Origin of the sequence: Adlercreutzia sp. ZJ138 (assembly GCF_011038935.1) — a bacterium.
In the GTDB taxonomy this organism is placed as follows: domain Bacteria; phylum Actinomycetota; class Coriobacteriia; order Coriobacteriales; family Eggerthellaceae; genus ZJ141.
This window is the reverse complement of the sequence record NZ_JAAKEA010000004.1, coordinates 1-115343: the sequence shown is the minus strand read 5'-3', so window position 1 is coordinate 115343 and position 115343 is coordinate 1. Positions and strand designations below refer to the sequence as shown.

General features: G+C 55.9%; 100 protein-coding genes and 2 tRNA genes (1 of these 102 running past the window's edge). 87 read left to right on the top strand and 15 right to left on the bottom strand.

What is annotated here, in order from left to right:
* The 6 genes from G7Y43_RS03110 to groL (G7Y43_RS03085) form a co-directional block, all read left to right on the top strand.
* Positions 1 to 672 carry the 3' portion of a Re/Si-specific NAD(P)(+) transhydrogenase subunit alpha gene (locus G7Y43_RS03110; protein WP_165043984.1) on the top strand. Its footprint begins 984 nt before the window's first position, so the window shows 672 of its 1656 coding nt (coding positions 985-1656); its start codon lies off the left edge, out of view; the stop codon is at positions 670 to 672.
* The gene (locus G7Y43_RS03105) at positions 672 to 2156 is read left to right on the top strand and encodes an NAD(P)(+) transhydrogenase (Re/Si-specific) subunit beta (protein ID WP_165043982.1); all 1485 of its coding nucleotides are present in this window, start codon (positions 672 to 674) and stop codon (positions 2154 to 2156) included. The genes G7Y43_RS03110 and G7Y43_RS03105 overlap by 1 nt, the downstream gene beginning before the upstream one ends.
* A 280-nt stretch (positions 2157 to 2436) precedes the next feature.
* On the top strand, positions 2437 to 2688 hold the full coding sequence (locus G7Y43_RS03100; protein WP_165043980.1) for a GlsB/YeaQ/YmgE family stress response membrane protein: 252 nt from the start codon (positions 2437 to 2439) through the stop codon (positions 2686 to 2688).
* A gap of 286 nt (positions 2689 to 2974) precedes the next feature.
* Positions 2975 to 3259, top strand: coding sequence for a co-chaperone GroES (gene groES / locus G7Y43_RS03095; protein ID WP_165043978.1), 285 nt, complete (start codon positions 2975 to 2977; stop codon positions 3257 to 3259).
* Positions 3260 to 3376: 117 nt separating this feature from the next.
* A complete protein-coding gene (gene groL / locus G7Y43_RS03090) occupies positions 3377 to 5023 on the top strand; it encodes a chaperonin GroEL (RefSeq protein ID WP_165043976.1) in 1647 nt (548 codons plus the stop codon).
* A 107-nt stretch (positions 5024 to 5130) separates the two neighbouring features.
* Positions 5131 to 6783, top strand: a complete 1653-nt coding sequence (gene groL, locus G7Y43_RS03085; RefSeq protein WP_165043974.1) for a chaperonin GroEL — start codon at positions 5131 to 5133, stop codon at positions 6781 to 6783.
* A gap of 89 nt (positions 6784 to 6872) precedes the next feature.
* Here the strand turns inward: groL (G7Y43_RS03085) and bfr are convergent, their stop codons facing one another.
* Complete coding sequence (gene bfr / locus G7Y43_RS03080) at positions 6873 to 7337, bottom strand: bacterioferritin (RefSeq protein WP_165043972.1); 465 nt, start codon at positions 7335 to 7337, stop codon at positions 6873 to 6875.
* Between the two features lie 377 nt (positions 7338 to 7714).
* Between bfr and G7Y43_RS03075 the strand changes: the two genes are divergently transcribed.
* The 11 genes from G7Y43_RS03075 to G7Y43_RS03025 all read left to right on the top strand — a co-directional run bounded on the left by G7Y43_RS03075 (position 7715) and on the right by G7Y43_RS03025 (position 17340).
* Entirely contained in the window at positions 7715 to 8707 is a 993-nt protein-coding gene (locus G7Y43_RS03075; RefSeq protein ID WP_165044037.1) for a putative manganese transporter, read from the top strand.
* A gap of 56 nt (positions 8708 to 8763) precedes the next feature.
* Positions 8764 to 8839 (top strand) — tRNA-Lys (locus tag G7Y43_RS03070).
* 69 nt (positions 8840 to 8908) lie between these two features.
* Positions 8909 to 8982 (top strand) — tRNA-Gln (locus G7Y43_RS03065).
* A 25-nt stretch (positions 8983 to 9007) separates the two neighbouring features.
* Positions 9008 to 9757: a helix-turn-helix domain-containing protein gene (locus G7Y43_RS03060; protein WP_165043970.1), complete on the top strand. Its 750-nt coding sequence runs from the start codon at positions 9008 to 9010 to the stop codon at positions 9755 to 9757.
* A 144-nt stretch (positions 9758 to 9901) separates the two neighbouring features.
* Positions 9902 to 12391 carry a molybdopterin-dependent oxidoreductase gene (locus G7Y43_RS03055; protein ID WP_165043968.1) on the top strand — a complete coding sequence of 830 codons (2490 nt, stop codon included), beginning with the start codon at positions 9902 to 9904 and terminating at the stop codon, positions 12389 to 12391.
* 3 nt (positions 12392 to 12394) lie between these two features.
* Positions 12395 to 13018: a 4Fe-4S dicluster domain-containing protein gene (locus tag G7Y43_RS03050; protein WP_165043966.1), complete on the top strand. Its 624-nt coding sequence runs from the start codon at positions 12395 to 12397 to the stop codon at positions 13016 to 13018.
* A gap of 124 nt (positions 13019 to 13142) precedes the next feature.
* Positions 13143 to 13766, top strand: coding sequence for a molecular chaperone (locus tag G7Y43_RS03045; RefSeq protein ID WP_165043964.1), 624 nt, complete (start codon positions 13143 to 13145; stop codon positions 13764 to 13766).
* 122 nt (positions 13767 to 13888) lie between these two features.
* Positions 13889 to 15163: a 4Fe-4S binding protein gene (locus G7Y43_RS03040; protein WP_165043963.1), complete on the top strand. Its 1275-nt coding sequence runs from the start codon at positions 13889 to 13891 to the stop codon at positions 15161 to 15163.
* The gene (locus G7Y43_RS03035; protein ID WP_165043961.1) at positions 15160 to 15996 is read left to right on the top strand and encodes a hypothetical protein; all 837 of its coding nucleotides are present in this window, start codon (positions 15160 to 15162) and stop codon (positions 15994 to 15996) included. Before G7Y43_RS03040 ends, G7Y43_RS03035 begins: the two co-directional genes overlap by 4 nt.
* Positions 15997 to 16006: 10 nt before the next feature.
* Positions 16007 to 16771: a molecular chaperone TorD family protein gene (locus G7Y43_RS03030; protein ID WP_165043959.1), complete on the top strand. Its 765-nt coding sequence runs from the start codon at positions 16007 to 16009 to the stop codon at positions 16769 to 16771.
* 116 nt (positions 16772 to 16887) lie between these two features.
* The gene (locus G7Y43_RS03025; RefSeq protein ID WP_165043957.1) at positions 16888 to 17340 is read left to right on the top strand and encodes a MarR family winged helix-turn-helix transcriptional regulator; all 453 of its coding nucleotides are present in this window, start codon (positions 16888 to 16890) and stop codon (positions 17338 to 17340) included.
* Here G7Y43_RS03025 and G7Y43_RS03020 read toward each other — a convergent pair.
* Positions 17337 to 18563: a glycosyltransferase family 4 protein gene (locus G7Y43_RS03020; protein WP_165043955.1), complete on the bottom strand. Its 1227-nt coding sequence runs from the start codon at positions 18561 to 18563 to the stop codon at positions 17337 to 17339. The genes G7Y43_RS03025 and G7Y43_RS03020 overlap by 4 nt on opposite strands.
* Before the next feature lie 201 nt (positions 18564 to 18764).
* On the opposite strand from G7Y43_RS03020, the gene G7Y43_RS03015 reads away from it, so the two are divergent.
* The 4 genes from G7Y43_RS03015 to G7Y43_RS03000 all read left to right on the top strand — a co-directional run bounded on the left by G7Y43_RS03015 (position 18765) and on the right by G7Y43_RS03000 (position 22386).
* Positions 18765 to 19496: an NAD-dependent protein deacylase gene (locus G7Y43_RS03015; protein ID WP_165043953.1), complete on the top strand. Its 732-nt coding sequence runs from the start codon at positions 18765 to 18767 to the stop codon at positions 19494 to 19496.
* Between the two features lie 59 nt (positions 19497 to 19555).
* A complete protein-coding gene (locus tag G7Y43_RS03010; RefSeq protein ID WP_165043951.1) occupies positions 19556 to 20008 on the top strand; it encodes a universal stress protein in 453 nt (150 codons plus the stop codon).
* A gap of 234 nt (positions 20009 to 20242) precedes the next feature.
* Positions 20243 to 21886, top strand: a complete 1644-nt coding sequence (locus tag G7Y43_RS03005; RefSeq protein WP_165043949.1) for a class I adenylate-forming enzyme family protein — start codon at positions 20243 to 20245, stop codon at positions 21884 to 21886.
* 80 nt (positions 21887 to 21966) lie between these two features.
* Positions 21967 to 22386 (top strand): peptide deformylase, encoded by a 420-nt coding sequence (locus G7Y43_RS03000; RefSeq protein ID WP_165043947.1) that lies wholly within the window; start codon positions 21967 to 21969, stop codon positions 22384 to 22386.
* 105 nt (positions 22387 to 22491) lie between these two features.
* On the opposite strand, the gene G7Y43_RS02995 is transcribed toward G7Y43_RS03000, so the two are convergent.
* Complete coding sequence (locus G7Y43_RS02995) at positions 22492 to 24006, bottom strand: TrkH family potassium uptake protein (protein WP_165043945.1); 1515 nt, start codon at positions 24004 to 24006, stop codon at positions 22492 to 22494.
* A gap of 255 nt (positions 24007 to 24261) precedes the next feature.
* Between G7Y43_RS02995 and G7Y43_RS02990 the strand changes: the two genes are divergently transcribed.
* Both G7Y43_RS02990 and G7Y43_RS02985 read left to right on the top strand, forming a co-directional pair.
* Positions 24262 to 25341 (top strand): YafY family protein, encoded by a 1080-nt coding sequence (locus G7Y43_RS02990; RefSeq protein ID WP_165043943.1) that lies wholly within the window; start codon positions 24262 to 24264, stop codon positions 25339 to 25341.
* Positions 25342 to 25422: 81 nt separating this feature from the next.
* Positions 25423 to 26058 carry a GNAT family N-acetyltransferase gene (locus tag G7Y43_RS02985; RefSeq protein ID WP_165043941.1) on the top strand — a complete coding sequence of 212 codons (636 nt, stop codon included), beginning with the start codon at positions 25423 to 25425 and terminating at the stop codon, positions 26056 to 26058.
* A gap of 41 nt (positions 26059 to 26099) precedes the next feature.
* Here G7Y43_RS02985 and G7Y43_RS02980 read toward each other — a convergent pair whose 3' ends face one another.
* On the bottom strand, positions 26100 to 26918 hold the full coding sequence (locus tag G7Y43_RS02980; RefSeq protein ID WP_165043939.1) for a hypothetical protein: 819 nt from the start codon (positions 26916 to 26918) through the stop codon (positions 26100 to 26102).
* Positions 26919 to 27343: 425 nt separating this feature from the next.
* Here G7Y43_RS02980 and G7Y43_RS02975 point away from each other — a divergent pair, with 425 nt between their 5' ends.
* The 15 genes from G7Y43_RS02975 (at position 27344) to G7Y43_RS02905 (ending at position 46001) form a co-directional block, all read left to right on the top strand.
* Positions 27344 to 28765, top strand: coding sequence for an ATP-binding protein (locus tag G7Y43_RS02975; RefSeq protein WP_165043937.1), 1422 nt, complete (start codon positions 27344 to 27346; stop codon positions 28763 to 28765).
* A 346-nt stretch (positions 28766 to 29111) separates the two neighbouring features.
* Positions 29112 to 33632, top strand: coding sequence for a VWA domain-containing protein (locus G7Y43_RS02970; RefSeq protein ID WP_165043935.1), 4521 nt, complete (start codon positions 29112 to 29114; stop codon positions 33630 to 33632).
* 151 nt (positions 33633 to 33783) lie between these two features.
* The gene (locus G7Y43_RS02965; protein WP_165043933.1) at positions 33784 to 35070 is read left to right on the top strand and encodes a hypothetical protein; all 1287 of its coding nucleotides are present in this window, start codon (positions 33784 to 33786) and stop codon (positions 35068 to 35070) included.
* Positions 35067 to 35687 (top strand): signal peptidase I, encoded by a 621-nt coding sequence (lepB, locus tag G7Y43_RS02960; RefSeq protein ID WP_206215078.1) that lies wholly within the window; start codon positions 35067 to 35069, stop codon positions 35685 to 35687. The genes G7Y43_RS02965 and lepB overlap by 4 nt, the downstream gene beginning before the upstream one ends.
* A gap of 213 nt (positions 35688 to 35900) precedes the next feature.
* Entirely contained in the window at positions 35901 to 37451 is a 1551-nt protein-coding gene (locus G7Y43_RS02955; protein WP_165043931.1) for a SpaH/EbpB family LPXTG-anchored major pilin, read from the top strand.
* A 305-nt stretch (positions 37452 to 37756) separates the two neighbouring features.
* Positions 37757 to 38944 (top strand): class C sortase, encoded by a 1188-nt coding sequence (locus G7Y43_RS02950; RefSeq protein WP_165043929.1) that lies wholly within the window; start codon positions 37757 to 37759, stop codon positions 38942 to 38944.
* Entirely contained in the window at positions 38934 to 40130 is a 1197-nt protein-coding gene (locus tag G7Y43_RS02945) for a DUF5979 domain-containing protein (RefSeq protein ID WP_165043927.1), read from the top strand. Before G7Y43_RS02950 ends, G7Y43_RS02945 begins: the two co-directional genes overlap by 11 nt.
* 18 nt (positions 40131 to 40148) lie before the next feature.
* The gene (locus G7Y43_RS02940) at positions 40149 to 40763 is read left to right on the top strand and encodes a hypothetical protein (protein WP_165043925.1); all 615 of its coding nucleotides are present in this window, start codon (positions 40149 to 40151) and stop codon (positions 40761 to 40763) included.
* Positions 40763 to 41599 carry a hypothetical protein gene (locus G7Y43_RS02935; protein WP_165043923.1) on the top strand — a complete coding sequence of 279 codons (837 nt, stop codon included), beginning with the start codon at positions 40763 to 40765 and terminating at the stop codon, positions 41597 to 41599. The genes G7Y43_RS02940 and G7Y43_RS02935 overlap by 1 nt, the downstream gene beginning before the upstream one ends.
* 13 nt (positions 41600 to 41612) lie before the next feature.
* Positions 41613 to 42512 carry a hypothetical protein gene (locus G7Y43_RS02930; protein WP_165043921.1) on the top strand — a complete coding sequence of 300 codons (900 nt, stop codon included), beginning with the start codon at positions 41613 to 41615 and terminating at the stop codon, positions 42510 to 42512.
* Positions 42499 to 43644, top strand: a complete 1146-nt coding sequence (locus G7Y43_RS02925) for a MucBP domain-containing protein (protein WP_165043919.1) — start codon at positions 42499 to 42501, stop codon at positions 43642 to 43644. Before G7Y43_RS02930 ends, G7Y43_RS02925 begins: the two co-directional genes overlap by 14 nt.
* A 1-nt stretch (position 43645) precedes the next feature.
* On the top strand, positions 43646 to 44314 hold the full coding sequence (locus G7Y43_RS02920; protein WP_165043917.1) for a signal peptidase I: 669 nt from the start codon (positions 43646 to 43648) through the stop codon (positions 44312 to 44314).
* A 118-nt stretch (positions 44315 to 44432) separates the two neighbouring features.
* Positions 44433 to 45002 carry a ribosome hibernation-promoting factor, HPF/YfiA family gene (gene hpf / locus G7Y43_RS02915; protein ID WP_165043915.1) on the top strand — a complete coding sequence of 190 codons (570 nt, stop codon included), beginning with the start codon at positions 44433 to 44435 and terminating at the stop codon, positions 45000 to 45002.
* Between the two features lie 130 nt (positions 45003 to 45132).
* Positions 45133 to 45351 (top strand): acyl carrier protein, encoded by a 219-nt coding sequence (locus G7Y43_RS02910; RefSeq protein WP_165043914.1) that lies wholly within the window; start codon positions 45133 to 45135, stop codon positions 45349 to 45351.
* Positions 45352 to 45416: 65 nt separating this feature from the next.
* Positions 45417 to 46001 (top strand): DUF5662 family protein, encoded by a 585-nt coding sequence (locus G7Y43_RS02905; RefSeq protein WP_165043912.1) that lies wholly within the window; start codon positions 45417 to 45419, stop codon positions 45999 to 46001.
* A 23-nt stretch (positions 46002 to 46024) separates the two neighbouring features.
* Here G7Y43_RS02905 and G7Y43_RS02900 read toward each other — a convergent pair whose 3' ends face one another.
* Complete coding sequence (locus tag G7Y43_RS02900; RefSeq protein ID WP_165043910.1) at positions 46025 to 46300, bottom strand: ribbon-helix-helix protein, CopG family; 276 nt, start codon at positions 46298 to 46300, stop codon at positions 46025 to 46027.
* Between the two features lie 60 nt (positions 46301 to 46360).
* Positions 46361 to 46729: a hypothetical protein gene (locus tag G7Y43_RS02895; protein WP_165043908.1), complete on the bottom strand. Its 369-nt coding sequence runs from the start codon at positions 46727 to 46729 to the stop codon at positions 46361 to 46363.
* 461 nt (positions 46730 to 47190) lie between these two features.
* On the opposite strand from G7Y43_RS02895, the gene glmU reads away from it, so the two are divergent.
* The 11 genes from glmU (at position 47191) to G7Y43_RS02840 (ending at position 62508) form a co-directional block, all read left to right on the top strand.
* Positions 47191 to 48585 (top strand): bifunctional UDP-N-acetylglucosamine diphosphorylase/glucosamine-1-phosphate N-acetyltransferase GlmU, encoded by a 1395-nt coding sequence (glmU, locus tag G7Y43_RS02890; RefSeq protein WP_165043906.1) that lies wholly within the window; start codon positions 47191 to 47193, stop codon positions 48583 to 48585.
* Positions 48586 to 48661: 76 nt separating this feature from the next.
* Positions 48662 to 49627: a ribose-phosphate pyrophosphokinase gene (locus G7Y43_RS02885; protein ID WP_165043904.1), complete on the top strand. Its 966-nt coding sequence runs from the start codon at positions 48662 to 48664 to the stop codon at positions 49625 to 49627.
* A 46-nt stretch (positions 49628 to 49673) separates the two neighbouring features.
* Positions 49674 to 50231, top strand: a complete 558-nt coding sequence (gene pth, locus G7Y43_RS02880; protein ID WP_165043902.1) for an aminoacyl-tRNA hydrolase — start codon at positions 49674 to 49676, stop codon at positions 50229 to 50231.
* 147 nt (positions 50232 to 50378) lie between these two features.
* Complete coding sequence (locus G7Y43_RS02875; protein ID WP_165043900.1) at positions 50379 to 52319, top strand: ABC-F family ATP-binding cassette domain-containing protein; 1941 nt, start codon at positions 50379 to 50381, stop codon at positions 52317 to 52319.
* 293 nt (positions 52320 to 52612) lie between these two features.
* Positions 52613 to 54049, top strand: a complete 1437-nt coding sequence (locus G7Y43_RS02870) for a sodium-dependent transporter (protein WP_241158123.1) — start codon at positions 52613 to 52615, stop codon at positions 54047 to 54049.
* 254 nt (positions 54050 to 54303) lie between these two features.
* Positions 54304 to 55581, top strand: coding sequence for an aspartate kinase (locus tag G7Y43_RS02865; protein ID WP_165043898.1), 1278 nt, complete (start codon positions 54304 to 54306; stop codon positions 55579 to 55581).
* 314 nt (positions 55582 to 55895) lie between these two features.
* Positions 55896 to 56945: an aspartate-semialdehyde dehydrogenase gene (locus G7Y43_RS02860; RefSeq protein WP_165043896.1), complete on the top strand. Its 1050-nt coding sequence runs from the start codon at positions 55896 to 55898 to the stop codon at positions 56943 to 56945.
* A gap of 21 nt (positions 56946 to 56966) precedes the next feature.
* The gene (locus G7Y43_RS02855) at positions 56967 to 57716 is read left to right on the top strand and encodes a TlyA family RNA methyltransferase (protein WP_165043894.1); all 750 of its coding nucleotides are present in this window, start codon (positions 56967 to 56969) and stop codon (positions 57714 to 57716) included.
* Complete coding sequence (locus G7Y43_RS02850; RefSeq protein ID WP_165043892.1) at positions 57706 to 59619, top strand: ABC transporter ATP-binding protein; 1914 nt, start codon at positions 57706 to 57708, stop codon at positions 59617 to 59619. The genes G7Y43_RS02855 and G7Y43_RS02850 overlap by 11 nt, the downstream gene beginning before the upstream one ends.
* 181 nt (positions 59620 to 59800) lie before the next feature.
* The gene (gene ettA, locus G7Y43_RS02845) at positions 59801 to 61480 is read left to right on the top strand and encodes an energy-dependent translational throttle protein EttA (RefSeq protein WP_165043890.1); all 1680 of its coding nucleotides are present in this window, start codon (positions 59801 to 59803) and stop codon (positions 61478 to 61480) included.
* A 104-nt stretch (positions 61481 to 61584) separates the two neighbouring features.
* A complete protein-coding gene (locus G7Y43_RS02840; RefSeq protein WP_165043888.1) occupies positions 61585 to 62508 on the top strand; it encodes a HipA domain-containing protein in 924 nt (307 codons plus the stop codon).
* Positions 62509 to 62559: 51 nt separating this feature from the next.
* Here the strand turns inward: G7Y43_RS02840 and G7Y43_RS02835 are convergent, their stop codons facing one another.
* Entirely contained in the window at positions 62560 to 63345 is a 786-nt protein-coding gene (locus G7Y43_RS02835; RefSeq protein ID WP_165043886.1) for a helix-turn-helix domain-containing protein, read from the bottom strand.
* Positions 63342 to 64196: a HipA domain-containing protein gene (locus G7Y43_RS02830; RefSeq protein WP_165043885.1), complete on the bottom strand. Its 855-nt coding sequence runs from the start codon at positions 64194 to 64196 to the stop codon at positions 63342 to 63344. Before G7Y43_RS02830 ends, G7Y43_RS02835 begins: the two co-directional genes overlap by 4 nt.
* Before the next feature lie 448 nt (positions 64197 to 64644).
* On the opposite strand from G7Y43_RS02830, the gene dmsD reads away from it, so the two are divergent.
* Positions 64645 to 65379, top strand: coding sequence for a Tat proofreading chaperone DmsD (dmsD, locus tag G7Y43_RS02825; protein ID WP_241158122.1), 735 nt, complete (start codon positions 64645 to 64647; stop codon positions 65377 to 65379).
* Between the two features lie 74 nt (positions 65380 to 65453).
* Here the strand turns inward: dmsD and G7Y43_RS02820 are convergent, their stop codons facing one another.
* Positions 65454 to 66818 (bottom strand): PFL family protein, encoded by a 1365-nt coding sequence (locus G7Y43_RS02820; protein WP_165043883.1) that lies wholly within the window; start codon positions 66816 to 66818, stop codon positions 65454 to 65456.
* A gap of 126 nt (positions 66819 to 66944) precedes the next feature.
* Here G7Y43_RS02820 and G7Y43_RS02815 point away from each other — a divergent pair, with 126 nt between their 5' ends.
* The 4 genes from G7Y43_RS02815 to G7Y43_RS02800 all read left to right on the top strand — a co-directional run bounded on the left by G7Y43_RS02815 (position 66945) and on the right by G7Y43_RS02800 (position 74750).
* On the top strand, positions 66945 to 67376 hold the full coding sequence (locus tag G7Y43_RS02815; RefSeq protein ID WP_165043882.1) for a 4Fe-4S binding protein: 432 nt from the start codon (positions 66945 to 66947) through the stop codon (positions 67374 to 67376).
* A gap of 325 nt (positions 67377 to 67701) precedes the next feature.
* Positions 67702 to 72384, top strand: coding sequence for a 2-hydroxyacyl-CoA dehydratase (locus tag G7Y43_RS02810; protein WP_165043880.1), 4683 nt, complete (start codon positions 67702 to 67704; stop codon positions 72382 to 72384).
* A 3-nt stretch (positions 72385 to 72387) separates the two neighbouring features.
* Positions 72388 to 73254 (top strand): 16S rRNA (cytidine(1402)-2'-O)-methyltransferase, encoded by an 867-nt coding sequence (gene rsmI, locus G7Y43_RS02805; RefSeq protein WP_165043878.1) that lies wholly within the window; start codon positions 72388 to 72390, stop codon positions 73252 to 73254.
* A gap of 8 nt (positions 73255 to 73262) precedes the next feature.
* Positions 73263 to 74750 (top strand): MATE family efflux transporter, encoded by a 1488-nt coding sequence (locus G7Y43_RS02800; RefSeq protein ID WP_241158121.1) that lies wholly within the window; start codon positions 73263 to 73265, stop codon positions 74748 to 74750.
* Positions 74751 to 74889: 139 nt separating this feature from the next.
* Here G7Y43_RS02800 and G7Y43_RS02795 read toward each other — a convergent pair whose 3' ends face one another.
* Entirely contained in the window at positions 74890 to 75810 is a 921-nt protein-coding gene (locus tag G7Y43_RS02795) for a PfkB family carbohydrate kinase (RefSeq protein WP_165043876.1), read from the bottom strand.
* A 405-nt stretch (positions 75811 to 76215) separates the two neighbouring features.
* Here G7Y43_RS02795 and G7Y43_RS02790 point away from each other — a divergent pair, with 405 nt between their 5' ends.
* From G7Y43_RS02790 to rsmA, 6 genes are all read left to right on the top strand, one after another.
* Positions 76216 to 77745, top strand: coding sequence for a PLP-dependent aminotransferase family protein (locus G7Y43_RS02790; protein ID WP_165043874.1), 1530 nt, complete (start codon positions 76216 to 76218; stop codon positions 77743 to 77745).
* Positions 77746 to 77788: 43 nt separating this feature from the next.
* Entirely contained in the window at positions 77789 to 79024 is a 1236-nt protein-coding gene (locus G7Y43_RS02785) for an ATP-binding protein (protein ID WP_241158120.1), read from the top strand.
* A gap of 72 nt (positions 79025 to 79096) precedes the next feature.
* Positions 79097 to 80671: a methionine--tRNA ligase gene (gene metG / locus G7Y43_RS02780; protein ID WP_165043870.1), complete on the top strand. Its 1575-nt coding sequence runs from the start codon at positions 79097 to 79099 to the stop codon at positions 80669 to 80671.
* Between the two features lie 23 nt (positions 80672 to 80694).
* The gene (locus G7Y43_RS10655) at positions 80695 to 81840 is read left to right on the top strand and encodes a TatD family hydrolase (protein ID WP_241158119.1); all 1146 of its coding nucleotides are present in this window, start codon (positions 80695 to 80697) and stop codon (positions 81838 to 81840) included.
* A 197-nt stretch (positions 81841 to 82037) separates the two neighbouring features.
* Positions 82038 to 83093, top strand: a complete 1056-nt coding sequence (locus tag G7Y43_RS10650) for a flavodoxin family protein (protein WP_165043868.1) — start codon at positions 82038 to 82040, stop codon at positions 83091 to 83093.
* Between the two features lie 16 nt (positions 83094 to 83109).
* Positions 83110 to 84174, top strand: a complete 1065-nt coding sequence (gene rsmA / locus G7Y43_RS02765) for a 16S rRNA (adenine(1518)-N(6)/adenine(1519)-N(6))-dimethyltransferase RsmA (protein ID WP_241158131.1) — start codon at positions 83110 to 83112, stop codon at positions 84172 to 84174.
* Here rsmA and G7Y43_RS02760 read toward each other — a convergent pair.
* A complete protein-coding gene (locus G7Y43_RS02760) occupies positions 84088 to 84429 on the bottom strand; it encodes a Veg family protein (RefSeq protein WP_165043864.1) in 342 nt (113 codons plus the stop codon). The genes rsmA and G7Y43_RS02760 overlap by 87 nt on opposite strands.
* Positions 84430 to 84889: 460 nt before the next feature.
* Between G7Y43_RS02760 and ychF the strand changes: the two genes are divergently transcribed.
* From ychF to G7Y43_RS02630, 26 genes are all read left to right on the top strand, one after another.
* Complete coding sequence (ychF, locus tag G7Y43_RS02755; protein WP_165043862.1) at positions 84890 to 85963, top strand: redox-regulated ATPase YchF; 1074 nt, start codon at positions 84890 to 84892, stop codon at positions 85961 to 85963.
* Positions 85964 to 86310: 347 nt separating this feature from the next.
* Complete coding sequence (locus tag G7Y43_RS02750; protein WP_165043860.1) at positions 86311 to 87678, top strand: LCP family protein; 1368 nt, start codon at positions 86311 to 86313, stop codon at positions 87676 to 87678.
* Positions 87678 to 88337 carry a YveK family protein gene (locus G7Y43_RS02745; RefSeq protein WP_165043858.1) on the top strand — a complete coding sequence of 220 codons (660 nt, stop codon included), beginning with the start codon at positions 87678 to 87680 and terminating at the stop codon, positions 88335 to 88337. Before G7Y43_RS02750 ends, G7Y43_RS02745 begins: the two co-directional genes overlap by 1 nt.
* 3 nt (positions 88338 to 88340) lie before the next feature.
* Positions 88341 to 89297: a CpsD/CapB family tyrosine-protein kinase gene (locus tag G7Y43_RS02740; RefSeq protein ID WP_165043856.1), complete on the top strand. Its 957-nt coding sequence runs from the start codon at positions 88341 to 88343 to the stop codon at positions 89295 to 89297.
* Between the two features lie 25 nt (positions 89298 to 89322).
* The gene (locus G7Y43_RS02735; protein WP_165043854.1) at positions 89323 to 89976 is read left to right on the top strand and encodes a CpsB/CapC family capsule biosynthesis tyrosine phosphatase; all 654 of its coding nucleotides are present in this window, start codon (positions 89323 to 89325) and stop codon (positions 89974 to 89976) included.
* A 205-nt stretch (positions 89977 to 90181) separates the two neighbouring features.
* On the top strand, positions 90182 to 90346 hold the full coding sequence (locus G7Y43_RS02730; RefSeq protein ID WP_165043852.1) for a hypothetical protein: 165 nt from the start codon (positions 90182 to 90184) through the stop codon (positions 90344 to 90346).
* An 85-nt stretch (positions 90347 to 90431) separates the two neighbouring features.
* Positions 90432 to 90947, top strand: a complete 516-nt coding sequence (loaP, locus tag G7Y43_RS02725; RefSeq protein WP_165043851.1) for an antiterminator LoaP — start codon at positions 90432 to 90434, stop codon at positions 90945 to 90947.
* A 22-nt stretch (positions 90948 to 90969) separates the two neighbouring features.
* Positions 90970 to 92862: a nucleoside-diphosphate sugar epimerase/dehydratase gene (locus tag G7Y43_RS02720; protein WP_165043849.1), complete on the top strand. Its 1893-nt coding sequence runs from the start codon at positions 90970 to 90972 to the stop codon at positions 92860 to 92862.
* On the top strand, positions 92852 to 93595 hold the full coding sequence (locus G7Y43_RS02715) for a sugar transferase (RefSeq protein WP_165043847.1): 744 nt from the start codon (positions 92852 to 92854) through the stop codon (positions 93593 to 93595). Before G7Y43_RS02720 ends, G7Y43_RS02715 begins: the two co-directional genes overlap by 11 nt.
* On the top strand, positions 93592 to 93906 hold the full coding sequence (locus tag G7Y43_RS02710; protein WP_165043845.1) for a sugar transferase: 315 nt from the start codon (positions 93592 to 93594) through the stop codon (positions 93904 to 93906). Before G7Y43_RS02715 ends, G7Y43_RS02710 begins: the two co-directional genes overlap by 4 nt.
* Positions 93903 to 95027, top strand: coding sequence for a glycosyltransferase family 4 protein (locus G7Y43_RS02705; RefSeq protein ID WP_165043843.1), 1125 nt, complete (start codon positions 93903 to 93905; stop codon positions 95025 to 95027). Before G7Y43_RS02710 ends, G7Y43_RS02705 begins: the two co-directional genes overlap by 4 nt.
* Complete coding sequence (locus G7Y43_RS02700; protein WP_165043841.1) at positions 95028 to 95621, top strand: acyltransferase; 594 nt, start codon at positions 95028 to 95030, stop codon at positions 95619 to 95621.
* Positions 95622 to 95657: 36 nt separating this feature from the next.
* Entirely contained in the window at positions 95658 to 96968 is a 1311-nt protein-coding gene (locus G7Y43_RS02695) for a hypothetical protein (protein WP_165043839.1), read from the top strand.
* The gene (locus G7Y43_RS02690; RefSeq protein WP_165043837.1) at positions 96961 to 98328 is read left to right on the top strand and encodes a hypothetical protein; all 1368 of its coding nucleotides are present in this window, start codon (positions 96961 to 96963) and stop codon (positions 98326 to 98328) included. Before G7Y43_RS02695 ends, G7Y43_RS02690 begins: the two co-directional genes overlap by 8 nt.
* A 40-nt stretch (positions 98329 to 98368) precedes the next feature.
* A complete protein-coding gene (locus tag G7Y43_RS02685; protein ID WP_165043835.1) occupies positions 98369 to 99751 on the top strand; it encodes a lipopolysaccharide biosynthesis protein in 1383 nt (460 codons plus the stop codon).
* A gap of 146 nt (positions 99752 to 99897) precedes the next feature.
* Positions 99898 to 100920 (top strand): UDP-N-acetylglucosamine 4,6-dehydratase (inverting), encoded by a 1023-nt coding sequence (gene pseB / locus G7Y43_RS02680; protein ID WP_165043833.1) that lies wholly within the window; start codon positions 99898 to 99900, stop codon positions 100918 to 100920.
* A 9-nt stretch (positions 100921 to 100929) separates the two neighbouring features.
* Positions 100930 to 102147: a UDP-4-amino-4,6-dideoxy-N-acetyl-beta-L-altrosamine transaminase gene (gene pseC / locus G7Y43_RS02675; protein ID WP_165043831.1), complete on the top strand. Its 1218-nt coding sequence runs from the start codon at positions 100930 to 100932 to the stop codon at positions 102145 to 102147.
* A 95-nt stretch (positions 102148 to 102242) separates the two neighbouring features.
* The gene (locus tag G7Y43_RS02670; protein ID WP_165043829.1) at positions 102243 to 102404 is read left to right on the top strand and encodes a hypothetical protein; all 162 of its coding nucleotides are present in this window, start codon (positions 102243 to 102245) and stop codon (positions 102402 to 102404) included.
* A 20-nt stretch (positions 102405 to 102424) separates the two neighbouring features.
* Positions 102425 to 103750: an aminotransferase class III-fold pyridoxal phosphate-dependent enzyme gene (locus tag G7Y43_RS02665; RefSeq protein ID WP_165043827.1), complete on the top strand. Its 1326-nt coding sequence runs from the start codon at positions 102425 to 102427 to the stop codon at positions 103748 to 103750.
* Between the two features lie 11 nt (positions 103751 to 103761).
* Positions 103762 to 104583, top strand: a complete 822-nt coding sequence (locus tag G7Y43_RS02660; RefSeq protein WP_165043825.1) for a cytidylyltransferase domain-containing protein — start codon at positions 103762 to 103764, stop codon at positions 104581 to 104583.
* Position 104584: 1 nt separating this feature from the next.
* The gene (locus G7Y43_RS02655) at positions 104585 to 105478 is read left to right on the top strand and encodes an aldo/keto reductase (RefSeq protein WP_165043823.1); all 894 of its coding nucleotides are present in this window, start codon (positions 104585 to 104587) and stop codon (positions 105476 to 105478) included.
* 5 nt (positions 105479 to 105483) lie between these two features.
* Positions 105484 to 106509 carry a pseudaminic acid synthase gene (gene pseI, locus G7Y43_RS02650; RefSeq protein ID WP_165043821.1) on the top strand — a complete coding sequence of 342 codons (1026 nt, stop codon included), beginning with the start codon at positions 105484 to 105486 and terminating at the stop codon, positions 106507 to 106509.
* A gap of 22 nt (positions 106510 to 106531) precedes the next feature.
* Positions 106532 to 107731 carry an ATP-grasp domain-containing protein gene (locus G7Y43_RS02645; protein ID WP_165043819.1) on the top strand — a complete coding sequence of 400 codons (1200 nt, stop codon included), beginning with the start codon at positions 106532 to 106534 and terminating at the stop codon, positions 107729 to 107731.
* Positions 107716 to 108957, top strand: a complete 1242-nt coding sequence (locus tag G7Y43_RS02640; RefSeq protein WP_165043818.1) for an aspartate aminotransferase family protein — start codon at positions 107716 to 107718, stop codon at positions 108955 to 108957. Before G7Y43_RS02645 ends, G7Y43_RS02640 begins: the two co-directional genes overlap by 16 nt.
* Positions 108947 to 110116, top strand: a complete 1170-nt coding sequence (locus G7Y43_RS02635) for an iron-containing alcohol dehydrogenase (protein ID WP_165043816.1) — start codon at positions 108947 to 108949, stop codon at positions 110114 to 110116. Before G7Y43_RS02640 ends, G7Y43_RS02635 begins: the two co-directional genes overlap by 11 nt.
* Positions 110117 to 110136: 20 nt before the next feature.
* A complete protein-coding gene (locus tag G7Y43_RS02630; RefSeq protein WP_241158130.1) occupies positions 110137 to 111285 on the top strand; it encodes a PseG/SpsG family protein in 1149 nt (382 codons plus the stop codon).
* 284 nt (positions 111286 to 111569) lie between these two features.
* Here the strand turns inward: G7Y43_RS02630 and G7Y43_RS02625 are convergent, their stop codons facing one another.
* The 4 genes from G7Y43_RS02625 to G7Y43_RS02610 form a co-directional block, all read right to left on the bottom strand.
* Positions 111570 to 112880, bottom strand: a complete 1311-nt coding sequence (locus tag G7Y43_RS02625) for an ISL3 family transposase (protein ID WP_255464294.1) — start codon at positions 112878 to 112880, stop codon at positions 111570 to 111572.
* A 26-nt stretch (positions 112881 to 112906) separates the two neighbouring features.
* Positions 112907 to 113212 (bottom strand): hypothetical protein, encoded by a 306-nt coding sequence (locus G7Y43_RS02620; RefSeq protein WP_165043812.1) that lies wholly within the window; start codon positions 113210 to 113212, stop codon positions 112907 to 112909.
* 577 nt (positions 113213 to 113789) lie between these two features.
* Positions 113790 to 114101, bottom strand: coding sequence for a transposase (locus G7Y43_RS02615; RefSeq protein ID WP_255464293.1), 312 nt, complete (start codon positions 114099 to 114101; stop codon positions 113790 to 113792).
* A 390-nt stretch (positions 114102 to 114491) separates the two neighbouring features.
* Positions 114492 to 114881: a hypothetical protein gene (locus tag G7Y43_RS02610; RefSeq protein ID WP_165043810.1), complete on the bottom strand. Its 390-nt coding sequence runs from the start codon at positions 114879 to 114881 to the stop codon at positions 114492 to 114494.
* A gap of 318 nt (positions 114882 to 115199) precedes the next feature.
* Between G7Y43_RS02610 and G7Y43_RS02605 the strand changes: the two genes are divergently transcribed.
* Positions 115200 to 115343 (top strand): NAD-dependent epimerase/dehydratase family protein (locus G7Y43_RS02605; protein WP_165043808.1); only part of this gene is annotated, 144 nt, incomplete at its 3' end.

The following is a 115343-nucleotide window of genomic DNA, read 5'->3' as shown; positions in this document are numbered from 1 at the left end:
AACATTGTGAACTTCTTCAAGCTGGCAACGCCCGAGAAAAATGGACAGTTGACCCTTGACGAGAACGACGATGTCATCCGTGGCGTCACAGTAGCACTCGACGGTGCTGTCATGTGGCCACCACCAGCCGTGAAGGTGTCAGCCGCCCCGTCAAGCACAGCGAGTCCGGCGAGCTCGGCAGAAGTGCGCAAGACAAGCGAAGCGAACGCCGACGCGAAATCTGCCAACGCCGCACACGCCGCACAAGCAGACGCCGCGAGCGAGCGCTCGGAATCTCCCAAGCAAAATGCCGCCGACAGTCATGCAAGCACACCCGCTTTCGCATTCAAGCGCTGGTGGTGGAAGATTGCACTGGGCGTTGCCGGCCTTGCGCTTGTGTTCGCCGCACCTGAAGAGCTGGCAGGGCATTTCTTCGTGTTCGAGCTCGCGTGCGTTGCGGGCTTCTACGTAATCACGAACGTTACGCACGCGCTACATACGCCACTCATGTCGGTAACCAATGCGATTTCCGGCATCATCGTCATTGGCGCGCTTCTGCAAATCGGATCGAGCAACCCTGTTGTGGCGGGCATCGCCTTCGTGGCAGCGCTTTTGGCATCTATCAACATCTTCGGCGGGTTTTTGGTTACCCGACGCATGCTGGGCATGTTTCAAAGGAGTTCTGAGAAATAATGGACACCTCAAGCATCACCTTCGTCACAAACAGTGCAGGTAGCGCGTGCGCCGGCCTTTTTGGTTTCGCAAGCCACGCACAGCAAGTGGCGTATCTGTTGGCCGCCATGCTGTTCATTCTCGCGCTTGCCAACTTGTCGCACCAGAAAACCGCACAGCGAGGCAATACGTTGGGAATCATCGGCATGGCAGCCGCGCTGATCGCCACCATTGCAGCAACTATGCTGGATAGCACGAATGGAGCCATGCCGGCAATTGCACTGATAGCAGCGGCTATGGTCGTTGGTGGGGCGATTGGCGTGTGGAAGGCGCGCAGCGTGCAGATGACCGCTATGCCCGAGCTGGTGGCGCTGCTGCATTCGTTTGTGGGTGCGTCTGCGGTGCTTGTCGGCTACAACTCATTTCTGTCAGCACCGGGTGAAGCGGGTGTAACGAGTGCGTTTCATCTGGGGGAAGTAGGACTGGCGGTGCTCATTGGAGCCGTTACGTTTACCGGGTCTATTGTCGCGTACCTTAAACTGTCGGGGAAGATGGCCGGAAAACCCCTCATGCTGCCCGGCCGCAATGCGCTGAATGCAGCGGCACTCGCGATGTGTGCGGTGCTTATCGCGTGGCTCATTCAAACGCGCGGCATAGATGCGGGGCTGCTGCCACTTGGCATTCTCACCGTCATCGCGCTCGTGCTTGGCGCTCACCTGGTTTTGGCCATTGGCGGCGGCGACATGCCCGTGGTGGTGTCCATGCTGAACTCCTATTCGGGATGGGCGGCCGCCATGGCGGGCTTTACGCTGAACAACGACCTGCTCATTATCACCGGCGCATTGGTGGGGTCCTCTGGCGCGTACTTGTCCTATATCATGTGCCAAGGCATGAACCGATCGTTTGTTTCTGTTATCTTGGGTGGGTTTGGCGAAGGTGCCGAGCCGAAAGACAGTACGATGCCGGCGAAAAACCTGGGGCAGCACCATGAAACGTCGGCTGAGAACGTGGCGAAACTGCTGCGCGAAGCGAAGCGCGTGATGATTGTGCCCGGCTACGGCATGGCGGTTGCGCAGGCGCAATTCCCCGTTGCCGACCTGGCGAAACGGCTCATTGCAAAAGGTGCGATCGTACAATTCGGCATTCATCCCGTTGCGGGTCGCATGCCTGGACACATGAACGTTCTGTTAGCCGAAGCCAAGGTGCCCTACGACATCGTGTTCGAGATGGACGAAGTAAACGATGAGATGAATGACGTCGACGTGGTGCTGATCATCGGAGCCAACGACACCGTGAATCCGTCCGCCATCGATGAACCCGACTCGCCTATCGCTGGCATGCCTGTGCTGCGCGTGTGGGAGGCGCGCCACGTGGTGGTGCTCAAGCGCTCGATGGGCAACGCCGGCTACGCAGGTGTACAGAACCCGCTGTTCTACAACGACAACACGCTCATGCTGCTCGATGACGCAAAGCACTCAGTCGACGCAATCCTCAACGATCTGTAATCGACTGGGTGAGTCCTACGCCAATTCCTGAGCGCTGTTCCGCATAATACTGAGCAGCATGACGCTCATTCTTGAGCACGCGTACGCAAATTGTTGAGAACTCCCATAATCGCCCCTGTGTGTATTATCGAGTGTTTGATTGTTCGCTTGATCGCAGTGCTGTGTGGCGAAGGGGCGATAACGGCTTGCTGACAGCCGGTTCACGCCTGATGTATGCGGAGTTCGGCAATACACTCCGTCCGCTAGGCTGTATTCACAGTCAACGTGGAAAGGAGTTGCTATGAGTATCATCGTTTGGATCATTATCGGCGGCTTGGCCGGCTGGGCGGGTGGCGCAATCATGAAGCAGGAAGGCGGTTTGGTCCGCAACATTGTCGTTGGCATCATCGGCGCACTGGTGGGCGGATTCATCATGAGCCTGTTTGGTGCGCAGGGCTTCACCGGGTTTAACCTGTGGTCGTTCGTGGTGGCGCTGCTGGGATCGATCGTGTTTATCGCCATCGTGAACTTCCTTACTCGCCGCGCCGCATAGGCGGACACCGTAGATGAGCGCTGATCATGGAAGATGCGCTTACGAAACACGCGATCAGGCAAGACGCGCGGTTCGGATCGACTCCGTACCGCGCGTCTTCGCGAATACTTCCTTCCTCTTACTTATCGCGATTTGGTGACGGTGGCAGTCAACTTGCATGTGCCTGTGGTATAGTGGCACCTGCGTTTAGCACTCGAAACTTGAGAGTGCTAGCAATCACGTTAACCGAGTGGTTAAGCACGTGGGCACAAAGCTCGCATGTGAGAATTGAAAGGAAGGCACTGTTATGTTGAAACCCCTGGGCGACCGCGTAATCGTCAAGCAAGACGAGGCCGAAGAGACTACCGCTTCTGGCCTGCTCATCGCTTCTGAGAACAAGGAAAAGCCCTCCAGCGGCATTGTGCTGTCTGTCGGCGAAGGCAAGATGGACAAAAACGGCAACATGGTTCCCGTTCCGGTGAAGGTTGGCGACCACGTGGTGTACGGCAAGTACAACGGCACGGCCATCAAGATGGACGGCGACGAAGTAGTTATCCTTCGTTCTGACGAGCTGCTCGCCGTTTACGAATAAACCGGGTGCTTCAGCGCATTCAAGCGCATTCAAGCGCAATCTAAGGTAACAAGTGGTTCGCCCGCCTTCCCGTGAAGGGGTTTTGGGGCCGGCGAATCGTAAGAAAGGATGTAAGAAATGGCAAAGAACATCAAGTTTGAGGGCGATGCCCGCGCCGCCCTCGCTTCCGGCGTAAGCAAGCTCGCTGCCGCCGTTAGTGTCACGCTTGGCCCCAAGGGCCGCTACGTCGCGCTCGAGAAGCCTTATGGTGCGCCGCTCATCACCAACGACGGCGTTACCGTTGCGCGCGAGGTCGACCTGCCCGATCCGGTTGAGCAGATGGGCGCCATGCTGGTTCGCGAGGCTGCGGTGAAGACCAACGACGTTGCCGGCGACGGCACCACCACCGCCACCCTGCTGGCCGACGTCATCGTTCGCGAGGGTCTGCGCAACATCACCGCTGGTGCCGACGCCCTGGGCATCCGTCGCGGCATTCAGAAGGCCACCGACGCCATCGTTGCGGCCATCAAGGAAGACGCCACCCCGGTTTCCACCAAGGAGCAGATTGCAAACGTTGGTACCATCTCCGCTGGTGACGAGGAAATTGGAAACAAGATCGCCGAGGCTATGGACGCTGTCGGCCGTGACGGTGCCATCTCCGTTGAAGAGAGCCAGACCTTCGGCATGGATGTCGAGATTGTGGAGGGCATGCAGTACGATCGCGGCTACATCAGCCCCTACATGGCTACCGACATGGAGAAGATGGAAGCGGTTCTGGCCGACCCCTTCATCCTGCTCACCGATCAGAAGATTACCAGCATCAACGACATGGTTCCGCTGCTGGAAGAAATCATGAAGTCCGGCCGTCCGCTGCTCATCATGGCTGAAGACGTCGAGGGCGAAGCGCTGGCAACCATCCTGCTGAACAGGCTGCGCGGCACCTTCAACTGCGTCGCTGTGAAGGCTCCCGGCTTTGGCGATCGCCGCAAGCGCATTCTGGAAGACATTGCTGCTGTTACTGGTGCTCAGGTTATCGACAAGGACTTCGGCATGACCTTGGCCGACGCCCGCATCGACATGATGGGCCACTGCCGCACCGTCAAGGTGACGAAGGATCACGTGCTGTTCGTTGACGGTGCCGGCGAGCGTCAGGCAATCGACGACCGCATCAACCGCGTGAAGGGCGAGCTCGAGCGTGCCGAAAGCGACTTCGACCGCGAGAAGCTGCAGGAGCGCCTGGCGAAGCTGTCCGGCGGCGTTGCAGTGCTGAAGGTTGGCGCTGCTACCGAGTCGGAGCTGAAGGAGAAGAAGAGCCGCATCGAGGACGCACTGCAGGCAACCCGCGCTGCTGTCGAAGAGGGCATCATCGCTGGTGGCGGCGTTGCACTCGTAGACGTCATCAGCGTGCTTGACGACCTGAAGGGCGACACCAAGGACGAAGAGGTTGGCATTGCCACCGTTCGTAAGGCTATCGAGGCTCCGCTTCGCGCCATTGCTCAGAATTCCGGTTACGAGGGCAGTGTTGTTATCGAGAAGGTTCGCTCCATGCCGAAGGGCGAGGGCCTAAACTGCGCCAACGGCGAGTACGGCAATATGATCGAGATGGGTGTGAACGACCCGGTGAAGGTTACCCGTACCGCGCTGCAGTCGGCGGTTTCCGTGGCCAGCCTGATTCTTATCACCGAGGCCACCGTCACCGAGATTCCGGAAGATGCCGCCCAGAAGCAGGCTGCCGCTATGGCAGCTGCCACCGCTTCCCAGGGTGGCGGCATGGGCATGATGTAGTCCGTGCAGGTTAGCTGATCTGATTGAGGGGCGGCTGCGCGCCGCCCCCCTTGCCCCACGTCGCATTCGCAAAGGATGCGGAAGGCAAGGGCGAAAGGAATGACAGAATGTCCAAAAATATCGAGTACGCCGGTGAAGCACGCGCCGATCTGGCTGCAGGCGTTAGCAAGCTTGCCGCTGTGGTTCGCCTGACGCTCGGGCCAAAAGGACGCTACGTATGTTTGCAGGGTCAGCGCTTTGGCGAGGGCATGCCCATTATCACCAATGACGGCGTGACCGTTGCCAAAGAAATCGACCTGCCTGATCCCACTCAGCAGATGGGTGCCATGCTGGTGCGCGAAGCCGCCATCAAAACGAACGAGATCGCGGGCGACGGCACCACGACGGCGACTATTTTGGCTGACGTGCTGGTGCGCGAGGGTCTGAAGAACATCGTGGCTGGCTCCGAGCCGCTGGGAATCCGCCGTGGCATGCAGAAGGCGTGCGACGCTGTGGTCGAAGCAGTGCGCAATGCTGCCACTCCGGTTACCGGCAAAGAGCAGATCGCCAACATCGGTACCATTTCTGCTGGGGATGTGGAAATCGGCAACATCATCGCCGAAGCCATGGATGCCGTTGGGCAAGATGGCGCCATTTTGGTTGAAGACGGCAAGACCTTCGAGATGGAAATGGAAATCATCGAAGGCATGCAGTACGAGCGCAGCTACCTGTCGCCCGCCATGGCCAACGATGGCGATGTTTGCCTGCTTGAGGACCCCTACATCCTGCTGACCGACTACACCATTACCAACGTGCAGGATATCCTGCCGTTGCTGGAGGAAGTCGCGAAAACGGGACGACCGCTGTTCATTGTATGCGAGCAGCTCAAAGGCGAAGCGCTGGCGACACTGCTCATGAACAACGAGCGCGGCACGCTGAAAATGGGTGCCATTCGTGCACCAGGCTGGGGCGATCGTCGCGAGAGCATCTTGGAAGACATCGCCGTCGTTACGGGTGCCGACGTTGTGAGTAAGCACAACGGCTTGTTCCTGTCCGACGCGCGCTTGAGCATGCTGGGCAGCGCCCGCACGGTGAAGATCGACCGCAAGTTCACGCTTATTGTGGGCGGACAGGGCGATCCTGCCGCCATCGAGAAGCGCATTGCCGAGGCCCGCGCCGATTTCGGTCGCGCCGAAGACGATTTCGATCGCGAGAAGTATAAAGAGCGTTTGGCCAAGCTGGCCAGCGGTGTTGCGGTGCTGAAGGTGGGTGCTGTTACCGAATCCGAGGCGACCGAGAAGAAGAGCCGCATCGAGGACGCGCTGCAAGCAACTCGTGCTGCCGTGGAAGAAGGCATCGTTTCTGGTGGTGGCGTTGCACTGGCAGAAGCGGCGCTGTGTCTTGATGAGCTGGAAGTCGCTGACGACACCGAGCGCATTGGCGTTGACATCGTTCGTGCGGCGATGGAAGAGCCACTGCGCGCCATTGCCGAGAATTCGGGTTTCAAGCCCGATGTCGTGGTGGATCGCGTGCAGGGCTTGCCTACGGGCGAAGGCTTAAACTGCGCCAACGGCGAGTACGGCAACATGATCGACATGGGCGTCATCGACCCGGTGAAGGTTACCCGCGTGGCGCTGCAATCGGCGCTTTCCGTGGCCAGCCTGATTCTTATTGGTGAGGCCAGCATCAACGAGCTGAAGGAAGACGCCGCGCAGAAGAAGGCCGAGGCGGCAAAAGAGTTCTCGAAGGGCACCGGTATGGGTCTGGAAGGAATGTTCTAAGCGCGCTTTCAGCTTGCAAGGCGAAACGAACAGGAAGGGTGCCGCGGGGGTTTGCGGCACCCTTCTTTGCGCAGTACTGCGAGCATGCCCTACGCCTGCGTTGACAAGAATACCGGCAGGCCCATCTGGTCGATCTGATCCTGAAGCTCTTCCAAGTAGTCGACATGCTTGTCTTCATCGGCCAGGATGCCAATCAGCAGATCGCGTGTTGCATGATCCATAGCCTCGGCGGCAAGCACGATGGCGTCGTTGTATTCTTCAACGGCGTGTATCTCAAGCTCAAGGTCGTTTTCCACTTGTGCCGGCACGTCGGCGCCAATGTGCATGGCGTGCAGCTTAGACACGATGGGTGCTCCTTCAAGGAATAAGATGCGCTCGATCAGGCGCTCGGCATGCTTCATCTCGTCGATAGCATGGCGCTTCACGTTTTCGCTCAGTTTGCCGTAGCCCCAATCCTCACACATTTCGGCATGAACCATGTACTGGTTGATTGACGTCAGCTCGTCGGCCAGAAGCGAATTCAATTTGTCGATGAGTTTTTGGTTGCCTTTCATGGGCAGCTCCTTCCCGGTTGGTTTTCGGCAGGCCAGCGTGCAAGCCGGCAGTTGAAGTGTTGGCAACCCGTGCGGCTAACGCGCCGCAGCCAAAGACGTCGCTTGCAGTGCCGGGGCAGAGGCGCTCATGGCTGCGTGGCGAAACGCGCTCGCCGCACGCGCGTCCGTTGTCACGATTGTTACAAACGTTTCAGCTGCTCATAGGGCACGTGTCCCCTTTGTCAGCGGTGCGTCATGCAGGTGGAACCACCCTGTTGCCCGCTTTGCTTTCTTGTTCGTTCTAAGACAGCTGCTTTCTCGTGATGACACTATGGAGAAGGGGAAACGGAGTGTTGCGTGACGTTTCCCCGTTGCCTGGTTTCGTTACAATCGCTTTCATGGAACATGCGCATACAACATATGGAACGTTTTTCGACGTTGTGGTCGATTCGCTGCTGGATACGGTGTATCTCATACCATTTTTGCTGGTCACTTACCTTGCCATGGAATGGCTCGAGCACAAGGCGGGGGGCAAGGCTCAAGCGGCTATCAAACATGCGGGTGCTGCGGGGCCGGCGGTTGGCGCGTTGGTGGGCGCATTTCCGCAGTGCGGGTTCTCGGCGGCGGCAGCTACGTTGTATGCGGGCCGTGTGGTTACGCTTGGCACGCTGTTTGCGGTTTTTTTGTCCACCTCCGATGAAATGCTGCCGATCTTTTTGGCTGAACAGGTTGATCCGGTGGTCATCGCGAAGGTGCTGGGCACGAAGGTGGTCATCGGCATGCTCATGGGCTTTCTGATTGATGCAGCCTTGCGCTTGGCGCGGCGCGATAACCAGAAGCTTCGCATCCATGAGCTCTGCGAGCACGATCATTGCGGGTGCGCCAGTCAATGCGCTACGTGTGCGGCGAACCCCGAGCTGGCATACGGACATCGCGATGACTGCTCGCATGGGTGTGACCATTCTCATCACGAGCATAACCACGAGCATGATCACGACCATGGGAGTATCGTGCGCAGCGCGCTTGCGCATACGTTGCAGGTGACGTTGTTCGTGTTTGTTGTGTCGCTGGTGTTGAACGCAGTGCTCGCTTTCGTGGGGGAAGAGGCGCTCGCGTCGTTTCTCAGCGCGAACCCAACGTTGGCAGTGTTCGGTGCGGCGCTGGTGGGGCTTATTCCCAATTGTGCAGCGAGTGTAGTGGTGGCTCAGCTGTATATAGAAGGCGTGCTGGGAGCAGGTGCTATGCTCGCAGGATTGCTGGTTGGTGCAGGCGTTGGCTTGCTGGTGCTTGTTCGGGCGAACCGCCGCCCGGCACAAAATGCAGCCATCGTAGCTGGCTTGTATGCAACAGGCGTGTTTTGGGGCCTTGCAGTAAACGTGCTCGGTATCTGACAAACCATTGACCAAACCGTCTGCAACCGCTAGAATACCAGGTTGCGAGTTTTGATGGGCCGTTAGCTCAGTTGGTAGAGCAGGGGACTTTTAATCCCAAGGTCCGGGGTTCGAGTCCCCGACGGCCCACCACCATAAGAGACTCGAATGAACATCCTCCGAACTGCCATGTTTCATTCGTAGGCGGTTCCTCTTGGTTATTGGGCCGTCGTCCAACGGCAGGACTCTGGTTTTTGGTACCAGCTATCAAGGTTCGAATCCTTGCGGCCCAGCCACTTCTTCTCAGATCGGGCAGCAAAAGTGACAGAAACTGACAGTGTGGTTGTCTTCCTACAGGGGATCTCTCGCGTAGAGTGCGCGCTTGCGGGAAGTGGTCTGGCACTCAACCACGTGAGCATCATGCGCGTTCTGCAAGACAACGAGCCGCTCTCGAACAAGGAAATCGCCGATCGTGCTGGCTTGTCTGCACCTACGGTAAGTCGGTGCATGTCGAAGCTTGCGGCGCTTCGTATGGTGCGCGCTTCGCTTGATGATCGTGACTTGCGACGAAACCTATTTCGACTGGAAGCACGTGCCCGGTCGGTGCTGTTCGAACTCAAACGCACAGCAAATGTTGATCTTGACGTTGTGATTGGCGGGTACGCCCGCGTCTGCCGCGTGATACAGCACGAGAAATCGCAGAACAAGGAAACGGCCGCATCTTCGGCATCTTGCAAATCGGCCACATTTTCCCTGTCGGCCGCATCTTCGCCTCTCTCGATGCCTTCGGGTGGTCGGTTGTCGGTAGGCCTGTCGATGGGCGCCTGCCGTGTGCTGCTTGCGCTTGGGTGCACACAAACATGTACGGTAGGTGACGTATGTGCTGTTGCCGGTTTGGGGCAATCGAGTGTGTCGATGGCACTTCGGCAGCTGTGCGCGGCGCGCCTTGCGCGAGCGGTGCCGCTCAGCCGGCAAGCGGGCCAAAAATGTGACGCAAGGCAACGGTTGTATGCGCTCTCATCTGTGGGAAAACAAGCATTTGATGTGGTGAAACGCGCGATCGAACCGTAATTACATCAAAAATGAAAATGAAAATATTATCTCCATCTCGGATAATCTTACTCCGTGTGGAGACTCTATACTTTCCCCATGGTATTCCGGAGCCAGACAATCGAAGGGCCCGCGCATTGCGGGCACAACCATGAAGGGGGAACAATGGGAGAAAGCTTAACCCGTCGCAATTTCCTCAAAGGCGCAGGTGCCGTTACTGCCAGCGTCGCTGCGGCGGCCACTCTGGGATCCTGCTCGCAGGACACCAAGAACTCAAATCTCGTTGAAGACGAGAACGCTGCTGGCGTCGAGCTCGCCGAAGAGCAGGAATTCTTCTGCACCTGCTCGTGGAGCTGCTCGTTCTGCCAGTACAACATCTACACGCGCAACGGCAACGTGAGCCACATGCTGCCCAAGCCCGACTACGCTTACCGTACGTGCTTGAAGGGCCGCTCGCGCATCCTGCGCGCGTATTCGCCTGCTCGCGTGCAGTACCCCATGAAGCGCGTGGGGTATTCGCTCGACAATCCCAACGGCGAGATGCGCGGCAAGGACGAATGGGAGCGTATCACCTGGGAAGAGGCTGGCGAACTGATCGGCGAGCAGTGGAAGCGCACTGAAGAGCAGTTCGGGCCTCTGGCCAACACCTACTATCAGGGCGGCGGCGGCGCGCAAGGGTCGCTCAACGGCAACGCAGGTCTTATCATGCGCCTGTTTAACGCCACTGCCTGCACGAAGTGGGACTACTCGTTTGACAACGCCACCAACACGGGCTTAACCCGTGCGGGCGTCCAGTGGTTCGATCAGAATGAGCCGCAGGACTTCGTGAACTCCGATTACATTCTGATGGCCGGTGCGAATCCGGTTGGCGCTCAGATTCAGATGTGGCAGCACCTGGCCAATGCTCAGGAGGCTGGTGCGAAAATCGTGTGCATCGACCCGCTGTTTAGCCCCACCGTGGCAAAGGCCGACAAATGGATTCCTGTAAAGCCCGGTACCGATCCGGCGCTGTTCTTAGGTCTTATCAAGAAGTTCATGGACGAAGAAACCTACAAGGCCGACTTCGTATTGAACTACACTTGCGCGCCGTTCTTGGTGAACAAAGCTGACGGCATGTACGTAGTGGGTGAGGAAGAAGTCGAAGGTGCGCCGTTCTGGGTAACGGGCGAGCCGCAGATGATCAAGCCGAACATGGTGCAAGACGCCGATTCGGGTGAGATCATGTCGTATCAGGACTGCAAGAACCCCGCATGGAGTTACACCGGCGACGAGAACTACGTTACCGCATGGGATTTGTTCAAAGAGCATGTGCAGTCCTACACGCTGGACTACGTGATGAACGTGACCGGCATCTCAGAGGACGACTTCAACTTCCTCTACGATATGCTGCAGTCTGAAAACAAGATTGCGCACTATATCAACTTCGGTGGTGGTGCCTACGAGAACGGCCTGCATCAGGCCTACGCCATGTCGGCGCTTATCGCTATGACGGGTAACTTTGGTGAGCCCGGTCGTTCCGTCGGTGGCTTTGACGCCATGTATGGCAACTTCTTCGGCCATGCGCTTTGCGCACCTTCCAACGGCAAGATGGTATCCTCGGTGACGTTCCTTGCTGCGTGCGACGTTATGAATTCTGGTCAGCTCATGGGCAAGGATTATCCGGTGAAGGACCTCATCGTGTCCCACGGTGGCATGATCGGTGGCTCGGTGAATTCCAACCGCGTGAAAGACGAGTTCCTGCGCAAGCTGGAGCAGGTAGTGGTTATCGACCCATGGATGACCGACACCGCCAAGATGGCCGACATCGTACTGCCCGCCTGCGATATGTACGAGTTCGAAGACGTGGTGCCGCTGTCTCACGAGCACAACGTGCGTATTTCCGAGAAGTGCATCGATCCTATGTACGAGGCCAAGCCTGACTCTGAAATCGCCCGCTTCTTGGCACCGTATTTGGGTGTGGAAGACGCTGTGTGCGACGTAACCGACGAAGACTGGTGGAAGGGCACCTTCGATGACGTAGCCGCCGCTGTGGAGTGTGGCATCACCCTTGATACTCTGCGAGAGAACAAGGAAATGCGCTACGTGAAGGAACAGCCCTACATTGGTAACAAGGATCTGAAAAACTTCATTACCACGACGGGTCGTCTGTACTTCTACGTTGACACGCCAGTGCCCCGTACGCCTTCAAACTTCGACGTGGAGTCTACGTTTGAGCGCGAGAAGATGCCCACCTACTTCGAGAACAAGATCGCTGGCGAAAATTCCGAGTACGCTGCCGATTATCCGCTGTTGTGCATCTCGTGGCGCAATCCCACTCGCGTGCATATGACGCAGTTCATGGGCACGTGGGCTAGGGAAGTGGCACCCGAGCCGGTACTGTTCGTTAACCCCGACGACGCCAAGAAGTACGGTGTGGAAGACGGAGCCTACATCAAGGTGCACAACTGGTTGGGTCACTGCGTGATGAAGGCCGCGTACCATGTGGGCATGCGTCCTGGCATGACCTGCTACTTCAAGGGCTATGCGGAAAACGAAAGCAAGTCGGGCTCCATGGGCGAGATCACCACTGACTACGTTGATCCCTATGCAGTGAACTGCTCGTTCTTCGACAACCGCGTTGCCATCGAGCCTTGGGACGAGAAGGTGGAGGAGTAAATCATGGCACATTACGCTATCGCTGTTGACACGAAGCGCTGCATCGGCTGCTGGTCGTGCGGCGTGGCTTGCAAGCTTGAGAACAATATCCCCAACGACGTGTTCTGGAACCGTACGCTCACCGTGGGTGGCGATCAGCCGAACACCCCGTCGGGCGAGTACGGCAACTGTCAGATGTCCTTCACGCCGGTGCAGTGCAACCACTGCGACAATCCTGCTTGCGTTGCTGCGTGCCCTACGGGTGCCACGTACAAGGACGAAGAAACCGGCATCGTCATGCAGAACGGCGAAGAGTGCATCGGCTGCAAGACCTGCATCGAGTCGTGCCCGTACGAGGGCGTACGCACGCTGCTCGCTGATGAACCGCAGTGGTTTGTTGACTTCCCGGTTGGCAACCAGTTGGCTCCCGAGCATCCGGGTGGTACGGTGGAGAAGTGCAACTTGTGCTACTTCCGCGTGGCCGACGGTAAGGTGCCGGCGTGTGTGGAGGGCTGCCCTGCCCACGCCCGCTTCTTCGGCGACTTGGACGATCCTGAGTCCGACGTGTCGAAGGTGCTGGCCGAGCGCGAGAACTTCACGCTGCTGCCCGAAGAGGGTACCGGCCCCAACATCTATTACCTGTCGTAAGAGAATGTCGGTTGCCGAGCCGCCTGTCGCCGCGAAGGGTTTCGCGAGCGCTGGCGGCTCGGCCGCTTTTCGGCCGTACGCTTTTCGGCCGTTCTATCCGTTTCACTCGTGAAGGAGACTACTCATGCCGGTGACGAATCTATCAAACATGTTCTCGCTGCTGTCGGTGGCGTTTGCTGCTCCTACGGTGGAGCGGGCACGTTTGGTTGCCGAAGGCACGCTGGCAAGCGACGTGGCACATACATGGCGTGCGCTCGACTTGCCCGAAGAACCGTTGAGCGCTTTTCTCGATGAGCTTGAGGAATACCGCGGGCGTGACGAGCAGGACGTTTTGCACGAGATTCGCCAGGAATACACGCGCCTGTTCCTGATCGATCATTTGGTGGAAAACACCGAAGGTGCGTGGCGCAAGAAGGCGCAAGGGCAAGAAACGGTGTTCTACATGATCAACGACATCTCCACAGGCGTTCAGGACTTCATGCGCTTCTGCGGAGTGGTGCGTCCGAAGGGATACAATGACAGCGTTGATTTGATCGACAACGAATGGCAGTTCTGCAGCATGCTGGCTACCGATCCTGCATACCTTGCCGAGAAAGGCATGAGTGCCGAAGAGAAGTTGGCTCAGTTCATCGATGAGCATGTGAGAGTGTGGGTTCCTGGGTTTAGCGACGATGTTGCGCGCGAGACACGTTGCGCGTACTACCGGGCATTCGCGGCACTGCAAAAAAAGCTCGTCGAAGCGCTGTAAGACGGAGACTCTTTGCCGGTTTTGGTCGAGGGCGAAGGTGCGGGTAAGCTTGCGGTTAGGGGAACGCTGATTAGAGCCGTCTTGCCCTGCGTAAGCGGCGCTTGCGAAAACAAGGAGGGGGAATGGCATCGGGCGATCGCACGAACAAGATTGCCATTGAGCTCCATGCGGAGCGATGTCTTCATGCGCGCAGCGTCTGGGGCGACTGCTCGCTGTGCAGCGACTCATGCCCTGGCGGCGCTATCTCGATCGACCTTAGTCAACGTGCTCCCCAGCTCAATGCTTCGCGATGCATGCAGTGCGGGCAATGCTTAACGGCTTGCCCGCTTGAGGTATTCGAATCATCCAGTTTCACCGAGCGTCAGTTGGTGAACCGCATCGAGCGTCAGGATTATGTGCGTATTCGCTGCTTTCTGCCGTATGGACAGTTGGAATCGCTTTCTCAAGAAGATCGAAGCTATCAGCTGGGCACCTGTTTGGCGGCGCTTAGTCCGGGTGTATTGTTCGAGTTGGCGCTGTCGCGCACGTGTGAACTGTTCACCGACCATTGCGCTACGTGCCGGCTGTTCACGCGGCTTGCTCCAACGTTTGAAAGCAACGTAACCTGCGCTTTCCGCATGCTGCAAGGGGCTCGCAAAGCGTCGAACCTGCACGAAAGCACACCACTCTTTCTGCCGCAGGTATCCTGTAATCAAGCTGATCGGAAGCCGCTGGAAGTACGTGGCGCGCGGCCGAGTATCCGTGCGTTGTTCCATGGCTCGCGTCGTGCGGTGGGGAAGCTGTCGCGCACGTCGGCGCTGGTGCTGCGCCAGAAAGGGAAGCACGTTCCCGCATGGCGAAAGCGCTTGCAAGACGTGTGGGGCCAGCAGGAGCGCGGTGTTTCGAGCACATGCAATTACGCGTGGCCAGAGCTTGTTGTTAACCAGGAGCGGTGCCGTGCTTGTGGCGTATGTATGCAAATGTGCCCAACGGGGACTATTTGCCATTCGCTTGATGAAGGCGAATTCTCCTATTCGTTTGTTCCGGGAACCTGCGTCGATTGCGGACTGTGTATTGCGGTGTGTCCCGAGCATGCGCTTTCGCGCGACTATCGTGCGTTTCCTCATCCGTTTCGACAGATTGATCGCTATCGGCGGGCGGCGGGCACGTGTGAGCGCTGCGGCATGCCGGTGTTACAGGGGCAAGGCGAGACGCTATGCCCCGTCTGTTCTGCGGAGATGAGTCGCGAGAGTCTCACATCGCGTATCCGAGCGCAACTGGGTGTTGTGTCACCGGGCGATGCTGCCAAGCTGGCGGCGGGTGTTGATGCCGGTGCCACAGATGTCGGTGCCAAGCTGGCGGCGGGTGTTGATGCCGGTGCCGCAGATGCCGTTGCCGCAGATGGTGGTGCGCGATGATATCGCGGACGCCGCTTGCCAACAAAGGGCTCGTACTGGTCCTGTGCCGCACGCATGCACAGCTCGATTCTCTGTGTCGCAGCGCATGCGATATCGGATTGGAAAGCTGCGCTGTGCTGGCGGATATTACCGAACACAGCGACGGCCTTGCCGTGAAAAACGCGCAGCGTCGCCATCGAGCAACGGGTGATATTTCGCATTTTGAGCATGTGCTGCGTGAGCGCGAACTCGTGTCACTGGTGCGTTACGCACACGATCGACGGGCGCTTGCGTACGTGGCAACGTCGAAAGGGACGGAACGCCTTGCGTTGGCCGACCATTTGATGGGTCAGCGGTTGGTGTCGGCAAACTCAGGACTCACTGAGGAAAGTGTCGATAAGCTGGTCGATTTGTTCTACGGGTATGCGGAAGCGTGTGGCGACCACCCTGTTGACGGCTGCCTGTTTCCCTCGGCGGTTTTACGGGCATTGGCGGCGTATCGGCAGGCAGTTATGGTTGCCGCTGCCCGTTTCGGCATGACATCCGCGAACGTTTCGTTGCTTGCGATGATGTCCGATTGGCGCTCGGTTGCTTCCGAGCAGTCGTTTGCCTGGCACACAATGCGGGAAAATGGCGTAGAAGTAGCATTTGACGCTCAGGTTGCTTTTCTGCAAGAGCGTGGGCTGGTGGAAGACGATGAGCTTCGGCTGACCGAAGCTGGTAAGCAGCGCATGACTGCGTTCATGCATCGCTTGCTGACGCTTTTAGCGCCGCAGGTTGAAGACGCCTCGCCTCAAGAGTTTGCTGCGTTGATTGAGTTGCTGCAGTATGTTCTCTACCTGTTCGCGTGGTAGGGGATAAAGCATGGACGTGTGGGAAAGTGGGGATGCGACAGACGCGGTGGGTGAGCGCGTAGCGGTTGTGCTCGCATCAACTACTACGGGTGCAAACGGAGTGGATACGCAAGGTGTGTCAGACGTGCTTGCTCCTAAGGGACTCGAAGAGCTTGAAGCGCTTGCTCTGTTGTGTTCCGCATTGGCGCGATTGTTCACGTATCCCACGTATGATCAGGCGGTTATGTTTACCAATGAAGAATCAGCCGACTATCTGGACCGTTTAATGCACGATGCGGGAGCAGATGGTATTGCGGCTGAAAACGCCGTGCGACCCGTTGTCGATCAGGACGAACATTGCCGTGCGCAGCGGCTGCGCATCGACGAAACACAGTTGCTCTTTGTGTCAAACGCTCCTGTTCCGCTCGAAGGAAGCCGCTGGATACGCCGCAATCCAACCGGATCGCAAGCTGTTACAGGGGAAGCGGCCAGCGTGATGCGCTGTTATCGCGAAAGCGGGTTGTCGCTTCGCGAAGGTTGTACCATGCGAGCCGATGCGTTGCCGGTAGAGCTCGATTACGTTGCGTACTTACTGCGTCGGGAAGCGCGTTTCCGCAACGAGGGCAAGGGCGCCCAAGCACTGTTGTGGAAGCGCCGACGCACATCGTTTGTTGCGGCGCATCTCGACCCGCTCGCCAAGGCTGTCGCTTCGGGTGTTTCCCGGCATAATCCGTGCGCCCACCTGGTATGGTGGTCGCAGCTACTGCAACAAGCGGTTATCCGTTGTGCCGTATAATGGCAGGGCTGAGGGAAACGCTGATTAATTCCGCCCGCCCGCGCGGGACAAGACAGCTTTAATCAGTATTTCCCTGACTTCGATGCTCCATTCGCAATTGCAGAGAAGGAAAACCTATGCCAGAACCCACAAAGGAACAACAGCGTGCCGAGCTGAATGACCTGCTCACAGGAACGTTTAACTCCATCTTGCGCATCGAAGAGCGCGTGTTGAATAACCGCATCACGCAGGGCTTATCCATTACCGACGTGCACACTATTGCCGCTGTTGGGCTACATGAGGAAAACCCCATGAGCGTAGTCGCTGCGCGACTGGGCGTGACGTTAGCCACGTTGACCACGGCGGTGAACAGGCTTGAGCGCGAAGGGTTTGTGCATCGTGTGCGCGCCGAAGACGACCGCCGCAAAGTGCTGCTGTCGCTGACTGCGGAAGGCCGCAAGGTGCATCGTGTGCACAGCTTGTTCCATCAGCACATGGTCGATGACGCGCTACTTGGCTTAACTGATCAGGAAGAACGCGTGCTGGCAACTGCCCTTTCCAAGGTGAAGCGCTTTTTCGACGAGAGTTAGCACCCTTCCATCAGGCGCGCGACCAGGGCGTCCCAGGAAAGGTGCGTTACCGTATCGGGTGCGCCGTCGCGTGTGAGCGCCGTGCGGATGGCATCCGCTATGTCGCGCTCGAAACGGGGAAGGTCCTCTTCAAGCGGCTCGTCAACATTGCACATGCGCGGTGGTTGCACGAACAGAATGGGCGCATCGGGGGCGACGCTTGCAAGCCACGGACGCACGCCGGGAAGATCGGTCGCAACGGCTACGCATCCGCAGGCCATCGCTTCGATGAGCACAAGCGGCAGGCCCTCGAAGAACGATGGCAGCACAAACACATGCGATCGTTGATAGGAGTTGATCAGCTCGTCTTGTGGCACTTTGCCGGCAAGTTCGATCGGCACGGTGCTCGAGTGCGCCTGTGCCTCGATGCGCGCGTGCTCTTCCGCATCGCTGAACCCACCGATAAGGCGCACGTGAAGGTCGCACACTCCTTCGGCGGCGAGCAGGTTAGCGGCGCGAATGAGGCTCGGCACGCCCTTCTTTCCGCACACCTTCCCAACGAACAGCACCGAGTTGGCGGTGGGCTTATCTGCTCGTTCGGTGGCGTTGCACTCGAGCGGTCTGAAATCTAAGGAGTTGTAGCCGGTTCCCAGCACCGTTACGCGCTCGGGCGCAATGCCGTAGCATTCGCAAATGAGTTCGGCCTGATCGGCGGTCAGTGCGAAAGCACGATTCAAGTGGCGTATGCCTTCACACACGAAGTCGTTGCATAGGTCGTGCTTACCCATCTGGCGGATGTCGGTGCCATGACAGATGCCCACCACGGGGCAGGTGGGGTCAAGCTGCGTTGTTACCGCTGTGACGATGTAAAGATGGTGGCAGATAATCAAGTCGGGCTTAAATTCGCTCAGAGCACGTTCGATGACATGGGAAAACGCTTGCGTGAACGCCTGCAGCATGTCGGGCGTGAAGTCGCGGTAGCGGGTTGCCTCGTAGGGCATGTCATCGCTCATGCCTGCAACGGCGAAAGGCAATGTTTGCGTTTTGAAGCGCACCGGGTAGGCATGCACGCTGTGGAGCGGTCCATCTGTTGCCAGATCAAATGCCGGCGGGTCATCGGGCATTGAACCGAACACCACTGCTTGTTCGTGTCCGGCGCGGGCGAGCGAAGACACCATTTCGGTGAGGAATACGCCGCTTCCGGTGCTGCTGGGCTTTTGTGCCGTGATGGAAAGGATGCGCATAAGGTGCCTTTCTTCGTTGAATGCGGCTCATGCGGTTAGCTTGACGCGGGCACGTCGCAAACTGCCGTTGCCGTGTGAGCCGAAGGATAACACAGGCCGCGCATGATGGCGTACAAGCGATATAATCGGGGCAGGCAGGCGGCGCATGGCGAATGCTGCACACCGTGTGCCAGGTAATCGCCGTAGGAAGGAGCCTTCGTTATGACCGACATTGAAACGCTGCGAACGTGGATTCGCGAATGCCCGAAAGGCGGCATGGTGTTTTTCGGCGGCGCGGGCGTGTCCACCGAAAGCGGCATTCCCGATTTCCGCAGTACAGGCGGGCTGTACTCGCAAACGTATGCCTATCCCCCTGAAACTATGGTGTCGCGCAGCTTTTTCGAAGCGCATCCGAGCGAGTTCTTCGACTTCTACTTCGACCGCATGATCGCCCTCGATGCGAAGCCGAACCGCGCGCATCGCAAGTTGGCCGAGCTCGAGGCGGCAGGCGTGTGCTCGGCGGTGGTCACGCAAAACATCGATGGGTTGCATCAGATGGCGGGAAGTAAGAGCGTGTTTGAGCTGCATGGCAGCGTGCATCGCAACTTCTGCATGAAGTGCGGGCGCGCCTTTGACGTTCACCAAATGATCGAGCTGCACGAGCGTGCCGACGACGGTGTTCCCCGCTGTTCGTGCGGCGCCACCGTGAAGCCCGACGTGGTGCTCTACGAAGAACCGCTTGATGACCACGTGGTGGAAGGAGCTATCCGCGCCATTGCCAACGCGCGGCTGTTGGTGGTTGCCGGCACGTCGCTGGTGGTGTATCCGGCAGCGGGGTTGCTGCAGTACTTCCAAGGTGATCGCCTTGCTATTGTAAATTTAAGCCCCACCAGCGCCGACAAACATGCCGACCTGTGCATCGCAGCGAAGGTTGGCGAGGTGTTTGACTTCTAAGACCGGCCTCGCATCGCTATAATGGTGACAGAGCAAATTTCGTAAGGGAAGGGATAACCATGGCTTATAAAACTATCCTTGTTGCGTACGACAAATCCGAGCAGGCGAACAGGGCGCTTGTTGCGGCACGCGAGTTTGTTGAAGTAGGACTTGCTGACAAGATTGTTGCGCTGACGGCATTCGATCCACGCGAGATTGGCGAGTCCACGTTTGCGGTTACGGCGCGCATGGCGGGCTTCGAGGTTGAAGACACGCATCCCAGGCCCGATGAAGAATTGTTCGCTGAAGTCAAGGACGCCGTTGATGCCGCTTTGGGTGACTTCGCTTCCGAGGTCGAGATTGTGGTGCAGCACGGGGTTCCGCAGGGTCTTGTGCTGAAGTACGCGCACGACCACGGATGCGACCTCATCGTCATGGGAAGCCGCGGTTTGGGGGCTATCCAGGGTCTGCTGGGTAGCGTGAGCCAAGCCGTTCTTCAGCATGCAGACATTCCGGTGCTCATCATCAAGTAGTTATTGAGTAAGTTATCAAGTAGTGCCATCGGCTCATTTCGATTGGCGTATCGTTCTGCTGTGACGTGATACAAGGGCGGCTGACTTCCCAAAAGTGCGATCAGCCGCCCTCCCCTATTTTTCGGCAGGCGTTGTGTTCTTGTTCGCCCGCTTTCGGCGAAGTGCGCTAGAATCTCATCCGAGCTTTATTGTGTGAGAGAAAGCATGCGCGGTGGGCGCAGGAAGGTCAAGGCAATGCCGATTATCGACTATCTTCGGTACAATGCGGGGAAGTACGGCGACGAAGTCGCGTTGGTTGAGGTCAATCCCGAGATTCAGGAACCGCGGCGCATCACGTGGCGCGACTACGATTTGGTGCAGAATACCGAAACGCAGGCGTATCGCCGCGAAATCACGTGGAAAGTGTTTGATGAAAAGGCGAACCGTTTTGCGAACCTGCTTATCAATCGTGGCGTAAAAGCTGGCGACAAGGTTGCCATCCTTCTCATGAACTGCTTGGAATGGCTACCTATTTACTTTGGCATCCTGAAAACAGGCGCTATTGCTGTGCCGTTGAACTTCCGCTACGCCAGTGACGAAATCGAGTACTGCGTGAACTTGGCCGACGTCGACATTTTGGTGTTTGGCCCGGAATTCATCGGGCGCATCGAGGCCATTGTGCCGTCCATCCAACGCAATCGGTTGCTGTTCTATGTGGGCGGTGACTGTCCGAGCTTTGCCGAGGACTACCATGAGCTTACCGCGAACTGCTCGAGCGCCGACCCGATGATCCCCATTTCAGACGATGACTACGGTGCCATCTACTTCAGCAGCGGCACCACGGGTTTCCCGAAGGCTATCCTGCACAAGCACCGCAGCCTGTCGCATTCCGCGCAGGTTGAGCAGCATCATCACGGGCAAACGCATGACGATGTGTTCCTCTGCATTCCGCCGCTGTACCATACCGGTGCGAAAATGCACTGGTTTGGTAGCCTGATCAGCGGTTCGAAGGCGGTGCTGCTGCGCGGCGTTAGCCCAAAGACCATCTTCGACGCTGTAAGCGAAGAAGGGTGCACCATCGTGTGGCTGCTGGTGCCGTGGGCGCAAGACATCTTGCTAGCCATCGAAGAAGGCCGCATTCATCCTGTCGACTACAAGCTTGACCAGTGGCGTCTCATGCATATTGGCGCTCAGCCAGTGCCAAAGAGCCTTATCAGTAAATGGAAGAGCATTTTCCCCGCGCATCAGTACGACACCAACTACGGCCTGTCCGAATCCATTGGCCCCGGCTGTGTGCATTTGGGTGTGGAAAATATCGAGCATGTGGGTGCTATTGGCGTGGCGGGTTACGGCTGGGAAGTGAAGATTGCCGCTGCTGATGGCAACGACGTTCAGCCAGGGGAAGTGGGCGAGCTGTGCGTGCGCGGACCTGGTGTTATGGACTGCTACTACAACAACCCCGAGGCTACGGCGGAAACCATCACGCCGGATGGGTGGCTGCTCACCGGCGACATGGCCATGCAAGACGAAGAGGGTTTTTACTGGCTGGTCGACCGCAAGAAAGACGTGGTTATTACCGGTGGCGAAAACATCTACCCGGTGCAGATCGAGGATTTCTTGTCGGCGCACCCGGCGGTGAAGGATGTGGCCGTTATCGGACTACCCGACGAGCGATTGGGCGAGATAGCCACAGCTGTCATCGAGCTGAAACCCGAAGCAGCCGAATCCACCACCGAAGCCGACATTAACGAGTTCTGCGAGCAGTTGCCGCGCTACAAGCGTCCGCGCCGCATCATCTTCGCCGATGTGCCGCGCAACGCCACGGGTAAAATCGAGAAGCCAGCGCTGCGCCGTCTATATGGGGCGGAAAAACTTGTCGAGCTTGAGAACAAAGCGTAAAGCGAGCGCGCGCGAAACCTAGCAACCGTGCGTGAAACCTAGTAAAGTCACTAAGAAGAACCTGAAAGCGAGCGTTACCGATGATAAAAGAAATAGTCACCGACATCGAGTTCTTGCAGCAACCCTGCGAGGCTGCCACCGCCGACGACGCGTCGGTGGCGCAAGATTTGTTCGACACCATGCAGTCGATGGATGGGCAGTGCGCCTGTTTGGCAGCCAATCAGATCGGCGAGCGCAAGGCCATTGTGGCCTACGAAGAGAATGGCCAGCTCTACGCCATTTTCAACCCCGCCATTAAGCAGGGGTTTATTCCTTACAAAACGCGCGAAGGCTGCTTCAGCTTGCCGGTCGATTCCGAAGTGCGCCGCTTCAAGCGCGCTATTATCACCTACGAGATCCTGAAAGATGGTCAGCTGGTGCCGCGTCAGCGCAAGTTCGCCGATTGGACAGCCGAAATCATCCAACACGGCATCGACCACTGCAACGGCGTGTTGGTGTAGGGCGTCGGGCTCATACGGCCGCTTTCAGTTTCCGTGGTTCTTTCGTGCGCATGCGCTCTTTCGCGTGCGCACGTTCCTGCATGTATACACGCTTCTTCGTGCGTGTTACTTCGTGCTCGTGCGGCGCGGGATCACCGATGACGCTATCTTCACGATCAGTGCCAGCAGTGTGAGGAATTCCAGACGGCCCGCCCACATTTGCAGAATGTAGAAAAGTTCCAGACCAAGCGGCATTCCTGGCGCGGCGAGTCCGGCGGACAACCCGCCGTTTGATGTCATGGCTATCGACTCGAACATTGCCTGCGTAGCGTCGTATCCGTACGCCACGCCTACCAGCGCGCCTGCTGCATACGTGATCACGTACAGCACAAAGATCGTCATGGCTTCGCTTGCTACGCTTGGCGTGAGCACGCGGCGCCCCATGTGGTTGTACGTAACCACCACGCGCGCGCTGTCAGGCGCAATGGTTTCCTTGATGGATCGCAGCACCGACTTTAAGATAATGCCTAGGCGCAGGAACTTGATGCCGCCCGAGGTGCCGCCGGTCGACCCGCCCACGGCCATGAGAATAGCCAGCACCAGAAACGCGCCCGACGAGAACGCCGTGATCATCTGGTTGCTGGTGATGTTCTGAAAACCCGTGGTGGTGAATGCTGCCACGATCATGAACAGCCCGCGCCGCAGCATGGCAGGCAAGTCGGAAAACGTGACGGTCGTGCTCAGTGTCGCGGCCATAACGCAGGTCATCACGATAAGCCAGAGGAACATGGTGTGCAGCTCGAGGTCTTCAAAGAATGCTCGCAACCTGCCGCGCTGCACCTCGGAGTACACAACGAAGCTGATCGAACCCAGTATCATGGTCAGCATCAGCGTTATTTCGAGCACGGTGGAATGGTAATACTGAATGCTTAACGACGACGGGGTGAATCCGCCTGTTAAAAAGCCCGATATGGCCAGCCACAGCGAATGCAACCCCGCACGCAATGGCGGCATGCCAGCAATAAGGCAGCACACGGTTAGCACCAAGAACACAACCGTGATAACCACCGCCGACAACCGCACGATGAAGCGTGTGGTCTGCACAACGTTGGGAACAATGTGGTCGGTGCGCGCTTCGCTGGTGTACAGGTTCGAGGCGCCCTTACTCAGCAGGCCAAGCGACAGCGCAATCACGATAACGCCCAAGCCGCCCACCATGTGCATCATAAACCGGAACATGTTGTCGGCATGCGACATGTGGTTGAGGTTAGATGCCACGCTTGCGCCGGTGGTGGTGTAGCCCGACACGCATTCAAAGAACGTGTCTGACCAGGTGTCGAAATGCCCCGACATGCTCAGCGGCACGGTTGCCACCAGCGACAACACAATCCACGCCAAGCCGGTAACAATCAGGGCGTTTTGACGGTTCAGCTGCCCCGGCGCTATGCGCATGAGCCGCAGCAGCGCGCCAACGGTCAGTGACACGCCCATTCCCAGCAGGTAACGCGGCGCCACATTCCATTCACCGCAGACAATGGCGGTGGCGAAAGGGATTAACATGAGCACCGACGAGAAGAGAACGAGCACTCCAAGGTAGTGGCAAACGATGCGCACGTCGTTCCATGTCATGCGAATCCACATTAGCACATCACCTCGTTGCGCGAGTGTTCTATCCGTTCGACGCAGCCCTTCTCAAGGCCTGTCTGTGCGGCGTGGTGAATGGCTACAAAAGCGGCATATGTGCTTGTCGGCTTCATCATGCCCGTATTCTATCGCGTCTTTGCACGAACGCGCTATGATTGTGTGATTGTCACGGTTCGTTCGCGAAATGGCATGCGAAGGTTACGCTTTACAGCCGCGCATGGCTTGCGCGTGAAAAGGGAAAGGAAGCGCGCGATGCCGCTCGACAAGGGAAACAATAAGGGAAACAACAAAAGCAACGACAAAGGGAAGAAAAAGCTGAAGCTGCTGCTACTCATGCGGATGCTGTACGAAGAAACCGATGCCGAATGCGGGTTGACCATGGCGCAGATTATCGAGCGGCTTGAAGAACAAGGTGTCTCGGCCGAACGGAAGAGCGTCTATGACGACATCAATGTGCTGCGCCAGTTTGGCATGGACGTGCGCATGGTGGGGCGCACGCCTGCGCGCTACGCCTTGGCGAGCCGCAGCTTACACGTACCCGAGGCGAACCTGATCATCGATGCGATTCAGAGTAGCCGGTTCATATCGGAACAGAAGGCCGACGAGCTGGTTACCGCCGTGAAGCAGTTGGTGGGGAAGCGCCAAAGCGCGCTGCTCGACAAGCGCGTGCACGTGCAGGGGCGCCCGGCAACGCAGGCTCATAGCGACCTTGTCAACGTGGATGTGATTCAGCGAGCCATTGCACAGAAGCGGCAGGTGCGCTTCTGCTACTGCAAGTTGAACGCGGCTGCTCAGCCGGTCGAACAGCGCGAAGGTAGGCCATACGTGGTTACGCCTGTTGACGTGGTGTATTCCGATGGAAACTACTACCTGGTTGCCTACCACGAGTCGCACGACGATTTCGCGAACTATCGCATCGACCGTATGCGCAAGCTGCTCGTGCTCGACTGCGCTGCATGCGCCAACGACACAGTGCGCTCCTACGATCCTGCGAGCATGGGGTGCTGCGCCTTCGGCATGTACGCAGGCCGCATGGCAACTGTGACGCTGTTGGTGGCCGAGCCCGCTATGAGTGCGGTTGCCGATCGTTTCGGCGATGCTATGCAGGTGTTTCCGGCGGCAGGTCGTAGCCTGCCCTCGCAAGAAACCGGTGAACCTGCCGCGATTGTGGTTGCTCCTGTTATGGTGAGTCCGGTGCTGTTCGGATGGCTTGCGCAGTTTGGGTGTCAAATTCGCGTTGAGAAGCCCGCATCGGTGCGGCGCGAATACGCACAATGGCTGCGCGATGCGGCGAGCCTATACGAAGGTTCAGGTACGATATCGGTAAAATAGATCTGGTCAGGCATTGCGCGCGGTATTGTGCCCGTATAATACGAAGAATGTTTTTTCGCACGAATGAGCATGAGGTACCCCATGACTGACATCAAAATTAGGATCGCCACGTTGAAAGATGCCGAAGCTCTACTGGCCATCTATTCTCCGTACGTGTTGAACACTGCGGTTACGTTCGAGGATACGCCACCTACGTTGGAGGAATTCTCCAAACGAATGGGCACGTACTTGGCTCGTTACCCATATTTAGCCGCCATCGATTGCGAGCATGACGACGAAGTGGTTGGCTTCACATATGCAGGACCCTTCAAGCAGCGCTCGGCGTACGACTGGGCGGTAGAAACGTCCATCTATGTGCGGCAAGGTGAGCGCGGCCGAGGCGTTGGCCGTCTGCTATACGAAACGTTAGAGGCGGTGCTGCGTAAGCAGGGGTTCACCAACATGAACGCCGCAGTTGCCTATCCGCTGAAAGAGGACGAATATCTTACCCGCAACAGCTTTAACTTCCACGAGCGAATGGGATTTTCGTACTTGGGCCGGTTTACGAAGTGCGGCCACAAGTTCGGTCGGTGGTACGACATGTGCTGGATGGAAAAGCACATCGCACCCCATTTGGCGCAGCAGCCCCCCATTGTGCCGTTCCCGGCACTGCGTGACCAGCTCGATCTCGAAGAGCTGGTGCGCGAAGCCCGCGCCCGCCGCGCTGGCGAGCACTAAGAGAGGCTACGTCCCTGTTGTCCCTACCGATCTTGTTACGGTTAACAGGCCTGTTGCAGCGCGTGGGAGAACGTGAACAGACAGTCGGCCAGCGCGTGGTTGCGCCGTGCGATGCGCCAGCCGAGCGCCAACCAATCAATCATGGTGGTGCGCTTGCCTACAAGCTGCAGCAGCGGCTGGTAGGCAAGCCAGCAAGCCTGCGCTATGCCAGTGTTGCGGCGACACCGTTCGCGCTGCAGGCGCGCGCGGTCAGCACCGGTGAGATGCGCGCCGTCTGGTAGCCAGTTGGCGCGTAGCATGCAGTCACTTTCGTCGTCGAGCACGCCTTGCCAGATGCGAAGCTCACCATTCTCAGCTGGCTCCAGCACAACGTCTTGTAGCTCGAAGCGCAGTACCAGGGGGCTGTCCTGTAACCATGCGCCGTCTTCTAAGTCCCATCCGCGCATGATATCCATGATCTGCTTGTCGCGCAGACTGTAGGCTAAGTCGGTCATTCGTTGCCACGACGACATCGTTTGCGTGGCCGAGCTGTCATACACGCAGGTCAGATACGTGTCGCCGCTGGCGAGCACCAGCTCGTTGTTATCATCAGCCAGGCCGTTGTTGTTTGCGTCACTGGAAGGCTCGTTGCGTAAGACAGGTGTAGCAAATGGACGTGCGATGCCAGCTGTGCGAGTCGTCCCGACGGGCAACGGGCGTGCAGGGGCGGCCATCCCACCAGCGGCGGGGGCGATTGTTTCACTGACGGTGGGGAAGTCGATGAGATGAGCGGTTGTAGGGAGTGCGGTTATCGGGCGCGTGAGAGCGCTGTTCACGGCGATGGTGGTTATGTTGCGCGTGAGGGCGGCTGTGGTGGTCATGGCAGGGCTCCTTTGCTGCATGTTCGGTCTGTTTTCACGGAGTAACTGCAGCATACGCGCCTAAGGCCACAAACAAGTCCATTTTTACGGACAATAAAAGGTTGAAAAGCTCACGATAGTGCACTCTACGCTCTCGCCCACTCCCGCCTACTGCCTACCAGGCGCAAATAGTCCCGGCACAACATTGACTCAATCGTCGCGCAAAACGCATAAAGACCATCAATACATGCTGCATCAGACGCATGAACCGAACGCATATCACAGTAAATTTAAGGTTGTACTAGAAACATATATAGAACGCATTCTTAGGTATAATACTGGTTGTATTAAACACATGTATTGCACGCATAATATGCTATGATAACAGCCGTATTGGAAACAAACCCCGAACAAAGTGTGCTGTAATCCCAGAACAGAGGGCGGTTATGATCGAGCGAAAAGCATACGCAAAGTTGCTCAAGTGGAAAGAAGAATCGCCATATAAGGCCCTTCTTGTCGACGGCGCTCGTCAGATAGGAAAGACTTATCTTGTTGAAGAATTTGCGCGCCGCGAGTTTTCGAGCTATGTCAAAGTCGACTTTCTTCGAGACGAACGAGCTCCGTATCTTTCACAAGCGACAAGCGCGCGAGATCTCATCGAGCGACTATCCCTTATGGTTGGGCGAGAGGTTATCCCTGGTGAGACACTGGTCTTTTTTGACGAAGTGCAAGAAACACCGAATCTTGTCACCTTGTCGAAATACCTCGTGCAAGATGGCAGGTTTCGGCTTGTGATGTCAGGGTCACTCCTTGGTGTGGCGCTCAAGCACGTGAAGTCGTTTCCGGTGGGGTATCTTCACATCGAGACAATGTTCCCGCTTGACTTCGAAGAGTTCTGTAAATCACAAGGGGTAACCGACTCCCTTTGGCAAACGATGCGCGAGCACTTCGAAACAGAAACACCACTTGAAGCTTCGTTGCACGAGCGACTAACAAAGCTGTTTCGGCTGTACATTGTTGTTGGCGGCATGCCCGAAGCTGTTGATCGCTATTCGTGTACACACGGCGATTTGGGGGCGGTGAGGGATGTTCACACCGAGCTCGTCGGGCTCTACCGTGAAGATATTGCAAAATACGCAAAATCCAGAACGCTTCAGGTCGCTTCGATATACGACGCCATGCCAAGTCAGCTCGACAAGGAAAACAAGCGTTTCGAGCTGCGCTCTTTGAAAGAAAAAGCAACGTTTGAGCGCTATGCAAACGACTTTGCCTGGCTTGTATCTGCGGGCGCAGCGCTAAAAGTACCCAACGTTTCTGAGCCAAAATGCCCCCTGAAGCGAACCGAGGAACAGAATCGTTTCAAGCTCTATGCAGGCGATACTGGTATGCTCGTTTCCCGATATCCAATCTCTGTGGCTATGGCAATCGTGTCGGGGGCTTCCGATGTGAACTTTGGAGGAGTTTACGAGAACGTGATTGCACAAGAGCTGGCGTCAGCTTTTGTTGTCCCTCGGTACTATCGTCATAGCAGGCGAGGTGAGGTTGATTTCATCGGAGAAACGCCATCGCGCCAGGTTGTACCTATTGAAGTGAAGTCGGGGAAGGCGTATAAGCGACATGTGGCGCTTACGAACCTCTTGTCTTCGAGTGAATATGCCATAGAAAACGCCTACGTATTCTCCGAGGCAAATGTTTCGGTCGAGAAGCGTGAAGAAAAAACCGTCCACTATATGCCGCTCTATCTTGCACCGTTTGCTATAGAGAAACTGGCTGCCGAAGGAATCGATGCTCAAGACGAGCTTTCGCGCATGGGTTGCGCCGCCGAAACGCTTCTAGTTCCTCCCCCAAGTTTTGCAGACTTCGCTTAAATGTGCTGAAGGGTTAGGTGTGTTCTCTGCCACACTCCAAGCGCCCCCAAGCGCCCGAAAAAATCTCCACAAATGGGGAGGGGGGACATTAGTACCCCATCTGTGGACGAAAGGTCACTGCGGCGTTACAATCAGGCGTACTGAAAACGCTGGAACATGCTGGAGTAGCAGCGCTTTAAGGCGGAAAACCGCCCCGCGCAACGGCACCCCGAGGCAAATTGCCGCAACGTGCGTAAGCGCAACACGGTGAAGCGGGCCGCAAAGCACGTGCGAAACAGCAGGTTGGCGCACCCAGAACCCCTGGTAGCAGGTGCGCTAGCATGGGATACGAAGGTGGGCGAGTACTATGCGGGCTTATCTGGAGGCTGCTCGCAGGAATAGAAAACTGCAGAGGATCGCGTTTACCGCGGCGGTGTTTGCTGCGGTATTCGTCGTGTTCGGAGTGTTCTGGGCGTTGAAGAACACCGGCATTGCCATGACGGGGGACCCAACATGCGGTCTCGCCGAGCACACGCACTCTGATGCCTGCTATACGCAAACGTTGGCGTGTGGGCAGGAAGAAGCGCAAGCCCACCAGCACTCGGTGGCGAACGGCTGCTATGCGGCAACGCAGCCGCAGCAGCAAGCGGCCGACGGCACAGCAACCGAAACAACTTCCGAAGCAACGCAAGCTGCAAGCTCTCAAACCCTCACCTGCACAACGCCAGAAACCCCAGGTCACACCCACACTGACGCATGCTACCAGAAAACCCTCACCTGCACCACCCCTGAGCACACTCACAGCGAAAGCTGCTATGGCGACGCCAAGGCCGGCACGGAAACCCCGCAGCAGTGGGAGGCAACCCTGCCCACCAACCTCACCGGCACCTGGCCGAGCGACGTGGTGGCCGTCGCGCAGTCGCAGCTGAACTACGCCGAAAGCAAGGAAAACCTAACCACGAACGAAAACGGCGAGCAGAAAGGCTACACCCGCTACGGCGCGTGGGCTAACACCCCCTATGCTAATTGGAGCGTGCCCTTTGCAGCCTTCTGCCTGCATTACGCTGGCGCGAACGAATACCCGGTGGCGCTCACGTGTCCCGAATGGACGCAAGCGCTGCAAAGCCCGGAGTACGGGTTGTATCACCCCGTAGAAAGCGGATATGAGCCCAAGCCGGGCGATGTGGTGTTTTTTGCTAAGGAAGAAGATGCGGAAAAGGTAGCTACCGCACGCACGCAGGCCGCAGAAAAGCTGGCTCAGGCGCAGGTTCAGGCCGCCGCGGTGCAGGGTGCGGAAGCCGGGCAAGGTGAGGAAGCTGCCGCGCAGGACGCACAGAATGCAGAAATTGCCGCGCAAGACCAGGCGGTATCCGCCTATGCGGAAGTTACGGCCTTAGCTGACCACGTAGGCATTGTGGAAGCGCTGCTGCCCGCCGACCAGAACAATCCCGACCGCATCCGTGTCATTCAGGGTGACGCGGAAGATGCGACAAGCCACACCGACAAGGTACAAAGCATCGAGTACGAGCGCAGCGCCGATTACACCGACACGCGAATTCTCGGCTATGCAGAAGTCCCAGAAAATGCAGAAGCCTTGCAAAAGATTGTAGAAACTCGAATTGCCACGAGCGGCTTTGAAGACATGCCGACGGTCTACACCACCGATACCGCGAGCGTTGGCCGGACTATCAGAAGCGCCACTGCAACGATTGCCAACGCCAAGACCATCGATAGGCTCGACAAGGGCAATCAAAACCCCGATACGAGCCTCAATGGCACCGATCTTTACCGTCTCTACCTGGATGCTAAGGTAAAGGTGCAGCAAGATGATACCCCCATCGAAGGAACCGACCTCCTAATCATAGTAGACGAATCTGCCAGTATGTATAACAAGCAGGACATAGAGGTCAAAAACAGTCCAAACCCCATCGCTAGAGATGCGGCAGTCAGGCTGATTCTTAACGGCACAACTTCCAAGGACAGTTTTAACCAAGAGGGTCTCATCTATAAGTTCTTAAACGCAAACCCAACAAAGAATAGGGTTGCCGTCATAGGTTTTCGTGGAAAATCTGATGTTGTTAATGATCCTGATGCAGTAGTACTTAGCGGAGGTTGGACAAGCAACCCTGCCGCTATAAAGGTTGATGGAGAGAATGGAGGAGGAACCAATTACTGCGCTGGTCTGAAAAAGGCAGAAGAATTGCTCAAGAATGCAAATAGCGAGAACCAGAAGACAGTACTTTTTCTTTCCGACGGTGTTCCGACATATTATTTGGCCCAGAATTCAAAAGGAGGAGAGGATCGACTCGGGAACGGAGGAGAAGAGGATAAAGACAACGTCACAAAATGCAACCAACCAACCAAAGACTATTTCAAGGCTTTCTTCGAACGCAACGGAATCCCCGTCTCTACTGTGGGGATTTTTCCCGACAATCAGCCCAATTCCGAGATCGACAGAGAAGACGTGCTGAAATACATGGCAACCACAAGCGGCGGTCAGTATACCAAGGCAACAACTGCGGAAGACATAGAAAAGGCCCTGTGGCAAACGGTAGACAGCTCTCCTGTGACTGAACTGGTGATAGAGGACACCCTCAGTGGCTATGCCGATGTCTATAGTCACCAGCCAGACTTCCTGGTGACTATGACCAAGGACGAGGCCGATGGAACGCCGTCAAAAAAGGTTCTGTGGGACAGTGGCGGGAGAACAGATGAAGGCAACGGCAAACTGAAAAACGTGGGACTCGATCCGAATAACCAAAAGAGAGTAGTGGCTGAGTTCGAGCCTGGATATCATCCCGAGGATGGATGGATATACACACTCTCTTTCAACATAAGACCCAGCGATGCAGCATATGAATACAAAAAAGATCATGTAAACTACCCTGATACGGGCGATGAAGGAACCGACTACGAGTCGAGCGACGTAACCGATACTAATCGGAGGGGCTTCCATTCTAACGCATCGGCTTCCAACACATCGGAGTCGTTAGCTAAGGTTAGCTACAAGATAAACGGGGTACAAGGCTCAAACCCCTATGCCCACCCTATTATTCAAGTCTCTGACACGAAGCCCGGTTTCGATCCCGTTGTCAGTGGAGGCGAACTAGACCTTATGTGCAACAAAACCATTGATGCTTTCAGGGATGGTGTAGATAACCCTGATACCGAAGTGCAAGAAGGTTTGAACCCCGGAGAGGAAACCGACCTTTACCGTCTATACCTGGATGCTGTCTTACCCGAAAGTAAGGATGAACAAGGTGTCGATCTTGTGATTGTGGTAGATGAATCATGGAGCATGCAAGCACAAGATATGAAAGACACGACCAGTACGGACAGTACGAACAATGTCAACCTGAGAAGATATCAGGCAATCAGCCAAGTTTTGAATGGAACAGCTGACTCGACACAGTTTAACGAAGAGAATAGAAAAAAAGGTCTCATCTACGACTTTCTGGATATGAATTCAGCTAACAAAGTCGCCGTCGTAGGTTTCAATGGTTATTACAGTCCAGAAGCTACGAGGGGAGCCGCTGGTGACTATCTCAGCCAACCGTCACCCGAATATTATTATGAACAATACTATAGTGATTACGATGGCTACTGGGGCACACGCAATCGGTACTACGATTGGAAGACAGGGAAGAAAAGTAACGGTTATGATGTAGATCCCGATGCAAGGGCTTATACGTTTAGCGGTAATACCACCAATTGGATGACTGGGGGTACTGCCGCATGCGAGTTTGTAGATGTGCAGGCAGATGGGCATGAGGGGCAAGGTTTAGTTACAGTATCTGGGACCGTTCAGGATGATCATCCGAGTACCAATTACTGTGCAGGTTTATGGAAGGCTGCTCAGCTATTTAAAGGGGTAGAAGATGACAGTAATAAAAAGGTAATGATATTCCTCTCCGATGGTGTACCGACATTCTTTGTGAATGCTTCAAACGGCCAAAGATGGGGTAGTGGATGGGCACGAATAGAGACAGATAAGACTCTACCTGATTATGGTCGCTGCATAACTGGGACAATGGAATATTATAGAGACGTATTCATGAAAGACATCGCGGGTCTTGGTGTTGATATTTATACCGTAGGTATTGAACCCGAGAACAGCAGCAGTGGTGAGTCTGCATTCGATGATACGATCTTGAAACAAATGGTAAATAATGATGCTTCGAGATCTGTCTCAGTTGGAGATACAGAGACGTTAAAGAATGCTATGCGAACATATTCGAAATGTCCCAATGTAAACAACTTTAAGATCGAAGACACCTTGAGTGATTACGTGGACTTATATAGCGAAACTGATCCTGGTTATAAGGTGGTCAAGAAGGACAAAAATGGGGAAACTGTCCTTTGGCCGTTAAAGTGGAATGAAACAACTAAAAATTACGAATCCTATCAATTAATCAATGGTCGGCCTATCGTGCAAAGTGTAAGTCATGAAGGAAAGAAAGTATCCGCGATATTTAATCCCGCTTATGAGCTAGAAGCTGGTTGCACCTACACACTGTCTTTCAATATAGAGGTAAACAATTATGCTTATGGGCAGTATGAGACATTAGGATATAAATATCCAGATGAAGGTGACGAAGGCACGGACTACCTCAACACAACGGATAATCAAAATATCCTGAATAAAACTAGTTCTTATGAGCCAGGATTTGACTCCAATAAAGAAGCTATGGTCAGTTATGTCGTGAACGGAGATGCTACTCCTAAGACTAAGAAATACAAAACCCCCGTTGTGCAAGTATCGTACAAGTTGCCCGAAACCGGTGGTGGGGGTATATGGACCAACTTGGTCGTCGGCGCGGTACTTGTGACGGGCGCAGGTGTTGGCTTGGCAGCGAAGCGACGACGAAAATGCGCATCTAGCGCGTAACGAGGCGATTATTCCATGACATAGCAGGCGAAAATGCGCGCTCGAATCTCGAGCGGCAGCGCTAGCCATGTCAAGGTCGGTAGTAAAGGTGCCAATAAAGACAGAAATGTAGACAGAAGTTAGGACAACAGAGGACGGAGGTGAAATACTCATGGGCTTGTTCGGCAAGAAGAGGAAGGCAGCCGACACGATGTCGGTCGAGTTGCAGGCTGCTCGTACTCATGCAGCCAAATCGCGCGTGGCTGCGTCGCAAGAAGTCAGCGTGCAGGCGGTTCAGCCGAAAATGTTTGAAGCGCGTGCGGCTGAGCAACGGTTAGCCGAGTCAAAAGCAGATGGCTCACAAACGTCCGAAACGGAGGCGGCTAACTCACATACGTCAGAATTGCAGCAAGTCGAGTCACGCCTGTTAGCTACTCTTCCTGTACTGAAGGCAAAGCCCGAGTCCGAGTCGCAAGAGTCCAAGCCTCAAGCAGCTGAACCGCAGCCGTCGGAAGCTGATACTGGGGCTGTGCAGCTAACTGTTGTAAAAACAAGCGAATCGCAAGTTGCTGAGCTGCAATCGGCAGAAACTGATGCTAAAGCTAGTGCAGGCACTTCTCGACCAACCGAATCGCAGTCGGCCAATGCGAAGCCTGCGCCTGAACCGAAACCTGCGGCTGAGTGGTCTGCGCCCGATGAGTCATCATCCTCCGGTCAACTGGCAAAAGAGCAGGCCATGAGCGCACCTTCGCTGGAGAACGTCATCGTCACGAAGTCGCGCGACCTCTCGCGGCTCAGCCGCGAAGACCTGCTGCAGCTGCTACTCACGCAAAGCAAAGACGCCGAGCGCCTGCAAGACTACCTGCGTGACGTCGCGGACGAGTTTGATCGCTGCACCAGACTCAACGAGCGGCTGCGCGAGAAACTAGACGCAAAAGATGAGCAAATCGAGCGCCTGAAAGGGCGGCTTGACGATAAAGACAAACGTATCGCGCGCATGCAAGCGCGACTCGACGAACTGGAGGTGTCACAGGAAGAAGAACGAAAGCACGCGCGAATCATCGTGAACGCCGCCGAAGGCGTGCGTGGCGCGCTGGAAGCATTTAACGTTACAGCGGATTGGTATATCGCCAGCTTGCAAGAGGTATGCAAGGAAGTAGACAGCAAGTTTGCTCACACGGATCCATTCGCTCACGAGACAATACCTGCCCATGCAGCACCGGTCGTCCATGTGGCAACGTCTGATGGCAAACACGCAGTGTCTGTGACGGATCCCACAACGTCTGCTAGCGAAGCGGAAGCGGATACGCTCGACCAAGCAACATCCGCCGCCGAGCAGGACGTAGCAGCTCTTGCTAACGAGTTGGACGTAGCAGCATCTGCTAGCAACCAAGCAAAGCATGCTCCCGCAACTCCGCCCGCACTGAAAGGCAACAACGCGAAGGCGGCCGATGAGTGAGCGCTGGAGAACAGGAACAGGAGGTAACCCCGGCTGCAATCACGTGCCAGGCGGTGTTCGTGAACTCAGAATCGGTGCAAGCCGAGCTCACACGCGAACAAGGCAGGCAATCGAAGCGCCGCATCGTAAGCAGCACGCTTCTGGGTTTGGTAGTAGTGGCGGCGGTGGCCGTGCTTGCAGCAGTGCTGATGCTGCCGACGCTGGTGATCAGCGGGTCGTCCATGACCGACACGCTGGAAGACGGCGACGTGGTGGTGGCCCTCGGCACGAGCGAGCTGGAGCAGGGCGACGTGGTGGCGTTTTACCACAACAACAACGTGCTGGTGAAGCGCGTGATGGCAAAGCCCGGCGATTGGGTGGACATTGACAAAGACGGCAACGTGTCGGTGAACGGGCAAGAGCTCGACGAGCCCTACGTAACCGACAAGGCGCTGGGAACGTGCGACATCAAGTTGCCCTACCAGGTGCCCGACGGCAAGTACTTCGTGCTGGGCGACCATCGCGAAACAAGCGTGGACAGCCGCAGCTCCCAGGTGGGGTGCGTGTCGCCGGATGACATGGTAGGCAAGCTGGCGCTTCGCGTGTGGCCACTAAACCGCTTCGGCCCGGTTAGTTAGTGCCGCTTTCTGCGGATGCAACACGCAGGGGCAAAAGCGAGCACCTCGCACGTCGCGCGCGAGCAGTTGACAATTGACCAGGCAAAAAGCCTTGGTGAGAAATAGATGCAGTATGAGGAATGATCGTGGAAGGAGGAACTATAGAGAGTGAGAGGAAGGGGGCATCTCCCTAAGATGACGCAGGCCGCGCAAGCGGCGAAGGAAAGGGCGCTTATGCGCCGAACTACGATTGAAGGGAAAGAGATGAAATCCGCGTTTAAAAAACTAACGAGCATAGCAGTAGCCGTGCTCATGGCTGCCCTGCTGGTCCCAGCAGCTGCGTTTGCTGAAGGCGAGGGTAGAATTACGATCGATAATCCGGAAACAAATAGGGAATATACCGCATATAAGATTTTTGATGTGGTTTACAATGGGGACAAGGACGCTTATTCCTACACCATCAATAAGACTGCTCCCAATTCGTGGTTCAATGATGTTATTGGCTACATGGGTAATAATGGTTCTGCTGCCACGGCTAATGCAAAGGGCGCGTTCACCGGAAAGGGCATTACTCTGACACCTTCTGCAAATAATAGTGATATCTATGTAGTAACTCTTAGCGAGGAATTCTCCGCTCCTAGTTTCGCTATGGCCATGAAAGAGAAGGTGACTGCTAACAAGCAGGGGGCATCTCTGACCTCTGCTGCGGGTTATGAAGGTGTTACTGTTGGTGATTTGGATTTGGGTTATTATCTTGTTACTACTGATAGCGGTGCACTGTGCAATCTGACCACCACAAATCCCACGGCGAATATCCATGACAAGAACGATGTTCCTTTTAATAAGGTAGCTGACAAGAAGAACGTCGAGATCGGCGAAACCGTTAAGTTTACCATTACTGGCGCGGTGCCTGATACTACTGGCGCTGAGAATATTACTGAGTATACATATAAGATCTCCGACAAAATGACTCGGGGTCTGACTTTCAAGAACGACATCAAAATTATGGTCGGCGATGAAGACATTACGTCGAAAACCGATAAGTGCACGATTATGACTGGTAATGATGCTGGCGAAAAAGACTTTGTCATCAGCATTGATGTTACGAAGTTTAGTTTTGATACTCCGATTGTAGTTACGTACTCCGCAACGGTAAATGAGAATGCTGCCGGTGGGATCAGCAATAACAATGCGACGCTGGAGTACAGCAACAATCCTGATGTCTCGAGTGACACGCAGACTAAGACTGACAATGAGCAGGTTTATAGCGCCAAGATTAATATCGTCAAGTATGCCAAGAAGGCTGGCGAAGCTGCTGATGCCGTAAATCCTGACATGAATACGAAGCTCGAGCATGCCAAGTTTGTTCTGAAGAACGAAGCGGGCAAATACTATAAGTATACAGCCGCTGAAGGTACCAACCCAGCAAAGGTAGAGTGGGTCGACGGGAACGGGACTACAGTAGAGACCGATGCAAATGGTGCTGCTAGCTTCCTTGGATTGAAAGATGGCAAGTACTATTTGGTGGAGACCGAAGCTCCTGCCGGCTACAATCTGTTGACGGAACCCGTTGAGGTAAACATCAAGGGTACGGATACTGACAACACGACTCCTGTTGAGGCGAATTTGACCAAATCCCAGCCTGTTGCCAACAACACCGGTTCCATCCTTCCCAGTACAGGTGGCATCGGTACCACGATCTTCTATGTGGGTGGCGGACTTCTGATTGTGGGCGCTCTGGCGGCTCTCATTATCAAGCGTCGTTCTGCGAAGCATTCGGCATAACTCCCTACTCTTTGCGGTTCTTCCGCAAGCTACGGACGGGGGCGGCATATCCGCTCCCGTCTTGCCGCGCCGGTTGATGCCTTCGCGTTGGCGCGCGGCGAGCAACGGGGGTTGATGCCCCGGCCAAATCAACCAACAAGCCAAACTAATACGAACCATCGTTTCGCAAGGAGCAGCTGTTCTTTACCGTGTTCAAGCAAAAGAACATACCGCATAAAAGAAAAGGCGCATCTGCGCCTGCTTCTGCATCTGGTGCGCAGGGTACACCCACTTCCGTGTGCTCATCTAGTGGTCAGGACGCATCTATGCGTGGCGGTGTCTCTGACGGCACGATTTCTGACGCTGCTAATTCCACTGTCTCAAACAGTAAACCTCCGAAGAAGAAGCGGCGGGTTTCTGTATCGAACATCCTTATTGCACTTGCGTTGATCGCAGGTATTGGCATTTTCTGCTACCCGGCGGTGAGCGACTGGTGGAACTCGATGCATGCTACGCGTGCCATTGAAGGCTACCAGGAAGTTGTAGCCGCCCTCACCGAAGAAGAGAAAGCGGCATTGGTTGCTCAAGCGCGCAATTACAACGCTCACTTGGATACGCTGTCCGACCGCTTCAGTGGTGCCCCCAGCATTCACGAAGAATACGAACAAGCTTTCAACGTAACAGGTAATGGACTTATCGGGTATGTGACTGTCGACAAGATTGACGTGAAGCTGCCCATCTATCACGGTACCAGCGACGGCACGCTGCAAACGTCGGCGGGGCACTTGGAGGGCTCACACCTTCCCACGGGTGATGTTGGCACACACGTGGTGGTGTCTGCACATCGCGGGCTTCCCTCGGCGGTGTTGTTTACCTACTTGGACGAGATGCACGAAGGCGACTACTTCAGCATCACCGTGCTTGATAATGAGATGTTCTACCAAGTTGACCAGGTGCTCATTGTAGAGCCTGCACAAATTGACGCGCTGGCGGCCGAAGACGGCACCGAGTACGCTACCTTACAAACCTGCACGCCCTACGGCGTGAACTCGCACCGGCTGTTGGTGCGCGGGTATCGGGTGGACGGTATTCCCAACGACCTTGCCGACGAATACGATGCGCGGCGTGTTCCTATTCACATTATGGCACCTGCTGTGGCCGTGCCAATTCTGCTGCTTTCTCTGATAGGTCTGCTGATAGCGAACCGGCGCAAGCCTGCGCGCATGACCGAGGCTGACAAGCGTGCCGTATCGCTTACACCCGATGGACTACCAACGTCCGATGTGCATCGCGCACGCGATGTGGCTTCTACTGCGTCCGCAGGGCGTGGGTCTGCCGTGACCGAAGGGTCAAGTACGCCCGTTGCGCCGTTTGAACATGCCGCATCTGGCGAACGTGTCAACAGCTCCAACGACAACAGCCCCAATGTTGACGCTGACAACAATGCTTATGCGCCCGCCAACGATTCCTCTGTTGATAACTCCGACGCAAGGAGGGAACACCATGAACGGTAACGCTTCAGCTGCTACACGAAAAGGCAGGTGGCTTGCGTGCCTAGCGGCTACGTCTTTGTCGGTGCTGTGCTTGCTGGCTGCGGCGGGCTTAGCGTCTGCAGCGCAGCCCAGCTTGGACTTGTCCAAGAACAGCAACCTGACAGTGGAAGCCGCCTTAGAAGATGCTGAATCCTTCGCAAGCAACGATGGCGGCATTCAGGTGGACGCCTATCTGGTGGCGCGTGCGGTACAAACGCCCGGCTATGACACCTACACCTATGAGCCGGTGGAAGAGGGGCCGTTCTCGAAGCTTGACGTTACGAAGCTAAACAACACCATGTCCTCGGGTGACAGCACAGCCGCCACGCAGGCGTCGCAGGACTTCGCGCAAGCGGCCTTGTCTGCGGCGCTTGCCGACCTGGGTTCGACTAACCCCACGCTCGCCGACACGCCCCACGCCACCATGAATGCGACAGGGAGCGAAGATACAACGTGTGAGGCCAGCTTCTCGCAGCTTCCCAGCGGCTTGTACCTGTTGGTGGCGCACGGAGCCAACCTTGTCGCAGCCGACTACACGACAACGCTCGAGGACGGCAGAACGGCCACCGTGGCATATTCGCCGCTGATGGAATGCGCGTTCGAACCCGTGCTTATGTCACTTCCCACGCGCGAGGCGGCCGCAGACCAGCCCTTAACCACTGCCAGCGGAACCGATTGGCTTTATGAAGCCGACACGCTGCTGAAGCCGCAAGTGAAACCGCGCATGGGCTCGCTTGAAATAACAAAGACGCTCGATACCTTCGAAACCGATGGTTCTGCTGTCGACAGCGCGGCAACGTTCGTGTTTAGCGTGCAGGCTACCGATGTAAGTGGCAACAAAGTGTACGACGACGTGGTTTCCGTCGTGTTTAACAAGCCGGACAGCAAAAACGTGCTCATTGAAAACAAGATACCGGTGGGCTCCACCGTAGTGGTGCGCGAGGTATATTCGGGTGCGTCGTACACGGTGGTGGGCGCTTCTGAGGAAACGGCAGTCATTGAGGCCGACGAGGTGGCACGTGTTAGCTTCGAAAACACTGCTGGCAACACCAAGGTGCATGGCGGTTCGGTAACCAACAGCTTTACCTACGACAAAGACGAAAGCGGCAATAACGGTTGGGTACTTGCTCCTACCTACAGTCATGGCGCTGCATCATCTGAGAACTAGCGGGAAGGGGGAGTTGTGATGGCGTTATCGTATGAACAAGCGGGCGAGCAAGTTCGCAGCAAGGCACACAACACCTGGGTTGCGGCGCTGTTCGCGCTGGCCGTGGTATGCATTGCAGTTGCAGGAATTGGTGCGGCAAGTGCGTACTTCACCACGTACTGCCAGGCAAAAGGTGGCTACACGCTGGAACTCGGAGATGAAACTACGGTAAACGAGACCTTCGCAAACTGGACAAAGTCGGTTGCTATAACAAGTGACGCCGCGTCTAGCGAGCCGGTGTATGTGCGCGTGGCGGCCTATGGCCCCAGTGACTACGCAATTGACTATAGCGAGCCTGGCGGCGCTACTAATTGGAGCCAAGCCGCCGATGGGTACTACTACTACAACGGCGTGTTAGACCCCGGCGCAACCACGCCGGTGCTCGACTTGATGATTCGTAACGTGCCTAAGACCGATTCAGCCACGGGAGAAGCCCCGCAGCTGGGCGATGCATTCAGCGTGGTGGTGGTCTACGAGACAACGCCCGTGCAGTACCAGTCCAGCGGCGAGCAAGTTGCGCCCGAGTCTGCCGACTGGTCCGTGAAGCTTGAGACCGGTAACGCGGATGAAGCGTCTGAGGGGGGCGATCGCTAATGGAGCGCGTAAAACTCGTACTCGCCAAGCAGAAGGTTACCTTAGCGCTGTTTGCAACGGCGGTGGTGTTGTTATGCATAGGCGGGGTAGGCTCGGCTCAGGCGGCGCTTACTTATTTCTCTGAGGACTACGTAACCCATGTTGAGATGCAAAACATCGGCGTTACGCTACTTGAAAATGGCACGCGTGTGGCTTGGCGCGACTATATTTCCGAAAACAACTGGGACGAAACGAACACACAGCTGCCCGATGAGGTTCCGTTTGTTCAGCCCGACACGAGTGGCGACTATCTGTATCATGGTGCCCAGGGCCGCTTGCTCGAGCACATGCTTGGTGCTACCGACGGCAGCTTGAAGCCGGGCGTTGCCTACGACGAACGTCTTACAGTGCAAAACACAGGCACTATCAATCAGTTCGTGCGTGTGACAATTAAGAAATACTGGGTTGACGAACAAGGTGCCAAGCGTACCGACGTTTCCCCTAGCCTGATTGACCTGAACCTGACAAACACTGGTAGCGACTGGCTTTTGGATAAGGAAGCTTCCACTCCCGAGCGCACGGTGCTGTACTATTCGCACCTGCTTGAGCCTACGCAAGTAACGTCCGAGTTCGCCGATACGCTAACCATTAACAAAGCGGTGAGTAACCGCGTAACTCAAACCGAAAGCACCACCGGTGAGGGCACTGTTATCACCACCACCTACGATTACGACGGCCTGACCTTCTGCGTGGAAGCCTGCGTAGAAGCGGTGCAAGACCACAACGCCGAAGACGCCGCAAAAAGCGCCTGGGGTGCCAACGTGGTTGTGTCGGGCGATCGCTTAAGCCTGGCGTAAGGAGGCTGTGACTATGGGATACACAGAAGCAATGGGTGCGCGGGGCGTTCGTGGGCGTGAGCGTGCGGTAAGGGGCGTTCTGGCGGCAGTGTTGGCCTTCTGCGCGGTTTGCTTGGTGGTTGTTTTGGTGCCAAGCGCGGCTTTTGCCGACGATTACACGGGTCGAACCGACTGGACGGTAACCTTTACACCCGATAAGCAAATGGTGCACTCGCCCGAAAACCTGAACTTCGCCGATGCGGTGTCTAACATGCAGCCAGGCGATGAGAACACCGTTGCCGTAACCATCAAAAACGAGAATGCTGCCACCACTGATTGGTATATGACCAACGAAGTTATTAGGTCGCTCGAAGAATCGGTAAAGGTGGCGCATGGCTCTGGCTATGGCTACGTGCTCACATACAAAGGGCCGTCTGGTCAAGAGAAAACCCTGTTCAATAGTGATGAAGTTGGCGGCGACGAATACGGTTCGTCGGGCGAGGGCTTAAACGAAGCCACCAGCTCGCTTGAAGACTATTTGTATCTGGACACGCTGAAGTCGGGCGAGCAGGGCCTGGTTACGCTGAAGGTTTCCCTCGATGGCGAAACGAACAACAATGCCTACCAAGACACGCTGGCCGACATAAAGATGAACTTCGCGGTTGAGCTCACGCCCGAGTCGCCGGGATCACCGGCTCCGGGTGGTCCGATTAGCTCGTCGCTTCCGCAAACGGGCGATCAGTTGGGTAGGCTGCTGCTGTTTGCCCTGGTGGGCGCAGGTGGCGCGGTGCTGTTGCTGTTGGCGCTGTTCGGGCGACGTTTGCGGCGCGAGCAAGAAGCTGCGGGGGATGCCACTGGGGTACCTGCGGGTAAGGCAGCGAGGGGAGTTGCCGGACGGGCAGCAGGAAAGGACGGCAAGCATGCAAAGCGTTAGGGTTACAAGCGCAAACACTGTTGGCGTTCAGGTGGCTGCAGGCGCACAAGGTGCCGTCAGTGCGCGTGTCGCTGGCACGCAGGTTGCTGGTGCGTGCGTAGCTGCCGATTCTGGTCGCGTTCGTACAAGCGCCATGGCGTCTGTTTTTATGGCGGCGGTTGCGTCGCTTCTTGCAGCGTTGGCGTTATGCGTGGCACTGTGTCCCAGTACTGCCTACGCTGCCGACACCGATGCCTCCGATAATGCTGCCTCGGGTGGCAAAGAGAACTACACCTATACGGTGCGCCTATTCGCCGGTAATCAGGGTACGGTTAACGGCAAGGAATGCGAGGTGTACCAGGGTATACGCTCGGGGTGGCGTTGGTTTTTCGACCCTAATATCGTGCAGGTTTCTAACGACAGCAAGTACTACGTGAAGGGTATTAAGCTTGCCGGGCGCTACAACGACACAGCGCAGGCCGTGGTGAACACGTCGTCGTTCAAGGTCGACCAAGACATCGACCTGGTGGTTGTTTACGGCATGAAGGGTTCGGTTACACACTACACGGTAAGCTACGTTGATGAAAACGGGCGCGAGTTGGCGCCGTCGCAGCGTTTTGAGGGCAATGTAGATGACCGTCCGGTGGTGGCGTACCGCTACATAGAAGGCTACCGGCCCCAGGCGTATAATCTGACTGGTACTCTAACCGAGGATGAGTCCAGTAACGCGTTCGTGTTCGTGTATACACCCGTGGAATCTGGTGCGGGTGCGGGCGGTGCTGCCGGTGGGGCAGCTGGCGGCGCTGCGGGTGCGGCCGGCGGGGCAGGCCAAGACGCCGCTGCTGACCAGGACACCCAAGATGCACAGGATGCCCAAGGGGATGCCGTCGAGCAGAATCCGGTGCCTACGGCCGACATCGCTTCAGACGGCGTACCACTAGCCGGTGCTCCCCGTGAGATCGACTCCATTGACGACAACGACGTTCCACTTGCTTCCCGAGTCGAAGATCAAGGGAAGTCGCAAGTGTTTCAGGGGCTAACATCGCCGGTTGGTATAATCGCTATCTGTTTAGCGCTTGCGGCTGTGGGTGCTGCCGTGTGGTATTTCATTGTCGTGCGCAGGCGGTCGCAGAGTGCGATCCGAAAGCAATAGCGTGCCACCGTCAGCATCGAAACGACGCCGCAGGCAAGCTGCGGCGTCTGCGGGCCGTAATGGGCGTGCTGTGGCATCTGGCGGCGCGTCGGATAGGCGTGCTGTGGCATCTGAGGGTCGCAGTGACCGTGCTACAGCACCGCAGGGCCGCACTGGGCGATCTGCGGCGTCGAAGAGGCGTCGTAAGCGCATTGCGGCCGCTGTGTGTAACTGCGCGGGCATACTCATTCTCATAAGCGTGATAGCGCTGCTTCTTCCCGCTGTTTTGCCGAATGTGGCTGGCATGCAAGTTCTGCGCATTGAGTCAGGTTCTATGGAGCCGGCCATTCCGGTGGGCAGCGCCGTGTTTGTGGCGCCAGGAGACGCTGCCGATGTGGTTGCCGGCGACATCATTGCGTTTGCGCGCGAGGACACCCAGGTGGTGCATCGCGCAACCGCTAACAACGTGGTGGAAGGCGCAATCACCACCAAAGGCGACGCCAATGCCGACGAAGACCTCGATCGCGTGCCGTACGTCAACTACCACGGAAACGTGGTACTCACCGTTCCCTTCATGGGCGACTTCCTAGCCATACTCACCACAACCGTAGGCAAAGTGTACCTGCTCGCCTTCGCCATATGCGGTGTCCTCTTCAACATCCTAGCCACCCGCCTCCGCGCACAAGCGTAATGCGGAGAACAGCCTACCAATTCTACAAACCTAACACGGTAACAATGTTGCTACCACACAAGCGCGCCTAGATGCGCTATGCTGTATATACTGTCGGATGCAGAGAAAGGGTTGCATCATGAGCATTATTGTTACTGGACGCAAGATGACCATCACCAACGCACTGCGTGCCTACGCCGAAGAGAAGATCGGCAACTCCATGAAGGTCATGGATATCGATCCGCTCGACGCCGAGGTTGTGCTGCTTTCAGAGAAGAACCCCGCCAACCCCCGCCCCGCCGTATGCGAGGTTACCCTGCGCACTAAGGGTCATTTGATTCGCGTGCAGGAAAATGAAGAGGACATGTACGCCGCTATCGACGTTGCCGCCGCAAAAGTGCTCCGTCAACTGCGCAAGTTCAAGACGCGTGTTATCGATCGTCGCACGCGTGCCGCCGCCGATGCGCCCGAAGCGAACACCAACGGCGCCGAGCTCGACTTGGATGCCCTGATGGAAGAGCTTGCGCCTGCCGACGAGGTAGTACGCATAAAGGAAATGGAGTTCGAGCCCCTCACCGAAGATGAGGCCCTGGTGAAGATTGAGCTTCTGGGCCACGATTTCTTCGCGTACACCGATCGCGATACCAACTTGGTAAACGTGTTGTACCGTCGCAACGACGGCGGCTACGGCCTGCTGAAGCAGAAGTAACGCGCTGCTAATATGCAAGGGAGACCAGAAAAGGTCTCCCTTGCTGTCTTTTGCTTTCGTGGCACAATCCGTAAAGTCGCCACGTAAGCTCACCTGAACCTTTCAATCTTCGCGAAAAAGGAGCGACAGCATGACAACCATCGAGCAGATCAAGGAGCTGCTGCAGGAGAACCTGAATATCGACCCCGAGCAAGTGAGCGACGACTCCACGTTCGATTCCCTTGGTATCGACTCGCTTGACATGGTCGAGCTCATCTGCGAGCTGGAAGACCGCCTGGACGTCGACTTCGGCGAGCCCGACGGCCTAGAAACCGTCGCTGACTTGGTTGCTTACGTCGATTCCTTGTAAGAGGAAGCGCCCGGCTCGTGCACGCGCACCGTTTGCCAGCGTGCCCGACTTGTCCTTCACGCCCCATGCATCAGATTCCTGAAATACACGAAACATCAGGCCGCTGGTCGTGGCGCAATGCGTGGCGTCATTTCTCTACCATCACGCGGCATCGGACACTCGTCATGCGGCACTGCTTCAAGGCGGGCCTGTATTGGCAAGGCCTCACGCACGACCTGTCGAAATACAGTCCCACCGAGTTCAAAATAGGCGTGCGGTACTATCAGGGCGACAAGAGTCCAAACGCTGCCGAACGACACGACAAGGGCTACTCCGAAGCGTGGATGCATCACAAAGGGCGAAACAAGCATCATTTCGAGTATTGGATCGATCTGCCCTGTGAACGCGGCGCGGCGCTGGAGGGCAAGCGAATGCCGCCACGCTATCTGGTTGAGATGGTGTGCGATCGCATCGCCGCGAGCAAGGTGTACCAGGGCGACGCCTACACCGATCGCGCGTCGCTTGACTACTTCACCATGGAGAAAACAAGCGCCGCATTCCTTATGCATCCCGAAACCAAGCGCGAGCTGGAGTTTTTGCTAACCATGGTAGCCAACGAAGGAGAAGACGCCGCCTTCCGCTACATGAAACACCACGTACTGGGAAAGTAGTACGTACTCCCAGCTGCTAAGCATTACGCTAAGGCTATCAGTTCGTGATCGATAGCTTGGCGAACAAACTCAGACCTCGACATTCCCGTTTCCTGCTGCATTCGCTTCATTGCCACAGTGCGCGAGCGTGGGACTTTTACCGTTATCGAATCGAGTGGCTCATCTGAAATTTTGGGCCTTCCGTTGATGACCTCACCGAAGCGCATATGTGACCAATCAGCGCTCTCGTACTCATCAGCCCATGTATCCAACTGCTCCGCCGTCACACCGAATCTATCATGTAACTCTTTATTGCTCATCGTTTGCCACCTCTTTCGGTGAATCCAAGTTCTTTCCTCGCGTTTGTAATGTAATGTATGCTACGTAATAAGGACAATGGGGATGTACGAACGATTACTTATCCATGGGTCAGCCAGCGACAAAGAAAACCTCGCCTTCTGCAACTTTTTTCGAGAAATGCGCGATTGAGCAAAGTTAGCCGTGGCTTCGGGAACTTTTTTTACGAAATGTACGATTTGAAGCGGTAAAAATGGGAAGGAAACAGTCACTGCTCTTCTCTTCTTGAGACTGCTCTTACGTTTTCCCTGATCAGAGGCGATCGCTGTTTTTCCTGAGGATTCGACGAGCTTTACCGACTCCACCACATCGTACATTTCGTAAAAAAAGTTACGGAAGACGCGACTAACTTTGAAAAACCTTGCATTTCTCGAATTTTTTGCCAACTTCATCTGTGTGTACCTGCACGCACTGCCTGTCACTGGCTGACCCGTGAGCAACTACGAATGGGGACAGTAGGGCAATGAGGAATAGTATCTTTCGAGGCTAGCACAACGTGGTAGGATGTTCGACGGTCAACGGATGTAAGCCCTGCGCGTCGGGCGGCACCTGCTTCATGGGAAGGAGGTGATTCGCTTGGACGTTATCGTGCTAATTCTGCAGCTCGCGGCTGCGGTCGTGGTGTTACTGCGGGAGGCCGTCGCGTTCGCTAAGACGCTGGGGGAGCCCGAAAAGAAGGACCGCTAGACAGGCATCTAGCGGTCTAACAAACTAACGGTGCTGCCCGCCCACAACCGCAGGCTTTCCGCTGGCCGTTATTTTAGCACAGCTGAATATGCTGCACAACGTAGGCGCGCTTGCGATATACTTCACAAAAGTCGCAAGCCCGCAAGCTCCGAAAGGAAGACCGTTCATGGCAACTGCTGCAGCTGCAATTGTGCTGGCCGCCGGCGCTGGCACGCGTATGAAGTCCGACAAGCCCAAAGTGACGCACGAAATTCTAGGAAAACCCCTGGTTAGATGGGTAGTTGATGCCGCGAAAGAAGCCGGCGCGGCAAGTGTGGTAACAGTTGTCGGGCACGCGCGCGAGCAAGTTGAGCCGCTGGTGTGCGACGACACGCACGTGGTGGTGCAGCAGCAGCGCAACGGCACGGCGGGTGCGGTGCTGGTGTGTAAAGATGCCCTCGCGCACGCCGCCCTTGTTGGCGCGCCCGTGGTGGTGCTTTCAGGCGACAGCCCGCTTATCACGCCGGGCACCATTTCTCGGCTTATGGAAACGTGCGAAGAAAACGACGCTGCTGTGGTGGCACTTACCATGGAACTGGAAAACCCCTTTGGCTACGGCCGCATCATCCGCGATGAGTCGGGCCAGGTGTTGCGCATTGTAGAGCAGAAGGACGCCACACCCGAAGAGGCTGCCGTGCGTGAGTGTAATTCGGGCTTCTACTGCTTCAACGCACACGATTTGTTCGAGGCGCTCGTTCGGGTGGGAAATAACAACGCGCAAGGCGAGCTGTATCTCACTGACGTGCTGGAAATCTGCCGCACTGCGGGGCGTCCCGTAATGGCCCTGCGCACCGAAACCGCCGAGGAATGCCTGGGTGTGAATTCGCGCGCGCAGCTAGCTGAGGCGACCAAGATCATGCAGCGCCGCATTAACGCACGTCACATGGCGGCGGGCGTAACTATGTGGGACCCCGACCAGGTGTGGATTGGCCCCGAGGTAACAATCGGTCAAGATGTCGAGCTGCTGCCGCAAACGTATTTGCTGGGAAGAACCTCTGTTGGTTCCGGTAGCGTGATCGGCCCCAATTCCCGCCTAACCGATACCACTGTCGGCCAGTGCTGCCGAATGGATGAAACGGTTGCCGTACAGGCATGCGTTGATGCCGCCGCAACGTGCGGTCCGCGCGCTTATTTGCGGCCGGGTACGCACCTCTGCGAAGGGGCGAAAGCTGGCACGCACGTAGAAATTAAGAAATCCACGATTGGTAAGGGAAGCAAGGTCCCGCATCTTTCCTACATTGGCGACACCATCATGGGAGAAGGCGTGAACGTAGGCGCGGGCTCTATCACCTGCAACTACGATGGCAAGAACAAGTGGCAAACTACTATTGGCGATGACGCCTTTATTGGCAGCGACACCATGATGGTTGCCCCGGTTGCCATTGGGGCAGGTGCAGTGGTGGGCGCGGGTTCAACCATCACGAAGGACGTTCAGGCGGGTTCGCTTGCTGTGGAGCGCTCCAATCAGCTTGAAGTGCCCGGTTGGGCCGACAAGAAGCGCGCTTCGCAGGCGGGCGAATAGGTTTCCGTAGTAGAATAGGCACCGCTGCGCGATACAGCGCGGCGGCCTTGAATCACAACATGAAGGAGTGCGTGCCATGGCGGATGATCAGAGGAAGATGCTGCTGTTTTCGGGTTCGGTGAATCCCGAGCTTGCCCATCAGGTTGCCAAGGAACTGAACATATCGTTAGGCAACGTGAAGCACGAGAAGTTCGCTAATGGCGAAATCTACGCGCGCTATCAGGAAAGCGTGCGCGGGGCCGATGTGTTCCTCATTCAGTCAGTGTGCGCCGGTTCGGGCTACGATGTAAACGACGCGCTCATGGAGCTGCTCATTATGGTTGATGCCGCCAAGCGCGCTTCCGCCCGTACGGTGTCGGCTGTTATTGCCCACTATGGTTACGCCCGCCAAGACCGCAAGGCCGCTCCACGCGAGCCTATTACAGCCAAGCTCGTAGCCGACCTGCTTACCGCTGCCGGTGTGGACAACATCGTTGCCATCGACCTGCATCAAGACGCCATTCAGGGCTTTTTCAACTCACCGGTGAACCACATGACGGCTATGCCTATTTTTGTTGACTACTTCACCAACAAAGGTCTTGACGCCAGCAAGTTGTGCGTGGTGTCTCCCGACGTGGGTCGAGCAAAGGCTGCGAAGAAGTTCTCCACGCTGCTCGATTGCGACCTTGCTATCATGCACAAGGATCGTCCGAAGCACAATCAAGCCGAAATTACGGCGCTCATCGGCGACGTAGCTGGCAAAATCTGCATCTTAAACGACGACATGATTGACACCGCGGGTTCGTTGGTGGCCGCAGCCAGCACGCTGAAGGCGAAGGGTGCAACGCAAGTGTACGCGTGCGCCACGCATGGCCTGTTCAGTGGCCCGGCATACGAGCGCATCGCGAATTCCTGTATCGAAGAAGTGGTGGTTACAAACGCCGTGCCCGTGCCGCTTGAGCGTCAGACTGGCAAGATCAAGGTGTTGTCGGTGGCACCGCTGTTCGCGAAAACCATCGACACGATCTTCCATTGCGGTTCGATTTCGGTTTTGTTCGACTAGACGATATGGCCCGAACCAAGGAAACACCGATTAAGGGTTTATCTGCATGTTTCTAATCGTTGGCCTGGGAAATCCGGGCGATGAGTACGCACACACCCGGCACAACGCCGGGTTCGACGCGATCGACCGCATTGCCGGCGAGGTGGGCGCGCGCTATTGGAAAACCGAATGCGGCGCGCTTACGGCCGCAGGGTCGCATCGTGGCGTGCCCGTCGTGATCGCGAAGCCCCAAAGCTTCATGAATACGTCGGGTGGACCGGTGAAGCAGCTGTGCGCAACCTACAAAGTTGCTCCCGATCATCTGATTGTCATTCACGACGAGCTCGACATCAATCCGGGTTCGATTCGCTGCAAGTTCGGCGGCGGGCATGCGGGACACAACGGTTTGCGCAGCATCTGCGACAAGCTAGGCACGCGCGACTGGTTCCGCGTGCGGTGCGGCATTGGGCGTCCGCCGGGGCGCATGCCTGTGGTCGACTGGGTGCTGTCGCGTCCGCGCAAGGATGCGGTAGACGAGTTCGAACACACGTGTGACCTGGGGGCGCAGGCGGCGCTTTCCATCGTGTCCGACGGGTTGGAGAAGACCCAGCAGGCGTTTAATTGAAGCGAAGCGTCCGTAGCGTCCGTGCGGACAGGGCGCTCACACAATGAAGCGCGGAAAGCACATAATTGTAGGCTCGCTGCTCGAGTTGGTGGCGGGCCTTCGTTTAGCATGAGGAATGTGGCAGCTCGAAGGGTGGGCAAACAAAATATGGCGTTTTTGCTGGGATGTGAGAAAGTTCGGGTCGACTTCCCGACGAAGCGGGTGTTCGACAACGTTTCGATTGGCGTTGACGAGGGTGCGCGAATCGGCATTGTTGGCCGCAACGGTGATGGCAAGTCGACGCTGCTCAGGTTGCTGGCAGGGCAGATCGAACCCGAAGAGGGCTTCGAGGAAGGGCGCGTCATTCGAACGCGCGGCGTGACGGTGGGTGTGCTGGGGCAAAGCGACTCTCTGCATGCCGATGACACCGTCGAACATGCCATCGTGGGCAACTTGCAGGAATACGAGTGGGCGGGCAGCCCGCGCATTCGCGACATTATCACCGGGTTGGTATCCGACATTCCATGGGACGGACGAGTGGGCGATTTGTCTGGTGGGCAACGCCGTCGGGTCGACCTTGCACGCCTGCTCATTGGCGACTGGGACGTGCTCATGCTTGACGAGCCCACAAATCACTTGGACGTGCGGGCCATCGCGTGGCTTGCGGCGCATCTGAAAGGGCGGTGGCGGCTGGGGTGTGGAGCGCTGCTGGTGGTGACACATGACCGGTGGTTTCTCGATGAAGTGTGCACGAGCATGTGGGAGGTGCACGGCGGTGGCATCGAGCCGTTCGAAGGCGGCTTTTCTGCCTACATCATGCAGCGTGTCGAACGCGATCGCTTAGCCGACCTTGCCGAGCAAAAGCGCCAAAATCAGCTTCGCCGCGAACTTGCGTGGCTGTCGCGCGGGGCACGTGCGCGCGCAACAAAGCCGAAGTTCCACGTGGCCGCTGCCCGTGCCCTCATTGCCGATGTGCCCGAGCTGCGCAATCCTGTTGAACTGAAGAGGATGGCTGTGGCGCGACTGGGCAAGCAGGTGGTCGATCTTGAGAATGTAACGGTTACTTTTAATGACGCGTCGGGCGTGCCGCATACGGTGCTCGACGACGTTAGTTGGGCGCTCGGGCCGGGCGACCGCTACGGTATCGTTGGCGAAAACGGCGCAGGCAAAACCACGCTACTGAACGTCATTCAGGGCGTGCAGCAGCCGACTAAGGGTACGGTGCGCATTGGCCAGACGGTGCGGTTCGCGGTGCTGTCGCAACACCTTCATGAGCTGGCGAAATACGGCGATGATCGCGTTCGTCAGGTGATATCGCGCTATGGCAGACGCACGATGCTCGATGGCAAGGAAATGACTCCCGCGCAGTTACTCGAGCGGCTGGGGTTCACGAAAGGCGATCTGAACGAACCGGTGAGCGACTTGTCGGGTGGCCAGAAACGCCGGCTTGCGCTCATGCTTATTCTGTTGGACGAGCCGAACGTGCTTGTGCTTGACGAGCCGGGAAACGACATGGATGTCGACATGCTGGCCGTTGTGGAAGACATGCTCGACGGCTGGCCAGGAACACTTTTGCTTGTCACGCACGATCGCTACCTGATGGAGCGCGTGACCGACCATCAGTTCGCTTTGCTTCAGGGTAAGATTCGTCATTTGCCGGGTGGTGTGGACGAATACCTCAGCATTGTGGCTGACATGCGGGCTGTAACGAGCGGCGGTACCACGGCGGGTCATGCGGCTGCGGGCGGCGCCGCTGCTACAGGTGGCGCGCTGGCAGGTGGCGCGGGTGCGGGCGTCACGGCTACAGGTGGCGCGCTGGCAGGTGGCGCATCGGCGGGCAACGCATCTCGCGATGCCGGTGGTGTCGCAAGTGCGCCGCGCTTGTCAGGTGGGGAAGTGCGTGCGCTGCGCAAGCTTATGCAGTCAAACGAAGGCAAGGTGGAAACCTTACGCGGTAAAATTGCCGCTGCGCGCGAGGCCATGGCAAGCGTCGATCAATCCGACTACGTGGCGCTCACTGAGAAGCAAGACGAGATAGCCGGTTTCCAAGCACGCATCGGCGAGCTCGAACTCGAGTGGCTGGAAGCGGCGGAGAAACTGGGGGAATAGCGCGAGTGCGCACTCGTCGCGCGGTCTATAACAGAAAACGCAGTGCCCGACTTCTTCTCCAGCGCTCTACTGCGATGAAGTGCCTGATAGCATGCGCCTTTCTACATGTGCCACACCTGTCCGTTCGCCGCGCGATATACGTCGGCTGGCAGGCTGCGGTATTGGACGTATGCTTCCGTTCGTGGTATGTTTCTCGGACATGTTTTGCGTCAGGGCGGCTGTGCGGGCCGCGCATGTGCGTTTCTTTAGTTTCGTGAAGCCGCGCCCGATGCACACACGGCAAAGGAGAAGGAATGGAAGAAATGAAATCGTCCGCGACGGAGGGGCCCAGCCTCGCGGGCAAGCGGGGGACCTTTACCGGATCGTTTGGATTCGTGCTTGCAGCCGCCGGCAGTGCAATCGGCCTAGGAAACCTTTGGCGTTTCCCGTATTTGGCGGCAAAGGATGGCGGCGGCCTGTTCTTGCTGGTGTATTTGGTCTTGGTTTTAACGTTTGGCTTCGCCCTACTTACCACCGAGGTGACGCTTGGGCGTAAGACGCGACAAGGGCCGCTGACTGCTTACGGCAAAATCAACAAGCGCTGGGGTTTCTTAGGTGTGCTTGCCTGTTTGGTGCCGGTTATCATCTTGCCGTACTACTGTGCTATTGGCGGCTGGGTGTTAAAGTACCTGGCCACGTTCCTTACGTTCGGTGGTGCCGATGCTGCGCAGGATGGCTTCTTTACAGGGCACATTACCAGTTTCGCTGAACCGATCGTGTGGATGATCGTGTTTCTGGGCGTGTCGGCTGTTGTGGTGTATCGCGGCGTGAACAAAGGTATCGAAACCACCAGCCGCATCCTCATGCCTATCTTGCTGGTTTTGATCGTGGGCATTTCCATCTTCGCGCTCACGCTGTCCTATACCGACGCGCAAGGCGTTACCCGCACGGGGTTGGAGGGCCTGGCCGTTTATGTGATCCCCGATTTCTCGGGTATCACCTTGCAGCAGTTCCTGGTGGTTCTTACCGATGCCACCGGTCAGCTGTTCTTTAGTATCAGCGTTGCCATGGGCATTATGGTTGCGTACGGCTCGTATGCGCGCAGCGATTCGAACCTCATGCAGTCCATCAATCGCATCGAGTTCTTCGACACGCTGGCCGCCATGCTCGCCGGTCTGATGATCGTGCCCGCCGTGTTCGTGTTCATGGGCGTTGAGGGTATGGGTGCAGGTCCTGGCCTCATGTTCGTCAGCTTGCCGAAGGTGTTCGCTGCCATGGGTGCTGCCGGTCCCATCGTAGGCCTGCTGTTCTTCCTGTTGGTTACGTTCGCTGCTATTACGTCGGCTGTGTCCATCATGGAAGCTATTGTGTCGAGCATCATAGACAAGTTTAAACTGAGCCGCAAAAAGAGCGTGATTATCACGGCCATGTGGGCGCTTATTGCGGGGCTTATCGTGTGCCTAGGTTACAACGTGTTCTACTTTGAACTGACGCTGCCCAACGGCGCGGTTGCCCAGATTCTCGACATTATGGACTACGCGTCGAACAACTTGTTCATGCCGCTGTTGGCGCTGCTCACTTGCATTTTGTTCGGGTGGGTTGTCAAGCCGAAAGTCATCATCGACGAAGTTGAGCAAGGGGGCAAGTTCAAGTTCCAGCGTCGTCATCTGTATATCATCATGATGAAGTTCGTGTGCCCCGTGCTACTGGCCATCTTGCTGTTACAATCGCTTGGCTTATTCACGTTGTAGCGCGCCGATTAAGAACAGCGTTCCCTGAAGAACGACTTCGCATAGTGCGGGCCCGCCAAACGGTGGGCCCGTTTTCGGTGTGCTAAAGGATCGTTTGACATGCACGTTGGCGAAATAGTGCTTGTGCTCAACTTACTGACATCGGCACCGCCTGACGTTAAATACCGGTAAACGCCCCTGCGGGGGCTGTCGGCAACGCTTTGGTTTGCTATAGTGTGGGGCTGTCGATTTAAGCACGTCAAGAACGGAAAACCATGTCAATTATCGTTTGCAAATTCGGTGGCACGTCCGTCGCTTCCGCAGAGCGCATCGGCAACGTTGCCAAGCGGCTCATCGCGAAGCGCCAGGAAGGGCATAAGGTGGTGGCGGTTGTGTCCGCCATGGGTAAGACCACCGACGAACTGGTGGGTCTTGCTAAGGCACTCAATGCCAACCCGCCGGCGCGTGAAATGGACCGGCTGCTGTCCACGGGCGAGCAGGTGTCCATGACACTTCTGGCTATGGCAATTGAGGCGCGCGGCTACAAGTCCATCAGCTTCACTGGTCGCCAGGCAGGAATCAAAACCGACGGCACGCACAACAAAGCGAAGATCACCAGCATCAACAGCAAGCGCATTCTTGCCGCGCTTGATGAGGGCTACATTCCCGTTATTGCTGGCTTTCAGGGTATCGACGCCAACGACGACATGACCACGCTTGGCCGCGGCGGCTCCGACACCACGGCGGTTGCGGTGGCGTGGGGCATTAATGCCGACGTCTGCGAAATCTATTCCGACGTCGACGGCGTGTACACGTCCGACCCGCGCGTGTGCCCGCGCGCCAAGAAGCTCGATCAGATTTCCTACGACGATATGCTCGAGCTTTCCAGTGCCGGTGCAGGCGTGCTGCAGTCGCGCGCGGTTGAGTTTGCGAAGAAATGGAACGTGGTCATTCACTCCCGCTCGGCATTCTCCGATGCGGAAGGCACCTACATCAAGGAGGAACCCGATATGGAGGAAGCCGTCATCACCGGCATTGCGCACGATACGTCGGAAGTGAAGTTCACGCTGCGAGGCATTCCCGACACGTCGGGCGTGGCGGCAAAGGTGTTCTCCGCGCTGGCCGGCAATATGGTGAACGTCGACATGATTATCCAGAACACGTCGTTTGATGGGCTGGCGAACATCAGCTTCACGTGCCCCGTTGCCGACATCGATCGCGCGGAGGAAACGCTCGACCGTCTGGTTCAGGAAATCGGCGCGACCGGATATCTGGTGGACAAAGACATCGCCAAGGTGAGTCTGGTAGGAACGGGCATGAAGTCGCAGCCTGGTGTGGCCGCAAAAGCATTCACCACGCTCGGCGCGAACGACATCAACATCATCTCGGTATCAACGTCGCCCATTCGCCTGTCGGTTATCGTGGCAGCATCGCAAGCAACCGACGCAGTGCGCTGCCTGCATACCGCATTCGATTTGGATTCCGACACCGTGTTCGAGGAAAAAATGCTCTCTGCGGAAGAAATCGCCGCGAAGATGAACAAAGGCCGCTGATGGTTCCGTCGATCTAACGATCGACGGAACGGGCCGACGCTACGAAGCGTTCGGGCACTCCATCTTGCCGCTCCAAGTGCTCGTCGCGTACCAAAGTACGCTTCCTCGCACTTTCGCGTCAATCTGGAGCACCGGAACGCTTCTCGCTGACTCTATGAACGACCAGCGGCGCTTTTATATGGACTGCTAGCGATAATACGAACGACTAGTGATGTTTTATGTTACGAACGACCTGCGACTGTTTTGTTACGAACGACCAGTAGCTTTTACATCAAGTACGAACGATAAGGGTTTTTGCGAACAAGGAGAAGATTATGGCGTGGACGAAGGAAATGCCGGCAAACCCGGTGGTGGCGGTTGCGGGAGCAACGGGTGCAGTGGGGCGCGAGTTTTTGAAGGTGCTGCATGATCTCGATTTTCCGGCGAGTGAAGTGCGCGCGTTGGCGTCGGCTCGCAGTGCCGGTACAACGGTACCTTTTGACGGCTGTGGGCAGGTTGCCGCAGGTGAGTTGACCGTGCAAGAAATGACACCTCAGGCGTTTGAGGGCGTAGATATTGCCCTCTTCAGTGCCGGGTCGGACGTGTCGCGCGCCATGCGCGAGGCCGTGATTGCTGCCGGTGCGGTTATGATCGACAACTCCAGCGCGTTCCGTATGGACGCAGACGTGCCGCTGGTGGTGCCCGAGGTGAACCCGGCCGACGTGAGCTGGCACAATGGTGTTATTGCCAACCCCAACTGCTCCACCATCCAGATGGTGGTGGCCTTAAAGCCGCTCTACGAGCTGTCGCGCATTACGCGCGTGGTGGTGTCTACCTACCAAGCAGCCAGCGGCGCGGGTGCGCCTGCCATGGCCGAGCTGTACGACCAGACGCGCGAGTACCTCAACGGCACGCCCGACGACGAGCTGACGGTAAAGGCGTTCCAGCATCGCATTGCGTTCAATTGCATTCCTCATATCGACAAATTCCTCGACGACGCTTCCACTAAGGAAGAGTGGAAGATGGTTGTGGAAACCAAGAAGATCATGGGCGATGACAACATTCAGGTTGCTGCTACGTGCGTGCGCGTGCCTGTACTTCGCTGCCACGGCGAATCCATCAACGTGGAATTCGAGGGCGAAGTGACGGTGGACGCTGCTCGTGCCGCGCTTGCGGCCGCGCCGGGAATCACCCTCATGGACGATCCGGCGAACAACGTATATCCCATGCCCGGCTTGCTGGCCGGAACCGACGGCTCGTACGTGGGGCGTTTGCGTAAAGACCCCACTGTGGAGCACGGCTTGGCGTTTTGGAATGTCGCCGATCAAATCCGCAAAGGGGCGGCGTTGAACGCAGTACAGATCGCCCAACTGCTGCTGCCCTAGCCTTAAAAGGTTTTAAGCAGCATGCGGAAGGTGCGGCTCGACGATCTGTTGGTTGAGCAGGGATCATTCGAATCTCGCGACGAGGTGTTGCGGGCCGTTATCGCACACGAGGTGCGCGTTGATGACGTGTATGCAACCAGTGCGGCCATGAAGGTTCGCCCCGATGCCAGCATCTTCGTGCGCGGCCGCAAGCGCTTTGTTTCGCGTGGAGGGCACAAGCTGCAAGGCGCACTCGACGCGTTCGGGCAAAGCGTGCGCGGTTTGCGCTGTATCGACATCGGATCATCGACCGGCGGTTTCACCGATTGCCTGCTACAGGCGGGCGCGGTACAGGTTACCTGCGTGGATGTTGGCTACGGGCTGCTCGCGTGGAAGTTGCAGCAAGATGCTCGCGTGCGCATCTTCGAGCGGACAAATATCAAGCTCGCAACGCCTGAGCAGTTGGGGGCGCCTTTTGACGTGCTGGTGGCCGATTTGAGCTTCATTGGGCTCGCCGACTTAGCGCCGGTGTTTGCGGGGTTGTGCAAACGCGGGGCGGCACCCGGGCAGGAAAGCGTGTTCATTGCGCTGGTGAAACCCCAGTTCGAGTCGGCACACAACGAAACCGACCGCGGCATCGTTCGCGACGAGGCAGTTCGCCTGCGCACGGTCGATGAGGTGTGCGCGGCACTTGGCGCGCAAAACTTTCGTGTAACAGGCGTGGTGGAAAGCTCCATTCGAGGGGCGGAAGGCAACGTGGAGTATTTGGTGAGGTCGGTGTATGTCGGATAAGCAGAATGCGAACACGTGCGACGGTCAGCAGCGCGAACAGAGCGGGCAGCACAAGCAGAACCAGCAGGGCGGACAAAGCGGGCAGAGCAGCCACAGCCAGCAGCGCGAGCAGGGCGGCAAGCAAGCGCGCCCTTCCGTTACGCGCCGCACGCTTCACTATTATTGGGTGGCGACAAAGAACCACTTAGGGCTGTTTGTGGCATTGGTGCTGTCGACGCTTGGGTTTGGCGGATTTCAAACGTACGGCAACCCGTTTGTTATGGGCCTTATCGTCGACCGGGTGAGTTCTTCTCCAGTTCCACCCGATCAGGTGTTTCAGGTGTTCGGGCCTTACATTGCTGCGTTGGTGCTTATCAACGTGTGCGGGCAAACGTGCAGTAAGCTGCAAGACTACACGCTGTGGAAGCTCGAAATTGCCGTGAACTACGATCTTGCAACCATGGCATTCGACGCGCTGTCGAACCAATCGATGAGTTTCCACACGAACCGCTTCGGCGGTACGCTGGTGTCGCAAACCTCGAAGTTCATGAGCGCGTACAACCAGCTTGTTGAGGCGATGGTGCATCCGTTTCTGCCGGTCACGGGCTCGATCATCTATGTGTGCGTGCTGTTAGGCCCACGCGTTCCGGTGTATGTGTGCGTGCTGCTCGTGCTGCTAGCGGTGTATGCCAGCGTGTCCTACATCATGTACAAGCGCATCCTGCACTTAAATGAGAAGGCCGCCACGGCGCAGAACAACTTGTCAGGCGAGCTTTCCGATGCCGTTACGAACATTCTGTCGGTGAAAACCTACGGCCGAGAAGACTACGAGCGTGCCTTGTTCGATGCGGCGAATAAGGAAGTAGTTGCGCGTGATTCGAAGCGGATGCGTTCGTCGCTGGCGCGTGGCATTATTACCGCATGTTTGGCGGTTGTCATCATGAGTGTGGTGACGGTGTTCATTTCGGGCGGCAACGCATGGTTCGGTATTACGGCGGGCACGCTGGTGATGATGTTCACCTACACCTACACCATCACTATCCAGTTCAACTTCATCAACTCGGGGCTGCAGCGCTTTAACCGCGCGTTCGGCGATGCGAGTGGCATGACGGTGGTGCTCGATGAACCGCGGCTTGTGGCCGACGTTGACGATGCAACGCCGCTGGTGGTGCGCGAAGGCTCTATCGATTTCGAGCGCATCGGGTTTAGCTACGATGACGGTGGCGTACAAACGAGCGTATTCCACGATTTCGACTTGCATATTCCCGCTGGTCAGCGCGTTGGCTTGGTAGGCATGAGTGGGGCGGGAAAAACTACGCTCACAAAGTTGCTGCTGCGGTTGGTCGACATTCAGGAAGGGCGCATTCTCGTTGACGGGCAAGATGTTGCGCGCGTCACACAGCAAAGCCTGCGTCGCAACATCGCGTATGTGCCGCAGGAATCGCTGCTGTTCCATCGCAGCATCGCCGAGAACATCGCGTACGGAAGACCCGATGCAACCATCGACCAAATTCGCGAGGCGGCGCGGCAGGCGAACGCGCTTGAGTTTATCGAGAAGCTGCCGCAGGGTTTCGACACCATCACCGGCGAGCGCGGCATCAAGCTATCGGGTGGGCAGCGGCAGCGCATTGTTATCGCGCGGGCCATGCTGGCCGACTGTCCTATTCTGGTGCTCGATGAGGCCACCAGCGCCCTCGATTCAGAAAGTGAAGCGCTCGTACAAGATGCGCTCGCGCGCCTGATGAGCGGCCGTACAGCCATTGTGGTGGCGCATCGGTTGAGCACGGTAGCCAACCTCGACCGCATCGTGGTGCTTGGCGATGGCGGTGTGGTGGAAGACGGCACACACGATCAGCTTGTCGAAGCGGGCGGCACCTACGCGCATCTGTGGGGGCGTCAGTCGGGAGCGTTCTTCGGGGAATAGCTCGTCGCGCGCGTTCACGAGCGCGCGTTCTGTTCCCTTGAATTCTTCTCGCCCTCTTCAACATTCCATGCGAAAATAGATGACATTCGGAAAGCCCCTGGGCAGGCGCGCATACGAGCGCGCAACCGCACGTCGCGCCGCAAACGCGGGAGCGGTGCGCCCCACGTGAGCAAGGAGCATCATGGCGGAATTCATCTATCAAATGTATAAGGCCCGCAAGGCCCACGGCGACAAGGTTATCCTCGACGACGTGTCGCTGTCGTTTTATCCGGGCGCGAAGATCGGCGTGGTCGGCCCGAACGGCATGGGGAAGTCGACGCTGCTGAAGCTAATGGCAGGGCTCGAAGACGTGTCGAACGGCGAGGCGCGCTTAACGCCGGGCTATACGGTGGGCATTTTGCAGCAGGAGCCGCCGCTTGACGACGACAAGACCGTTCTCGAAAACGTACAAATGGCATTCGGCGATATTCTGGCAAAAGTCGAGCGCTTCAACGCTATCGGCATGGAAATGGCCGAGCCTGATGCCGACTTCGACGCACTCATGGACGAAATGGGTCGTTTGCAAGACGAAATCGATGCGAAGAGCGGCTGGGATTTGGACAGCCAATTGTCGCAGGCGATGGATGCGCTGCAATGCCCCGATCCCGATATGCCGGTGCGTGTGCTGTCGGGTGGCGAGCGTCGTCGCGTGGCGCTGTGTCGCTTGTTGCTCGAAGCACCCGACCTGCTGCTTCTTGACGAGCCTACGAATCATCTCGATGCGGAGTCGGTGCTGTGGCTCGAGCAGTTCCTGAAGCGCTATCCCGGCGCCGTGCTGGCTGTCACGCACGACCGCTACTTCCTCGACAATGTGGCCGAGTGGATTTGCGAAGTCGATCGCGGGCAGTTGTTCCCGTACAAGGGCAACTACTCCACATATTTGGAAACGAAAGCGGCGCGCATGGAGGCGCAGGGCCAAAAAGACGCGAAGCTGGCCAAGCGCATGCGCCGGGAACTCGAGTGGGTGCGCAGTTCGCCGAAGGCTCGTCAGGCGAAGAGTAAGGCCCGTTTGGAGAACTACGACCGTATGGTTGCCGAAGCAGCTGCTTCGAAGCGCGTTGACTTCACGGAAATCCACATTCCCGTAGGTCCGCGCTTGGGGGCAGAAGTGCTGCGTGCCGAGCATCTGCACAAGGCGTTCGGTGATCGCGTGCTCATCGACGACCTGTCGTTTAACCTGCCGCGCAATGGCATCGTTGGCGTCATCGGCCCGAATGGCGTGGGTAAGTCGACGCTGTTCAAGATGATCGTCGGGCAGGAAGCACCCACGTCAGGTGCGCTTACGTTGGGCGAGACGGCCAAGGTATCCTACGTTGATCAGGGTCGCGAGAACATCGATCCGAACAAGAAACTGTGGGAGGTTGTGTCCGACGGGCTCGACTTCATGCAGGTGGGCGACACCGAAGTTCCCAGTCGTGCGTATGTTGCCGCGTTTGGCTTTAAGGGCTCCGATCAGCAGAAACCGGCAGGCGTGCTGTCGGGTGGCGAGCGCAATCGTCTGAACCTGGCGCTCACGCTTAAAGAAGGCGGTAACCTGCTGCTGCTTGACGAACCCACGAACGACCTTGATGTCGAAACGCTGGAAAGCCTCGAGGAAGCGCTGATGGAGTTTCCCGGTTGCGTTGTGGTGACTAGCCACGACCGCATGTTCCTCGACCGCATTGCCACGCACATTCTGGCATGGGAAGGCACCGACGAGAACCCCGGCACCTGGTTCTGGTTCGAAGGCAACTTCGACAGCTACCAGAAGAACAAGATCGAGCGTTTGGGAGAGGAAGCCGCCAAACCGCATCGCGTCCATCGCAAGCTCACTCGCGACTAGCTCCACCGCCAGCTTCGCCCGCTCTGAATCCACCGAATGGTGCCTTCTCGTAAGGCGAATCGGCTACAATGGTGTCGAGAGAATCGCACAGGGAGGAAAGCTTCGTGGACGTTGTTGATCTGCGTGAATGCAAAATAAGCGGGTTGTTCTATGGCGGGCGCGCCGGCCAGAAAGAAGGCATTGTCTTCAAAGGGGAGCCGTGGATCGCGAAGTACCCGCGCACAACACGTGACTTGCAAGGTCGTCATCTTCCCTCGTACACGTCAAGCCCTGTTTCCGAGCATGTTGGTGCCCTCATTTACAAGTCGTTGGGTATTCCTGCGCACGAAACTTTCCTCGGCTATCGAAATGGCAAGATCGTCTGCGCTTGCAAGGACTTCACGTTTCCCGACTCGCGTCTATTCGAGTTTAAGGACATCAAGAATGCCCTGTCAGACGACGATGCAGGATTCAGTTCTGCTCCGTCGGATGGTGAAAGCGTCTATCTCGGAGATGTTTTGGCTGCGATAGAAACGTCCGACCTGCTCAAGCGAACGCCTGGTGTGCGCGAGCGGTTTTGGGATATGTTCGTGGTGGATGCGTTCATTAAGAATCCCGATCGAAACAACGGCAACTGGGGCCTGCTCATGAGGCAAAACATGACCTATGAGTTGGCTCCTGTGTATGATTTAGGTAGCTCCCTGTTCAGTAAGCGGAGTTCTTCCGTGGCTCAGCGACGTATGGCGAGTGTGGAAGCGCTCGAGCAAGATGCGTTCGGTACCAATGTGTCGTGTTATCGTTTGGTTGACGAGAATGGCGAAAGCCACGCTATTCACCCCTTCGACTACATGAGGAACAGCGCCAATCCCGATTTGAAAGCTGCTATCAGCCGTTTTCTTACGGCGGTTGACATGCGAATCATCAATGACATTATCGACGACGTTCCCACTGAAGCCTACGGCCACATCATCATGTCCGACGCCGTAAGAGAATCTCACAAGGCGCTTTTGCGCAAGCGTTTAGAAGAAGGATTCCTGCCGCTTGCATAAGGCGAAAGCCCGCAAAAGCTGTCTGTTGTTAAGACCATGTCTGCACCTTCCTCACGCTTTGAATTCTTTGATGCGGCGGTAGAACGTTGATCGGCTGATGCCGAGGCGTTGTGCCGCCTCTTCAGCAGTTATGCGTCCTTCGATGTGAGCGTGGCGAACGGCGTCAAAATCAACGAGATTAGTGACTGCCCGTTTGCGTCCGCGGGTTTTGCCGGTTAATGCGGCTTTCGCCCAGCCTTCTTCGCGCCGGTTAGCGAGAAACGACTTCTCCTTGCGAAGGAGCTCAGAAAGCAGGTGGTAGCACGTTGAGCGGTTGCTATCGTCAATGGAGAAAGAGCTGGTAGTAATGTCGTTTCCTTGGCAAATCTCGGTAAGTAGCGCGCTTATCATGTGGGTAGCGCGGGGGTCGAATTGCGAGAGGTCACCCATGCTAACAACGCGCTTTTCATCTGAAGGACTCCACCGTTCGACATAAAGAAGATCTCCGCTGTAACGCAAGTCAGTTCGGATGAGCCACTCGAGTCGGTTCAAGTAGGTCATTCCGTACGATTCGAGCAGGCTTTGTAAATCTTCCCGACGCTCGCTCGGTGTTCGTTCGGCAATGAATGTGGGCACGATGTTGCGCCGTAGGTAGCACTCCTTGCGCATGTCGAGATCAAGCCCAGGAATTCCTTGAAAGATAGTAGTCGGCAGCATGTCAATGACGGGGTAGCGCGGCGTAAACGTGTAGTCAAACGTTTCGTCCTCGTATTCAACGTAGTCAATGCGGGCTATGTGGCAAGGAAATCCCAGTTCATCGTGCACGCGAATAACACCGCTGGTGACAGCCTTCCTCATGAGCGGCCTCCCATCAGTTTCTCATACGAAGATCGAAGGATAAGCTCGTGGCGTGCGTCAAGCATGTGAGTATAGAATGAGCGACGGGTTTCACTGACGCCTGCAAGGTTTTCTATGCATGCATGCACGGCGTTCATATCGAGACGCGCCATCACGTTGGCGAGCGCTTTGTTGCATTCGGGGAACGCCAGGCTATGAATGACCTCGTAATAGGAGCTTTTCTTGCTATTGAGCTTAACTTGCGAAGTGGGGAATTCGAATACGCGTTTAAGCGTTTCTTCATCTGATGAGATGATGCGAGACATCTGGTCGTCAAGTAGATTGGGAAACAAGCAAGACCCGTTGTCGAATACGGGCGCAAGCCGATAACGACCGCTGCGTTTTATGAATCCCCAGTTTCCTCCATGCCGGTCGAAATTGCCGATGAGTGCATCGACGATGAAGATCTTCCAAAACGCCGCAATGGTGCCCTCAACATCGGTGAGCTTCGAATTGTCACGAAGCATGCGCATGATGTCGTCGTATTCGTATTGATAAGACTCTTTATCCTGATCAAGCGTGCTTTCGCCCACGTCGTTGAAAGGAACGAACTGCTCGTTTTCAGTGAGAAAATCGCGGCAAGCTACCACGGGCTCACCTTTGTAGGTGCCCAAAACTGTATCTTGGGAAGAGATGCCGGCGTAAGCGAAAATACGAGACCCCACATGTTCTGACAGATGGTTGAACCGAACTCCAAACGCAGTCCGTTTCTGAAACTTGAGCATATAAGGCTCGTCGTTGACGATGACGCCAATCTTTCGTTCGGTACCGCCGTAGTAGCGGTTGCTCAGTGTGCATGAAGAGAAATCCATGGGCTTCCTAGCGTATCAAAAATACTAAAAATGATTTTTGACATATTATAGGTGTTGTTGATGTTCGAAATGTGTCAAAATTTAAACAGTATATTTATGACACATTAACAGTGATTGTTGAGTTGCAGAATGGGGGATGAACGCAATCTGTTTGCTCGATCCCTGTGATTTCCGGCGAAATGGCATAGAGCTGAGCGATCGTTTCGTGGTGCTTGGATGCGCTTCGCCACATTACTTCTCGCTTCGCTGCGTCTGTGGTTCCGGGTGTTTTCGTGTTTGCGTGCAGTGTGTGCGGTGGTAGCATTGGGAAGCTGGCTGGGCGACATCCATAAGTTGGCTTAGGCGGTGGAGTGCCAATGAGTGAGTGAAGCTTCGCGGTGTTCATGATGGTAGGTTTGGTGCGCTGATTGGTGAAATGCCGGGTGTGTAGAAGGTGCAAGGAGGGACTATGATGGAACGAGACAACGTCCAAGGTGTCGGCCAAGGCAATGACGAGATGATGCGCGATGAAGATCGACGCGAGTTGCGCGACGCCGATCAACTTGAGGCGATCGCGTTTATTGGGGAGGCGCTTTCCCCGTTCTACCTGCAAGACCCGCGTAAGGGCACGGCAGCTGCGTCGTTTCAGGCGATGGTCGATCTCGATGTTGAGGCCGCCGCACCCGCATGGCCGTTTGTTCCGGAGGATCAGGCGGCATCGGCGCTTCGCATGATGGTTGACTCGCTCGTTACCTGCCGCGACGACGAAGGACGTTTCTTGTCAGATGACGATCTGATGTGGGAATATCGCCGTCTGTTCATCGGACCAGGTAAGAAGCCTACACCGCCTTGGGGGTCGGTGTATACCGATCGCGAAATGGTTGTGTTTGGCAAAAGTACGCTCGAGCTCCGTGCATGGATGCGGACACACGGCATTGCCCGCACACAGGATGAGCGCACGCCCGAAGATCATATCGGGCTCATGTTAGCGCTTATGGCAACGCTTGCGCGCGAGCGGCCGACGTGTCTAGACGAGTTTTTGCGCGATCACTTCCTCACGTGGTCGGGGCATTTCCTCGAAGAACTTGCCGAAGCAGCCGAGCATCCCTTTTACGTTGGGCTTGCTCGTCTGACGGCGGCATCGCTTGATGGCATCCGCGAAGCGCGCGGTGTATCGGTGACATATCCGAGGTTCTATCGGTAGAATAGCTGGGGGCTGTTAGGCCCTCCAGGTGCGGCCCTGCAAACGCAGGGCCGACGAACAAGATTAGCGTTTCCCTAATTCTTTAAGCTGTTAATAGGTGCGGGGATGCGGCCGCCGCGGTGGGCGAACACGCTGCCTGCATGTTTGTTCACAGGCATGATGGGCGCGTATCCCAAAAGCCCGCCGAACTCTAGGCGCTCTCCCATACTGCGCCCAATGGCGGGAATGATGCGCACAGCGGTGGTCTTGTTGTTGATCATGCCGATAGCGCATTCATCGGCGATGATGCCCGCTATCGCTTCCACCGTGGTGTCGCCGGGCACGGCAATCATGTCCAGGCCAACCGAGCACACGCAGGTCATGGCTTCGAGTTTCTCCAAGCACAGTGCACCGGATTCCGCAGCGCGAATCATGCCGGCGTCTTCCGATACGGGAATGAACGCGCCGGAAAGCCCCCCGACGGAACTTGACGCCATAACGCCGCCCTTCTTCACGGCGTCGTTGAGCATGGCCAGTGCCGCCGTGGTGCCCGGGCCGCCGCATTGTCCCACGCCAATAGCCTCGAGAATCTCGGCAACAGAGTCGCCTTCGGCTGGGGTGGGGGCAAGCGACAGGTCCAGGATGCCCTTCGCGTAGCCGAGACGTTGCGAAGCCTCGCGTGCCATGAGTTCGCCTGCGCGGGTGATCTTGAACGCGGTGGCCTTGATAGCTTCTGCCACGGTGGTCAGATCGGCGTCTTTCGGCAGGTCAGCTAACACCGATCGCACCACGCCCGGGCCCGACACGCCCACGTTTATTGTCTCGTCGGCCTCGCCGGCACCATGGAAAGCCCCAGCCATGAACGGGTTGTCCTCAACGGCGTTGCAGAACACCACCAACTTGCCTGCGCCCATACATTCGTTGTTGGCGGTGCGCTCGGCGGTTTCGCGGATGATACCGGCCATCTTCAATACGGCGTCCATGTTAATGCCGGCTCGCGTTGATCCCACGTTTACGCTCGAGCATACCCGATCGGTAGTGGCCAGTGCCTCAGGGATCGATTCCATCAGGCAGTTGTCGGCGCGGCTGGCACCTTTGTGTACCAGTGCAGAAAAGCCGCCGACGAAATCGACACCTACCTCTTTGCCGGCGTGATCCATAGCCCGCGCGATGGGTGACAGGTCGGTAGCGTTGGTGGCCGCGCAAATTTCGGCGATGGGCGTGACAGAGATTCGTTTGTTCACGATAGGAATACCGAATTCACGTTCGAGCTGTTCAGCGGTAGGAACTAACCGCTCTGCCGCATGGGTCATGCGGTCGTATACCTTGCGCGCCATGGTATCGACGTCAGAATCGGTGCATGCTCGCAGGTTTAGGCCAAGCGTGATGGTTCGGATGTCGAGGTTCTGCTTGTTCACCATCGCGAGCGTTTCGCGAATTTCCGCGGGGGTTATTTGCATGTCGCTTCCTTTGACGGTTTGATGTGTCTGGCATAGGATAGCAAACCTCGGTGCGCGACGAGTGGCACGCATGGTAAAACCGCGATGGCGGGATAAGGAAGTGTGGGGCGAGAGCGGAGAATGCACATGAAGTGGGAAGATCGCGGATGTGACGGAGAATGCCGCGAGCGTGGTGAAGAAGACCGTGTGACACAGGCCAGTGAGTACGGCGGGGAAGGTCGCGGGCGCGATGAGGAAGGTCACGAGCGAGCTGGAGAAAGTCGCGGGCGCGGTAGGGAACAGCGCGGGCGCGGTGTTGTTTGTGAACGCGACGGCTCGAAATGCTTAAGTGTATGCCCTCACGAATGCGTACAAAGTTGTCCTGTTGGGGCGTTTAGCCTGATCGGTGGCGTTGCTGTTGCGTTTGACCAGCAAGCATGCATTGGGTGTGGAGCGTGTGTTTCCCGATGTCCAGGCAAAGCGCTTTCGCTGCGGACAGGCGCGCAAGGCGTTGCAAGTGGCGCGGCTCCCCGCAAGCGGTTGGGCGACTTCCGTGTGCGTCGCCGCGCGAACCGCTGACGTTTCCCACAGTATTTCCTTAAGTTCGGGCGTAGCTGCTGCGGAGACTTGCCAGGGCCTGCTCGTTGCAGAGGCGCGCCTGCCGTGGAGCTTTGCCGCTGACTTGCAAGCGGGGAATTTGTTCTCTTTCTGTTGATGCAATTTGAGTTTGGGCGCTCGATAATCAAAAAAAGCCGAATGCTAAAATTAGTTCAGTGGGAGAAAACAAGCACTTTGGTCGTGTGGCCTTGGTGCTTTGGCTGTATGGGCCCGTCATACGTCTGGCTGCACAAACAGGCCTGTGACTGGGAGTTAACGAACGCAATCGTAACCGAGGACACTGCATATGGGTTTTGACGAACATCTGCATATCGGCATCGACGTTGGCTCAACTACGGTGAAGCTGGCGATTCTCGATAATAACAACCAGGTGCGTTGGGCGGTGTACCGCCGTCATCATGCCGACGTGCGTGCGACCATCGTCGAAGTGCTCTCCGAAGCGGCGGTCGAGTACGGCGATGAGCCCATGACCATTGCCATCACCGGGTCGGGCGGCTTGCTTTTGGCGCAATGGTTGGGTATCGAGTTTGTGCAGGAGGTTATTGCCTCAAAAACAGCCGTGGAAACGTTCATTCCCAAAACCGATGTGGCCATCGAGCTGGGCGGCGAAGATGCGAAGATTATCTACTTCGATCAGGGTATCGAGCAGCGTATGAACGGCACGTGCGCCGGCGGCACGGGTGCCTTCATCGATCAGATGGCCGCGCTTTTAGACACCGATGCGGGCGGCCTGAACGAGCTTGCGCAAAGCCACACCACCATCTACCCCATTGCCAGCCGCTGCGGCGTGTTCGCGAAAACCGACGTGCAACCTCTGCTCAACGAGGGTGCGCGCAAGGAAGACATCGCTGCATCCATCTTCCAATCGGTCGTCACGCAGACCATCTCGGGCCTGGCGTGTGGACGTCCTATCCGCGGTAATGTGGCGTTTTTGGGTGGCCCGTTACAGTACCTGCCTGAGCTGCGCCGCCGCTTCTACGAAACACTCAACTTGGATGATGACCACATTATTGTGCCCGACAACGCTCACCTGTTCGTGGCAAGCGGTTGTGCCATCGCCGGTGCGGCAAGCGACATGGCGCGCGCCGAGCGTTTAAGCGACGTGCTCGAGCGCCTGAAGAATTTAGGCGACGTTCAAGGTTCTGAGGTCGTGCGCTTAGCCCCGCTGTTCGCCAACGAGGAAGAGCTTGCGGAATTCAACGAACGCCACGCAACCGAGTGCGTGAAGCGCGGCAGCCTGATGGATTACACCGGAATGGCTTACCTGGGTATCGACGCGGGCTCCACCACGTTTAAGGCGGCGCTCATCGGCGAAGAGGGCGAGCTGTTGTGGAGCACGTATGCCAGCAACAAGGGCGACGTGCTTGGCTGCGCGAAGCGTGCCATCGCCGACTTATACAACGAACTGCCGGTCAATGCCGTTACCGGCGAAGCGCTGGTAGAAATCGGACATGCCACGGTCACCGGTTACGGCGAGGGGCTTCTGCTTGAGGCGCTGCGCGTCGACTCCGGTGAAATTGAAACGGTGGCGCACTTGCGCGGCGCGCAGGAGATGCTGCCGGGCGTGGAATTTATCTTAGACATTGGCGGGCAGGACATGAAGTGCCTGCGGGTGAAAGACGGCGTAATCGACCACATCATGCTCAACGAAGCGTGCTCGTCGGGCTGTGGTAGCTTCATCGAAAGCTTCGCGAGTGGCTTAAACCTTGACGTATCTGACTTCGCGAAAACTGCCATTTCTGCTGCTCATCCGGTTGACTTGGGAAGTCGTTGCACGGTGTTTATGAACAGCCGCGTTAAGCAGGCGCAGAAGGAAGGTGCCACGGTGGGCGATATCGCCGCTGGCTTGGCGATATCGGTCATAAAGAATGCGCTGTTCAAGGTCATCAAGATCCGTGACCCGCGCGATGTAGGCACCCGCGTTATCGTGCAGGGCGGCACTTTCTTAAACGATGCCGTACTGCGCGCGTTTGAGCAGCTGTCGGAAGTGAACGCAGTGCGCCCCGACATCGCCGGTAACATGGGTGCGTACGGTGCTGCGCTCCTTGCGCGCGACCGCTTCCGCGATGCGTATGACCGCGCGTGCATGGCTGCCGTGGAGCGTGGGCAGGGCCCAGCTGACGTCGAACCCCCCATCACCTCGATGCTGCCGCTTGCGGAAATCGAGTCGCTTACGCCGTCGCACCGCACGGTGCGCTGCAAGGGTTGCTCAAATTCGTGTTTGCTTACGGTGAATGACTTCGGCCGCGACGAACAAACCGGCAAGCGACGCCGCTTCATTACGGGTAACCGCTGCGAAAAGGGCGCGGGCGTGCAGAACGAGGCGAAAAACGTTCCGAACCTGTACGAGTACAAAAGCAAGCGCCTGTTCGGCTATGAGCCGCTGTCGCCTGAGGAAGCAACGCGCGCTACGGTGGGTATTCCGCGCGCGCTGAGCATGTATGAGAACTTCCCATTCTGGTTTACCTTCTTCACGAAACTGGGTTTCCGCGTGCTTGTCAGTGACCCGTCAACGAAGAAAACCTATGAGGCGGGTATCGAATCGATGCCGTCGGAAAGCGTGTGCTATCCGGCGAAGTTGTCGCACGGACACGTGATGAACCTGCTGGCGAAGCATCCCGACTTTATCTGGTTTCCCTGCAGCAAGTGGGAGCGCCAAGAAGACGGCACCGCGGGCAACCATTTCAACTGCCCTATTGTAGCTAGCTATGCCGAGGCGCTGCGCTTAAACATCGATGAGCTACGCACCGAAAGCGTGCCGTTTTTGAACCCGTGGTTGCCGTACGATCAGAAAGAGCACCTGAAGAAGCGTATCTATGTGGAGCTCATGGAAGCTCACCCTGAGCTGATGGGCGCATCTGGCGTGCCCACGCAAGAGGAAGTGGACGCTGCCGTGGACGCCGCATGGGCCGAAGACGAGGCGTTCAAGGCCGACATGCGCACCAAGGGCGAAGAAACGCTTGCATGGATGGAAGAAACCGGCACGCACGGCATTGTGCTGGCGGGGCGCCCTTACCATAACGATCCCGAGATCAACCACGCCATCCCCGAGCTTTTAACCAGCTTCGGCTTGGCGGTGCTCACCGAAGACTCAATTGCACATCTGGGTACGCTGCAGCGCCCCATTCGCGTGGTCGACCAGTGGATGTACCATACGCGCCTCTATGCTGCTGCTAAGGTGGCAACCGAGCGGCGTGACCTCGATCTCATCCAGCTGAACAGCTTCGGCTGCGGCTTGGACGCGTTGACAACCGACCAGGTGCAGGAGATCTTAGAGGCCGCCGGCAAGGTGTACACCGTGCTGAAAATCGACGAGGTATCGAACCTCGGTGCCGCGCGCATTCGCGTGCGCAGTCTGCTGGCCGCGCTGAAAGACCAGCAAGATGACCTTGCGAGCGCCGCCATGGATGCCGCGCTCACCGACCGTGGCTGTCCGGCGTGCGATTTCGACCTGTCTGAGGCTCAAATCGTCACGGATGAGGATGCCACGAAGCAGGCCGTGCGTGCAGTAAGCGATGCTGAGCTGGGTATTCCCGGTGCGCCCGCTACGTTCACAAAGAAGGCTAACAGCGAGGTGACGCAGCGCTTCAAGCAGCGCGAAGGCGAATCGACGCAGTTCGAGCGCGTGCAGTTCACCAAGGAGATGAAGGAAGCCGGCTATACGATTTTAGCCCCGCAGATGGCACCGTACCATTTCGAGCTGTTGGTACCTATCTTTCATCGCTTCGGCTACAACGCAGTGCTTTTGCCCAGTGTTGATCATGGCGCGGTTGATGCGGGCTTAAAGTACGTGAACAACGACATCTGCTACCCATCGATTTTGGTAACCGGGCAAATCATGGAAGCGGTGATGAGTGGCAAATACGACACCGACAAACTTGCTGTGCTTATTACACAGACCGGCGGTGGCTGTCGTGCCACAAATTACATCGCTCTTATCCGCAAGGCGCTCAAGAGTGTGGGACTGGGGCATATTCCCGTTATCGCGCTGTCGTTTAAAGATCTCGGCGAAGAGAATCCCGGATTCAAAATTACGCCGAAGATGCTGTTGCAAGCTGTGTACGCACTCACGTACGGTGATTTGCTCATGCAGTGTTTGTATCGCACTCGTCCCTACGAAATGGAACCCGGCAGTGTAAACCGGCTGTTCGACACATGGATGGCTGACTGCAAGGCGCAGCTGGCGCGCGGCGTTCGCCGTGGTGAATGGAAGCGCACGGTGCGTCGTATTGTCGAGGATTTCGACACCATTCCGCTTGTGGGCGAGGGGAGCAAGCCGCGCGTGGGTGTGGTCGGCGAGATTCTGGTGAAATTCCATCCTACAGCGAACAATCAGCTGGTCGACGTCATCGAGCGCGAAGGCTGCGAAGCTGTGGTGCCAGGCCTTATCGAGTTCTTCCTGTTTGGCGTGGCGGGGTCGATTTTCCAGAAAGACCCGCTTGGCCGCTCGGCGAAAAGTGCGCTCGGTGGCAGGCTGGCACTGGGGGTCATTGGAAGGTTCCGCAAGCCGGTAAACGACGCGCTGCGTGCATCGAGCCGTTTCGAGCCTCCCGCAAGCATTTATGAGCTGGCTGAATACGCGAGTGAAATCCTGTCGCTGTGCAACTCCATGGGCGAAGGGTGGCTGCTTACCGCCGAGATGTGCGAACTGATTCGCGGCGGTTGTCCGAATGTGGTGTGCGCCCAGCCGTTCGCATGCTTGCCGAACCACGTGGTTGGCAAAGCCGTGATCAAAGAGCTGCGTCGCCGCTATCCACAAAGTAACATTGTGGCGGTCGATTACGACCCCGGTGCATCTGAGGTGAACCAGCTCAACCGCATCAAACTGATGATCGCCGTTGCTAAGGCGAACCTGGCTACCAAGGAAGATGAGGCTCGTTCCACGCGCGATTGGTTTGTGGACGCCGATGGTGCTCGCGGCGAGCAGTCGCATGGCGGTGAGCTCGAGGTGGAAACGAAGCGAGCGTAAGGCGTGACCGGAAAACTTATCATTGTACCCACGCCCATTGGGAACTTGGGCGACATGACGGCCCGCGCACTCGAAGCGCTGCGTACTTCCGATGTGGTGTGTGCGGAAGATACTCGCGTTACGGGCAAGCTGCTGCTCGCGTTAGGTATCAAAAAGCGCGTCGAACGTTTAGACGAGACACTCATGGCTCGTCGCGCTGAAGGCGTGGTGCAGCGTGTGCGTGATGGTGAAGTGATCGCTTATTGCAGCGATGCCGGTATGCCGGGCGTATCTGACCCGGGACTTCGTTTGGTGCGTGCAGCGCGCGAAGCAGGTGTAGCGGTGGAGGTGCTTCCTGGCCCAACCGCTGCGGCAACAGCATACGTGGCCAGCGGCTGCACGAACCCGCGGTTTTTCTTCGGTGGCTTCTTCCCGCGAAAAGATGCCGAGCGCACAGCGGCACTTGAGACTGTGCGTGCGCTCGATGCGGCGCTTATTTTCTACGAAAGCCCGAATAGGCTGGTCGATGCCTTGGATTGCATTGCTGATGTGTTCCCCTTGCGCTGCGTGTCGGTGTGCCGCGAGCTGACGAAGCTGCACGAAGAGGTTGTTTCCGGTGTATCGGGGCAGGTGCGAGACGAGTTTCGCGCACGCGAGACCAGCGCTGCGACAGGGAAGGGTACTGGTATAAAAGGCGAGATCGTTATCGTTATCGACGGACAAAGCGAAGCAGAGCGCGTATCCGATGCGGACGCTGCCACAGAGGCGGCTCGTGTGCGCGCCCACCAGCTTGCGGATGCGGGCATGCGCAAGAAACAGATCGCGCGCGCGTTGGTAGATGAGTTCGGTATCGCGCGCAACGATGCCTATGCTATTGCGTTGGAAGCGTAAGGCCGATCATGGCGCGAGAGGCTGAAATGTCCGCTGATAAGCGGCGCGACGAGGAAAACAGCGAAGGGCTCAGTGGGCGTGACATGAGCAGCGGGCGTGGCTCTGGCGACGAGCGTGGCTCTGGTGGCCGGCGTGACCAGCAAGGCAGATCGGTCAGCATGGGCGGCACGAGCGTGGCGCGTTCGTTTTCCCAGTATGTGTCGCTGAACGTGCTGGGCATGTTGGGTGTGTCGGTGTACATTCTGGCTGACACCTTCTTTATTGCTAACGGAGTTGGCCCCGAAGGGCTGGCCGCGCTCAATTACGCAATCGTGGTGTATACGCTCATGCACGCAACGGGGCTCATGCTCGGCATTGGCGCGGCGACGGAGTTTCAGGTAAGGAAGTCGTGTGGCGATACGCAGGGGGCCAATCGAGCGTTCACTATGGCGGTTGTCGTCGCATTGATAGCATCGGCGCTGTTCTTGGCCACCGTACAGGCACTCGCTCCGCAGCTTGCCATTGCGCTGGGTGCACGTGAAGACACGTTCGATTTAACCGTACAATACCTGCGCGTGCTGTTCGCTTTCGCACCGTTATTCCTGCTCAACGATGTGTTGCTGCCGTTCGTGCGCAACGATGGCGCTCCGCAGTTGACAATGGCAGCCATGGTTATAAGCAGCTTCATGAATATTCTGGGTGACTGGCTGTTCGTGTTTGGCTTTGGGTGGGGCATGTTCGGAGCGGCGCTTGCCACGGGGTTCTCTCCGGCGATAAGTATCGGTATCCTGCTTGCGCACTTTGTGCGCAAGCGAAACACGTTTCGGCCGGTGCGCATGGCGTTTGACGCGCGGCTTGTCGGTCGCGAACTGACACTGGGCTTCTCGTCGTTTGTGGTGGAAGCATCCGGTGGGCTGGTGCTGCTGGTGCTGAACCTCATAATTCTGCATTTCGAGGGAACTATCGGTGTGGCCGCCTATGGCGTGGTGGCAAACTTCTCGTTCGTGGCGACGGCTATGTTCACGGGCATCGCCCAGGGGTTGCAGCCGCTGGCCAGTAATGCCTATGCACGCGGCGATGCGCATGACGTGCGCGCCGTGCTCGGCATGGCACTGGCAACGGCACTGGCTATCGCCGTTGCTGTCTATGCGGCGGTATTCGCGTTTGCCGAGCCGTTGGCGCTGGCTTTCAATCGTGACAACGACCCTACGCTCACGCAGTTGGCAGCGCAAGGCATGCGCATCTACTTCGTGGGGTATTTCTTCGCGGGGGCCAACATTGTTGCGGCGGCGTATTTTAGCGCAGTGGAGCTTCCGAGTCGAGGGCTGACGATCTCTATCATTCGAGGGCTTCCTGCCATGCTCATCTGCGCGTTTGTGTTGGCTCAGGCGTTCGGCATGATAGGCGTGTGGGCAACCTTCCCCGCTGCCGAAGCCATAACGGCGTGTTTCACGGCAACCTTTGCGGTGTTGTTCTTGCTCCGCTTACGCAACGGAACGCAAAAGGTGCGGTTTTAGGTCTGACGAGTGCCGTGCGAAATTACAGCAACATGCCAATCAGTGATTCTTTCAGGGTATTGTGGAAAAGGGCCGGCGCCGCCGATCGGCGTTTGCTTGCAATCGACGGCGCGCCGGTGTGTAGGGGGCGCTTTTGCTGCTACAGCAGTGCGGTCACCTTCCCCAGCAGAGGTTCGAAGCTAACGCCGCGGTTTTTGAAATCGGGCTGCTTGGCGCTGACCAGCATAGAGTCGTGCGTGAAATCACCCGCGAATGCAACAGCTTCCGCTAGTGTTTTGCCAGCCATAATGGCTGCGAGCAAGCACGAGCAGTATACATCGCCCGTTCCGTGGAGCATGTAGGGTACGTACTCGTTGCTTACTTCCTCAATACAGCCGTTTTCCGTGCCCACGAAGTTGCGGATGATGCTTTCTCCGTTGCGCTGAATGCCTTTTAATACCACATTCTTCGCGCCGCGTTCCTGTAGTGCGTGGATCATGCGGGCAGCTTCCTCATCTGAGATGTCTGTACCGCACCAGTTCTCGCCGATGGGCTCGCCCAAGATAATGGCGGCTTCGGTGAGGTTCGGTGTAAGAACGTCGGCGCCATGTGCGAGTTGTGCCATGGCGTCGCATAGCTCGGGGGTATACGTGGGATACACCTTGCCGTGATCGGCCATAACCGGGTCAACCACGCGCAGCGCGTTCGGGAACAGGTCGTATAGGCGGCGGATGAGACTCACTTGCTCAGGCGCGCCCAAAAAACCAGAGTAGATGGCGTCAATGTCAACGCCAATGCCTGTCCAGGCGTTCACGTAGTCATCGAGAATGGCGGTGGTGTCGTGCATGTACCAACCGGGAAAAGCGGTGTGCGACGAGAACAGACCCGTTGGAACAGGGCAAACGTCGCATCCTGCCGCAGACAGCACGGGAATTGCCACGCCGAGCGAGCACTTGCCGTAGCCGCACAGGTCGTGAACGGCGGCGATACGGGGGATATAGGCACCGTCGCGTTCGTACAGACGAGAGGATTCAATAGTTGCGTTAGTTGCCGCAGTGGCGACGGATTGTACTTCGGTCATGATAGCCTCCTTTGGCGTTTCTTTGCGTATTGGGCGTCAGTATAAAATCCATATGGATAGGTTGATATAGTCAGTTACGGTGTTTTCGATAAGACCAGATACGGAAGGTGTTGTGGTCTGTGGTGTGAAGAAGTGGGGAGAAGGGCTCGGAGCGTTACGTGCTCAAGCAAGTGCTCGCTTGGTGAAACGGTCCACTGGACCGTTTCAGTCGCTGCGCAATCTGCGCGCGCAACGCCCCGAGCCCTTCTCCCCACTTCTTCGTTGTGACCGTGCAGAGGGGCAGGAGTGAAGACGGAGGTGCGAAGCATTACGTGCTCAAGCGAGCACCTGCTTGAGCACGTAATGCCTCACCCCTCCATCTTCGTTCCTTCGCTGCGGTTGCTGCTGAAAATAAGGAGACAAACTGTGCTTACGTACAACATGGAGAACCGGGACGAGAAAAGCCTCTATGCGCATTTGTATGCGTGCTTGCGATCTGACATTGAGGGAGGCGTTATCGCACCGAATGAGAAGCTGCCGAGTAAGCGGGCCTTCGCCAAACATTTAGGCGTGAGCGTTGTTACGGTTGAAGGGGCATATGCTCAGCTGATTGCAGAAGGCTACGTTCGTGCGGAAGAACGACGGGGTTATTTCGCGTGCGAGCTTCCGCCTCGTGTGTCGGCGACGTCGGTGACAGCAGGTGCTCAAAGCATGTTGGCACTCGAAGGGCTGCGAACGTCGGCTGGGTGCGGTGCTGTTATCGACCTTACGGGGTCGTCCGTGGGGCGCAGCTGGTTTCCGCTTGCGCAGTGGTCGCGTGAGTTGCGCGCGACGCTTAGCCAGGAATCCGAGAAAACGCTGCTTTTGCAGCCGGGTGTGTTCGGACATCCGCGCTTGCGTGAGGCTATTGCCCATCATGTTCGCAGTGAGCGGGGTATGCATGCATCGCCTGATCAGGTGGTTGTGGGTGCGGGTGCGCAAACACTGTACAGCTTGATCGTGCAACTTATCGGTAGTGGAGGTGCCTATGCGGTCGAAGACCCGGGGTATCCGCGCTTAACGCACGTGTACCGATCGCTTGGGGTTTGTGCGGTGCCGATTCCCCTCAAGCCAGCTGGTGTTTCGATGACTGCGCTCGAGCGAAGTGGGGCGCGCGTTGCGCATCTTATGCCGTCGCATCAATTTCCCACGGGCGGCGTGACGGCGGCCCCCCGTCGCTACGAATTGCTTGCATGGGCGGCGAAGTGTGCTGATCGCTACATCGTGGAAGATGACTACGATTGTCAGTTTCGCTTAGCGGGCCGTCCGCTTCCTACGTTACAGAGTATGGACGCTTGCGGTAAGGTTATCTACGCGAACACGTTCACGAAGAGTATGGGGCCGTCGTTTCGCCTAGCCTACCTGGTGCTTCCCGAGCGGCTGGCAGAACGACTTGCTGGTGAACTGTCGTTTTATTCGAGTACGGTGGGCAGCATCGAGCAGGTTGCCATGGCGCGCTTTTTAGAAAGCGGTGCTTACGAGCGGCACGTGAACCGGTTGCGTACGAGGTGCCGTATGTTGCGTGATGTACTGCTCGCACGGTTGGCAGCAGGGCCACTGGCGGGTCGCGTGCAAGTGCTCAACGAAGATGCAGGGCTGAGCTTTTTGCTGCGCATGTGCGGGGGCGCTGCCGGTGCACAGTCTGCCGATGAAGTGGTGGCGGCGCTGCACGAGCGGGGCGTGCGAGTGCGGTCGCTTGCGAGTTTCTGCCAAGGTGCAGCGTATGCCAAAGTTGCGTGCGCGGCGGAAGGGAAAGTTGTGTATGTGACAGATGACGCCTCGCCTCGCATCGCTGCCGATTCTGCAGATGACCTTGCGTGGCTTTCTGCCGACCAAACGCTCGTCGTAGACTACAGCACCCTTCGCGAATGCGATATCGAAGCGGTGGTAAGCGCGATTGAGGACGTGTGCGTATAAGTCTATCGATTTAATCAGTGTTTCCCTGAGCGATAGAATCCGCTTGGCGCACCCGCTGTTTATTCTGTCTATTTTGTTTATTCTGTCTATTTTGTTTATTCTGTCTATTTTGTTCGGCATAATCAAGACAGTTTTGGTTTCGAAGGAAGGCTATGCGATGCGAGCAAACCCGTTTAAGCCGACGGCGGGCGGCAATCCGCCGAAGATGATCGGTCGAGCCGAAGTGGTTCGGGATTTCGAGAAAGGCCTGGACAACGGCGTCGGTGCGCCGGGGCGCATCATGCTGATAACAGGTGCGCGTGGAACAGGAAAAACGGTTATGCTCGCTAGCTTGGCGAATCGAGCTAAGGAGCGCGGATGGGCGGTGGTGTCTGAAACGGGCTCGGAAGGACTGTCCGAACGGTTAGTTCAGGCGTTGTCGGACAGAGCCGGACTTGTTGATAAGCTTGTCGTGCGCCCAGAAGTAAGTATGTTGGGTATGAGTGGTAGCTTGGGGCAAGTTGAGCTTTCTGGTAAGACCATGCCGCTCACATTGCGTCAGGCGTTTTCCGAACGTTTGAACAAACTCGAGCGGAAGGGCGTGGGGCTTCTTGTTACCATTGATGAAGCGCAGGCGGCGCACCGTGACGACTTGGTTGCTGTGGCAACGGCCATTCAACACCTTGTGAGCGAGAATCGAGAGGTTGCTATTGTGTTCGCAGGGCTACCGAGCCTTGTGTCTGACCTGCTGAATGACGATGTTCTCACGTTCATGCGTCGTGCGAAGCGAGAAGTTCTCTTCGATGTTCCTATTGAGGAAGTAAGCGCATCATATAAAGAAACGTTTGAGTTGCGGGGGATGGCGCTTGATGCTGATCTCGCTTGCCGTGCGGCTGAGGCTACGTATGGGTATCCGTACATGGTGCAACTTGTGGGCTACAACATGTGGGATAGTGTGGTGTCGAAGGATAGAGATGGCGTGCGCGTAACTGCCGCTGATGTAATGGCGGGCATCGCGCAGTCGACCATTGAGCTTGATGCTGCTGTGTGTGAGCCGGAGCTTGCCGGTTTGTCGGCCGGTGGTGTTGAGTATCTAGAAGCGCTTGCTCGATTCGATGGTTCCGCCAACAATGCCGCCATTGCCGAAATCATGGGCAAGACTCCGCAGTATGCGGGTACGTATCGGCGGAGGTTGCTTGATGCGCATATCTTGTTCGAGCCCAAAAGAGGTGAAGTTGATTTCGCGTTGCCGTATCTGCGTGACTATTTACGACGAAATTCACCTTGCTTCGCGTGCTAAAATGCAAAGGTTGTTTTCACGATATCCGCCAAGGGCACCATTCGTTTGCGGCGGGAAGGGAGTTTGCGCGATATGTCCAAGGGAACCTATTCGTTCACCACGCCGATCTACTACGTGAATGCCGCGCCGCATCTGGGTACGGCCTACACTACGGTGGCCGCCGACACGGTGGCTCGCTACCAGCGAATGAACGGCTACGACGTGGCCTTCGTCACCGGCATGGATGAGCATGGCCAGAAGGTGGCCGACACCGCTGCCGCTAAGGGCATGCAGCCTCAGGAATGGTGCGACTCCATGGAACCGGCGTTTCGTGACGCATGGGACTTGTTGAACATCACCTATACCGACTTCGTGCGCACCACCGAGCCGCGTCATGCGCGCAGCGTGCAGAAGTTTTGGTGCGATCTGTACGACAAGGGCTACCTGTACAAGAGCAGTTACGAGGGTTGGTACTGCGTACACGAGGAAACCTATTATGCCGAAAGTGACTTGGAGAAAAACGACGACGGCCAGTTCGTGTGTCCCGACTGCAAGCGCCCAGTGCAGCTGATGGCGTCGGGTGAGGAAAACTGGTTCTTCAAACTGTCGGAATTCCAACAGCCACTGCTTGACTTCTACGAGGCGAACCCCGATTTCATTCGTCCTGAAACCCGCAAGAACGAGATCGTGACGTTTGTGAAAAGCGGCCTGAAGGATCTCTCCATCAGTCGGTCGACGTTTAGCTGGGGCGTGCCGCTGCCGTTTGATCAGGGGCATGTGGCCTACGTGTGGGCCGATGCGCTGATCGCGTATCTGACCGGTATTGGGTACGCCGACGAGGATGAGCGCGCTGGCGAGTTCGAGCGGCGTTGGCCTATGCAATACCATTTCGTGGGGAAGGACATCACGCGTTTTCACTGCGTTATTTGGCCAGCCATGCTGATGGCGGCAGGACTGCCCATTACGCATACGGTGTTTGGCCATGGCTTTTTGCTGACCAAGGGCGAGAAGATGTCGAAGAGCAAGGGCAACGGCCTTATGCCGGCCGACCTGGTGAAGGTGTTCGGCGTGGATGCGTACCGTTACTATTTCATGAGCGACGTGCAGTTCGGCCAAGATGGCAACATCTCTATGGAACGCATGGTGCAGGTGTACAACGCCGATTTGGCCAACACCTGGGGAAACCTGGTGAGCCGCGTGTTCAACATGACGAAGAAGTACTTCGGTGCAAAGGTGCCTGCTGCGCCTGCGTTCGCGGCCGAAAATCCGCTGCGCGAAATCAGCGATGCGTTGTATGCCGAATACGACGCCTGCATGGCACAGGTCGACTTCACTGGGGCTGCCGCAGCTGTGCAGAAGCTAGCGAGCCGCGTGAACCTCTACGTTGAGGAATCGGCACCGTGGAACCTGGCGAAGTCCGAGGAAACCGCAGATCAGTTGGCAGCTGTCATGTATAACTCGCTTGAGTCTATCCGCATTATTGCACTGTACATGGCGCCGTTCATGCCGAATACCTCGGCAGAGGTGTTCCGGCGCTTGAGCTTGGGCGATGTGTCGTCTGTCTGCGACATCGAAGCTGCCACCGCATGGGGTCAGCTGCCCGCCGGTAACGCTGTTGAGGTGGGTGACCCGCTGTTCCCGCGCCTGACCGATATTCCCGAGTTGTAAGGAAACGGAAGGGCACTGAGGGCATGTCCGACGAAAGCTGTGACAATAATCAGGCATTTTGCGATGCGCTCTTCCGCGTTCGGCGGAAGAGCGGCACGTACAAGGTGGTTGCCGCGCCGAAGCTTGAGGTTCCGGTTGTCGACACGCATGCCCACGTTCACTATCTGAAGCATCCGTCGCTGGCGTTTGCGCGCGCGGCAGCGTATGGGATGCCGCTTTTGGGACTTATTATTGACGAAGTGGAAGACGGTAATACGCCGTTTGCTGCACTCGATGGTTGGCTGCGCGAGGCTGAAGAGCTGTTGCCGCAGCTTCTGGCGAACACGGCTGCGGCGACTGATCCGATGGGTACGGCAGCTGCTGCGGCAGCGGCCCCGGTGTCCGCATTGGCGTGCGGTGGGGAAGGGGGCGAAGCTGCAGCGTACGGCGCTGTATCGCCCGTGCCGTCCTTGCCGAACGTGCGGTTGTGCGTAGGAGTGCACCCTCACAATGCGAAGGATTGGACGCCTGATGTGGAACGTGCGTTGCGTCGCCACCTAACTTGCGCACGCGTTGCTGCTATCGGCGAGATCGGGCTCGATTACCATTACGACCTGTCGCCGCGCGCTGCACAGAAAAGCGTGTTTGCGCGCCAAATTCAGCTCGCACACGAAACGGGGCTGCCTGTGGCGCTACATGTGCGGGAGGCTCATGACGACGCGTTCTCCATTTTGGAGGAGCAAGGCTGGCCAAAGGCTGGTGTGCTGTTGCATTGTTTCACGTCCGATTGGGAAACGCTTGCTCCCTGGGTTGATGCGGGGTGCTATGTGGCGTTCGGCGGGGCGCTGACGTTTAACAGTGGTGAGGCCATCCGCGACGCTGCGGCGCGCGTTCCCGCAGACAGGCTGCTCACCGAAACCGATTCTCCGTACATGACCCCCGTTCCATTGCGCGGTGTGGAATGCGAGCCGGCGCATGTTCTGTTTACGGCGGCCCGTCTTGCCGAGGTTCGCGGGTGTGCTCCGGGCACCGAGCGCCAGGCGTTGCTTGAACAACTCGAACTCAATGCGCGTGCGTTTTTGGATCGCCCGCGCACGCCGTGGCAAGAAACGCACGCGCACGATTACGTATGCGCTAGGGAAACACTGATTAAAGCCGTCTTGCCTTGCGCTGGCGAGGCGGATACCTGAGGATTGAAGACCGAATGCGCGCACTGACGTGCGTAAATGAGGTCTGAAATTCTCAGATACCGGTTCGTCAGTGCAAGGCTGGCGGAATTAATCAGTGTTTCCCTAGATAATTTGCGCGCCGTGAGCATTGCGAACAGGGGCGCACAGGACTGAGGCGGAGAAACGACGGGGCCACTGGCTTCAAGTGAGGGGATAAGATGACAAACCGGCTGATAATCGTTGGTTCGCCGCGGGTGAATGGGCGCAGTGCGGCGCTTGCCGACCTGTTGTTCGAGTCGTGTATTGAAGAGCATCCCGATGAAGAGGTGGCGCTCGTTCCGGTGTCGACGCTCGACATTGCGGGTTGCATAGGGTGCGCCTGCTGCATGCCCATGCGGTGCGGCGTGCGCGATGAGAGCTCCGGTGCTGATGGTGATGATGGAAAGAACGGTGGGCACGCGGGTGGCGCCGATGTAGGCGATGTGAACGATGCGGACGAAACCGCCGCGCCGGAAGCTTGTGCGCGCTGCGACGCCGATAGCGTGGCCGACAATGATGCCGACAGCACGCCGGCGTGCGTGATTGGTGACGACATGCAGGAAGTTTATCCGCTCATCGATGCCGCCGACGAGCTGGTGGTGGTGTCTCCGGTGTACTTCGCGGGTGCACCGTCGCAGCTCAAAGCGCTGCTCGATCGCTTGCAACCTTATTTCTGGACTAACGCGCGCAAGGGCGTTAAGCGCCCGGCGACGCTGCACGTGGTAGGTGAAGGTGGCGACCCGCATGGCTTCGATGCGCTCATTACTGTGGTGAAGTCGGCGCTTGCGGTGGCGGGCTTCCGTTTAGATACGGTGCTCGATTGGGTGGGCCGCATTGACGATGCCGGTGAGATCGTCGAAGAGGCTGTTGTGTACGACGTGTCGCCAAGGCGACCGCAAGCACATACGGGTAACATCATCGCCCTCGGCGAATCCAATGCTGGGCAGGCCGATGCGCAGAAGAGCTCCCAAAAGGATGCACAAAAGGGCGCCCAAAAGAGTTCGCAAAAGGACGTGCGGAAAGACGTTCAGAAGGATGCCTCCAAGAAGCGAACGGGCGGAAAACCGCATCTTGATTTGGGGTTAAATGGCGCAAAGCCCGGTGTTGCTGCCGAACACGACAAGCGAAAGAAGCCTGGTCAAGGTCAAGGCGGGCGCACAAACAAGCCGTCTCGTGGCAAGGGTGGCCAAGGGAGTGCTCGGGCTGCTGGACGAAACGGAAAGCGTCGTGGCTAACTTGCGGGAAGCGGGCTTGGATGGTGCTGCGGCCACGCTTTCCCCACTAGCCAACGTGTCGGCAACGCGTGCGGTACTAGACACCCATGGACTCTCGACGAAGTATTCGTTCGGTCAGAACTTCCTTGTAAACGATGCTATTGTACGCAAGATCATCCAGCTTGCTGGTGTGACGCCGCGCGACTCGGTGCTCGAGGTAGGACCCGGCATTGGTACGCTGACCATCGCGTTACTGAAAACTGCTGGCTTTGTGACATCGGTGGAAATCGACGCCGACCTGCCTGCCGTGCTTAACGAAACGTGCGCACCATGGGCCGATCGCTTCCGTCTTATTCAAAAGGATGCGCTTCATCTGCTTCCTTCTGATGTGGAACAGAAACGGTACCCCGCGACGACAACTGATGGGTGTCTTGAGACGCCGACCGATGAGCACTCTGCAATGCCGGTCGATGGGGATGTTGCAGCGTTGCCGAACAAGTTGGTGGCGAACCTACCGTACGCGGTTGCCGCCACAGTGGTGCTGGGCTATTTCCAGCAGCTCTCTAGTTTGGAGAGCGCTACGGTTATGGTGCAGAAAGAAGTAGCCGACCGCATGTGTGCATGTCCCGGCACGAAGAACTACGGTGCCTACACGGTGAAGCTTCGCCTGTTCGCGCGTCCGGCGGGCCGCTTTGCGGTGGGGCCGGGCAACTTTTTTCCGCCGCCGCGTGTGGAGAGTTCAGTGATCAGGCTTGATAGGTATGAATGCGCCGGAATCAACAACAGCCCTGCCTCTCGTGAGCTGGTCGATGCAGCGTGCTTGATGGCCGATGCGGCGTTTGCGAGTCGCCGCAAGACCATCGCGAACTCGTGCAAGACGTTTTTTGCAGGTAGGGGAGAAGCGGGTGCTGCGGTTGTCACTCATATTCCTGAGTTGCTAGCTAGTGCGGGAATCGAAACGACGCGTCGGGGGGAAACGCTCGAGCTCGAAGAATTCATACGCTTAGGTGCCGCGCTACAGCAGCACAGTTTCGCGATGAAAGTCTTTATGCTCGAGCGTGTCCATAGGATCGGGAGCGTCGGGTACAAAGGGCTCGAATAGTGGTTCGCCGTTTTGCGACAGCTCAACCATGCCGGTGAGTACATCGACATACTGATATGATTGACGCGCGGTGCGGCCACGCTTACGATCGACTTCCATGATGAACAGCTGCGGATGCACCTGCATGAGCACGCCTTCGCTCTCAACGATCTTCGAGCGGCCCATGTTCGCGCGCACCTTCAAACGCTGTCCGACAAAGTCGTTCAGCGTGTCATGAATGGAGTCGACGATTTTTGCTTGCTTTGCTAGTTCCATGCTTTCCATCCTCATTGTGCTAGTACAGAGTCATCACGGCACAAATTTTATCACGCGAGTCAAGCATCTATAGAATCTGCATAACGCGCTCATGAAATGGTCAAACGGTTAAATAAGAGGCGAAATGTCGCCAAATTGATTTTTTGAAAAATTGTTCCGAATTGTGTATTACATGCAGTCTCGCTCGTTGTTGTCAAAGCGGCTGTGCTTGTTAAATAGCTTGATTGAAAGCGCGTGAGGGTGCAGCGGTGCTCTGCTCTGCATAGGGTGGTCGCGCCGTTCGGCTGCATTGTTCGACGTGGTGCTTTCGTACGATATGAACGCGCGTACTATGCAAGCGTGCTATCATCATCCGGTTAGGTATTCGCGCGGCGCGCAGAGCGCAAGCGCACGTGCAAAGCTCAAGCAGCGCACGCACGCAAGAGAACGCAAGCATCAAAGCGGAAGAGAAGGAAGCTCCATGGCACTTTCTATTGGTATCGTAGGGTTGCCCAACGTTGGCAAGTCGACGCTATTTACAGCTCTCACCAACAAAGGAGGCTTGGCTGCGAACTATCCCTTTGCCACTATCGAGCCGAATGTCGGCGTGGTACCGGTTCCCGATTCCCGTTTGGACGAGCTGGCTAAAATCGATCATCCGGCGCGCATTGTGCCGGCGACGGTGGAGTTCGTTGACATCGCCGGTCTGGTGGCAGGTGCCAGTCAAGGAGAGGGCCTGGGAAACCAGTTTTTGGCAAACATCCGCGAAACCGATGCTATTGCCGAGGTGGTGCGCTTCTTTGGAGATCCCGACGTTACGCACGTAACAGGCAAGGTTGATCCGCAAAGTGACGTTGAAACCATTAAGACCGAGCTCATTTTGGCCGACATTGCCACGGTGGAGAAGGCCCTGCCGCGTTTGGAAAAGGAAGCGAAGCGCGACAAAGACAATGCTCTCAAGCTAGAAGTTGCCAAGCGTGTGCTCGAAGGTTTAAACGATGGGCACCGCGCCCGCACGCTAGACTTGTCTGACGAAGATGCCGCGGCAATTTACGAACTCCATCTGCTCACTATGAAGCCGATGCTCTACATTGCCAACGTCGACGAGGATAAAGTTGCTTCCGAGCTGCCTGAAATCGACGGCTGCGTGCCGGTGCCTATTTGTGCGAAGGTGGAAGCCGACATCGCCGAACTGGCCGAGATGGACCCCGATGAGGCCGCCGAGTACATGGAAGTGCTGGGGCTATCCGAAAGCGGGTTGGCGCGCCTGATTCGCGGTGCGTATCAGTTGCTGGGGCTGCAAAGCTACTTCACCAGCGGCGAAACGGAATCGCGCGCATGGACTATTCCCGTAGGAGCGAAGGCCCCGCAGGCGGCAGGCGTTATCCATTCCGACTTCGAACGCGGGTTCATTAAGGCAGAAACCGCCAGCTACGAAGACTACGTGGCACTCGGTGGCGAAAAAGGCTGCCGCGATGCAGGCAAACTGCGCCAAGAGGGTAAAGACTACGTAGTCCAAGACGGCGACGTGATGCATTTCAAGTTCAACGTGTAAGCAAGATCAAAGCTTTGCTGAGCGTACGGTTTGTGTGTTCTTCGATCGTTTTGCACCAACTTGCATGAGCTTTTGGGCAGGGCGCTAAACATGGGTTTTCGCCATATTTCGGAAAAAGATTGGCCTTTCCCTTTTGTTTGCGAGGGGGTTGCTTATAATTGCATTTTGGTTTTAAGCGCCCATACGACTCATTGTGGTGCGTCGCTTCGGAAGCGGCGCTGTGTTTCGCAGGGGTAAGAGGCAAAACGAAAGGAAGCGCTCATCGCGCAATCCGAATGGCTGATACAAATGGACATCGATACGAGCCTCGGCCTGGGCAGGTGCATCCTGTCGGAAAAGGTCGGGGCATGAACGTGCCGCGCGGCGGAGGCTCTCCCAAAGGGGTGCCCTCTGCAGGTAGGTCCGCCGCAGGTGCGCATGCCGCGCCTGCGCATACACAAGTGCCCGCCGCATCGACACATACGCGAACGCAAACGCATGCCCCCGCTCCGCAATCCGGTTTTGTTCCTGTCACGCGCGGTGCATCGTATAGTGGTGCGCCTTATGGTGCTGGCTCGGGTGTGCGCGGTATTGGTTCGGGTGCGTACGGTGCAGCTGGTGCGTACGGTGCTGAGACCTTTGGATCTGACGGCTTGATTAAGGTCAAGAAGAAAAAGAACAAAGGCGTAAAAATCGCGCTCATCGTGTTCGCAGTGCTGCTTACGATCATCGTAGGCTTGGGACTTGCGTTCGCCGCATGGGTTGGCTCGCTCGGGAAATCCATGAGTATCGAAGACGAGCAGCAGGCCGCCGACTTGAAAGAGGCGCTGGCACCTGCCGTATCGGTGAAGGAATCTGATGAGCCGTTCTATATGTTGCTTTTGGGCAGCGATGCGCGCGGTGATGAAGCAAGCCGTTCCGATGTAACTATGTTGGCTCGCATCGACTCCGCATCGGCGCAGGTTGATCTCATTTCCATTCCGCGCGACACCATGGTCACCATCGAAGGCCAGGGAACGCAGAAAATCAACGCCGCGTACACGTTTGGTGGGCCGGCGGGTGCAGTAGAGACGGTGTCGGAGTTTGCAGGTGTTCCCATTAGCCACTATGCCGAAATTCATTTCGATGAACTGAAAACTCTGGTTGACATGCTTGGTGGCGTATGGGTGAACGTGCCTGAAGGGTTTAGTTCGGGCAGTGGTGGCGTTAGCTTACAGGCGGGCGAACAGCTGCTTAATGGCGATCAGGCGTTGGCGTTCGCGCGCGAGCGCTACAACGTGTCGGGCGGCGATTTCGGTCGTGCTCAGGCGCAGCGCATTATTGTGGAAGCTATTATCAAGCAGATTTTGGCGGCGTCACCAGTTGAGATGCCGGGGCTTATCGGTAACTTGGCAGGCTGCGTGTCGACCGACCTAGCCATGAGCGATCTCGTGCCGCTTGCGCAGAAGTTCCAAGGCAAAAACCTTACCATGTATTCCGCGGCATGTCCAAGCTACAGCTACAACGTCGATGGCATCAGCTATGTGTGCCCCATGTTTGACGAATGGCGCGCCATGATGCAGCGGGTTGATGCAGGGCTTGACCCCAACGATAAAAACGCCGTCATTCCGCAAGAGCAGCTGGACAATGCTGCTCTGGGTGCTGCTCCAAACTCGCCGGCGCCGCGCGATTACGCCGATTTGGCGGCTAATGCAGGATTAACCACGGATGATGTTGCCCCGGAGGTGAACAACTAATGACGTTGCTCGAACTACTTCAACTTATGCGCAAGCATTTGAAGCTGATGATTGCGCTGCCACTTGCATGCGGCGTTGCCATGGCTTTGGTGGCGTTTTTGTTCCTGCCGAACACCTACACTTCGTCAGTGAGTATGTACGTGCTCACGAAGAGCACTGAAGAAACTGGCGGTCTGAACAACCAAGACCTCACGGCTAGTCAGATGCTTACCAACGACGTGGCTACGCTCATCGAGGGCGACCGTGTGATGAACGATACAGCCGAAGCGCTGCAGATGGAAAGCCTGAACGACTACACCATTGAGGTTACCAGCGCTACCACCACGCGCGTGATCACGCTGTCGGTAACGGGCGAGGATGCGCAGAGCACGGCTATCATCGCCAACAAGCTTGCCGAGCAGGCGAGTGTGGTGGCGCAGGAAGTCATGGATGTGCAGAGCGTGAACGCCATTGATCAGGCGGAAACGCCTGAAAGCCCGAGCGGCCCGAATCGGCTCATGTACACGGCGGTGGCGCTTTTGGCTGGCCTGTTCCTAGCTATCGCTCTGGTAGTTCTCGCTGACATGTTGAACACGCGCGCTCGCAACGCCGAGGACGTCGAGGAATTGCTGGGGTTGCCCGTGATTGGGCGAATCCCCGCAATGAAGGAGGGCAAGTAGGCCATGGCGAAGAAAGCTCAGGCGAGCAAGCTCGAAGTGCAGAACGCGGCGAAGACGCTGCTTGCGAACATCCGTTTCATGGGCGTGGACAATCCCATTCGCTCGATCGTGATTACAAGCTCCATTCCAAATGAGGGTAAGTCGACGGTGTCTCTTAACCTTGCGCAGGCTATTGCCACGTCAGGCAAGCAGGTGCTGCTGGTGGAATGCGACATGCGTCGCCGTTCGCTTGCCGACGACTTGGGTACGCATGCCCGCTCGGGTTTGTATGCCGTGCTGTCAGATCAAGCGACGTTGGATGCTGCAGTGGTTTCCACGCGCCAGCAAAACATGTACTTCCTCGATGCCGAGCCGCACATTCCCAATCCGGCTGACATCTTGGCATCAAAGCGCTTCCGCCGTCTGATGAAAACGTTGGAAGAAGCCTACGATTATGTAATTTTCGACACGCCGCCGGTGGGTACGTTCGTAGACGCTGCCGTGTTGTCCTCGTTGGCGGATGCAACAATACTGGTGGTTCGCGAGAACTTTACGAAGCGCCAGACGCTCGTAGACGCCTACGAACAGCTGAAAAAGGCCGAGGCGAACGTAATCGGCGTAGTGATGAACTACTGCGAGATGGAAAGCAGCGAGTATTACTATGCGTACTACAACAAGGACGGAAAACGCGTGAAGAAGTCGGGCCGAAGTGGTTCGTCTTCCGACGATGCGCCGCAGCTCAATACCGAGTCGTGGAGTGGTAGCTACGCGCCATCGAGCACGAGCGCGGCAAGACCGGCCTCACCGAAGTCGGGCCGTACGAAAGCAGCAACCACAGGCGTAAGTGCCGGTTCGAGTGCGAACGTGAGCGGCGTGGGGTCAGCTGGATCAGCGGCACCGAGTACGGCCAACCAGTCGGCGTCGCAGTACAGTCGAAACTCGGGCGCGTACCGTGCAAATGGAGCGCGGAAGAGCCGTTAAGAGCTGAAGCGAAGAAGGCGAAGCGGTGCGCGATATTCATTGCCACATATTACCTGGTGTAGATGACGGTGCCGCAAACTTGGCGGAGAGCTTGGCCATGCTTGAAGCAGCTAAGCGTGCGGGTGTAACCAGCATTGTGTGCACGCCGCATTGCCGCGACCCGTATTTCAACTACGAGGCTATGTGGGATGCTTTCGAGCTTTTGAAAGCTCACGCGGGTGGGTTTCCGCTGCAAATGGGATTTGAGGTGAACCACTCCAAGTTGATGGAGCTGGGGCTACATTGGGCCGACTATCTGCACTTCGACGGCAGTAAGGATTTCCTGCTGGAACTGTCATCGCGGGCGAAAGCCTCGGATTTCGTGGAATACGAGCGCACGATCTACGAGCTGCAGGGGCGCGGTTACCGCGTGATTATTGCGCATCCGGAACGCTACGCGGCCATTCAGAAAGATGTGAGCTTGGCACGGCGGCTGGCACATATGGGATGCAAGCTGCAGGCATCGGCTGACTTCGTGCGCGGTGGGCGATTAGGTCGCGAAAAGAAGCCGGCGCAGGCATTGTTCGAGCAAGGGCTGTATAGCTACATCGCGAGCGACGCGCATCGCACGGAGCACTACACGTATTTGTCAGAAGCGCGCGCGAACTATCGAACGTGTGGAGCGCACGCTAGACTGTAAAGCGTGGGTTTGTGCGGCGTAACGCCGCGAAAGTGTGGTAGGGTGGAAGCATACTTCCCGCTGCAGGTGCAATGGTAAAGAATTGCTTTCGTGGCGGGAAACTGCGCCATAGATGAGGCGCTAAGGGGGAGGAAATACCGACGCGTCTTAAACAAGGTTTCAGCGGTTGCGCCGCAAGGCAAGGCCGATGAGATAGATACATACTTTGGGAATCGCGGAATCGTCGCTGGGTGCGCGTTTCGAGGATCCAAAGGAGCGAATAGTCGTTGTTGACGTGGTGACCAAGGTCATCAGGGCGAAGCTGTGCGCGCATTTGCGCGCATGTGTTTACAAGTTGCTTGTTGAAGAATTTGATAAGCGACGGGCTTAGTGGTGCCGGCTGTTTTGTGGCTATTGAACGGCTACAAAACAGCCGGCACCAAGCTTTGCTCTGCGAACTGCAAGGAGGTGGAGCCATGTGGTACGTCATACAAACCATAGGTGGCCGTGAGCAGCATGCACTCAACCTCATTGCAAAGCTAGTGGACACCGTTGTCATTCAGGAACTGTTCATTCCTCGATGTGAAATCATGAAGCGCATTGGCGGCGTGTGGGTAAAGCGCGCCGACGTGATGCTTCCGGGCTATGTGTTCGTGGTTACGGATGATCCGGCAAAACTGGAATCAGAGCTGCGAAAAAACGTGCCCCTATTCACGAAAATCCTGCGCAACAACGATACGTTTGCTCCTTTGGATAAAGAAGAAATCGCCTTCATTAACGCATTTGCAAAACCGGGCACGCGTGTGGCGGAGTTGTCGACGGGCGTGATTGAAGGCGACAACGTGGTGATTCTCAACGGGCCGCTTTTAGGGCAGACGGGACATATCAAAAAGATCGATCGTCACAAACGGCTCGCGTATCTAAACATGACCATCATGGGACGCCAAAAGGCAATCAAACTAGGTCTAGAAATTGTTCGAAAACAAGCTTGACAAGGGAATACAGAAGGGAAGCATGGTTCCCGGCACGGGTAAGGCACGAGCGCTGATAAAGGCGTTGCCTCTGGTTGTTCTCGACGTCGTCGCAACAGCGGTTGCCTACATTGTTGCGGCATGGGGCACTGGCGTGTTCGATGTCGTTTTGGACTTGGGCGACTTCGCGCAGATTGTAGCGGTGATTGCTGGAATCAACGTAGCTGTGTTCGCTTTCGGGCGGATGTACAGCTCGCTTTGGGAGTATGCCAGTGTTGATGAACTGGCACGAGTTGTTCTTGTAACACTTATGGCCTCTGTTGTGGCTGATGTAGCGAGTGCCGTGGCGTTTGGGCAACGCTTGCCATTTCGCGTGTATGCAGTTGCCTGGCTTGTCTTACTTGTCGTTTGCGGAGCAAGTCGATTTGCCATCCGTTTGTACTCAGGAAGCAAAGGCTGGTCAATTCTTGGCGTTAGTGAGCGAAGTGGTCTTCCCCGCTCACTTGTGGTAGGAGCAGGAGAAACAGGTGCTCTTACCGTAAGGCGCATGCTGGCAGGAAGTCCTGACATTCCGGGTGTTCCGGTAGCTTTGGTAGATGATGACCTGTCAAAGATGGGCCGCTACATCCATGGTGTGAAGGTGGCAGGAAGTTGTGACCTTATCCCAGAGGTTTGTTCTTCTGGACGTATCGATCAAATCGTGTTAGCTATGCCGCGTTCCACCAAAGCCCAGCGTGATCGTATCTATGGGCTGTGTGTTCAGACAGGTGTGCGTACGCTCACCTTGCCGCTTATTCAAGACATGCCGAGGGATTTGGGTGAGAGAATCCCCTTGCGTGAAGTGGACGTTGCAGACCTTTTGGCTCGCGATGAAGTGAAGCTCGATTTGGGTCAGATGGGGTATGTTGCCGGCAAGTGCGTGTTGGTGACAGGCGGGGGTGGCTCCATTGGAAGTGAGCTTGTGCGTCAATTGCTTCCTGCTCACCCTGCCCAGATTGTGCTCTTCGACGTGTACGAGAATACGGCTTACGAACTCTATCATGAGATCAAGGAGTGGTGTGAGGGTGTAGGTATTGGCCTGAAGGTAGAAATTGGTTCCATTACCCACGTTCCTGCACTGGTGAAGTGCTTCGACGATTATGAGCCGCATGTCGTTTTTCATGCTGCAGCCCACAAGCACGTTCCTCTTATGGAGACAAACGCGCGAGAGGCTGTGGAGAACAACGTCTTTGGCACATTGAATGTGGCGAAGCTTGCTCACGAGCGTGGTTGCTCCCATTTCATCCTGATATCAACGGACAAAGCTGTCAACCCCACCAATGTTATGGGTGCTACCAAGCGCATGTGCGAAATGATTACACAATGCTACGCGACTCACTCCAGCACGGTGTTCGTGTCCGTGCGATTCGGTAACGTCTTAGGATCTCACGGTAGCGTGATACCACTGTTCAAGCGTCAGCTTGCAGGAGGTGGCCCTATCACGGTCACGCATCGTGACATCACTCGTTATTTCATGACCATCCCTGAGGCATCAAGACTTGTTATCGCCGCAGGCGCCATGGCGGAAGGTGGCGAGATCTTCATCTTGGACATGGGTGAACCCGTTCGCATTTGGGATTTGGCAGAAAACCTGGTGCGTCTTTCGGGTTTGGAACCGGGTCGCGACATTGAGATCAGAGAAACGGGCTTGCGCCCGGGAGAAAAGATGTTCGAAGAGCTACTCATGGACGAGGATGAACCGTTGCCCACTGACAACCCTGATATCACGGTGAGTCGCGCGATTGCCCCTGAAGCCGACGACGTGCGGGCGCGCCTTGCGCGGCTTGAGGCCCATCTGAGCGGGAGTAACGACGACGTCAAACGGGCACTTGCCGAATCCGTGCCGACATACAGACCAGATCTAGAAGGCGAGAAGGATGGCCCGCATGCTGCGTAGCCTTGAGGGTGTCGCAACTCCGAAAGAGGCTACGGTAGGTGTGTCAGTGGAAGGTGCTCCTGCAGTCTATGGACTTACCACAACACCTGCGCAGGTAAGAGAAGAACTGCAGCTTGACGATAGATGTGGGTATCGCTTCATCAAACGCGCCTTCGATATTGCTGCGAGTGGGTGTGGGCTTATCTTGCTCTCGTGGCTTATCGCGGGCACAGCAGTTGCAGTCAAGGTGACGAGTCCCGGCCCTGTCCTCTTCAAGCAGCGACGAGTTGGCAAGGGCAAGAAACTCTTTTGTATCTATAAATTTCGTACCATGCGAATCGATACGCCAGATTTGCCTAGTCACATGATTGATGCCAACCAATGGATGACACCCATTGGCGCAACCCTGCGCAAGTACAGCCTAGATGAGCTGCCGCAGTTGATCAACATTCTTAAAGGTGACATGAGTGTGGTCGGCCCCAGACCTGCCCTTTGGAGTCAGTTTGACCTGGTAGCCGAGCGTGACAAGTACGGCGCCAACGAAGTGCGCCCTGGCCTTACCGGTTGGGCACAGATTAACGGCCGTGATGAATTAACTATTGAAGCCAAGTCAGCACTCGATGGCGAATACATGCGCAGGCGCGGCATTGCCTTTGATCTTAAGTGCCTCATAGGCACGTTCTCGAAGTTATCCGGCTCCGAAGTTGTGGAAACAACGGTACCAGGACACGAAGGCGAAGGGGCAGCGCAGTGAGAATTCTGGCTGTTTGCCAGATCCCTCAGTTCTGGAACATTCTCAAAGGCGATATGAGCCTGATAGGTCCACGCCCAGAACGCCCGGCGTTTTGTGAAGCGTTTGAAGAGCGCATTCATGGTTGGCATTACCGCACGCTGGTGCGCCCAGGCCTTTCTGGCCTGGCCCAGGTAAGTGGCGGCTATGATCTGTTGCCTACAGAGAAGGTTCTCTACGACATTGAGTACATAGAAAACCGTAGCATAGGACTAGATCTTCGTATTGTGTGGCTCACCGTGAAGACCATATTCACAGGGGATGGAGCAAGATGACAAAGATCGCCGTCATTACCGCTGCCACAAATACAATTCCGCGCTTTCGTATTGACATGATCGATGAGTTCGTACATCGAGGTTGCGAAGTTGTCGTTTTCGGAGATGAGCCTGAAGAAGAATGGGTGGAGTATTTCTCCAGTCACGAAGTGGGTTACCGACGTTACCGTGTTTCTCGCAATGGCACGAACCCTATAGCAGATATAAAGACCCAGTATGAGCTGAGGTCTCTTTTGCGGAGTGAGCGTCCGGACAAGGTTTTCACGTATCAAGCTAAGCCCAACATATACGGCACACTAGCTGCGCGCTCAGCGGGAATCGAAGAGGTGTATGTAATGATGGGCGGCCTGGGGTCTGTGTTTCATGCAGATGACACCAAGTCGAGAGCGGTACGCAAGGTGGTTTCTATGCAGTACCGTCGAGCTTTCAAAAACGTACGCAGTGCATTCTTCCAAAATTCAGAGGACGTGAAGTTATTTGAAGATCTTGGCATTGTCGATCATGCCAAGGTCGTTATGGTTCGTGGGTCTGGGGTAAATCTCGGGAAGTACCCGATGCGGCCGCTTCCCGCCAAAACATCCTTTCTCTTCGTTGGTAGGCTTGTCCGTGGTAAGGGAGTATTTGATTATCTGGAAGCCGCTCGCGTTGTGAAATCCATTCACCCAGAGGTGAGTTTTCACCTGGTTGGTCCCTTCGATACGAATCCCACGGCGCTTAAACCCGAAGAACTGCGTCAATACATCAATGACGGCACTGTCGAATACGAAGGGGAGAAGAGACCGAGCGAAGTACAGCCCTTTTTGGAGCGCTGCAGCTGCTTTGTGCTGCCTAGCTACTACGGTGAGGGCACGCCCAAAAGTGCGCTTGAGGCCATGGCGACGGGACGGCCGCTCATCGTGGCGGACGCCGTGGGCTGCCGCGAGGTCGTGCGCGACGGTGAGAACGGCTTCTTTGTGCCGCCGAGGGACCCCGAGGTCATCGCCGAGGCGATGACTAGGCTCATCGACGACTCGACGCTCGCGGAGCGCATGGGCGAGACAAGTAGATGCATGGCCGAGGAACTCTTCGACGTGCGCAAGGTGAACGACGTCATCTGCAAGACGATGGGAATAAAGAACTAGATGCAAGTTAAGAAAACGATAGTGGCAGCAGCGCGGGTGTTTACTACGAACATTCGGTTTCTTGGTGGGAAGATCGTTCACAGGCAGCACTTTTCTTATTCACCAGTTACCTGCTTGGCTCTGAGCGACTCGATAGCCCTTTCGAGCAAATCATCAATCAACTTTGGAAAAAGGCTGAGGACTCGCGGAGGCTGCAGGTTCAGCGTTCAGGGAGACGGCGTCTTGGAATTCGGCGACGACGTGTTCTTGAATTCCGGATGTCAGTTCAATTGCAGACTCAAAATGTCGATTGGGTCTGGCTGTGAGTTCGGCCCGAACGTTCTCGTCTACGATCACGACCATGATTTTCGCTCAAGAGGGGGACTTAAAGAGGGGTCCTTCAAGTACGGCGAAGTTCTCATCGGAGAGAACTGCTGGATCGGGGCAGGAACTATCATTCTTCGAGGGACTACGATCGGGGACAACTGCGTTATTGGTGCGGGATGTGTGCTCAACGGCTCGTATTCAGATCATTCCCTCATCGTTCAAAAGAGAGATACATCCATTGCTTTTTCTGTAGTGGATGAATCGTTAGGCGAAACTGGGATCGATTGAACGACTGACAACAGTGGGAGATAAGAGGTATCCGTTATGAACATCTTGCTCTATACCAGAAAATGGCGGAGGGACTTTGACTATGAAGTTCTTCGGTGCGTATTCCCAAATGCCGAGATAACGAGCTACTCCGAAGAACGTGGAGTTGCTGATGTGTGGCTTGGAGAGTATCTGTATGCGGGGGGTCAAACATCGCTTGAAGCTACATTAACGGAGGATGTTTTTAGAGATGTTGTTTCCAGAGACAGGTTTCTGGTGAACTGCGATGTCACTCGGGCACGTCGCGTTGTTGGTAGAGTGTGGGCGGGCCTTGAAGGGCTTTTCGACAAAAAGGATTTCGACTTAGTCTATTCCTATGCCATCGATTGCTACTGCTCGGATGTCTGCGCGAAAATAGCAAAGGATCGCGGAATTCCCTTCGTATCTTTCGTTGCCTCATTCATCAAGGGCTACATGATGTTCACCACATATGGAGAACGTATGCGTCTTGGACGCAAGGTTAGTGATGATGAGGTTCAGAGGGTTTATAAACTGCTGTCTGAGGATGGATTTCTTCCTAAGTCGGAAGAAAAGAACATCAAAAAAAGTGACATTAGTGCTATTCGATTCTATCTGCGCAGACGAATAATCGAATCTTTCGTAAATCCGGTTCGGAGGTTGATTCACGGCGACCAGGATAACCAGTTGTATGCAACGGAAATGCTGAGGGAACGCAAGCTTAGTGACTTCTATTGTAAAGGCTGGAGTTCTATCCTTCACGACATGGAAGATTATGACGTGGATGTTAGACAGTCTATTTATTTTCCGCTCCATTATGTCCCAGAAGCGAGTACGAGTTATTGGCTTAATCGTGTTGCGCCTTTAGGTTATTCCGATTATGTTTGTGACGTCATCGAGCGTTCTGACCCGTCTGTTATGTTCTACGTCAAGGAGCATCCGGCGATGTTCGGGCGTCGCGAGCTTAACTTTTATGAGAGACTTTCGAATTACGAGAATGTGCGTCTTGTGCACGCTATGGTGAGAAGCAATAGCATGCTGAGAGCTTTCGACAATGTTCTTGTTGATGATGGAACGGTTGGGGTTGAGGCTCTTCTGCGTGGCAAACGCGTCCTTTCGCTCGAGGGGAATTACTACTCTGACCTCCATCCCAACTGCTTCGTTGTGGACTATGTGCGATTAGGGGATTTGTCCAGACAGCTTGATACTTCTTTTGGAGGTCGGGAGTTCGTGCGTGGACTGCTGTCAGATATGTACCCTACCTCGTATTACGACTCTGTATCGATGGGCGAGAACGTTGTAGCTGAGGTTGCCGCTGCATTACGTATGTGGTGCGGGCTTTATGTCTGACAAATTGAAAGATAATGTAGTTCGCTTCGCGGGGCGCACCCCATCGGTGGCCAGCTTGTTTCTCATTGGCTGTGCGATTGTGTTCGGAACGCTCTTTCTGGGCCCGCTCCGCTGGGAGATCTATGGTGATTGGGCATTATGGTACCTTCTCCTAGTCTTTCTGGTATTTTATCTGGGCTTACGTGTGGGAAAACATATATATTTTGCTTCAGGTAAAGTATCAAAAGGAATATCGGTGTGCGTTTCTCAGCATAAAGTGAGATCCTTGGTTCTCTTTTTAAGCGCGATAGCTTTACTCAGCGCTGTGTTTCTCACTGTTCATCTTGTGATATCCAATAGGCTTCTTCTATCTGAGACAGACATTTCTGAGAGCGAAAGCGTTAAGCCAGTAGAGCAAATATTAAACGTTCTCACGCAACTCGGGGTTGCGAGTTTTCTTCTTGCTGAGGTAAATTGCGTTCCGCTTAAGCGCTCGGGTAACGCACTGGTCTTCGCCGGATTTTGCGGCATGGCATTCTGTAATTTGATTCAGGGGTCACGCTTTACCACAGCTGCGTATTTTTTTATCTATCTCTTTGCGAAGCTTCGCAAGAGAAAAAAGATCAAGAGAGGAATCGGCGAAATCAGACTGAGGGAGATCGGTGTCCTTCTGCTTGTTATCGCCGTTGCGGCGGTTCTTTTGGCGGTTTTCGTCGGCATGATGGATGCTAGAGGAATTATCGCGCCGACTAACTGGTCGGTGGCGGTTACTGGTGATGTGCGCATACGCGAGCCTTGGGCTACGTTTTACGGTTCCAGCGGGGGCTTCTCAAAAACAGTTATGGACGCAATCTTTAATTTCTTCGCCTATCTGGGTCAGGCTCCCGCTTACTTCTGCTATTTCGTGACCAACTACGCGCCTGACTCTCCCTACTGGTTTTCACAGATTGGGAGAATAGTACAGAAGCTGACCTCTGTCGTAGGAGTAAACTTGATTGCTGCCCAAGGGCAGTATGCCATCGATTTGGGGGGCTCTTTCAATCGATATTCGACTTTCGTATGGAGTCTGATCATCGACTTCGGTATCTATCTCGCCCCATTTGCCGCATTTGTCTTTGGGCTTCTGTTCTCCAAGATCGAACAATATAAAGAATCAAATATCTTGTGCGGTATGCTTTATCCATGTGTAGCGACTGTTTGTTTATTTGCTCCCGTTTACTATTTCTACATTGGACGTATGGACTGGATTGTGTTCGACTGTATGGTGGTTTATGCTCTGGCTAGGGTGTTCGGCCTTTTCAATGAAAACAAAAAGGCCGAAATACACTCTCCGACAATTCCTCCGACACGGCTTCGACAGAGACAGATTAGAGATGTCTAGCGCTCGGAGTATGCTCAAGGGCATAGGCGGGTACGCAGTCGTGCCAGCCGTCAGCGCTTTGGTTACTTTGCTCCTTGTGCCATTGGTGTCGTACTTTTATCCTGCGGATAGCTATGGCAAAATATCAGTGTTTATTTCCGCCGGGGCAATTCTCATGTCTATGTTGCCACTTGGGATGGACAGCTCTTTCATCAGGTTCTACTATGAGCCGCCACGTGGTATGACATCCTCTCAGTTGGCAACTCTTGCGTTGCTTACTTCGTTGCTTGCTCTTGGAGTTGTTTCTATCTCGCTCATCGCTTTCTATGAAGCTGTGGGAAACGTACTGTTTGAAACGCCCGAATTAGCGCCTATTCTTGCACTTGTTATCTATGCTGCGGCTGTTGTTCTCTTTCGAATATGCAACACAGAAGCTCGTATGGACGAACGCGTGGTTGACTATAGCGTTCAGCAAATTTTGCAGACTCTGATAACCAAGGTTTCTTTTCTGCTTATTGCATGGGTTACGACTGACTTTGCGCCCAGCGTTATCTTCATCACGGTACTCATGGCGCTTGCTTCGCTAGGTGCTGCGTGGCGCTCTAGAAAACATATTTTCGAAAAACCGCGTCTCGATCAGGAGCGCCTAGTTACGCTTCTTAAATTTGGATTACCCTGTGTGCTTAGCGGAGTTGTAGCACAGGCAAACCCTTCCGTTGGAAGAATGGTTATGGGTTTTGTCGGGCGCTGGAGCGACGCTGGCATCGTTTCGCTTGGTGTATCGCTTGCGTCGTGCTTCAACCTTTTCTCGCAGGCGTTTCAGACCTTCTGGGCACCCTATGTTTACAGGAATTATAAGAGCGAGCAGGCGACAATAAAGAAAATGCACGATTACATTCTGCTTGCGTCCATTGTCTTGGTTGTGCTGGTGCTTGTGGGACAGGACGTGCTTTACCTGCTTGTAGGGTCGGAATATGAGTCGTCGAGGCCGTATTTTATGCTTCTCATGCTCTCGCCTGTATTTGGACTCATTGCGGAGACAACAAACTACGGAATTATACTGGAAATGAAGTCTGGGGTAGCGGCACTTATTGCTTTCGGTGCGGTTTGTGCCAATGCGCTGGTGACATTCGCGCTTGCGCCGTTTCTTGGTGGCCTAGCAGCGGGTATTGGTACATGTGTGGGCTCTAGCTTTAATTTGATTATGAGTAGTGTTATCGGTGCACGCTATTACAAGATGGTTGCAAATCCCAAGAGAAGCATACTAGTATGTGGCGCCATTGTTTGCATCTGTGCGTCAAATACTGTCCTTTTTAATGCGTTTGTACTTCGCCTAGCTTTAGGTGTTGCGATTCTGTTTGGGACGACGATTGTTTATCGTGCCCATATTTCTTCCGTCCGTAAATTTGTTTGTGATTGGGTTGCGAATCGCGATATTAGATGAGTGGATGCGACTACTGGCATAAATGCCCCAAAACAGTAAAATCCCCCAACTTTTTATAAAGAGCCATTTAATCCGTCCCCGCCTGCACTTTGACAACGGAATCCTAGCGTCTGCCCTGGCGCATTGAGAAGAAAGGAAGTACCCATATGCTCAACGACAAGACGATACTCGTCACCGGGGGCACGGGCTCGTTCGGCAACGAGTTCGCCCAGTACGTGCTCGAGAACTACGAGCCCAGGAAGGTGGTCATCTACTCGCGCGACGAGTACAAGCAGTTCGTGATGCGAAATAAGTTCGTTGAGCTGGGAAGGGCCGCAGGCAAGGATTACGACTCCAAGCTCCGGTTCTTTATAGGCGACATGCGTGACGGGGCGCGTCTGCGTCGAGCTCTTGGCGATGTCGACTACGTTGTTCACGCTGCAGCACTCAAGCAGGTACCTGCCTGCGAGTATAACCCGATGGAAGCCATCAAGACCAATGTGGATGGTGCCATGAATCTCATCGATGCGGCGCTTGACACCGGGGTCGAGAAGGTAGTCGCCTTGTCCACTGACAAGGCTGTGAACCCGGTGAACCTCTACGGCGGCACCAAACTCGTCTCAGACAAGCTGTTCGTGGCTGCCAACGCCTACCGTGGGCAATGCGGAACCACCTTCTCGGTTGTACGCTACGGCAATGTAGCAGGCTCACGCGGCTCGGTTATTCCTTTCTTCGACAAGCTCATTCGTGAGGGAGCTACTGAACTTCCCATTACCGACTTTCGTATGACGCGCTTTTGGATTTCGCTTAACGAAGGTATTCAGCTCGTCGTGAAGGCGCTCGCCGAGGCAACAGGCGGCGAGACCTTCATCTCAAAGATCCCGTCCTTTAGGGTAACTGATCTTGCCACCGCCATGGCGCCCGGTCTCAAGCAGGTTGAGGTGGGCATTCGCGAGGGAGAGAAGCTCCATGAGTGCATGGTACCCGCCGCCGACTCGCTTACCACTTATGAGTACGAAAGAAACTACGTCGTCTACCCGCACATGGAGTGGTGCGACTTATCCAAGGTCGACCTGCATGGCGGGAAGAAAGTTGAACCCGGCTTTGTATATGACTCTGGAACGAATACGGAGTGGCTTACTGTCGAGCAGTTGCGTGGACTGGTATCCAAGATGGACATCCACTACTAGGAGGGCTCCATGGAAAAGCTTGCCATGTATGGTGGTATACCCGCAAGTCCGCACATGATTGGCTATGGGCACCAGGTTATAAGTGAGACAGATATTCAAGCTGTTGTTGATTGCTTACACAGCGACTATCTCACCTGTGGCCCTGCGACTGAAGCGTTCGAGGAGTCCCTTAAGGAGGTTACGGGTGCGTCCTTTGTGACCGCGGTTGCCAACGGAACGGCGGCGCTGCACGTTGCGTGTTTGGCGGCTGGTATCGGCCCGGGTGACGAAGTGATCGTGAGTCCGATTACGTTTGCCGCTTCGGCGAACTGTGTGCTCTACTGCGGCGGCACGCCGGTGTTCGCTGATATCGATCCTGTGACCTGGAACATCGATCCAGAGAGCATCCGCGCTAAGGTTACGGACAAAACAAAGGCTATCGTTGCTGTTGACTTCGGTGGCGTGCCGGTCGACTCAGTTGCGATCCGCAAGATCTGTGACGAGTATGGTCTCGTGTTTATCGAGGATGCGGCTCACTCGCTCGGGTCCCTCCATGCGGGCGGGCGTCCCGTAGGATCCGTGGCTGACGTCACCTGCTTCAGCTTCCACCCCGTGAAGACGATCACGACTGGCGAGGGCGGAGCGGTAGCGACGAATGACCCCGAGCTGGCACGTCGCTTTTTGTTGTTCGCCAAGCACGGCATCACGCGCGATGGGACCCAGCTGCGACACCCCGACGAGGGTGGCTGGTACTATGAGCAACTTGAGCTGGGGTATAACTATCGCATGAGTGATACTCAGGCAGCGCTTGGCACAAGCCAGCTTGCGCGCCTTCCGGAGTTTGCCGTGCGCAGGCGAGAGATCGTGGCGTTCTATAACCGCGAATTCGCAGAGATGCCCGAGGTGTCATTCCAATATGACGCAACTCCCCAAGACACCGTACGCCACCTGTATTGTCTGCGGTTCAAGCAGGAGTCGCTCGGGACTACGCGCCGCTTCGTCTACGACGCCCTCCGCGCCGAGAACTTAGGCGTGAACGTACACTACTTGCCCGTGTACCGGCTTCCCTATTACCAAGATCTCGGGTACGACCAGAACTGCTGCCCAGAGGCAAACCGCTACTACGAGGAGGCGGTGACGCTGCCGCTGCATTGCTGTATGACTGATGAAGATGCTAAGAACGTAGTAAAAGCTGTTCGTAAAGTGGTGTCCTATTGTCTCGCGGCCAAGGAGGCAACATGCTGTTGACGATGTCTCAAACGAGATATGTTCACGGCATATAACCCGCCATTGGCGATTCCGTGTTCATGATGGGAGATTCGAAAATCCTCGGTCGAAGCAACATGGGGGACTACGTGATCTTCGCAGCTAACACGTACGTAATCGACACGGATATTCCATCGGGTTCGCTGGTTTTTGGGCAAAGCCCCAACCTGATCATCAAGGAAGACCATTTTGACTATGTTCGCGAATACGCGGAGAGCGTGTTCATTTACGACGTTTAATAGCTGAAAGGAAGAAACGCATGGAATACAACACTGGCAAAGGGCAAGACCTCTACGTCGAGGCGAAGAAGGTTATTCCTGGAGGCACGCAACTTCTGAGCAAGCGGCCGGAAATGTTTTTGCCGGATGGGTGGCCCTCTTATTACAGCAAAGCGTCTGGCTGCGAGGTGTGGGATCTCGATGACAGACATTACTACGACGTAAGCTATATGGGTATTGGTGCAAACGTCAACGGCTATGCGAATCCCGAAATCGACAAGGCTACGAAAGAGGCTATCGATTCGGGTGGGATGTGCACGCTGAATGCACCCGAAGAAGTCTACGTTGCCGAAAAGATGTTGAGTCTTCACCCCTGGGCGGGAGGAGTCCGGTACGCAAAGGCGGGTGGAGAGGTCGTCTCCATGGCGGTGCGCATTGCTCGGGCGTACACTGGCAAGGATATCGTTTTGTTCTGCGGATACCATGGCTGGCACGATTGGTACCTCGCGGCGAACATATCGAACACAAATGCTCTTAACGATCATCATATCGCTGGGCTTGCTCCTGCCGGTGTGCCGAAAGGTCTAGGTGGAACCAATCTCCCATTTCATTACAACAGGATCGAGGAGTTCTATGCTCTTGTCGAGAAGAACAGGGGCAATATAGCCGCAGTCGTCATGGAACCAATCCGAAACGATTATCCAAAGGATGGTTTCCTGGAAAAGATTAGGAAGACCACCGAAAAAGAGGGCATCGTGCTTGTGTTCGATGAGATTTCCGCAGGCTTCAGGCTGTGTGCAGGCGGTAGCCACAAGGTACTTGGAGTTAATCCCGATATGGCGACGTTTGCTAAGGGCATGACAAACGGATACCCTCTTTCGGTTGTCATAGGCCGCAAGGAGATAATGGATGCTGCGCAGGATACGTTTATCAGCAGCACTTTCTATACCGAGCGCATAGGTCTTGCAGCCACGCTAAAGAACATAGAAGTATATGAGCGAGATAGAGTTTGGGAACATCAGATCGCTGTAGGGCGGCGTGTAAAAGCTGGATGGGCTGATTCTGGTACTAAGCATGGGCTACCCATAGAGATTGGCGGTATAGACCCTCTTGCCCACTTCGGATTCGATGTCGAAGAACCTCTTGCGTACAAAACCTACGTAACCCAAGAGATGCTTAAACGTGGATATCTCGCGTCCACAGCGTTCTACTCGTCTGCGGCACATACAGACGAAATCGTGAATGAGTACCTAGAGAATATCGACGCCGTGTTCGAGCAGATTGCGGACATCCGCGCTTCTGGTGTTGACATCAAGGAGAAGCTCGATGGACCTGTGTGTCATTCGGGCTTCGGACGACTGCTCTAGGAGGTCGAAAAATGAACTTCCTTGCAGTAATTCAGGCGAGAACCGGATCCACCAGGCTTCCCGGGAAAATCATGATGGATCTCGCGGGAAAACCCCAACTGCAGAGGGTGGTGGAGCGGGTCTGCAAAAGTGAACTTGTCGACCACGTCATGGTGGCTACCACAGACCAAGAAGACGACATCGCTGTAGTTGAGTTCTGCAATAGGATCGGGGTGGATGTCTACGCAGGTTCGAAAGACGACGTGCTGGATCGGTATTATCGAGCTGCGTTGCCGTTTCATCCGGATTACGTCGTGCGCGTCACAGGGGATTGTCCGTGCTTTGACGCCGCGCTGCTAGACGACGCGATACGGCAGATGGAACCTGGCTTCGACTACCTGGGTATGCTAACGGAGTCTTTCCCGGACGGCCTCGATCTCGAAATTATCAGATTCACGGCATTAGAGAGGTCTTGGGAAGAAGCGCGTATGTCCTCCCAGCGCGAGCACGTGACCCAGTACATCGTGAGAAACCCCGATCTTTTCAGGCTCCAGAACTATGAGTCTTCGATTGGATATCACGGCGACGAGCGATGGACGGTGGATGAACCGGAGGACTACGAGCTGGTGCGCGCGATATTCGAGCACTTTGCCGATGAAGGACGAGATGACTTCGGCTATGCCGACATCCTTTCGTTTCTCGATGCGAACCCGGAACTGAGAGCGTTGAACGCGCGGTTTTCCCGCAACGAGGGGCTTGCCAAGTCCCTTAACGAGGACAGGATTGTCGGCTGTTCAAGACAGCAGAGCATCAAAGTGTCTGCTGGGATGCTGGGCGTGGAGGAGGTTGACTAACGTGAAGCTGAGATTGGGAACCGTTCAGTTCGGCATGGATTATGGGATTGCCGGTCAGAAGAAGCCAGGGTTGGAAGCCTCGATAGCCTGCTTGGAGTATGCCGCAGCAAATGGGGTGATGTCGTTTGACACCGCAGAGGCTTACGGTGATGCTGAATGGATAGTTGGCGAGTTCCTCTCGAGGGGCTCGGCGTCTAGGGAGAATCTCTCGATCAGCACGAAGCTGCTGCCTAATTCACTTGATGGGGTGCCATCTGAAGAACTCGAAGCCGTCATTGCCTTGCGCCTTGGTGAATCTCTCTCGCGACTGCGCACGAGTTATGTTGACGCCTATCTCCTGCACAGTTCTCGCTATGCTTTCAGAGCCGATATCTTAAAAGCTCTGCAGTCTGTGAAGGAGAAGGGCTTGGCTCGCAAGGTGGGCGTTTCGGTCTACGATCCTGAGGAGGCCTTCGCGTGTATCGATAGCGGTCTTGTGGACTTCATGCAGGCACCCTATAGCATCTTCGATAGACGAATGAAGGAAGCGGGGGTGCTTGATGCGGCTTCCGCTGCGGGCGTGGAGTTCGACACGAGAAGCGCCTTTATCCAGGGGCTGGTGACTATGTCCCCCTCCGATGTCCCACCATTCTTGGAAGAGGCAGTTCCCATACTGAAAAAACTCGATTCCATAGCTCATGAGACCGGCATATCCCGTGTTGATCTTGCGATGGGTTACGTGGCGCGCGAAGATGCGGTATCAGCACTCGTTTTCGGTGTGGATTCGCTCGGGCAGCTTGAAGAGGACATCTGCGCTTTCGGTAGGCCGCTGCCAACAGATGTGATCGAGCTTATGAACCGCGAGTTTTCCGGCATTTCTGCGGAAGTGGTTATGCCGAGCCTGTGGAAGAGGTGACGCGTATGAGCGTGATACATGACAGGCTTGCCGCAGGTAGACCGTACTTCATCGCCGAGATGAGCGCCAACCATGGCAACGATTTGGATCTCGCGCTGCGCATAGTGGACGCCGCCGCTGAGGCGGGTGCCGACTGCTTGAAGGTGCAGACCTACACGGCCAACTCGATGACGCTTGACTGCGACAAGGAGTGGTTCAGGATAAAGGGCGGGCTTTGGGACGGAAGGCGACTCTACGAGCTGTACTCTGAGGCGTCGCTTCCCTACGAGTGGCACGCACCGATATGTGAGCGTTGTGTCGAGCGGGGGATGGACTTCCTATCCACGCCGTTTGATGCCGACGCGGTGGACTTCCTGCTTTACCTCGGCGTGGATGCATTCAAAATTGCGTCGTTTGAGCTTGTTGATACACCCCTGCTGAAATATGCGGCATCCAAAGGTAAGACAATGATCGTATCCACTGGCATGGCGTCGCTTGAAGACATCCAAGATGCGGTGGACGCCATGCGCTCGGTCGGCAACGACGACATCGTGTTGCTTCGTTGCTGCAGCGAATACCCAGCCGACCTGGCGGACATGAATCTGGCTTCGATCCCTGATATGGCGCGTCGATTTGGGTGTCACGTGGGGTTCTCGGATCACTCGATGGGTCACACTGCTGATATCGTGGCCGCTGCGCTGGGCGCACGGGTCATCGAGAAGCATTTTTGCCTGGACAAGGACATCAAGACCGCCGACTCCGCATTCTCAATGACGCCTGCCGAGTTCCGCGCAATGGTGGACGCCGTGAACGCCGCCGTTGCCGCCGTGGGTACACCCTGCTACGAGCCGTCGACCAAGGAGGTATCTAACTTGGCGTTTCGCCGATCGGTGTTCGCCTGCGCCGACATCGCTGAAGGCGAGTCGTTCTCGCTCGAGAATATCCGCGTGGTGCGGCCTGGCTACGGCGCGAAGCCTAAGTACTACGAGGAGATGCTGGGTACTCCGGCCGATCGTGCCTACTCCTTCGGTGACCCAATACCTTACCGATAGCGTGATCAGATAGGAGTACTTTATGACCCATGGACAGCAAGGCATCTGCGCCGTCATTGGCGCGGGTTCGGAGTCTTTGCATGCGATAAAGCTGGCACAGCGCCGAGGCCTTCGCGTGGTGGGTCTTGACAGCGACCCGAAAGCTGAAGGGCTTACTGCTGTCGACGATCCTGTCGTCGTCGATATTCGTGATGCTGAGGTTGTAATGGAGGCACTGCGTGAACGCAGCGTCTCTTTTCTTCTCCCTGTGCCCATCGGTCGATGGGTGCTTACTGCGGGCACCGTCAATGACGGGATGGGAATGAAAGGGGTTGGAGCTCAGGCTGTTGAACGCTGCGTCGACAAGTACCTCTTCCACAGGGTCATGGCATCTAAGGGCCTGCGCGATGGGGAATGTTTCCTGGTTGACGAGGGTACATGCCTACCCTCTCCCGCTGTCTATCCGATTATCATGAAGCCTCGGTTCGGCTCGGGCAGCCGTAGCGTGTTTGTGGCCGAAAGCGCTGAGCAAATGGCTAGCTTTGCCTCGAACCTGGATTTTGACGAGGACTACGTATTCGAGACCGCCGCGCCGGGCACAGAATACGGATTGGATGCCGCAGTTGTATGTGATGCGCTGCACATTATTCTGCTTCGGGAGAAGATCAACACTGCACCGCCGGCTCGTCAGTGCGTCGGGTATTTTGCGGTGCCTCATCAGGAGAAAACACTTTACCGACGTGTTGAAGGCTTCATGGAAGCTGCCGTAGCGGCCCTGGGGCTGAGAGATTGCCTGTTACATGCCGATTTGATGGTCTGCGACGATGAGGTGTTTCCTATTGAGATATCTCCGCGGCCTTCAGGTCATATGCTCTCAAGCGTTTTCACCCCTGCCGCAACTGGCGTCTTACCAGTGGAACAATACCTCAACTACCAGATGGGCCAGTCGTTCTCTTTTGATCCAGAGGGCATCAATCTCCTGCTCATTCGGTACTTCGACTTTGGTGAGTGCGAGGTAATAGCCGTTCCCGGCGAAGAGCAGATAGCATCCTTCGGCGGAGCTGTCGTGGATTACCGGTGCTCAATCAAGCCGGGCGACCGCCTATGCAAGGTGGTAGACGGACACTCAGTGATGGGCCGCGGCTACGTTATTATTCAGGGACCCACCAAGCAGCAGATGATGAGTATCGCCGAAGAGCTCTTCGCCCTATTCGAAAGGAAACCCTTATGGACGAAAGAATGAAACTCCTTGCTCCTGTTATTCCGTTCGAGGACTTCGTCATCCGTCGTGCGAGCGGCAATTACCTCTACACCGAGGACGACCGTAAGATTCTGGACGTAAACTCAGGTCAGTTTTGCGCCGTTTTGGGTCACTCCAATCCCGACTTGGCAGAGATCATAGGCAAAAACGCCACTACCCATCAACACTCCTGCACCTCAGCTGTCTCCGAGAAGGTGCTCTTTGCGGCGCATAGGCTCAACGAGGTTAGCGGCAGCTTTGATGCACGCACGCTGCTGCTGAGCACTGGCAGCGAGGCGGTGGAGACTTGCCTGCGATACGCCAAGCACGTGACCGGCAAAGACGGCGTGATCTGCTTCCACAACGGCTACCACGGCCTCACCATGGGTTCTCAGTCAATCACCTACTCGGGTGTGTACGCGCGTCCCTTAGTGCCACACATTTTCCCTGTCCGCACCCCTCATGGCGGCAATGCGGATGAAGCTGAGGCGAGCTTGCGGGAGCTTGAGGAGATTCTAGACAACCATGCCCACGAGATCGGCGTGGCGGTCATCGAGCCGGTAGTGAGCGTAGGCGGCCTAATCTATCCCGGACAGGCGTTTCTGGCGGAAATGAGCGCACTTTTGAGAAGATACGGCGTGCTGCTTGCCTTGGATGAATCGCAAACTGGTTTCGGCCGTCTCGGCCGATGGTTTGCCTTTCAGAAGTACAGCTTAAGCCCCGACTTCGTTATCTGTTCAAAGGCTATAGGGCTTGGCTATCCCGTGGCGGCTCTACTATTCTCCGGGCGATTAGTAGACGAAAGCGCTATCACCCTCACTCATTACAGTTCCCACCAAAATGACAGCTTTGCCGCCGATATCGTGAGCTTCGGTATTGAATACATCGAACGGCACAACCTTATGGCCCAAGTGGAGGAGAAAAGTCGCTATTTCCTTAAGCGTCTAAAGGAAGTGGAAGCTGAGTGCGATTGGCTTGTGGATGCTCGCGGCGTCGGCTTCATGTTGGGTATGGATTTTGAAATCCCCAGTGTGGATGACTATCGTCCTATATATCGTGAGTTTCATAGCTTTATGCTGGAGAACGGAGTGCTCATCCAGGGATCCGACGGGGGAAGGGTGCTACGTTTTTTGCCCAGCTACACCCTCTCTTTTGAGGAGATAGATCAATGCATTGAGGTACTAAAAAGGGCCCACGAGCAGCTGAGGAGCCATGTGTATGGATTCTAGTGGAAAGAACTTCTATTTCACCATGCCCACGATGTACGTCTTTGGGGATAACGCCATGACTCATTTGGGCGAGAGACTGGAGGGCTGTAGTAGGGTAGTCTTTATACACGGGCCTCATGCTGTTCCTAAGCTGGGCCTCGACAAAGACGTGCACGCGATTTTTGACGCCAGGAACATTGCTTACAGTGAGTTCGGTAAATGCGGCGCGAACCCCGATGAGGCTCTAGTTGAGCACATTTGCGACATTTGTCAAGAATTCGCACCTGATCTCATTCTGGCCGCTGGAGGTGGATCGGTCATCGACGCTGCCAAGGCAGCTGCCCTGCTTTACGGGATGAGACGTGAAGTTGGTAAAGACTTGCGGTTCTATGACGCTGCTCAGGGTTTTCGTGATCTTAAGCAGGCTCTTCCCGTCGGGGTTATACTCACTTTGCCTGCCTCCGGAAGTGAGTGCAACAACTCTTTTGTCATAAGCGAGGGTTGTTCGGGTAAGAAGATCGCTCGCGCACATCGACTAGCGAGTCCTGCCTTCGCCATCTGCGATCCGAAGGTAATAGAGTCACTGAGTAAACGGCAGCTGGCCTGTGCCTGCTCAGACATTATGGCACATCTGCTCGAGCAGCTGTTCTGTACTCAGGAAAGGCTCGATCCCTTCGACATGCTTATCTACGGGTCTATTTCTTCTCTCATCGAGAGCTGGAATAATCTTGACGACGAGACTATGACCGTCCAGTCTAGGGAAAGCATTATGATCCTGGGCAGCTTGGGTCTCAGCTACCTCTTTTCAGCTGGACGCTCTTGCGATTGGGTCGCTCACGAGATAGAGCATCGCCTCAGCGGTACTCTGCCTGGCTCTCATGGGCACGTTCTGTCGCTGGTGATGCCAGCGTGGGTGCGCGCCATGGCAGGTAACCCTTATTATCAGATACACTTGCAGGGTCTGGAGGACAACTGCCCTTATGCCCTGCGCAATGGGTTTTCCGGACTGGAAGTTATTACGCGTTTTTACAAAGGGCTTAATTTGCCCGCTGACGACATCCGCGCGGCCGTTTGGTGCAATATGGACGAGTGCGTAGAAAAGATCATGGCTGGCGGCAGACTGGGTAAATGTGAGGGGCTTACTCCTGAACTCTGCCGCAGCGTGCTGCAAGGTCTGTAGGGGGGGCTGCACCTTTGACTGTGTTCTTTCGTGTTGATGCTAATGCCGCCATAGGATCAGGCCATTTTATGCGCTGCTCAGCTATCGCCTCAGCTCTGAGAGAGCGTGGGGTTGACGTGCGTTTTCTTGTCTCGGACGAGAACTCCCGAGCTTTTTTGGGGTCTGCCGGTGTTGAATCTATCGTCATGTTCGGCGACTGCATGAATCTTGGGGCTGAGGACGGCATCCGGATAGCTTCAATAGTCACAGCTCGCGATGTTGTCGTTGTTGACTCCTATGCGGTCAGTGAGCCGTTTTTTGCCGCAATGGCAAGTTGCGGGTTGAGGGTAGTGTATCTAGATGATGCCTACACCTTTACAGACGGCTGTCTAGAGATACCGAAGCCGTGGCCTGTGCTTGGCGTGGTCAACTACGGCTTTGCCTTCGAGGAGAAAGATTACCGTTTTGTATATGGCTCACGCAGCCCTGCTACTTTTCTGCTCATAGGACCGCGCTACGCGATAGTGGCCCCCCTCTTCAGTAGCTTGGCGGGCACGGCATGCATCAGCTATCCCGTTCTAAACGTAATGGTTACCAGCGGGTCTACTAACCCTCATCATTCCTTGGAGCGTATGGTTGCCGGCTGTAGAGCCGCTTTACCCCAAGCGCGGATCACTGTCGTGGTGGGAAGAGCTGCAACTTTCGAGGACTCTGCGTTTAACGACGATAATCTGGTCCTGCTGCACGATGTGGTCGACATGGCTCACCTTATGCTGGAAAACGACCTGGTTGTTTCTGCCGCAGGCACGACCCTCTATGAGCTGTGTACTCTCGGCGTGCCCTCTGCCGCCGTGCCCATTGTGGACAATCAGCTCATAAACATCGGCGGTTTTGAGAAGTTAGCTTTGGGCTCTGTCATCAAGAATCTGAACTGGCAGCCAGACGATATCCGTCGGGCGGTGGTGGAGCTTACCGTCTCTCAAGAATCCCTCAAGCGAGTCCATGACAGTATGCGGGATTGTATTAAAGGCGATGGTGCCCAGCTAGTTGCCGATGCGCTTATCGCCGTCGCAAAGCGCGGTTTCGGGAAAGCCATAGCCGGTGGATCGAGACCGTCTGTCCAGTCATCGAAATGCGGCCTTTCTGAAATTAGCGTCGACGTCAAGCCTAGAACAATAAGGCCAACATGATTGATTATCGCTCGTAAACACAACGAAAGTGGGCCTTTCCGAAATCTGTGTTGCCGATAGGCTTAAAACATTAACTTGAACAGGCGATATGCGTGAGTTTTAAGGCGGCAACACCAGTTTCAGAAAAAACAGGATGGTTTTTGGGCGCACTGGCAGATACCCTTGGATCTAAGGGCTTTAAAACACAAGCTATGAGATGCAGCTTTACAACTAGAAATGCGACATCATGTGACTCTAGGTCCAGGCGGGCTTCTGGGCACAGACAGGTGTGCCATGTCTATCCTTTAGTGCTTCTTCTTACTTCTCTTGGAAGGTTTGGAAGCATAAGCGCTTACACGCGCCTTCTTTCTTCTTTCATAGGCAGTAGCACCCTCAACAGCATCCAGCGCACCAAAGGCCAAAAGAAGTCGTCTTCTGGTTTCATCGAAGGTGCCAAACCCGCGGCTTTCGCGCTTGAGTTCTTTGATCTTGTCGTTGGTCGATTCTGCTCGAGCGGTGTTGATGTGGCTTATCGTGGCAGTTACCAAGTACTGCTGGTACTTCGCGACCGTTTTGGCAAAGCGTCGCATCTCAGGTACCTCAAGCCCACTTGCCTTCATGATCCAGTTGTTGAGGGCCTTCTCGCATTCCTGTCTATCAGTCCAGGGATGGTCTTGCCATATGTAGTAGAGTTGAAGTACCAGATAGGCTTGTCGCAGGTGAGAGTGCTTAGAGTCGCAGATGGCAAGAATGTTGCATATCGTCTTCTTTTCAAGGTCAACCCACGGTTCGCCTTTGTGTTCACGTCTTCTCTTGCCACGATTGGCAGCAAGTTTACGGTGACGCCTTTTGATGTCAGCTCCGTTGCTCGCACCTTTTTGCAGTCGTCGTCTGGCGTCATCTATACATTCGACGCCTATCTTTGCAACATGGAACCGATCAACTCCTATGCATGCAAACTGACACCATTTCTTTGCTGCGTTCAGATAGATGTCATACATGTCCGAACAGAAATAGGCGACGTGTTTGCGCTCGTCAAGCCCGAACTGTTTAAACCATTGATCCATGTCATCGGCACCTCTACCTTCAATGACATCTACCAAGCATCCGGTGGCACCATCATATGCGCAGGCCCAAAACACACAAACCTGCTTTCCTGTATCAGATTCGCGATAGCTTTTGGCATGTATCTCATCTGTAAGCAGGATAGAAGGCAGTGCTGGCATTTTGATATGTACGCTATCGATTACAAGACGTACCGTATCGTGTGTGATGTTACACGCGCATGCCACCTCGGTTATGGTTTGCCGTGCACGCAAAAGATCGATAATGCGCCTCTCAAGCGCTTCAGTGATAGTGGTGCTTACAACAGAGGCAAAAGGGATATCGGCACTTTGTGTGACTCCACATCTTTTGCACCTGTACCTGCGGATTTTAACAGTCAAGGTACAAGGTGTCTCACCTACAACATGTGCCATACACTTGGTGTAGCTGCCATGTCCTGTCATGGTGCGACTACACCGAGGGCATCTAAGATCAGGGGCATCGACAGTGACGTGGAGGTCGGTAAAACCAGGGGAAGTTCCTGCCTTGTCGACACGAACAGAGCTTGGCAGACCGACATCTTCAGGGTGTATTCTACTTATGAGGCCATCACCCAGCTCTCAAACCCTAAGATGGCAAATTTGCACCACCCGGGGCAGTCATCGATAGCGCCGTCATCAAAAGCACAGCCGTGCGAAAAGCACTTCTCCGAAAGAGACTCGGCACACAGTACATCCCATGCACTAGGCTCGCCTTGTTTGATCCTTCCAAGTGCAGAAAGCTCGACTTCGTGTGCGGTAAGCACTCTTCCATCGGGCTTTGTACACTCACTTGCGTATGTGTCAGGAAGTAAGCCTTGTGTGTACGCAAGTCTCCTTTTCTTATTGGCCTCTCTGCCGTTCATAGGAGTTCTCCAATCCTTTGATGACGCAGATGCCGCAAGGGGGGTGTGGGGTGGTGCTAGCACCTTACACCTCTCGTATATTCGCTTCCGATACGCTATCGGATCTGCGCTATCGGAAATCGTTGTTAATAGATGCAATCGGAAGCTTGACACAATCATGAAAGTGGCCGCATGAAATCGCAATACCCCAGTTCAGGGGATGTGAGCAACACTACTCTCCACGAGAGTTGTGTTGCTAGACCTAAAATGGAGGCAGAAATTGGCAAAACAACACCAGATTCAGAAAGGCCCGAAAGTGGGATTTCATGTCTGCCGACACTCTTTGGGATTTCAAGGTTTCGGTCAATCCTGGGTATCCAGGATTTAGTGTGGACGATTCGAGCAAAAGCTTAGCCTGACCTGCGATGATGAAAGCAAAACACATAAAAGTCGATATTGAGTCACCCAAATTAGCCCGCTATTAGGACACGCCTACCTAAGCCCCTTGCAGGGGAATTTAAAAAAAGTGGTGTTAAACCTTAGAAATCTAGACCAAATGCCTCACCTCCAACAAGTTGGAGGATCCGCAATTTGCGGCCTACTTGTTGTGGTTGGGCAGTGCTACTCCTCCCTTATCGAGAGGAGTATTGCCATATGCAAGCAAAAGGCGACGTCTCATGCTCTTGTAGTTTGTAAACCCACAAGCTCGGCGTTTCATGTCCTTGATCTTGCGGTTGACGTTTTCGGCATAAGCGTTGGTCTTTCCCGTCATATAAGCGCCTACGATGTATTCCTTTACGCTCTTGATACTGTTTGCAGCAGTAGCAAACTCTTTGATTCCGCAGTTTTGAGCCAGGCTTATCCAGTTACCAAGGGCTCTTAATATTGACGGTTCCCTTGCGTCCCATATTGGGCTCCTATTTTGGGATGCAGGGTGCCAGCCCGCGGCAGCGGGTGGTGTCTGCTGCCGCGGGATCAGTTATAGGATGCAGGTTTATGGCGCCTTATACCCCTTGTTCTCAGATGGTGATATTAAGCCTGCATCCTGTGTCTTATGGTAGGTCGCATGATGAGGATTTCGCACACACTCAATCCAGAAGGGTTGGGTGTACACATAAAACCTTATGGGAAAGCTGTGTAGGGCTTGGGAAAAGTCAGAAATGAGGACTGAACCACATGAAATCCAGAACACCCGAAATCCTGCTCATAAGGCCTATCACCCATAGACACAGCGAAAGCGCCCGAGGGAGGTACAATGCATACCGTTCGAGCGCTTTAGCACTTTTAGTTTAACAGGTTTCTACTTGATTGCAATGACTTTTCCGTGTCTGTTGACCAGAATCAATCTTCTCAAAGATTTCAGCTCAAGAGCCCATTTTCGCAGCTCTCTTTCTATGGCTGTATCGGGAATCCCCTTCATTCTTCTGGAGTCAAAGATCACGTTCGGCGACTGCTTGAGAGCTCGACGCAGGTTACGTTCGACCATCTTAAGCTTACATGACTCAGGTGCCTTCATCTCCCATTCGTCACCGTCGATGATTACGTCGGCAGACGTGACATGCCGTTCCTTACTGCATCTAATGAACTTCACGGTGAGGCCCGATCGTGCGAGCGCGTGGGCGGTCTCCATCTCGTGAGGCCATACGTTAGTGTCAGACGGAATGATTATCTTCCCTGTTCGGCTTTGCATGACGCACTTCCATCCTGTCCGCATGCGGCAGCTGATGTCGTGCGGGCGGTTCTGATTGCTTTTTTTGGAGATGTGCTGAGGTGGCTGATTCGCAATGTTTGAGACATTGTTTTACCACGCAAAGCTCTTCTAATCAACAACCAGAAGGAAAAGTAGCGCCTTTTGTGATTCATTCATATGATCCTAAGAAGCGGATACCGGGACATCGTTGAATACCCGGGAATTTTATGGACTACGAAAGAAGGGTCTTGGCTCACGGGGCGGGGTCGGCGGAAGCCAAACATCTCATTAACATCTGAATGAAAACAAAGGAGAAAAATGAATAGGGTTCTCGCAACCGGTGCAGCCGGGTTTATTGGTGCGTTTTTGTGTAAACGTCTGCTTAAAGAGGGCAGGTGTAAGGTCGTGGGGTTTGATAACGTGAACTCCTATTACGATCCTGGTATCAAGCTCGACAGGCTG

Coding starts and splice junctions, on each gene's coding strand:
- dmsD (WP_241158122.1), top strand. CDS start 64,645: ATGATGGAACGAGACAACGTCCAAGGTGTCGGCCAAGGCAATGACGAG.
- G7Y43_RS02695 (WP_165043839.1), top strand. CDS start 95,658: ATGAACATCTTGCTCTATACCAGAAAATGGCGGAGGGACTTTGACTAT.
- G7Y43_RS02980 (WP_165043939.1), bottom strand. CDS start 26,918: ATGACCACCACAGCCGCCCTCACGCGCAACATAACCACCATCGCCGTG.
- G7Y43_RS02690 (WP_165043837.1), top strand. CDS start 96,961: ATGTCTGACAAATTGAAAGATAATGTAGTTCGCTTCGCGGGGCGCACC.
- pseB (WP_165043833.1), top strand. CDS start 99,898: ATGCTCAACGACAAGACGATACTCGTCACCGGGGGCACGGGCTCGTTC.
- glmU (WP_165043906.1), top strand. CDS start 47,191: ATGGCAACTGCTGCAGCTGCAATTGTGCTGGCCGCCGGCGCTGGCACG.
- G7Y43_RS02660 (WP_165043825.1), top strand. CDS start 103,762: ATGAACTTCCTTGCAGTAATTCAGGCGAGAACCGGATCCACCAGGCTT.
- G7Y43_RS02645 (WP_165043819.1), top strand. CDS start 106,532: ATGACCCATGGACAGCAAGGCATCTGCGCCGTCATTGGCGCGGGTTCG.
- G7Y43_RS02620 (WP_165043812.1), bottom strand. CDS start 113,212: ATGAACGGCAGAGAGGCCAATAAGAAAAGGAGACTTGCGTACACACAA.
- G7Y43_RS03020 (WP_165043955.1), bottom strand. CDS start 18,563: ATGCGCATCCTTTCCATCACGGCACAAAAGCCCAGCAGCACCGGAAGC.
- G7Y43_RS02795 (WP_165043876.1), bottom strand. CDS start 75,810: ATGACCGAAGTACAATCCGTCGCCACTGCGGCAACTAACGCAACTATT.
- G7Y43_RS02995 (WP_165043945.1), bottom strand. CDS start 24,006: ATGTGGATTCGCATGACATGGAACGACGTGCGCATCGTTTGCCACTAC.
- hpf (WP_165043915.1), top strand. CDS start 44,433: ATGAGCATTATTGTTACTGGACGCAAGATGACCATCACCAACGCACTG.
- G7Y43_RS03105 (WP_165043982.1), top strand. CDS start 672: ATGGACACCTCAAGCATCACCTTCGTCACAAACAGTGCAGGTAGCGCG.
- G7Y43_RS02925 (WP_165043919.1), top strand. CDS start 42,499: ATGCAAAGCGTTAGGGTTACAAGCGCAAACACTGTTGGCGTTCAGGTG.
- G7Y43_RS02720 (WP_165043849.1), top strand. CDS start 90,970: ATGGTTCCCGGCACGGGTAAGGCACGAGCGCTGATAAAGGCGTTGCCT.
- metG (WP_165043870.1), top strand. CDS start 79,097: ATGTCCAAGGGAACCTATTCGTTCACCACGCCGATCTACTACGTGAAT.
- G7Y43_RS02900 (WP_165043910.1), bottom strand. CDS start 46,300: ATGAGCAATAAAGAGTTACATGATAGATTCGGTGTGACGGCGGAGCAG.
- G7Y43_RS02715 (WP_165043847.1), top strand. CDS start 92,852: ATGCTGCGTAGCCTTGAGGGTGTCGCAACTCCGAAAGAGGCTACGGTA.
- G7Y43_RS02895 (WP_165043908.1), bottom strand. CDS start 46,729: ATGAAGTTGGCAAAAAATTCGAGAAATGCAAGGTTTTTCAAAGTTAGT.
- G7Y43_RS03025 (WP_165043957.1), top strand. CDS start 16,888: ATGCCAGAACCCACAAAGGAACAACAGCGTGCCGAGCTGAATGACCTG.
- G7Y43_RS02945 (WP_165043927.1), top strand. CDS start 38,934: ATGAACGGTAACGCTTCAGCTGCTACACGAAAAGGCAGGTGGCTTGCG.
- G7Y43_RS02745 (WP_165043858.1), top strand. CDS start 87,678: ATGACGTTGCTCGAACTACTTCAACTTATGCGCAAGCATTTGAAGCTG.
- G7Y43_RS02835 (WP_165043886.1), bottom strand. CDS start 63,345: ATGAGGAAGGCTGTCACCAGCGGTGTTATTCGCGTGCACGATGAACTG.
- ychF (WP_165043862.1), top strand. CDS start 84,890: ATGGCACTTTCTATTGGTATCGTAGGGTTGCCCAACGTTGGCAAGTCG.
- G7Y43_RS03010 (WP_165043951.1), top strand. CDS start 19,556: ATGGCTTATAAAACTATCCTTGTTGCGTACGACAAATCCGAGCAGGCG.
- G7Y43_RS02610 (WP_165043810.1), bottom strand. CDS start 114,881: ATGCAAAGCCGAACAGGGAAGATAATCATTCCGTCTGACACTAACGTA.
- G7Y43_RS02940 (WP_165043925.1), top strand. CDS start 40,149: ATGGCGTTATCGTATGAACAAGCGGGCGAGCAAGTTCGCAGCAAGGCA.
- pseC (WP_165043831.1), top strand. CDS start 100,930: ATGGAAAAGCTTGCCATGTATGGTGGTATACCCGCAAGTCCGCACATG.
- G7Y43_RS02865 (WP_165043898.1), top strand. CDS start 54,304: ATGTCAATTATCGTTTGCAAATTCGGTGGCACGTCCGTCGCTTCCGCA.
- G7Y43_RS02815 (WP_165043882.1), top strand. CDS start 66,945: ATGAAGTGGGAAGATCGCGGATGTGACGGAGAATGCCGCGAGCGTGGT.
- G7Y43_RS02740 (WP_165043856.1), top strand. CDS start 88,341: ATGGCGAAGAAAGCTCAGGCGAGCAAGCTCGAAGTGCAGAACGCGGCG.
- G7Y43_RS02760 (WP_165043864.1), bottom strand. CDS start 84,429: ATGGAACTAGCAAAGCAAGCAAAAATCGTCGACTCCATTCATGACACG.
- G7Y43_RS02830 (WP_165043885.1), bottom strand. CDS start 64,196: ATGGATTTCTCTTCATGCACACTGAGCAACCGCTACTACGGCGGTACC.
- G7Y43_RS02750 (WP_165043860.1), top strand. CDS start 86,311: ATGAACGTGCCGCGCGGCGGAGGCTCTCCCAAAGGGGTGCCCTCTGCA.
- G7Y43_RS03050 (WP_165043966.1), top strand. CDS start 12,395: ATGGCACATTACGCTATCGCTGTTGACACGAAGCGCTGCATCGGCTGC.
- G7Y43_RS02700 (WP_165043841.1), top strand. CDS start 95,028: ATGCAAGTTAAGAAAACGATAGTGGCAGCAGCGCGGGTGTTTACTACG.
- G7Y43_RS02665 (WP_165043827.1), top strand. CDS start 102,425: ATGGAATACAACACTGGCAAAGGGCAAGACCTCTACGTCGAGGCGAAG.
- G7Y43_RS02910 (WP_165043914.1), top strand. CDS start 45,133: ATGACAACCATCGAGCAGATCAAGGAGCTGCTGCAGGAGAACCTGAAT.
- G7Y43_RS02950 (WP_165043929.1), top strand. CDS start 37,757: ATGCGTGGCGGTGTCTCTGACGGCACGATTTCTGACGCTGCTAATTCC.
- G7Y43_RS03040 (WP_165043963.1), top strand. CDS start 13,889: ATGGCATCGGGCGATCGCACGAACAAGATTGCCATTGAGCTCCATGCG.
- groL (WP_165043974.1), top strand. CDS start 5,131: ATGTCCAAAAATATCGAGTACGCCGGTGAAGCACGCGCCGATCTGGCT.
- pth (WP_165043902.1), top strand. CDS start 49,674: ATGTTTCTAATCGTTGGCCTGGGAAATCCGGGCGATGAGTACGCACAC.
- G7Y43_RS03005 (WP_165043949.1), top strand. CDS start 20,243: ATGCCGATTATCGACTATCTTCGGTACAATGCGGGGAAGTACGGCGAC.
- G7Y43_RS02985 (WP_165043941.1), top strand. CDS start 25,423: ATGACTGACATCAAAATTAGGATCGCCACGTTGAAAGATGCCGAAGCT.
- G7Y43_RS03030 (WP_165043959.1), top strand. CDS start 16,007: ATGGACGTGTGGGAAAGTGGGGATGCGACAGACGCGGTGGGTGAGCGC.
- G7Y43_RS02705 (WP_165043843.1), top strand. CDS start 93,903: ATGACAAAGATCGCCGTCATTACCGCTGCCACAAATACAATTCCGCGC.
- G7Y43_RS02885 (WP_165043904.1), top strand. CDS start 48,662: ATGGCGGATGATCAGAGGAAGATGCTGCTGTTTTCGGGTTCGGTGAAT.
- G7Y43_RS02860 (WP_165043896.1), top strand. CDS start 55,896: ATGGCGTGGACGAAGGAAATGCCGGCAAACCCGGTGGTGGCGGTTGCG.
- G7Y43_RS02635 (WP_165043816.1), top strand. CDS start 108,947: ATGGATTCTAGTGGAAAGAACTTCTATTTCACCATGCCCACGATGTAC.
- G7Y43_RS03000 (WP_165043947.1), top strand. CDS start 21,967: ATGATAAAAGAAATAGTCACCGACATCGAGTTCTTGCAGCAACCCTGC.
- G7Y43_RS03055 (WP_165043968.1), top strand. CDS start 9,902: ATGGGAGAAAGCTTAACCCGTCGCAATTTCCTCAAAGGCGCAGGTGCC.
- G7Y43_RS02800 (WP_241158121.1), top strand. CDS start 73,263: ATGGCGCGAGAGGCTGAAATGTCCGCTGATAAGCGGCGCGACGAGGAA.
- G7Y43_RS02955 (WP_165043931.1), top strand. CDS start 35,901: ATGCGCCGAACTACGATTGAAGGGAAAGAGATGAAATCCGCGTTTAAA.
- G7Y43_RS02965 (WP_165043933.1), top strand. CDS start 33,784: ATGGGCTTGTTCGGCAAGAAGAGGAAGGCAGCCGACACGATGTCGGTC.
- pseI (WP_165043821.1), top strand. CDS start 105,484: ATGAGCGTGATACATGACAGGCTTGCCGCAGGTAGACCGTACTTCATC.
- G7Y43_RS03015 (WP_165043953.1), top strand. CDS start 18,765: ATGACCGACATTGAAACGCTGCGAACGTGGATTCGCGAATGCCCGAAA.
- G7Y43_RS02875 (WP_165043900.1), top strand. CDS start 50,379: ATGGCGTTTTTGCTGGGATGTGAGAAAGTTCGGGTCGACTTCCCGACG.
- G7Y43_RS02670 (WP_165043829.1), top strand. CDS start 102,243: ATGGGGGACTACGTGATCTTCGCAGCTAACACGTACGTAATCGACACG.
- loaP (WP_165043851.1), top strand. CDS start 90,432: ATGTGGTACGTCATACAAACCATAGGTGGCCGTGAGCAGCATGCACTC.
- G7Y43_RS02640 (WP_165043818.1), top strand. CDS start 107,716: ATGGACGAAAGAATGAAACTCCTTGCTCCTGTTATTCCGTTCGAGGAC.
- G7Y43_RS02820 (WP_165043883.1), bottom strand. CDS start 66,818: ATGCAAATAACCCCCGCGGAAATTCGCGAAACGCTCGCGATGGTGAAC.
- G7Y43_RS03045 (WP_165043964.1), top strand. CDS start 13,143: ATGCCGGTGACGAATCTATCAAACATGTTCTCGCTGCTGTCGGTGGCG.
- G7Y43_RS02870 (WP_241158123.1), top strand. CDS start 52,613: ATGGAAGAAATGAAATCGTCCGCGACGGAGGGGCCCAGCCTCGCGGGC.
- G7Y43_RS10650 (WP_165043868.1), top strand. CDS start 82,038: ATGACAAACCGGCTGATAATCGTTGGTTCGCCGCGGGTGAATGGGCGC.
- G7Y43_RS02850 (WP_165043892.1), top strand. CDS start 57,706: ATGTCGGATAAGCAGAATGCGAACACGTGCGACGGTCAGCAGCGCGAA.
- G7Y43_RS02990 (WP_165043943.1), top strand. CDS start 24,262: ATGCCGCTCGACAAGGGAAACAATAAGGGAAACAACAAAAGCAACGAC.
- G7Y43_RS02930 (WP_165043921.1), top strand. CDS start 41,613: ATGGGATACACAGAAGCAATGGGTGCGCGGGGCGTTCGTGGGCGTGAG.
- G7Y43_RS02855 (WP_165043894.1), top strand. CDS start 56,967: ATGCGGAAGGTGCGGCTCGACGATCTGTTGGTTGAGCAGGGATCATTC.
- bfr (WP_165043972.1), bottom strand. CDS start 7,337: ATGAAAGGCAACCAAAAACTCATCGACAAATTGAATTCGCTTCTGGCC.
- groES (WP_165043978.1), top strand. CDS start 2,975: ATGTTGAAACCCCTGGGCGACCGCGTAATCGTCAAGCAAGACGAGGCC.
- G7Y43_RS02970 (WP_165043935.1), top strand. CDS start 29,112: ATGCGGGCTTATCTGGAGGCTGCTCGCAGGAATAGAAAACTGCAGAGG.
- G7Y43_RS03100 (WP_165043980.1), top strand. CDS start 2,437: ATGAGTATCATCGTTTGGATCATTATCGGCGGCTTGGCCGGCTGGGCG.
- G7Y43_RS03035 (WP_165043961.1), top strand. CDS start 15,160: ATGATATCGCGGACGCCGCTTGCCAACAAAGGGCTCGTACTGGTCCTG.
- G7Y43_RS02905 (WP_165043912.1), top strand. CDS start 45,417: ATGCATCAGATTCCTGAAATACACGAAACATCAGGCCGCTGGTCGTGG.
- ettA (WP_165043890.1), top strand. CDS start 59,801: ATGGCGGAATTCATCTATCAAATGTATAAGGCCCGCAAGGCCCACGGC.
- G7Y43_RS10655 (WP_241158119.1), top strand. CDS start 80,695: ATGTCCGACGAAAGCTGTGACAATAATCAGGCATTTTGCGATGCGCTC.
- groL (WP_165043976.1), top strand. CDS start 3,377: ATGGCAAAGAACATCAAGTTTGAGGGCGATGCCCGCGCCGCCCTCGCT.
- G7Y43_RS02975 (WP_165043937.1), top strand. CDS start 27,344: ATGATCGAGCGAAAAGCATACGCAAAGTTGCTCAAGTGGAAAGAAGAA.
- G7Y43_RS02810 (WP_165043880.1), top strand. CDS start 67,702: ATGGGTTTTGACGAACATCTGCATATCGGCATCGACGTTGGCTCAACT.
- G7Y43_RS02935 (WP_165043923.1), top strand. CDS start 40,763: ATGGAGCGCGTAAAACTCGTACTCGCCAAGCAGAAGGTTACCTTAGCG.
- G7Y43_RS03075 (WP_165044037.1), top strand. CDS start 7,715: ATGGAACATGCGCATACAACATATGGAACGTTTTTCGACGTTGTGGTC.